The sequence below is a fragment of the Pseudomonas sp. GM74 genome (assembly GCF_000282455.1).
Classification (GTDB): Bacteria; Pseudomonadota; Gammaproteobacteria; order Pseudomonadales; family Pseudomonadaceae; genus Aquipseudomonas.
The window spans coordinates 1-86,454 of sequence record NZ_AKJG01000049.1 but is presented as its reverse complement, the minus strand read 5'-3'; the positions used below and the strand labels follow the sequence as shown (position 1 = coordinate 86,454).

Below are 86,454 nucleotides of genomic sequence, written 5' to 3'. Positions count from 1 at the left end.
TGCTGATCAGCTCGGCGTCGGCGTGGTAGTAACCGCCGATGTCCACTGGCTTGCCCTGGACAGCGTTGAGTTCGGCAACGATGGTCGCCTCGTTCTCGGTCAGGGTCTTGGCCAGGGTTGCGAACTGCGCTTGCAGTGCAGTGTCTTCGGTCTGGGCAGCCAGGGCCTGGGCCCAGTACAGCGCCAGGTAGAAGTGGCTGCCGCGGTTGTCGATGTTGCCGACTTTGCGCGATGGCGACTTGTTGTTGTCCAGGAACTGGCCGGTGGCCTGGTCCAGGGTCTTGGCCAGAACCAGCGCCTTGGGGTTGTTGTAGGTCACGCCCAGGTGTTCCAGGGACGCGGCCAGGGCCAGGAATTCACCCAGGGAATCCCAGCGCAGGAAGTTTTCTTCCAGCAGTTGCTGTACGTGCTTCGGTGCCGAACCGCCGGCGCCGGTTTCGAACAGGCCACCGCCGTTCATCAGCGGCACGATCGACAGCATCTTGGCGCTGGTGCCCAGTTCCATGATCGGGAACAGGTCGGTCAGGTAGTCGCGCAGTACGTTGCCGGTTACCGAGATGGTGTCTTTGCCTGCGCGGGTGCGCTGCAGGGTGTACTTCATCGCGTCGACTGGTGCCATGATCTGGATGTCCAGGCCGGCAGTGTCGTGATCCTTCAGGTAAGCCTGAACTTTCTCGATCACTACGCCGTCGTGGGCGCGCATCGGGTCCAGCCAGAAGATCGCCGGGGTCGCGCTTGCGCGAGCACGGTTGACGGCCAGTTTGACCCAGTCCTGGATCGGCGCGTCTTTGGTCTGGCACATGCGGAAGATGTCGCCGGCCTCGACAGCCTGTTCCATCAGCAGGTTGCCCTTGCTGTCGGTGACGCGAACAACGCCGTCAGCCTTGATCTGGAAAGTCTTGTCGTGGGAGCCGTACTCTTCGGCTTTCTTCGCCATCAGGCCAACGTTCGGCACGCTGCCCATGGTGGTCGGATCGAACGCACCGTTGGCTTTGCAATCTTCGATCACAGCCTGGTAGATGGTGGCGTAGCAGCGATCCGGGATCACGGCCTTGGTGTCGTGCAACTGGCCGTCGGTGCCCCACATCTTGCCGGAGTCACGGATCATCGCCGGCATCGAGGCGTCGACGATCACGTCGCTCGGCACGTGCAGGTTGGTGATGCCTTTGTCGGAGTTGACCATCGCCAGGGAAGGGCGAACGGCGTAGACCGCCTGGATGTCAGCTTCGATCTGCGCTTGCTGCTCGGCAGGCAAAGCCTTGATGCGAGCGTACAGGTCGCCGATGCCGTTGTTCAGGTTGAAGCCGATCTGTGCCAGCACGTCAGCGTGCCTGGTCAGTGCGTCTTTATAGAACTCGGCAACGATCTGGCCGAACATGATCGGGTCGGAGACCTTCATCATGGTGGCTTTCAAGTGAACCGACAGCAGCACGCCTTGTGCCTTGGCGTCTTCGATTTCGGCCGCGATGAAGCTGCGCAGGGCGTTTTTGCTCAGTACCGCGCAATCGAGGATCTCACCGGCTTGTACGCTGGTCTTTTCTTTCAGGACGGTGGCGGTGCCGTCTTGAGCGATCAGTTCGATTTTCACGGCGTCAGCGGCGTCGATCAGGGCGGCTTTTTCGCTGCCGTAGAAATCGCCGGTGCTCATGTGCGCGATGTGGGACTTGGAGTCCTTGGCCCATGCGCCCATTTTGTGCGGGTGCTTGCGCGCGTAGTTCTTGACCGACAGCGGTGCGCGGCGGTCGGAGTTGCCTTCACGCAGAACCGGGTTAACGGCGCTGCCCTTGATCTTGTCGTAGCGGGCCTTGGCTTCTTTGTCGGCGTCGCTGGTAACGGTCTCAGGGTAGTCCGGCAGTGCGTAGCCTTGAGCTTGCAGCTCTTTGATCGCGGCTTGCAGTTGCGGAACCGAGGCGCTGATATTCGGCAATTTGATGATGTTGGCTTCAGGCGTAACGGCCAGGGCGCCCAGTTCGGCGAGGTGGTCGGCTACGGCTTTGTCACCCAGTTGCTCGGGGAAGCTGGCCAGGATGCGCCCTGCAAGAGAGATATCGCGGGTTTCAACGGCGATATCAGCCGAGGCGGTGAACGCCTCTACGATAGGCAACAGTGAATAGGTGGCGAGGGCAGGAGCTTCGTCGGTGAAGGTATAGATGATCTTCGAGCGGGTGGGCATATTCGGATTAACTCTCTCTTCTTTGCTAAAGCGTGCGCAGAAACTCGAGGGCGCCGGGTAAGCGCGTTCGTTCAAAGTCATCCATGAGCCGAATATCGAGGTTTCGTTGCTGTGATGTTGGGTGCATCAGTAGGGCGTCAAGCAGTCGGGCTGCGGTAACAGACCGGCTTATCAGGCGTAAACACTCATCGTAGAGCTGTTTCGCCCGTCGTGACCCTTTAGTCAGCGGCGGCATTATACATAGGTAGCTGGCAATCTGCCGATGGTTCATACGCAACGAATGTCGTCCATTGGTCTAAAGGTCGCAGGCGCGAGCAGGGCGTATGGTCATTCGTCGTGCTTGAGTTTGGCGCTTTTCCCTTTGCTTTCAGGCTTGTAGCTCGCGAGTTGCAAGGCTTTGCGGCAGATGGATGGAACATAGGGTTTGCGCGCCGATTCAACTGGGTTACGCTCGAACCAAGCCAGATGTTCAATCCAATCAATGGAGTTCAGCATGGGTTACAAGAAGATTCAGGTTCCAGCCGTCGGCGACAAAATCACCGTCAATGCAGACCATTCTCTCAATGTTCCTAATAACCCGATCATCCCCTTCATCGAAGGTGACGGCATTGGTGTCGACATCAGCCCGGTCATGATCAAGGTTGTCGATGCTGCTGTTAAGAAGGCTTATGGTGGCGAGCGCAAGATTTCCTGGATGGAAGTGTACGCCGGGGAGAAAGCGACTCAGGTTTACGATCAGGACACCTGGCTGCCTCAGGAAACCCTGGACGCGGTCAAGGATTACGTGGTTTCCATCAAGGGCCCGCTGACCACCCCGGTCGGTGGCGGCATCCGTTCCCTGAACGTGGCCCTGCGTCAGCAACTCGACCTGTACGTCTGCCTGCGTCCGGTGCGCTGGTTCGAAGGCGTGCCTAGCCCGGTCAAGAAGCCAGGCGATGTCGACATGACCATCTTCCGCGAGAACTCCGAAGACATCTACGCGGGCATCGAGTGGAAGGCCGGTACGCCGGAAGCCACCAAGGTCATCAAGTTCCTGAAAGAAGAAATGGGCGTCACCAAGATCCGTTTCGACGAGAACTGCGGTATCGGCGTCAAGCCGGTGTCCCTGCAAGGCACCAAGCGTCTGGCGCGCAAGGCCCTGCAGTATGTGGTCGACAACGATCGCGATTCGCTGACCATCGTGCACAAAGGCAACATCATGAAGTTCACCGAAGGTGCCTTCAAGGAATGGGCCTACGAAGTGGCGGCTGAAGAGTTCGGCGCGACCCTGCTCGACGGCGGTCCGTGGATGCAGTTCAAGAACCCTAAAACCGGCAAGAACGTCATCGTCAAGGATGCCATCGCCGACGCCATGCTCCAGCAGATCCTGCTGCGCCCGGCCGAGTACGATGTGATCGCCACCCTGAACCTGAACGGCGACTACCTCTCCGATGCCCTCGCGGCGGAAGTGGGCGGTATCGGTATTGCGCCAGGCGCCAACCTGTCCGACACCGTGGCCATGTTCGAAGCCACCCACGGTACCGCGCCGAAGTACGCCGGCAAGGACCAGGTCAACCCGGGTTCGCTGATCCTGTCCGCTGAAATGATGCTGCGCCACATGGGCTGGACCGAAGCGGCCGACCTGATCATCAAGGGTACCAACGGCGCGATTTCCGCCAAGACCGTGACCTATGACTTCGAACGTCTGATGGAAGGCGCCAAACTGGTGTCGTCTTCCGGCTTCGGTGATGCGCTGATCTCGCACATGTAAGAAAACGCAGGCACACAAAAACCGCCTGATTCAAGAAGTTGAGCCAGGCGGTTTTTTTATGGCTGGTTGACGCGGCGGTGTTAAACCGAAACAGTCTGCTCAGGTAACTGTGTCGCGGTTTTCGAGGCATCCACCGGATTGCCGATGTTGACCGCGTGCAGGCCTTTGGGGCCCTGGATGATATCGAATACGACAGCTTGCCCGGCTTTCAGGGTTTTATAACCATCCATTTTAATAGCTGAGTAGTGGGCAAACAGATCTTCTGTCTTGCCTTCCTCGTTGATGAATCCGTAACCCTTGGCATTGTTGAACCACTTCACCTTGCCGACAGCCATACCCAACTCCCTCTGCAACAGACTCCATCACTGGAGTATCATCCAGTACATCCGCAGTCGAATCTGTAAATAAGATTGACTCCGCGGACCTTTTTTACCCACTGTGGGCTCTATTGGTTGTAACACCCTTTTGCCGATAGTCAAGCTGACCCGGCAGTCGGAGTTGAAAACGCTGATAGCCGCCCCCACCACTGTATTTGAACCACTGACGAACCTTTCTTTCCATGCATGCAATCAGCCAGATTCGACTAACATTCAATCAGGATCGCCCTGATTTACACGACGACGATTCCACGGGCATTGCTGTTCAGGAGGCAAAGCCTGCACTGCAGGCGCCGCCGATGTACAAGGTGGTTTTGTTCAATGATGACTACACACCGATGGATTTCGTCGTCGAAGTGCTCGAGGTGTTTTTTAACCTGAATCGCGAGCTGGCGACCAAGGTCATGCTGGCCGTCCACACGGAAGGGCGGGCAGTATGTGGAGTGTTTACCCGCGACATCGCGGAGACCAAGGCCATGCAGGTCAACCAGTACGCCAGGGAAAGCCAGCATCCGCTACTCTGTGAAATCGAGAAGGACGGTTAATCGCCGACCACTTGGGTATGAGGTGAAGCTATGTTAAACCGCGAGCTCGAAGTCACCCTCAATCTTGCCTTCAAGGAGGCCCGTTCGAAGCGTCATGAGTTCATGACCGTCGAACACCTCTTGCTGGCCCTATTGGACAATGAGGCTGCCGCCACCGTTTTGCGTGCGTGCGGCGCAAACCTCGACAAACTCAAGCATGACCTGCAGGAGTTCATCGACTCCACCACGCCATTGATCCCGGTTCATGACGAGGATCGTGAAACCCAGCCAACCCTGGGCTTCCAGCGTGTACTGCAGCGTGCTGTGTTTCATGTACAGAGCTCGGGCAAACGCGAAGTGACTGGTGCCAACGTGCTGGTCGCGATCTTCAGTGAGCAAGAGAGTCAGGCGGTGTTCCTGCTGAAACAGCAGAGCGTTGCCCGTATAGATGTCGTCAACTACATCGCCCATGGCATTTCCAAGGTGCCGGGGCATGGCGATCACTCTGAAGGTGAGCAAGATATGCAGGACGACGAGGGTGGTGAGTCTTCTTCCTCGGGCAATCCCCTGGATGCTTATGCCAGCAACCTCAATGAACTGGCGCGCCAGGGTCGTATCGATCCGTTGGTGGGGCGTGAGCTGGAAGTCGAGCGTGTCGCGCAGATCCTGGCGCGTCGGCGTAAAAACAATCCGCTGCTGGTGGGCGAGGCCGGCGTGGGTAAAACCGCGATTGCCGAAGGCCTGGCCAAGCGCATTGTCGACAACCAGGTGCCGGACCTGCTGGCCAACAGCGTGGTTTACTCACTCGACCTGGGTGCCTTGCTGGCCGGTACCAAATACCGTGGCGATTTCGAGAAGCGCTTCAAGGCGTTGCTCAATGAGCTGAAAAAGCGTCCGCAGGCGATCCTGTTCATCGACGAGATCCACACCATCATTGGTGCGGGTGCCGCGTCCGGTGGCGTCATGGACGCCTCGAACCTGCTCAAGCCGCTGCTGTCCTCGGGTGATATCCGTTGCATCGGTTCGACCACCTTCCAGGAATTTCGCGGCATCTTCGAGAAGGACCGTGCCTTGGCCCGGCGTTTCCAGAAGGTCGATGTGTCGGAGCCTTCGGTGGAAGACACCATCGGTATCCTGCGCGGCCTCAAAGGGCGCTTCGAACAGCATCACAATATCGAATACAGCGATGAAGCCTTGCGCGCCGCTGCTGAACTGGCTTCGCGCTATATCAATGACCGGCACATGCCGGACAAGGCGATCGATGTGATTGACGAGGCGGGTGCCTACCAGCGCCTGCAACCGATCGAAATGCGCGTTAAACGCATCGAAGTGCCTCAGGTCGAGGACATCGTCGCGAAAATCGCGCGGATTCCGCCTAAGCACGTCACCAGCTCCGACAAGGAATTGTTGCGTAACCTTGAGCGTGACCTGAAGTTGACCGTGTTCGGTCAGGATGCCGCGATCGACTCCCTGGCAACCGCGATCAAGTTGTCCCGTGCCGGCCTCAAGTCCCCTGACAAGCCTGTCGGTTCGTTCCTGTTCGCAGGGCCTACCGGTGTCGGTAAAACCGAAGCGGCGCGTCAGTTGGCCAAAGCGTTGGGTGTTGAGCTGATTCGTTTCGACATGTCCGAATACATGGAGCGCCACACCGTATCGCGTCTGATCGGTGCGCCTCCAGGCTATGTCGGATTCGATCAGGGTGGTCTGCTGACCGAAGCCATCACCAAGCAGCCACACTGCGTGCTGTTGCTCGATGAGATCGAGAAGGCGCATCCGGAAGTCTTCAACCTGCTGTTGCAGGTCATGGACCACGGTACGTTGACCGATAACAACGGGCGCAAGGCGGATTTCCGTAACGTGATCGTCATCATGACGACCAATGCTGGTGCCGAGACTGCAGCCCGTGCTTCGATCGGTTTCACCTATCAGGATCACTCGTCCGATGCGATGGAAGTGATCAAGAAGAGCTTCACGCCGGAATTCCGCAACCGTCTGGACACCATCATCCAGTTTGGTCGCCTCAGCCATGAGGTCATCAAGAGCGTGGTGGACAAGTTCCTTACCGAACTTCAGGCGCAACTGGAGGACAAGCGCGTGTTGCTGGAGGTCACCGATGCGGCCCGCAACTGGCTGGCCGAAGGTGGTTACGACGCGGCGATGGGTGCTCGCCCGATGGCTCGCCTGATCCAGGACAAGATCAAGCGTCCGCTGGCGGAGGAGATTCTCTTTGGCGAACTGGCCGAGCATGGCGGTGTGGTACACATCGACATCAAGGACGGCGAGCTGACCTTCGAGTTCGAGACCACGGCCGAGATGGCCTGACGTTAAACCGCAATAAAGCAAAAAGGCGCCGGTTGGCGCCTTTTTGCTGTCTGTAGGTCATACACAAATCCAGTGTGGGAGCGGGCTTGGTGTGATGGCAGCTAAATCGCGCACAAACAAAAACGCCCGGCATAAGCCGGGCGTCTTGTATTGACTTGATTAGCGAGCGCGGTAAGTGATACGCCCTTTGCTCAAGTCATAGGGAGTCAGCTCTACGCGCACTTTGTCGCCGGTAAGAATACGGATGTAGTTCTTGCGCATCTTGCCGGAGATGTGCGCGGTTACGACGTGCCCATTTTCCAACTCCACACGAAACATGGTGTTGGGCAGGGTGTCGACGACAGTGCCTTCCATTTCGAAGCTGTCTTCTTTCGACATGCAGTAAAGCCCTCGGTGTCCAATGAATGGCCCGGTGCAACTGCGCCAGGCAAAAGCGGCGTGCATTGTGCCCGAAAAGTGGGGTTTAAGCCAAGGGGTTTAGGGCCTGCTCTAGTTTAGAACCACCCAGCGCTGATTAATCAGCAACTCAATAGGGCGATATTGAGTCTTGTAGTTCATTTTTTTGCAGTTTTTGATCCAGTAGCCGAGGTAGACCGCTTCCAGTCCCAGTCGCCGGGCCTCGGCGATTTGCCAGAGGATCGCATAGCGCCCAAGGCTGCGGCGCTCTTCGGCCGGTTCGTAGAAGGTGTAGACCGCCGAAAGACCGTTCGGCAGCAAATCGGTCACGGCGACGGCCAGCAGTCGGCCGTTCAGGCGAAATTCATAAAATCTTGAAAACGGCAGGTCCCGCACCAGGAATGTCGAAAACTGGTCGCGACTCGGCGGATACATGTCCCCATCGGCGTGACGCTGTTCGATATAGCGCTGGTAAAGGTCGAAGTACTCTTCGTTGAAGCCGGGCCTGGCCGGACGCACCTGCAAATCCATGTTGCGCTTGAAGATGCGTTTCTGTTGCCGGTTGGGCGTGAACTGCCCCACGGGAATGCGCGCCGGAACGCAGGCATTGCAATTCTGGCAATGCGGCCGATAGAGATGATCGCCACTGCGACGAAACCCCATCTCCGACAGGTCTGCGTAGACATGCACATCCATGGGCTGGCTAGGGTCGAGAAACAGGGTTGTGGCCTGCTCCTCGGGCAGATAACTGCAAGAGTGCGGCTGAGTGGCATAGAACTTCAAACGCGCCAACTCGGTCATGATCAACCCTCGGGATAATGCTTTTGAATAAGTGTAAGCCACACGGGAGAAAGTCGCTCAGCAAACCCAGGTGGCGGTGTTGGGTTGGTCCAGGTGCCTGACCAGATAGCTCGCAAATTCGCGGCGGGGTATCGCTCGGGCGCCCAGGCTGTGCAGGTGGTCGGTGGGCATCTGGCAATCGATCAGCACGAAGCCTGAGTCTTTCAGATGGCGGACCAGTGTGGCAAAGCCGAATTTCGAGGCGTTGTCAGCGAGGCTGAACATGGACTCGCCGAAAAACAACTGGCCCATTGCCAGGCCATACAATCCGCCGACCAGTTCATCTCCGTCCCAGACTTCCACCGAGTGCGCATGCCCGCGCCTGTGCAACTCGATATAAGCGTCCTGCATGGCCTCGGTGATCCAGGTGCCGTCAGCGTATTCCCGGGGGGCTGCACAGGCGCGGATGACGGCGGCGAAGTCCTGGTCAAAGGTCACTTGGTAGCGTTGCTGGCGCAGCAGTTTGTTCAGGCTGCGCGAGACGTGCAATTCGTCGGGAAACAGAACCGTGCGTGGGTCCGGCGACCACCAGAGGATCGGCTGGCCTTCGGAAAACCACGGGAAGCAGCCGTGGCGATAAGCCGAGATCAGCCGATCGGCGGACAGGTCGCCACCGGCAGCCAGAAGCCCGTTGGGGTCGCGCATGGCCTTTTCCAGCGGTGGGAAATGCAAGGTGTTGCGTTGTAACCAAGTCAGCATGGCATCCGGGCTTGCAGAAGGGGAGGGCAGTGGCGGGCTTTGGCCCGCCATAAAGTTTGCCTTTAAACGGCAGGAATGTCGTCGAGGTATTTTTCAGCGTCCAGCGCCGCCATGCAACCAGCCCCGGCAGACGTAACCGCCTGGCGATAAACGTGGTCGGCCACGTCGCCGGCGGCAAACACCCCGGCAATCGCGGTGGCGGTGGCATCGCCTTCGCTGCCACCCTTGACCAGCAGATACCCGTCGCGCATTTTCAGTTGGCCCGTGAACAGGTCGGTATTGGGTTTGTGGCCGATGGCGATAAATACCCCGGCCAGCGGCAGCTCCTTCGTTTCGCCGGTATGGCTGTCGCGCAGGCGGGCGCCGGTCACGCCGCTGGCATCGCCGAGCACTTCGTCCAGGTTCTGGTTCCAGTGCAGGCGGATATTGCCGTTGGCGGCTTTTTCGAAGAGTTTGTCCTGGAGGATCTTCTCCGAGCGCAGCTTGTCGCGGCGGTGAATCAGGTGCACTTCCTTGGCGATGTTCGACAGGTACAAGGCTTCCTCGACCGCCGTATTACCGCCGCCGACCACCGCAACCACCTGATTGCGATAGAAAAACCCATCGCAGGTCGCGCATGCCGACACCCCTTTGCCGGCAAACGCTTCTTCCGACGGCAGGCCCAGGTATTGCGCGGATGCACCGGTGGCAATGATCAAGGCGTCGCAGGTGTAGGTGCCGCCATCGCCAATCAGCTCGAACGGCCGTTGTTGCAACTTGGCGGTGTGGATGTGGTCGTAAACGATCTCGGTGGCAAAGCGTTCGGCGTGTTTTTGCATGCGATCCATCAGCACCGGTCCGGTCAGGCCTTCAACGTCCCCTGGCCAGTTGTCCACTTCGACGGTGGTGGTGAGTTGGCCGCCTGCCTGGATGCCGGTAATGACAACGGGCTTGAGGTTGGCGCGGGCGGCATAAACGGCCGCGCTGTAACCAGCGGGGCCGGAGCCCAGGATAATCAGGCGTGAATGCTTCGCTTCGCTCATAAAAACACCTCATAAGCCTTTGTCACAAAAGAGAATGCATGCTCAAATTGAACAGCATGTCATGTGCTGTTGACTATGCTACACCCAAGGGTCTCAAGCATGGCGTCGTGCGTACAAACCCGTACAATGCCCTGCGTGTTACATATATTCAGTGCGCACCATGTTTATAAAAACCGGGGCGCAGTGTTAAAAGTAGTCCCGGTAACGCGTGTTAACTTTTTTACCTGCCTGGATTGGGCAGTTTTTTCGCGGTTTTTTGGCAGCTTTTATAGACATTCACCAGATGGACGCGCCACTGGCGCAGGAAAAGAAGCGTTTTGAAGAAATCCACCGCAGCACCTAAACCAGCCGTCGTACCGCTCTGGCGCCAGCACTTGCACTACCGACTCAAGGAAGGTGCGCTGATTGCCATCGGTGCCTTGTGCCTGTTCCTGATGATGGCCTTGTTGACCTACGGCAAGGACGATCCGGGCTGGAGTCATAACAGCAAGATCGACGACGTGCAGAACTTCGGCGGGCCAGCGGGCTCCTATAGCGCCGATATCCTGTTCATGGTGCTGGGTTACTTCGCCTACATCTTCCCGTTGCTGCTGGCCGTCAAGGCGTACCAGATCTTCCGCCAACGTCACGAACCGTGGCAGTGGAGCGGCTGGTTGTTCTCCTGGCGCCTGATCGGCCTTGTGTTCCTGGTGCTGTCGGGCGCCGCGCTGGCCCATATCCATTTCCATGCCGCGACCGGTCTGCCGGCCGGTGCGGGCGGTGCGCTGGGGGAAAGCCTCGGCGAACTGGCCAGGAACGCCCTGAATATCCAGGGCAGCACGCTGTTGTTCATTGCCTTGTTCCTGTTCGGCCTGACCGTGTTTACCGACCTGTCGTGGTTCAAGGTGATGGACATCACCGGCAAGATCACCCTCGACTTGTTCGAACTGTTCCAGGGCGCCGCCAATCGCTGGTGGGCGGCCCGTACCGAGCGCAAACAACTGGTTGCCCAGTTGCGTGAAGTCGACGACCGCATGGATGAAGTGGTCGCGCCGACCGTCACCGACAAGCGCGAGCAGGCCAAGGTCAAGGAGCGCCTGATCGAACGTGAGCAAGCCCTGAGCAAGCACATGTCCGAGCGCGAGAAGCAGGTGCCGCCGGTGATTGCGCCCGCGCCGCCAAAGCCTGCCGCACCGAGCAAACGCGTCGAAAAAGAGAAGCAGGCGCCGCTGTTCGTCGACAGCGCCGTGGAAGGCACCTTGCCGCCGATCTCGATTCTCGATCCGGCGGAAAAGAAACAGCTCAACTACTCCCCTGAATCCCTGGCTGCGGTTGGCCACTTGCTGGAAATCAAGCTCAAGGAATTCGGCGTTGAAGTCGCGGTGGATTCGATTCACCCGGGCCCGGTGATCACCCGTTACGAAATCCAGCCGGCCGCTGGCGTCAAGGTCAGCCGTATCTCCAACCTGGCCAAAGACCTGGCCCGTTCCCTGGCAGTGACCAGCGTGCGCGTGGTGGAAGTGATTCCGGGCAAGACCACGGTCGGTATCGAGATTCCCAACGAAGACCGGCAGATCGTGCGTTTCTCCGAGGTGCTGTCGACCCCCGAGTACGACAACTTCAAGTCGCCGGTCACCCTGGCCCTGGGTCACGACATCGGCGGCAAGCCGGTCATCACCGACCTTGCGAAAATGCCGCACTTGCTGGTGGCCGGTACCACCGGTTCCGGTAAATCGGTGGGTGTGAACGCGATGATCCTGTCGATCCTGTTCAAGTCCGGCCCGGAAGACGCCAAGCTGATCATGATCGACCCGAAAATGCTTGAACTGTCGATCTACGAAGGCATTCCGCATCTGCTGTGTCCGGTGGTCACCGACATGAAGGACGCCGCCAACGCGCTGCGCTGGAGCGTTGCCGAGATGGAGCGACGCTACAAGCTGATGGCCAAGATGGGTGTGCGAAACCTGTCGGGCTTCAACGCCAAGGTCAAGGAAGCTCAGGACGCCGGCGAGCCGTTGAGCGATCCGCTGTACAAGCGCGAAAGCATCCACGACGAAGCGCCGCTCCTGCAAAAGCTGCCGACCATCGTGGTGGTGGTCGACGAATTCGCCGACATGATGATGATCGTCGGCAAGAAGGTCGAAGAACTGATCGCCCGTATTGCGCAGAAAGCTCGTGCGGCCGGTATCCACTTGATCCTCGCGACCCAGCGTCCGTCGGTGGACGTGATCACCGGTCTGATCAAGGCCAACATCCCGACTCGCATGGCGTTCCAGGTGTCGAGCAAGATCGACTCGCGGACCATCATCGACCAGGGCGGTGCGGAACAACTGCTGGGCCACGGTGACATGCTCTACATGCCGCCGGGTACCAGTCTGCCGATTCGTGTTCACGGTGCTTTCGTGTCCGACGATGAGGTTCACCGCGTGGTGGAAGCCTGGAAGCTGCGGGGCGCGCCGGAATACAACGACGACATTCTCAATGGCGTCGAAGAGGCGGGCAGCGGCTTTGAAGGCAGCAGCGGTGGCGGCGACGGTGATGATCCCGAGGCCGACGCGCTGTACGACGAAGCGGTCCAGTTCGTGCTGGAAAGCCGTCGCGCCTCCATTTCCGCGGTTCAGCGCAAGCTGAAGATCGGCTATAACCGCGCCGCGCGCATGATCGAAGCCATGGAAATGGCCGGGGTCGTGACGTCCATGAACACCAACGGTTCGCGTGAAGTCCTGGCCCCTGGCCCGGTGCGCGACTGACCCGAGTATGAAAGGGGTGGTGCCTTTGGCGCCGCCCGCACTCCCACGAATGTTATGAGGACTCCCATGCGTCTGATCCGCATGCTGTTGCTGCCGGTACTGGCCTTGACCACGCTCCAGGCTAACGCCGATGACAAGGACGTGGCACGCCTGACCCAACTGCTGGAAAAATCCCAGACCCTGACCGCACGCTTCTCGCAACTGACCCTTGATGGCACCGGCACCCAGTTGCAGGAAACCGCCGGCGAGATGTCCCTGCAGCGTCCGGGCCTGTTCTACTGGCACACCGATGCGCCGGCCGAACAGACCATGATCTCCGATGGCAAGAAAGTCACCCTGTGGGACCCGGACCTGGAACAGGCCACCATCAAGAACCTCGACCAGCGCCTGACCCAGACCCCGGCCTTGCTGTTGTCCGGTGACGTGTCCAAGATCAGCCAGAGCTTCGACATCAGTGCCAAGGAAGCCGGCGGCGTGATCGACTTCACCCTCAAGCCGAAGACCAAGGACACGCTATTCGACAGCCTGCGCCTGTCGTTCCGCAATGGCCTGGTCAATGATATGCAACTGATCGACAGCGTCGGCCAGCGCACCAATATCCTGTTCACCGGGGTGAAGGCCAACGAGCCGATCCCGGCGTCCAAATTCAAGTTCGACATCCCCAAGGGTGCCGATGTAATTCAGGAGTAAAACACCGAACCTGTGGGAGCGGGCTTGCCCGCGATGGCGTCGGGTCAGATAGCACTGATGTTGAAAGTGATGCCCCCATCGCGGGCAAGCCCGCTCCCACAGGGATCGTGATGTTCAGTATTTAGTTGATCGGCATCAGAACCCAGTGAGGTTTCATAGGTAGTCATGGACCTGTTTCGCAGCACCCCCATCGCCCAGCCATTGGCCGCCCGACTGCGTGCGGCCAATCTGGACGAGTACGTCGGTCAGGAACACGTGCTCGCTCGCGGCAAGCCCTTGCGTGAAGCGCTGGAGCAGGGTGCCCTGCACTCGATGATTTTCTGGGGCCCGCCCGGTGTCGGCAAAACCACCCTGGCGCGATTGCTCGCGGAAGTCTCGGATGCGCATTTCGAAACGGTCTCGGCGGTGCTGGCCGGGGTCAAGGAGATCCGCCAGTCGGTGGAAATCGCCAAGCAGCAGGCCGCGCAGTACGGCCGCCGCACCATCCTGTTCGTCGACGAAGTGCATCGATTCAACAAGTCCCAGCAGGATGCGTTCCTGCCTTATGTCGAGGACGGCACGCTGATTTTCATCGGCGCGACCACGGAAAACCCTTCGTTCGAACTCAACAACGCCTTGCTGTCGCGGGCGCGTGTCTATGTGCTCAAAAGCCTCGACGAAGCGGCCCTGCGCAAACTGGTGCAGCGCGCGCTGACCGAAGAGCGGGGCCTGGGCAAGCGCAACCTGACCCTCAGCGATGAAGGCTTCCAGATGCTGCTGTCGGCTGCAGACGGCGATGGTCGACGCCTGCTCAACCTGCTGGAAAACGCCTCTGACCTGGCCGAAGACAACAGCGAAATCGGCACCGAGTTCCTGCAAAGCCTGCTCGGAGACACCCGTCGACGCTTCGACAAGGGTGGCGAAGCGTTCTACGACCAGATATCCGCGCTGCACAAATCGGTGCGTGGCTCCAACCCCGACGGCGCGCTGTACTGGTTCGCGCGCATGATCGACGGCGGTTGCGACCCGCTGTACCTGGCCCGGCGCGTGGTGCGCATGGCCAGCGAAGACATCGGCAATGCCGACCCGCGAGCCCTGAGCCTGTGCCTGGCGGCCTGGGAAGTGCAGGAGCGCCTCGGCAGCCCAGAGGGCGAGTTGGCTGTGGCCCAGGCCATCACCTATCTGGCCTGCGCGCCAAAGAGCAACGCGGTGTACATGGGTTTCAAGACCGCATTGCGCGCCGCCGCCGAGCACGGCTCGCTGGAAGTGCCGCTGCACCTGCGCAATGCGCCGACCAAGCTTATGAAACAGTTGGGGTACGGCGATGAATACCGTTATGCCCACGATGAGCCGGACGCCTATGCCGCTGGCGAAGACTATTTCCCGGAAGAACTCGACCCGATCCCGTTCTATCAGCCCGTGCCCCGTGGCCTGGAGTTGAAGATCGGCGAAAAACTCAATCACCTGGCGAAACTCGACCGTTTAAGCCCAAGGCAGCGGAGAAAATAGTGCTTCCCTTGATCGTTGCGGTTTCCGTCGGCGGGATGGCCGGCACGTTGTTGCGCTTCGCCACGGGCAACTGGATCAACGCGAATTGGCCGCGGCACTTCTATACCGCGACGCTGGCCGTTAATATCGTGGGCTGTTTGCTGATCGGCGTTCTATACGGTCTGTTTTTGATACGCCCGGAGGTGCCCATCGAGGTGCGCGCCGGGTTGATGGTCGGCTTCCTCGGGGGGCTGACGACTTTTTCATCCTTTTCACTGGATACGGTACGCCTGCTGGAAAGCGGGCAAGTGCCGCTGGCCCTGGGCTATGCGGCGCTCAGCGTATTCGGCGGGCTGCTTGCCACCTGGGCCGGCCTGTCCTTGACCAAACTTTGATAAACGAGAAACCGACATGCTCGATTCCAAACTGTTACGTAGCAACCTTCAGGACGTAGCGGACCGCCTGGCATCCCGTGGCTATACCCTGGATGTTGCGCGCATCGAAGCGCTGGAAGAACAGCGCAAGACCGTCCAGACCCGCACCGAAGCACTGCAGGCTGAACGTAATGCGCGCTCCAAATCCATCGGTCAGGCCAAGCAGCGCGGCGAAGACATCGCGCCGTTGATGGCGGACGTCGAGCGCATGGCGGGCGAATTGAGCGCCGGTAAAGTCGAACTGGACGCGATCCAGACCGATCTGGACTCTATCCTGCTGGGTATCCCCAACTTGCCGCATGAATCGGTACCGGTCGGCGAAGACGAAGACGGCAACGTCGAAGTGCGCCGCTGGGGCACTCCGAAGGCCTTCGATTTCCCGGTTCAGGACCACGTGGCCCTGGGCGAGAAATTCGGCTGGCTGGACTTCGAAACCGCCGCCAAGCTGTCCGGTGCCCGTTTCGCCCTGCTGCGTGGCCCGATTGCCCGTCTGCATCGCGCCCTGGCGCAGTTCATGATCAACCTGCACGTCACCGAACATGGCTACGAAGAGGCCTACACGCCTTATCTGGTTCAGGCTCCCGCGCTGCAAGGCACCGGCCAGTTGCCGAAGTTCGAAGAAGACCTGTTCAAGATCGCACGCGAAGGCGAAGCCGACCTGTACCTGATCCCGACCGCCGAAGTGTCGCTGACCAACATCGTCGCCGGCGAAATCGTCGATTCGAAACTGTTGCCGATCAAGTTCGTTGCCCACACGCCGTGCTTTCGCAGTGAAGCCGGTGCATCGGGCCGTGACACCCGCGGCATGATCCGTCAGCACCAGTTCGACAAGGTCGAGATGGTGCAGATCGTCGAGCCGTCGAAATCCATGGAAGCGCTGGAAGGCCTGACCGCCAACGCCGAGAAAGTCCTGCAACTGCTGGAACTGCCTTACCGCACCCTGGCGCTGTGCACCGGCGACATGGGCTTCAGCGCGGTCAAGACCTACGACCTGGAAGTGTGGATCCCGAGCCAGGACAAGTACCGCGAAATCTCGTCGTGCTCCAACTGTGGCGACTTCCAGGCCCGCCGCATGCAGGCGCGTTTCCGCAACCCGGAAACCGGCAAGCCGGAACTGGTGCACACCCTGAACGGTTCCGGTCTTGCAGTGGGTCGTACCCTGGTGGCGGTGCTCGAGAACTATCAGCAGGCCGACGGTTCGATCCGCGTGCCTGAAGTCCTCAAGCCGTACATGGGTGGCCTCGAGGTCATCGGCTAAATGAAATATCTGCCGCTGTTTCACAACCTTCGCGGCAGTCGTGTGTTGGTCGTCGGCGGGGGGGAGATTGCCTTGCGCAAATCCCGCCTGCTGGCCGATGCCGGTGCGCTGCTGCGGGTGGTTGCACCTGAAATCGAAGCGCAACTGCGCGAACTGGTTGCCGGCAGCGGTGGCGAGTGCCTGTTACGTGGCTATGCCGAGGCGGATCTGGACGGTTGCGGGCTGATCATTGCCGCCACCGACGACGAAACGCTGAACGCACAAGTCTCCGCCGATGCCCATCGGCGTTGCGTGCCGGTCAACGTGGTGGACGCGCCAGCCCTGTGCAGCGTGATCTTCCCGGCCATCGTCGACCGTTCTCCGTTGATCATTGCCGTGTCCAGCGGCGGCGATGCGCCGGTGCTGGCGCGTTTGATCCGCGCCAGGATCGAAACCTGGATTCCTTCCACCTACGGTCACCTGGCCGGGCTGGCTGCGCGCTTTCGCCATCAGGTCAAAGGCCTGTTTCCGGATGTGCAGCAGCGTCGGGCGTTCTGGGAAGATGTTTTCCAGGGACCGATTGCCGACCGCCAACTGGCCGGGCAGGGCGGTGAAGCCCAGCGGTTGCTCCAGGCGAAAATCGACGGCGAAGCGCCAGTGGCGACCGGTGAGGTCTATCTGGTGGGCGCAGGGCCAGGTGATCCGGACCTGCTGACGTTCAAGGCATTGCGTCTGATGCAGCAAGCCGACGTGGTGCTTTACGACCGTTTGGTGGCACCGGCGATTCTCGAACTGTGCCGTCGCGACGCCGAGCGGGTCTACGTCGGCAAGCGCCGAGCCGATCACGCGGTGCCGCAGGATCAGATCAACCAGCAGTTGGTGGACCTGGCCAAGCAAGGCAAGCGCGTGGTGCGATTGAAGGGCGGTGATCCGTTCATCTTCGGTCGAGGGGGTGAGGAGATCGAAGAACTGGCGGCCCATGGCATCCCGTTCCAGGTCGTGCCGGGGATCACGGCGGCCAGCGGGTGCGCGGCCTATGCCGGGATTCCGCTGACCCACCGCGATTATGCGCAGTCGGTGCGCTTCATCACGGGCCACCTCAAGGACGGCTCCAGCGATTTGCCATGGGCCGATCTGGTGGCCCCGGCGCAAACTCTGGTGTTCTACATGGGGCTGGTGGGCTTGCCGATCATCTGCGAGCAGTTGATCAAGCATGGCCGCGCCGCCGATACCCCGGCGGCATTGATCCAGCAGGGCACCACGGTCAACCAGCGCGTGTTTACCGGCACCCTGGCGGACCTGCCACGCCTGGTGGCGGAGCATGAAGTGCATGCGCCGACATTGGTGATCGTCGGTGAAGTGGTGCAACTGCGCGAGAAACTGGCGTGGTTTGAAGGGGCTCAGGGGCAGGTCTAGAGACCGAGTCGACCCCATTCGCGAGCAAGCCCGCTCCCACATTGGATTCGTGAACGACACAAATCCCCTGTGGGAGCGGGCTTGCTCGCGAAGAGGCCCTCAAAGCCAGTGTGAAGCTCAGGCCTTGCGCCAAACCCCTTTCCCGCTCAACCGCTCCCGATCATGGGCCACGGTGAAGTCCTGGGCCGGACCTTTGGGCACCACACCCGTCGGGTTGATGGTGCGGTGGCTGGCGTAGTAGTGGTTCTTGATGTGTTCAAAATCCACCGTCTCGGCAATCCCCGGCCACTGATAAATCTCCCGCAGCCAGTTCGACAGGTTCGGATAATCCGCGATCCGCCGCAGGTTGCACTTGAAGTGCCCGTAGTACACCGCATCGAAGCGAATCAGCGTGGTGAACAGACGGATGTCCGCTTCGGTCAGGTACTCGCCAGCCAGATAGCGGTTGGCGCCCAGCAGCAGCTCCAGGCGGTCCAGTTCGGCAAACACCTCATCGAAGGCTTGTTCATAAGCCTGTTGCGAGGTGGCAAATCCGGCGCGGTACACGCCATTGTTCACCGCCGGATAAATCCGCTCGTTCAACGCATCGATCTCACCGCGCAGCGGCGCCGGGTAGAAGTCCAGGTCGTTACCGGTCAGATCGTCGAAGGCGCCATTGAACATGCGGATGATTTCCGATGATTCATTGTTGACGATGCGCTTGTGCTGTTTGTCCCACAGCACCGGTACGGTGACGCGGCCGGTGTAGTCGGTGGTGTCGGCGGTGTAGCGCTGGTGCATGTAGTCGAAGTGATCGAGCTTGTCGCCGGTCGAACCGAGGGGCTGGTCGAAGGTCCAGCCGTTTTCCAGCATCAACCAGCTGACCACCGAAACGTCGATCAGATTTTCCAGGCCTTTGAGTTTACGCAGGATCAGCGTGCGATGGGCCCACGGACAGGCCAGGGACACGTACAGGTGATAGCGCCCGGGCTCGGCCGCAAAACCGCCGACGCCGGTCGTTCCCGGCTTGCCGTCAGCGGTCAACCAGTTGCGACGCTGCGCCTGTTCGCGCTGGAACGCGCCGTCCTTGCTGCTCTCGTACCACTTGTCCTGCCAGCGGCCATCCACTAACAAACCCATGTTCAAGACTCCCGAAACCCGTAATCGATGGAGTCGAGTCTATTCCGATGAGTTCGCACAAAAAGCGCAAAGTTCGGGCGCAAATGATCGATTAAATCGATTTGTCCCGCGCGGCCCAGTATTTTTCAGCGGTTTCGAAGGCCTGTTCGCGGCTCTGTCCCAGGCCGCGCAGGGCCAGGGCCATGGTCGAGATCAGGGCCATTTGCGGGTAGCTGTCGACCACATCGCCACGCCAGACCGCTTTCAAATGTTCAGGCTCAAGCGAGGCCGGTTTGACGTGACGCTGCGCCGACAACTGCGGCCATTCCTCGTCCCAGCTCTCGCCCCCGGTGGTGCCGTACAGGTGGCTGTCGGCGTCCGGGTTGATCTCGATCTCGCCGCCATCGCCTTTGACGACAATGGCGGTGTCACCCAGCAGGCCGCTGGCATCGCGATGCACCGCCTGATAGCCCGGGTGGAAAATGCTCTGCAGGCCGCAACGGGCGCCCAGCGGATTGAGAATCCGCGCCAGGGAGTGGATCGGCGAACGCAGGCCCAGGGTGTTGCGCAGGTCGATCATGCGTTGCAGCTGTGGCGCCCAGTCCATCAATGGCATGAAGGCCAGGCCGCCGTTATCCAGCGCCGAACCCACCTGTTGCCAGTTGCGGCACAGCGGGATGTTCAATTCGCCCAGCAGTTGCTCGCTGTACAAGCGACCGGCCGTGTGGGCGCCGCCACCGTGCATGAAAATCCGCACGCCGTTTTGCGCCAGGCACTTGGCCGCCAGTAAATACCAGGGCAAGTGCCGCTTCTTGCCGGCATAGGTCGGCCAGTCCAGATCCACCGCCAGTGCCGGAGGACTCAGGCGTTCGCGCAAGGCTTCGGTGAAGCCCGCCATCTCTTGCGCGCTTTCTTCCTTGTGCCGCAACAGCATCAGGAATGCGCCGAGCTGGGTTTGCTCGACCTTTTCATCGAGCACCATGCCCATGGCTTCGCGGGCTTCGACCCGGGTCAGGTCACGGGCGCCGCGCTTGCCTTTGCCAAGGATCCGCACGAACTGGGCGAACGGATGCTCGGCGGGCGTTTCGAGTGTCAGTGCTGGGTAGTCGGTCATAAGCAATTCGTCGGTTTGGGCAGGCCCGCCAGTTTCGCGGCGAGTTTGGCGGGAGTGCCTTTGAACAGTCGGTTCAGGTGCAGGCTGTTGCCTTTTTCCGGGCCGAGTTTCAGGGCGGTGTACTTGATCAACGGGCGGGTGGCCGGTGACAGCTGGAACTCGGTGTAGAAACTGCGCAGCAGTTCGAGGACTTCCCAGTGTTCGGGCGTCAACTCGATGTCTTCGGCAGCCGCCAGGGCACTGGCCACATCGGCGGACCAGTCACTCAGTTCGACCAGGAAACCGTCCTTGTCCAGTTCGATGGCGCGGGCGCCGACCGTCAATGCTTTCATAGCCAGCAGTTGACCTTGTCGTAGTGGATCGACAGTTCGACGAAGGCCGGGTAATCGATGGCCTTGGCCCAGTCTGGAACCGCAAGCGCGCGGGCCTGGGCGTCTTCGGCCAGCACGAACAGTTTCAGGCCGCGTGCGCTGAGCGTCGTGAATGGCGCGGTGCCTGGCTGCAACGCATAGGCGGCATCACCGGACAGCAGCAAACCGTCGTTGGCGCCGATCACGCGCAGGCAACTGGTCAGGCGTTCGTCGCCGAACGGGGAATGAGACAACACATGCAAAGTCGACATCAGAGGGTGATCACCTGGTCGTAACGGTCAATGAGAGCGGTGATTTCGTGGGCGGCCAACACCTGGGCTTCTTGCAGCGACAGGCCGCTGGGGTCCAGGCCTCGCTGGGCGATACTGTCGCCACAGGCGAACAGCTCCTCGACACCGAACATCGGCAGGGCTTGCAGGTTGGCGCTCAGGTCTTTCTGTTGCAGGGCCTTGGCGTTCTGACCGGCGGCCAACTGGAACACGCCGTCATCGAGAAACAACAGGCCGATCGGCAGATCGAAGGCGCCGCCGGCCAGCACGATATCCAGCGCTTCCCGTGCGCCAGGGCCGGACCATGGCGACTGGCGGCTGATGATCAATATGGATTTGGCCATGTCATGCGCCTCCGAAACAGATCAGACGGTCGGCACCCTGCGCGGCGTCATGCAATTGGCCGAGGCCGGACAACTCCCACGGCGCACCGACGGCTACCGCCTCGCGCTGATAGCGCCTGGCTTCTTCTTCGTTCAACACGCCACGACGCAGGGCGGCGGCAATGCACACCACGCCATCAAGTTGATGGTCGCTGACAAAGGTGCGCCATTGTTTGGGCAAATCCAGTTCATCCTGGGGCGTGACCACGCTGGCGGACGCGTTGTAGACGCCATCCTGATAGAAAAACAGCCGGACAATCTCGTGCCCGTCGGCGAGCGCGGCCTGGGCGAACAGCAAGGCGCGGCGCGAGGAGGGCGCGTGGGCGGCGCAAAACACGGCGATGGCGAACTTCATGGTGCACTCGATCAGCGAAACTGCGGCCATGATAAAGCTTTATCGGCGGGGCGGCTAAATGGATGTTGTCTGTGCGGGCCTCTTCGCGGGCAAGCCCGCTCCCACAGTGATCTATGCCATGCCAACGATTGCGGTATGACCACAAAACCTGTGGGAGCGGGCTTGCCCGCGAAGAGGCCCGCACAGACAACACAAGACTCAGCGCGGCATATACCCCAACTGCCAACGCCGCGGGATCTTCAACGACAATACCCCGAGCGCGGCAGCCAGCAGGCCACTGGCAAACAACGCCTTGAGTCCCAGGTGATGTTCCAGCACGGCACCGAGTACCGCGCCAGCGAACATGCCGGTCCAGGGGATCAGTTGCACGCGCCAGCCGTTACGGCGCTCGCCGAGCATCCAGCGGCCCAGCCCGCGGCCGAAACGCGACAGGGCACCGGTGACGTAGGTCAGGCCAACCGGCAGGCCGTTCACTTCTTCCACCGCGGCGTTGAGCATGCCCATTGCGATGATCGCCGCCAGCAGGGCCGGCAGTTGCGCGTCATAGGGCCAGGCCGCGGCGGCGCACAGCAGGGCGGCAATGCACAGCAACAAGGGCAGGGCCCGGCGCCTGCCCAGGCGGCTGACGATAATGCCCAGCGCGTTGCCGACGATGAAGGTGGCGACGAGGATCACCAGGCGCAGGGTCAACCCAAGGTCGCCGGCACTGATGGCGACCGCCATCCGGGTGGTATTGCCGCTCATGAACGAGACGAAGTCGCCGCTGGCCATGAAGCCGATGGCGTCGGTCATGCCGGCGAGTACCGAGAGCATGGCCACCAGGCTCAGGCCTATGCGCCCGCGCCATTTCTGTGTGTGCAAGTGACCGGGGCTGGCGTGGGTCCTGGCGGTGTTGGGTAGCATCGGCGACGGCATCCTTGAACAGTGCTTAGGGTTTTATCCCATTCAACTCGCAATATTCCAGCCAGTCCATGCCGGCCATTTCCGCCACTTCCCGGTGCACTTCCAGGCGCTGCGCTTCGTAGTCCTGGGGCGTGGCGGTGGTTAACTGCAACGTCAGTTCCCAGGCGAACAACTGCTGGCGTTCTGCTTCAGCTTCAAACGCTTCGTGCAGACGCTCCTCGCGATACTGAGCCGCCGTTTCACCCTTGGCCTGGGCCAACAGCGGGTTGAGGTGGTCGAGTTCTTCGCGCAACTCGGGGCGATCATCGAGAAACCTCTTGAGTGCTTGCTCATGCTGCAGTTCGGTTGCCGCCATGGTCGCTCCTTGAGAACGGATTACGAGGATTGCTTCTTGCCGGCCTTGGCCGCTGCCGCCAGGCATTCGAGGGCAAACTGTTCGGTGTAGGTCATCTGGATCGGCGTGGTTTCGCCTTTGACGGTTCTTTCGCCGTCGAGGATGTAGCGAATCCGCTTGTCGGTGACGCCGATTCGCTTGGCGATCCAGGAGGGCGTCTGACCGATCTGGCTGATCAGCTTGTCGGCATATTCAGTGCTCGGTTTGTAGAACTCGGCATTAGGTGTCATCAGATTTCCAGTCAGGGGTGCGATGGGGCGTTATTGGCGCGACAGGGTGCGCGAATCGTTGCGTGCTGTCGCGGTATAAATGCAGTAAAGCAGAACGATACGGGCTGCCGGGGTGATAAAGTCCGCTTTTTCCCGATGAGTGAATGCAATGCGAATTCTGATGGCGGCGCTGGCCGTGACGTTGCTGGCCGGATGCGCCGGCTCGGCGATGAACGACGCCCGCACCAAGGCCCCGTACAAGACCCTGAACTCGGAAAAACCGGGAAAAGACGTCGCCCAGTGCGTGCAGTTTTCCTGGCAGGACGAGGCCGTGTTCGGCGTCGATGCCGCTGCCTATCTGCAACCAGGGGAGAAGGGCGGCACGACCGTTTACACCCGTTCGGCGGAGTCCTTCGTCGACGTGACCAGCGATGCCTCGGGCACGGTGTTGAGCTACTACGCACAGAAGGACGATTTTGTGGCCAAACGCCGGTTGGCGGCGTTGGCGACTTGTTTGTAAGAAGTGATGAATTAACGCAGTACCCTTGTGGGAGCGGCGGTGCGGCGATCCCACATTGGTTTTTGTGTCGAGTCAGTAAATCAGGCGCTTCTGGAAGAAGAAGTGCCTGTGGCCCGGCGGGTAATCGGCAATGTGCCCGATCTCGCTGTAGCCGCATTTCTTGTAGAACTCCGGGGCCTGGAATTCAAAGGTGTCGAGCCACAATCCGACGCAGCGCCGCTCCCGCGCCAGGTCTTCGGCCATCTGCATCAGTTTCGAACCCAGGCCCTGTCCCCGAGCCTGTTCCGGCACCACCAGCAAGTCGATGTACAACCATTGGTAAAACAATCGGCCATGCAGGCCACCGAGGATCTCGTCGTTGTCGTCGCGCACCAGCAGGGCGATGTGCTCAGGCACGTTACCTTCGGCCTTCGAGCCGTTGTAGGCGCGCAAGGGTTTGAGGATGGCCTGGCGTTGTTCTTCCGTGGGGTTTTGCGACAGTTCGATACGCAGGTTCATGGCTATATCCATATGGCATTGAAGCCGCAGCCTATCCCGGTTGCAGCGATTGTTCCATCCTGCGGAAAAGTTGAACCGTCGCCAACGCGCAACTTGCCTGAGGAGGCAAGGGCTGTCCGTTTTGACTTAACATGTGGACCCTCAGACAAATAACAGGACGCGTTGTCATGTCGAACACAGCCGAGCGGGTCATCATCCTTGAGTCTCAGGTGTTGTCCCACGACTGGTACCTGCTCAAGAAAATCACCTTCGATTACCAGCGCAACAACGGCGAGTGGCAACGCCAGGTCCGGGAGGTCTACGACCGAGGCAATGGCGCGGCGATTCTGTTGTACAACCGCGAAAAGAAAACCGTGGTACTGACCCGGCAATTTCGCCTGCCGGTGTTCGTCAACGGCCACGATGGCCTGTTGATCGAAGTGGCGGCGGGGCTGCTGGAAGGCGCGGCGCCTGAAGACCGCATCCGCGATGAAGCGGAGGAAGAGACGGGTTATCGCGTGCACCATGTGCAGAAGGTCTTCGAGGCGTACATGAGCCCCGGCTCGGTGACGGAAAAACTGCACTTCTTCATTGCCGAATACGACGCGAAGTCGAAAGTCAGCGACGGTGGCGGGCTGGAGGCGGAAACCGAAGAGCTGGAAGTGCTGGAGTGGGCGTTCGACGACGCGCTCGAAGCGTTCTATCGCGGCGAAATCTGCGACGCCAAGACCATCATGCTGTTGCAGTATGCGGCGATGAAAAACCTCTTCGCCCAAGCATGATCAAAAGCCTGGCAGGCGCGCGGTGCCGGGCCATTGCCCGCCCTCCAGCGTCAGCAACAGCTCCTTCGCCTCAAGCCCACCGGCAAACCCGGTGAGCTTGCCCGACGCGCCAATCACCCGATGGCACGGCGCCACGATCGAAATCGGGTTCTTGCCATTGGCCGCACCCACCGCCCTGACCGCCGCCGGGTTGCCGATCTGTTCGGCGATCTGGCTGTAGCTGCGGGTCTCGCCGAACGGGATGGTCAGCAGCGCCGCCCAGACCTTCTTCTGAAATTCCGTGCCGGCAAAATCCAGATCCAGTTCGAAGCGATCGCGGGTGCCGGAAAAATATTCGCGCAATTGCGCAGCCGTGCGCACCAGAATCGGATTGTCCGGCGCTTCGCTCATGGGCCCCAGGCGCACCCGGCCGGGTTTGTCGTTTTCCCAGAGGATGGCCGCCAGTCGTGAACCGTTCGCGACCAGCTTCAACTGGCCCACGGGTGAAGCCACGGTGGTGCAGGTATAGGTCATGCCAGGGCTCGCGCGAAATTGCTGAACAGGCGTTAAGGATACTGTCTCGACGGGGAGGCGCAAACCGTAATCCCGACCATACTTGGCAACGGCTTTTGAAACGTTCCCCTGTTTAATGACAAGAAGAGACCGACTCATGAAGTACGAACCTTTTGCCAAATCGCTGATTGCGACCTCGTTGGCGCTCAGCTGCCTGACCGCCCATGCCGCCTCCGTGGCCCCGGCTACCGGGGAAAACGGCATGGTGGTCACGGCCCAGCACCTGGCCAGCCATGTGGGCGTGGATGTACTGAAGAACGGCGGCAACGCCGTGGATGCGGCGGTCGCGGTCGGCTATGCGCTGGCGGTGGTGTACCCCGCGGCAGGCAACCTCGGCGGCGGTGGTTTCATGACCATTCAACTGGCGGACGGGCGCAAGACCTTCCTCGACTTCCGTGAAAAAGCGCCGCTGGCCGCTACCGCCAACATGTACCTGGACAAGGAGGGCAACGTCGTTCCCGATCTGAGTACCCGTGGCCACCTGGCCGTGGGCGTGCCGGGCACCGTTTCGGGCATGGAACTGGCGCTGTCCAAGTACGGCACCAAACCGCGCAAGGAAATCATCGCCCCGGCGATCAAGCTGGCCGAAGACGGTTTCGTGCTGGAACAGGGTGATGTCGATCTGCTGGACTACGCCACTGACATGTTCAAGAAGGACATCAAGGATTCCGGCTCGATCTTCTTGAGCAATGGCGAGCCGATGCAAGTCGGCCAGAAACTGGTGCAAAAGGACCTGAGCAAGACCTTGCGGGAGATCTCCGAGAAAGGCACCGACGGTTTCTATAAAGGCTGGGTGGCCGACGCCATTGTCACCTCCAGCCAGGCCAACAAGGGCATCATCACCCAGGCCGACCTCGACAAATACAAGACCCGTGAACTGGCGCCCATCGAGTGCGACTACCGTGGCTACCACGTGGTTTCCGCACCGCCACCGAGCTCCGGCGGCGTGGTGATCTGCGAGATCATGAACATCCTCGAAGGCTATCCGATGAAGGACCTGGGCTATCACTCGGCCCAGGGCATGCACTATCAGATCGAGGCGATGCGCCACGCCTATGTGGACCGCAACAGCTACCTGGGCGACCCGGACTTCGTGAAGAACCCGATTGCCCACCTGCTGGATAAAAACTACGCGACCAAGCTGCGCGACGCGATCAAGCCACAAAAAGCAGCGGTATCCAGCGAGCTCAAACCCGGTGTAGCGCCCCATGAAGGCAACAACACCACCCATTACTCCATCGTCGACAAGTGGGGCAACGCGGTGTCGGTGACCTACACCCTCAACGACTGGTTCGGTGCCGGCGTGATGGCGAGCAAGACCGGGGTCATCCTCAACGATGAAATGGACGACTTCACTTCGAAGATCGGCGTACCGAACATGTACGGTCTGGTGCAGGGCGAGGCCAACGCCATCGCGCCCGGCAAGGCGCCGCTGTCGTCCATGAGCCCGACCATCGTCACCAAGGACGGCAAAGTGGTAATGGTGGTCGGTACGCCGGGCGGCAGCCGCATCATCACCGCGACCTTGCTGACCATGCTCAACGTGATCGACTACGGCATGAACATCCAGGAAGCGGTGGATGCACCGCGTTTCCACCAGCAGTGGTTGCCGGAGGAAACCAACCTGGAAGCCTTCACCACCAGCCCGGATACGGTGAAAATCCTCGAAAGCTGGGGGCACAAGTTCGCCGGTCCACAGGATGCCAACCACCTGGCGGCGATCCTGGTCGGCGCACCATCGCTGGGTGGCAAGCCGGTAGGCAAGAACCGATTCTACGGGGCGAACGACCCACGGCGTAACACCGGGTTGTCGCTGGGCTATTGAGGGTTGTGTCCGGAGGGGGACGGGCTTATGTTCGTCCCCTGAACCCTCGACAATTCAAGGAAGGAAATCATGGCCACTGCGTTGCTAATCATCGACGTCCAACAGGCTTTGTGTTCCGGTGAGTATGAGTGCTTCGAGATTGGACGGGTCATCAACACCATCAATGACCTGTCTGCCCGGGCGCGCAAGACGGGAGTGCCGGTGGTGCTGATCCAGCACGAAGAGTCGGGCAGCCCGCTGGCCCATGGCGCTGCCGGCTGGCAACTGGCCGAAGGGCTGGAGACCTCACCCAAGGACCACCGCGTGCGCAAGACCACCGGGGATTCGTTCTACCAGACCAACCTGCAAAAACTGTTGCCGAAAGAGGACTTCGAGTGCCTGGTCATCTGCGGCCTGCAGACTGACTATTGCGTCAACGCCACCGTGCGCCAGGCCTTGAAACTGGGCTACGACGTGGTGCTGGCGGGCGATGCGCATTCCACCGTCGACAACGGCAACCTGACCGCCGAAGACATCATCGCCGAGCACAACAAGGACCTGAAGCGCCTGACCGGTTCCGTGGCGCGGATCGATGTGATACCGGCCAAGGACATCCATTTCTGAAACCACCGCATTCCACAGTAATCCCGGTTGCCCGCAGATTTTGCGTACACCTGCTAATCCTGTGGGAGCGGCGGTGCGGCGATCCGACTTGCTCGCGAAAGCGGTGGGTCAGTCAACATCAATATTGACTGTAACGACGCCTTCGCGAGCAAGCCCGCTCCCACAAGATCTACACCGCTCCGAAAATCTCCATCAGCTCGTTGAGGAACGCGCTCACAAGGTCCCGTTGTCGCGCCGAATGCCGCACCGCCGCATGAAAGCTGACCTCATAGCGCAACAGATCCGGATTCAGCGGGTGCAATTGCCCCAGCTGTTCATGCCGGGTCGCGTAGTGCTGCGGTAGAAACCCCAGGTGCTGGCCGGACAGGATCAGCAGGGCCGCACCGTCCATGCTGTCGGTGAGCACGGTCAGGCGCTCGATGGACGTGGGGGCCGGCATTTCCGGCAGCGGATGGCTCGGCCAGACCCAGTCGTACCCGCTGACATCTTCCCGGGTCAGTGCGCCGACTTGCCCGAACAACGGATGCGAGGGCGCGCAGTAGGCGATCTGGGTTTCCGGGAACAGCGGGAAATAATCGATGCCGGGCAAGCGATGCCAGAAGTAACCGATGGCCAGGTCGATATGGCCGTTGATGATTTTTTCTTCCAGCAGTGACGACGACAGTTCGGTGAAGTGGAAGTACAGCCCCTCGTGCCGCGCGCGCAAACGGGCAATGGCCTGGCCGATTTTCTTGTTCGCCACCGGATCGATTTGCCCCAGCAGGCCGATGTTGATGCTGCCCGAGACTTTGCGGTTGATGTGCTGCACCTCGACCCGGAATCCTTCGGCCGCCGCGAGCAAGCGTCGGGCCGCCTCGATGAACTGCGTGCCTTTGGGCGTTACGGAAAACCCGCTGCGCCCGCGTTCGCACAAGCGGAACCCGACCCGGGCTTCCAGCGTCGCCAACTGCGCGCTGATCGTCGGTTGTGTGGTGTTGAGGGCGGTTTGAGCCGCCGAGATGCCGCCCGCCTCGACGACGGTCAGAAATACCCGGATCAGGCGCAGATCCAGCTCCGTTACAGTTCCCAGCATGGGGGCTCCCGATTCTCGCCTACATAGATGGTGATCTATGTAAACAGTGTGCCTGCGATATTTTACTGCCCGAACCCACGCCCTACATTGCCGTGAAACCAGCGTCATCGTCAGCTTTTTATGGAGTTTCACCTGAACTGGACGTCGTAGCGAGCGCTGTGCCCACAAAAACAACAAACAACAGCATAGGAACAATCGTATGTCAGGTTCCCCAGTGTCTGCGCACGCCGCCGAGGCGAGCGGCGGATTGGCTATCGAAGGCCACTCCATCGACTACATCCCGGAAAACGAACGCCACGCCAAACTCAGCAGCCAGGGGCCTTTCTGGTTCCTGGGCAACTTCCACTTCTTCACCATCTCCATCGGCTTTGTTGGCCCGAGCCTCGGCTTGTCCGCACTGTGGACCATGCTCGCCGGTGCCCTGGGCATCATGTTCGGCACCATTTTCATGGCGTTCCACGGCTCCCAGGGCCCGGAAATGGGCCTGCCGCAGATGATCCAGTCCCGCGCCCAGTTCGGCTATCGCGGGGTGATCCTGGCATTGATGGCGACGATGTTCGTGTTCGTCGGATTCAACGTAGTGAATATCTCGCTGATCATGAACGGCCTTGAACATGTATTCGGCATCGACCCGACCATCGTCGCCGTCACCGTGGTACTGATCGGTGCGCTGTTGTCGATCTACGGCCACGACCTGATGCACAAGGCCTTCAAGTGGGCCTTGCTGGCGACCTTGCCGCTGTACGCCCTGGTGACCATCGCCTTGATGTTCGGTGCGGGTCAGGAAGGCGTCACGCCGGCGACCGATCTGGGCTTCAACTGGGTGGCCTTCGCCACGCTGTTCGCCATCGGTGCCAGCTACAACATTTCCTATGCGCCCTACGTGTCCGACTATTCCCGTTACCTGCCGAAAAACACCAGCCGGGTGAAACTGATCGCGGCGGTGTTCATCGGTGCCTCGTTGTCCGGCAGCTGGATGATCGGCCTCGGCGCCTGGCTGGCGCAGCAGTTGAAAGCAGCGGATGCACTGGTGGCGTTGAATCAGGTCGGTTCTTCCATGGTGCCGGGGTTGGGCAATCTGCTGGTGATCGTCTCGGTGGCGGGCTTCCTGCCGATCATCGCGCTCAACACCTACAGCGCCATGCTGACACTGCTGACCGGTGTCGACTCGATCAAAAAAATCGCCCCGACACCCCGTGCCCGTGTGCTGTCGATCAGTGTGATCAGCGTGATTCTGTTGACCTGCGTGCTGTCGATCAAAGGGGACGGCATCGCGCTGTTGAACACCTTCCTGGTGCTGTTGCTGTACTTCCTCGTGCCGTGGACCGCCGTCAACCTGGTGGACTACTTCTTTGTGCGCAAGGGCCGTTATGCGATCCCGCATTTCTTCACGCCGAAGGGCATCTACGGCGCCTGGCAATTTCGCGGCATCGTTTCGTACCTGATCGGTTTCGCCGCGATGGTGCCGTTCTTCTACATATTCGATGCCGCCGCCGGTAAAGAGGTGTTTGTCGGCCCGCTGGCGCGAGTGCTGGAAGGCGTGGACATCGCCTGGCTGGTGGGCCTGGTGGTGTCGGGGCTGACCTATTACCTGCTCAGCCGCTCGATTGATCTGGCTGCCGAACGCCGGGTGATCGATGCACTGAGCGAGAGCGACATCGTCGCCATGACCCATTCATCTGCGGAGGCAGGGCGTTGAACAGCGCAAAAAATACCGTGGTCGCCTGCTGCCAACTGGCGCCGAAAATCGGCGACCTGGCCCACAACCGCACGCTCACCGAACGCGCGATTCGCCAGGCGGCCTTTCAGGGGGCGCAGGTCGTGGTGTTGCCCGAACTGGTGCAGAGCGGCTACCTGTTCACCGACCGTGATGAAGCGCTGAGCCTGGCGGAAACAGTTGACGGTCCAACCTTGCAGTTGTGGCAGGCCCTGGCCCGTGAGCTGAACCTGGTGATCGTCGGCGGCTTCTGCGAACGCCTGCCCGGCGATGAGCTGGCCAACAGCGCGGCGATGATCGACGCCAATGGCCTGCGTGCGGTATACCGCAAGGCGCATCTGTGGGATGCCGAAAAGGACATCTTCACAGCTGGCGATGCGCCACCGCCGGTGGTCGAAACGGTGCATGGACGACTCGGCATGCTGATTTGCTACGACCTGGAGTTCCCCGAGTGGGTGCGTCTTGCGGCGCTGGCCGGCGCCGATCTGTTGTGCGCGCCGGTCAACTGGCCCGACGGTCCGCGGCCGCAAACCGAGCGCCCGGCTGAAGTGCTGCGAGTGCAGGCCAATGCCTCGGTGAACCGCATGTTCATTGCAGCATGCGATCGCTATGGCCATGAGCGTGGCGTCGGCTGGGTGCAAGGGTCGGTCATCGTCGATGCTGACGGTTACCCCTTGGCCGGGCCGGCGGAGCAGGGCGGCGAGCAAATCCTGCTGGCGACGCTGAGCCTCGCCGAAGCGCGCAACAAGCGCATCAGCGCGCGCAACGACCTGCATCAGGACCGCAGGCCACAGCTGTACGGGTTGCACAGCGCTTTGTAACCGTTGATGTCATTGCGCACTGGACGCCCGTCACGGGCCTATGGCATCGTCGAAACCAAAGGCCATGCAGTGAATGGGATCGCAATGATGGGGGAGGGAAATAAACTCGACGGTGACGCAACGATGGTCACGCTCAAGGCGTTCAATCATTGCGTACTGCACCTTGGCCGGCTGGCGCGGGAGAGCGGGGCGTCGCGATTCATCGCCGATGGCCTGCAGGCATTCGGTCAACTGGTGCCCTTCGCCTCTGCCTGGTGGGGCGAAATGTCTGCGCCAGGTCCTGATGTGCCCATGCAAAGCTGGATGCATGGCAGCATCAATCTTCCTGAATCCTTTGCCTGCGAATGGCATCCGGTGGCGGCCAACGATCAGTTCTCCTACGCCACGCTCAATCGTCCTGGTGAGGTGGTGTGCGACAAGGGTTTCAACGACCCTTGCGAGGCAGTCAATGATTTCGCCCGGCGCTTCGATCTCTATCACTTGATGAGCATCACCTACGAATTGCCCGAAAGCGGCCTGATGTTTTTCGTCTGCCTCTACCGTGGTCAGGATGAACAGGCGTTCGAGGAGAACGAAGCCGAGCTGTTTTTGGCGTTCTGCGATCACCTGTTCCAGCTGTGGCGGTTTCAAGTGCAGGACATGATTCGCTTCGACAGCGAAAACGGCGCGAGTGATTGTGGCATCGCGCGTATGGACGGCAGTCTGCTCTATGTGGGGGCCAGGTTGTGTGTTGCCATCCAGCGCGAACTGCCCGGCTGGAGCGGTTCCACGCTGCCACCTGAGGTGATCGCGCAGTTGTCCAGAGCCCCCTGTGTGATCCGCCTGGGCCGCTGCGCCCTGACCCTCAGCCCCAACGCCGAACACGTCATCCTGTCCCTCGATGCGCCGTCAGGCGGTGATGGCCTGGCACCACGGGAACGCAGCGCAGCGATGCTGTTCGCCGCCGGCCATTCCTACAAGGAAATCGCCAAAATGCTCGCCCTGAGCCCGGCGACCGTGCGCACCTATTTACGTAACTGCTATTTGCAGCTGGGTGTTAAAAGCAAGGTGGAGCTGGGTTCGGCTCTGCGTTCGCCGGGTGCGTTGTCGGAGTCCGTGCGCCGGGATTAATCCCAGTCGTTTCAATTATTTGTCTTACCCCTCCTCATTTGCAGAGGTCCATTCGAACGCTGTGCCCTATAGGGTAGGCCCTGTCTATCAGGGGCTGGCGCAGTCGCCTCGGACCGCTTCAAAACAATAAGAACAGGGGTGAGGCATTTGAGACTTTCCAGGTTGTTCATCGCCGTTGCGTCGACAACGGCGTTTTCCTGCGTGGCATGGGGCGCGACACCGGCTGACACGGTCATGCGCAATGGCTACGTCTACACCGTCGATGGCCAGAATTCCGTGCAGCAGGCCATTGCCATTTCGGGCGGCAAGATCGTCTATGTCGGCAGCAATGCCGGGGTCGACGGCTACATCGGCAAGCAAACACAACTGATCGACCTGGCCGGGCGCATGCTGATGCCGGGCTTCGTCGATGCGCATATGCACCCGGGGGATGGCGGTCGCGCCATGACGCTGTGCGACCTGAAATACCAGACCATGACCCGCGCGCAGTTTCAGACGAGCATCCAGGCCTGTCTCGATGCCGAGAAGGACAAGGGCCCGGATGTCTGGCTGGAAGTCGGCAGCTGGGATCGCATGGGCATGACCGGGCTTGACGGCGACGCCGACAAATCGACCCTGGACGCGCTCAAGACCAAGCGTCCGATCCAGGTGCGCTCCACCGATTTTCACACCGTGCTGACCAACTCTCGCGGCCTGGAACTGGCCGGCATCAACAAGAACACCGCCGACCCCGAAGACGGCAAATACCGACGCGACAGCGCCGGCAACCCGAACGGCATCTGCGAAGACGGCGCCGCCGAATCGTTGGCCGCCGTGGTGCCGCCCGCCACCGACGCAGAAAAACTCAACCAGACCCGTGCAGCCCTCGACGCCATGCGCCAGCAAGGCATCACCAGTTTCTTCGATGCCCTGTCGGGACCGGAAAGCGGCAAGGCCTTCACCCGCCTGCAAAAATCAGGTGAACTGACTGCCCGGGCCTTGCTGGCGATCAAGCTGGACCCGGCCGCCGCTGCCGCCGACCCGGTGAAAACCATCGCCGAGGCCAAGGCCCTGGCCAACACCTACGACCAGGGCGAAGTGCATGTCGCGCCGGGCGTGAACATGCGCCACGTCAAACTGTTCATGGACGGCATCATCAATGCCCCGGCGGACACCGGCGCCATGTTGACCCCGTACCTGCACAACAGCGGCACCGAACAGGCGCCGAAGTGGACGCCGGGCAAGAACCTGGGCGAACTGTACTTCCCGCCGCAGGTGCTCAATCCGCTGTTGCTGCAAGCGGTCAAGGCCGGTTTCGATCCGCACCTGCACGCCACCGGCGAGCGCGCGGTACGGGACGCACTGGACAGCGTCGCCTACGTGCGCAAGGCACTGCCCGGTCAGGACTTCCGCCCGGCCATCGCCCACGCCGAGTCGGTCGACCCTGCCGACTACCCACGCTTCAAGGCTCTGGACGTCACGGCCACCATGTCGTTCCAGTGGGCTCAGCAGGCACCATCCACGGTCGACGGCACCAGTGATCACCTTGGCGTCGAGCGATTCGAACGCATGGAACCTTCAGGCAGCATCGCCCAAGCCGGCGGCCGAGTGGCGTTTGGCAGCGATTGGCCGGTCGACCCCCTCGATGAGTTCCTGGCGCTGAAAGTCGGCGTTACCCGTTCCGGCGACCCGACCAACCCGCACAGCTATGGCCCCAAGTATGCCGGGCGACTCAACGCCGATCCGGCGCTGTCGCGAGCCGAAGCGCTGCGTAGCATCACCCTCAGTTCCGCCGAACAGTTGAAGCTGGACGCGGTGCTGGGTTCGGTCGAAGTCGGCAAGTTCGCTGACCTGATCGTGCTCGACAAGAACTTCATGCAGGTGCCCGAGGAGGAACTGGGCCGCAATGACGTGCTGCTGACGCTGGTCGGCGGCAAGGTCGTGTGGGCCAAGGTGCCGTTCCTCAGCCTTGCGCCACACGCGGTTTCTCAAACTGTTACTTCCCGATCCGCCCTATAAAAACCAGAGAGCGTTCCGATGCGATTGATTCCAAACCTGTTGGCCGCCGCGCTGGCCTTGTCGTCGGTGCAGGCCATGGCCGCCGCTGACCTGGTGTTGTTCAACGGCAAGGTCTTTACCGCCGAACCCGGCCAGGCACTGGTGCAGGCTGTTGCGGTGCAAGACGGCAAGATTCTGAAAGTGGGCAGCGATGCCGAAATCAATGCCCTGGCCGACGCCAAGACCCAGCGCATCGACCTGGCGGGCAAAGTGTTGATGCCAGGCATGATCGACACCCACAGCCACCCGGTGGTGGGGGCGTTCGACAGCATGAAGGCCAACCTGCTGGACGAAGTCAAACCACTACCCGAACTTGAGCAGTGGTTGATTGAAGAGGACAAGGCCGGGCGTGCCCGGGCTGGCGATGTGATCAGCGTCGCCGGGGTCAGTTCGGCCTATTGGGAAAAAAGCCGTGAACTGGGCAAGGTGTTCAATCAGGGGCGCTGGGCCGATCAGCCTATCGTCTTCAGCGGCATCGACGGCCACACCGGTTGGGCCAACAACGCGATGCTCAAGCGTCTGAACATCGACGCTGCACTGGTCAAGAGCCTGCCGGAGAAAGAGCGCGGTTACGTCGGCCATGAAGCGGACTTCACGCCTAATGGCTACTTTGCCGAATCACGCTGGGACGTGGTGCGCAGCGCAATTCCCGCGCCCAGCCAGGAGACCATGCTCAAGGCCGCGAAAGAGGCGGTGCGGGTCAACAACCAATTCGGCATCACTGCGTGGATGGACGCCGCGGCGAACGGCGGCAGTGAAGACTCACTGTTCGATTTCCATGCCACCGCCGAAAGCGTCGGCGTCCTGCCGCTGTACAAGGCGCTGGCGCAGAACGGCGAACTCAGCGCCCACGTCGCCGCGTTGATGGTCACCAACCCGAAGAGCAAGCCCGCCGATCTGGAAGTGATCGCCACGGTGATGAAGCAGTTCGAGGGCGTGCCTAACCTGACCTTCCCCGGCATCAAGGTGTTTGTCGACGGCATTCTCGAATTCCCGGGGCAAACCGCAGCGGTCATCGTGCCGTTCAAGAACAGCCATAAAAATGGTCAGTTGCTGACCGACCCGGCGCATTTCGGCGAACTGGTGGTGGCGGCGGAAAAACGCGGCTGGATCGTGCATATGCACGCCGTCGGCGACCGCGCAGTGCGCGAAGCGCTCAATGGCGTGGCGTATGCGCGCAAGCTCAGCCCGACGCCTGTACCCCACAGCGTCGCGCACCTGCAACTGGTCAATCCCAAGGAGTTTCCACGCTTCAAGGAACTGGGCGTGATCGCCTCGATGCAACTGCTGTGGGCCACCGGCGAGACCTACACCGTCGAACTGGTCAAGCCCTACATCAGCGCCTTTGCCTACGGTTACCAGTATCCCGCACGGTCCCTGCATAACGCCGGCGCGACGATTGCCGGTGGCAGCGACTGGCCGGTGTCGAGCGCCAATCCGTTCAACGCCATTGCCCAGGCCAGCACGCGCAAAGGCCCGTTGGGCGTACTCAATGCCAAGGAAAGCATCGACCGCCAGACCATGTTCTATGCCTACACCCTCAACGCGGCGAAAACCCTGGGTCTGGACAAGCAGATCGGTTCGCTGGCACCGGGCAAGCAGGCTGACCTGATCATCCTCGACCGGGACGTGTTCAAGGTCAGCGATGACGACCTGTTCGAAACCAAAGTCCTGAACACCTTCTTCGCCGGCAAGCAGGTCTACGCCCCCGCGTCCTGACCTGCGTACACCCAGCACCCGCAAAAAACCGCCAGCCCCTCGTCGCGCGAGGGGCCTGGCATCGCCATGCCTGAAATTCCCCGTACGCCATAACAACAAGAGAACTGTATGAACGCACTTTCAGCATTGACCCTCGCCGCACTGGCATTGGCCCCCCTGAGCAGCCACGCCCTGGCCCTCAACGATGACTTCAGCCTTGACATGACCCTGGGCGTGGTCAGCGACTACCGTACCCGTGGCATCTCGCAAACCCTGGGTGATCCGGCCGTGCAGGGCGGGGCTACGTTGTTGCACAGCAGTGGCCTGTACATCGGCGCCTGGACCTCCAACGTGGATTTCGGTGGCGGCTTCGACACTCGTCAGGAACTTGAGTACTACGCTGGTTACTACTGGCAGGCCACGGACGCCATCAGCCTGGACCTGGGCTACATCAAGTACGACTACCCGAAAAATTCCGAATTCAACCTCAGCGAGGTCTACGCCGTCCTTGACCTGTACGGCGTGAAGCTGGGTGCCTATTACTCCAAGGACACGCCGAACTTCTTCGGCGAGGACCAGGACACCCTCTACACCTACCTGAGCTACAAAATCGATCTACCGGCTGAAGTCGGCCTGGACCTGCGCTTTGGGCGCAACGATGTGAATGACCCCGCGTTCTGGTCCGCCAATGGCGATAGCCGTGAGTCTTACTACGAGTGGGAAGCCAAGCTGACACGCGACTTCGTCGGCGTGACCTGGGGGCTGAGTTATGTCGATACCGACTTGTCGAAAAGCGAGTGCAGCAGTTGGTACGGCTATGACGACCTCTGTTCGGCGACAGTTGTAGCCAGTGCCACCAAGACCTTTTAAGTTCCGTCCCTGACAACAAAAACAGTTCCACAAAGGAAACACCCTCATGAGTGTGCAACGCAGTCCCCTGATCGAGACTCGCTCGATCGATTTCATTCCCGAGGCTGAGCGACACGGCAGTCTCTACAGCCAGTTCACCCTGTGGCTCGGCGCCAACCTGCAAATCACCGCCATCGTCACCGGCGCCCTGGCCGTGGTGCTGGGCGGCGATGTGTTCTGGTCGCTGATCGGCTTGCTGATCGGGCAAGTGCTCGGCGGTGCCGTGGTGGCGCTGCACGCGGCGCAAGGGCCAAAGCTTGGCTTACCGCAGATGATCTCCAGCCGCGTGCAGTTCGGGGTGTATGGCGCGGCGATCCCGATTGTCCTGGTGTGCCTGATGTACCTGGGTTTCAGCGCCACCGGCGCAGTGCTGTCGGGGCAGGCGATCGCGCAATTGATCAGTGTCAGCGACAGCACCGGCATCCTGATTTTCGCGGCGTGCATCGCGTTCCTGACGATCTTCGGTTATCGGGTGATTCACCTGGTCGGGCGGGTGGCCAGCGTGCTGGGCATCATCGCCTTCGCCTACCTGTTCACCCGGTTGATGACCCTCAACGACATCGGCCTGCTGCTCGACAATCGTCATTTTGCCTGGAGCACTTTGCTGCTGGCGGTTTCGCTCTCGGCGTCCTGGCAGATCGCCTTCGGCCCCTACGTGGCGGACTACTCGCGCTACCTGCCGAGCAAGACCTCATCGTGGAAAACCTTCACCGCCGTGGGCCTCGGCACAGTGTTGGGGGCTCAGACTTCGATGGTGCTGGGGGTGTTCGCCGCCGCACTGGCAGGGGCCAATTTCCGCGGGCACGAAGTGGCGACCATTGTCGGCCTGGGCAGTAGCGGTGTGATCGCGTCCTTGCTGTACCTGAGCATTGTGTTCGGCAAGGTCACGGTGTCCACCCTCAACGCCTACGGCAGTTTCATGTGCATCGCCACCATCATCAGTGGCTTTCGTCGTCGCCTGGAAATCACCGCCCGCCAGCGCATGCTGTTTGTGCTGCTGATCGTCGCGGCGTCCACCGCGCTGGCATTGCTGGGGCAGTACTCGTTCCTCAACTCGTTCAAGTACTTCATCCTGTTCTTGCTGACGTTCTTCACCCCGTGGAGCGCGATCAACCTGGTGGATTACTACTTCATCAACAAGGAGCGTTACGACATCCCGGCGCTGTCCGATCCGAACGGGCGCTATGGTCGCTGGAACGTGCTGGGGATCAGCGTCTATGTGATCGGCGTGTTGATCCAGTTGCCCTTTGTCGACACCCATTTCTACTCCGGGCCGATGGTTGCGCAGCTGGGTGGCGTGGACATTTCCTGGATCGTCGGGCTGCTGGTGCCGGGGGTGATCTATTACGCGCTGGCCAAGCCTTCGATGAGTGGCGTGGTGGTTGAGCGGGGTTAACACGACCAGGAGAGACTAGCATTTGTGGCGAGGGAGCTTGCTCCCGCTGGACTGCGTAGCAGTCCCATCTTTTAGGGCCGCTTCGCGCCCCAGCGGGACGGTGCGGCGATCCGACAAGCTCCCTCGCCACAGGGTCCGGCGTTGACTAGCGCTTTGGGAGTTTCCAGCGCTCACGCAACTGCTCGTACTGCGCTTCGGGCAGTTGCACCAGCACCGGAGATTTGCCCGGGTCCAGCCAGTCGAACAGTCGCGCGATGTTCGCCGGGTCCATGGCCGTACAGCCACGGGTCGGTGCACTGGGGTCGCGCCAGATGTGGAAGAAAATGCACGAGCCGGCAGCGGGAGTTGCCGGGGTGTTGTGCTGGATGACGATGCCTTGGCGGTACAGCTCATCCGAGCGGCGCATCCGTTCGGAGCTGTTCCAGTCCTTTTCGACGACCGCTCCGTCGACCAGTTCGTTGTAACGCGTGGACTGGCTGTCATCCACGCATTCGATGGTCGGCATCAATGGGAGATAAGGCAGGCGGGTGTCGGCCGAAGGCTCGTAACCAAATGCCGTGCCCAGCTTGAACATTCCAGCCGGCGCCTTGCCGTCGCCTTCATGTTTGACCGGCCCTTCAGGTTGCCCGATATCGAGCAGTCCCTTGCCCCAACCCATGCCGTTCTTGCCGAGCACCACTGCAAAGGGCGCTTCGAATTTCCGGAAGGTCTGCCCGTGTCGTTCATAGCGCTGGGCAGTGCCCTGGATGTCATCCCAGTTTTTGCTGGTGACCACGATCAGTTGGTCGCTGCCGTCGAGTCCCTGGGCCATTGCGGCCAGTGGAAAAAACGCCACCAACAGGGCCTTGAGCAGAATGTTCATGGTACGAGCGGCGTGACGGGGAAGTCCATGACGTCCGGCTTCGGCGGATTCCCGCTGTACGTGAAGTGCCACCACTCGGCCGAATAACCCACGAAGCCTTCCTTGGCCATGGCACTGGTCAGGCGCTGGCGATTGGCTTTGGCCGTGGCGTTGATCAGCGCCGAGTCGGTGTGCGCCCGCTCATCGAAGCAATCGAAACCGGTGCCCATATCGAGCGCGCCGTCGTGCCAGCGCTGGCCATAAGGGGCGGTGCAATCCACTGGGGTGGCAGCAGGTGTCCAGATGTCGGCGGGCAGGGCGTCGGGGCCGGTCAGGGTCAGGTCGACGGTGTTGCCCCGGGAATGATTGGACACCCGCGCCACATAACCCAGGCGCCAGAAGTCCTGCTTGTCGACCCGTGGATAGAACTCGGTCTTCAGCGGGTCGCCAGGTTCGGTGGCGAAGCGCCCCATGTCCGCCACCGCGCGGGTCGGGCGATAGCAGTCGAACACTTTCAAGCCGTAGCCTTCGGCTTTCAGTGAGCTTTGCACCCGGGCCAGGGCCTTCGCAGCGTCCTCCGACAGCAGGCACTGCGCCGCCTGGTAACCGTCGAGCGGGTGCCCGGTGAAATTGTGCGCGCTGGCATAGCGGATGTCCTGCTCGATGCCCGGGTCGACGCTGCGCACATACACCATGTGCCCGGGCTTCGACGCGTCGGCCATGCACGGCGTGGCAAGGCTCAGGCACAGCAACAGCAGACAGGGTGAACGAAACATCGGAAACGGCTCCATGCATGACCAGTCATTCCATCATGGCTTGAAACCGTCCGTACCTCCATGAAGTTGTTGATCGGCGTGATAGGACGAACGCACCAGCGGGCCGGACGCCACGTTCTTGAAGCCCATGCGCGTGCCTTCTTCGGCGAACCAGGCAAAGGTGTCCGGGTGCACGAAGCGCTGCACCGGCAAGTGGCTGCGCGAAGGTTGCAGGTATTGGCCGAGGGTCAGCATGTCGATGTCGTGCTCGCGCATGCGCTGCATGACCTCGATGACTTCCTCGTCGGTTTCGCCAAGGCCCAGCATCAGGCCGGATTTGGTCGGCACACGGGGCACCGCGTGTTTGAATTTTTGCAACAGGTCCAGCGACCACTCGAAGTCCGACCCCGGCCGCGCGGCCTTGTACAGGCGCGGTACGGTCTCCAGGTTGTGGTTGAACACATCCGGCGGCTCATTGGCGGTGATCGCCAGGGCCACGTCCATGCGTCCACGATAATCCGGCACCAGGGTTTCCAGTTGAATGCCGGGGGACAGCTTGCGGATTTCCCGCAGGCAATCGACGAAGTGTTGGGCACCGCCGTCGCGCAAATCGTCGCGGTCCACCGAGGTGATCACCACGTACTTCAGGCGCAGCTCGGCGATGGCCACGGCCAGGTTCATTGGCTCATTGGCATCCAGCGGCTTGGGCCGGCCATGGCCGACATCACAGAACGGGCAGCGACGGGTGCAGATGTCGCCCATGATCATGAAAGTCGCCGTACCGCCGGAAAAACACTCGCCGAGGTTCGGGCAGGACGCTTCTTCGCAGACGCTGTGCAGCTTGTGCTTGCGCAGCAGTTGCTTGATCCGGTCGACCTCCGGCGAGATCGGCATGCGCACGCGAATCCAGTCGGGTTTGCGCGGGAATTCATCCGTGGGAATGATCTTCACCGGAATCCGCGCGACCTTTTCCGCGCCGCGCAGTTTGGTGCCGATTTCTATTTTCATCGGGCCTGCACCAGTCGGTTCCACAATAGTGCTCATGTACTTTGTCCTTTTGAGCAAAGGGAAAACGCACAACCTGTAGCAGCTGGCGCAGCCTGCGTCCGGCTGCGAAGCAGTCGTAAAACCGGAATTCGCGGTGAATCAGACAAACCACGTCACCCGAATTTACGACTGCTGCGCAGCCGGACGCAGGCTGCGCCAGCTGCTACAGGTTGTGCGGTGGAGGGTCAGTCGCGGTAGACCGGGAAGTCCGCACACAGGGCCGCCGCCTGGCGGGCGACATTGGCTTCGATGTCGGCATCGCCCAGGTGATCGAGGATGTCGCAGATCCAGCCTGCCAACGCGATGCTCTGCGCTTCCTTGAAGCCACGGCTGGTGATCGCCGGCGTACCGATGCGCAGGCCCGAAGTCACGAACGGCGACTGTGGATCATTGGGCACGGCGTTCTTGTTCACGGTGATGCCGGCACGGCCGAGGGCGGCGTCGGCGTCCTTGCCGGTCAGGCCCTGGCGGATCAGGCTGACCAGGAACAGGTGGTTGTCGGTACCGCCGGACACCACGTCATAACCGCGCTCGATAAACATCTGCGCCATGGCTTGGGCGTTGCGGATCACCTGCGCCTGATAAGTCTTGAATGCCGGCTCCAGCGCTTCCTTGAAGCACACCGCCTTGGCGGCGATCACGTGCATCAGCGGGCCACCCTGGCCACCGGGGAACACCGCGGCATTGAGCTTCTTCTCCAACTCCGGATTGGCCTTGGCCAGAATCAGACCGCCACGGGGGCCGCGCAGGGTCTTGTGCGTGGTGGTGGTGACCACGTCGGCGTAGGGCAGCGGGTTCGGGTACAGACCGGTGGCCACCAGGCCGGCGACGTGGGCCATGTCGACGAAGAAGCAGGCGCCGACCTTGTCGGCGATCTGACGGAAGCGCGGGAAGTCCAGGGTCTTCGAATAGGCCGAGAACCCGGCGATGATCATTTTCGGCTTGTGCTCGACCGCCAGGCGCTCGACTTCGTCGTAGTCGATCAGGCCCGTGGATGTGTCGATGCCGTACTGCACGGCGTTGTACAGCTTGCCGGAAAAGCTCACCTTGGCGCCGTGGGTCAGGTGGCCGCCGTGGGCCAGACTCATACCGAGCACGGTGTCGCCCGCTTGCAGCAACGCCAGATAAACCGCGGCGTTGGCCTGGCTGCCGGAGTGGGGCTGGACGTTGGCGTAGTCGGCGCCGAACAGCTGTTTGGCGCGGTCGATGGCCAGTTGCTCGACCACATCGACGTGCTCGCAGCCGCCGTAGTAACGCTTGCCCGGATACCCTTCGGCGTACTTGTTGGTCAGGCCGCTGCCTTGTGCCTCCATCACCCGCTGGCTGGTGTAGTTTTCCGAGGCAATCAGTTCGATGTGGTGTTCCTGCCGCGCCTCCTCGGCGTTCATCGCCGCCAGCAGTTCGTCGTCGTAGCCTTTGATCTGGTCGTGCTTGCTGAACATGGTGTGGTCCTTTTGCGGATTCGGGAAATGCCCGGGGGGCTTCAAGCGTCGGCGTGTTCTGCGGTCAGGCGTTCGTAGGCGTCTTGATCCAGTAGATCTCCCAGCGCCTCGACATCGACCGGTTTGAAGCGAAAGAACCAGCCTTCGCCCAATGGGTCTTCGTTGACCAGTTCCGGGGTGCTCTCCAGCGTCGCGTTGATCTCGACCACTTCACCGTCCAGCGGCATGCCGATACTGCTGGCGGCCTTCACCGACTCCAGCACCGACACTTCAGCGCCTGCATCGAAGGCGCCCAGTTCAGGCACCTGAACGAACACCACATCCCCCAGCGCCTGCTGGGCAAACGCCGTGATGCCGACGGTGACCAGGCCATTGCTCTCAAGGCGCAACCATTCGTGATCGACGGTAAAACGCAATTGGCTCATCTCAACTCCTTATTGTTTTAAGGCTCGTGGCGGGGCGACGAGCGGGGTTGGAGGAGTGATAGCAAGGGCGGTGCCAAGGTTTATTAGTTGTTTTAAATCAATGGCTTGAAGTGATTTTATTAAGCGTGAGAGATTTCGTCCGTATTGAAATCAATACAAGCAAACAGGGCAGTGGGCGCAGACGCCGTAATTGCGGGTGGGAAAGGTTTTGTCTTGATTTCGCTACGCTGTATCGATTTGCGAACGACGATCTTGCGCACGACTTAGTCCCCTGTGGGAGCGAGCTTGCTCGCGATAGCGGCATGACAGTCACATTGATATTGACTGACACTCCCTCATCGCGAGCAAGCTCGCTCCCACAGGGGAATGTGTTGTCGGTGACAATGTGTTCCGACAGATAACTCAGGGCTTGTTGGGAATTCCGTATTTGCGCAGGCGAATCGCAATGGCGCTATGGGACGTCTGCAACCGCGCCGCCAGCAACCGGCTGGACGGATAGCTGCGGTAAAGCTGTTCCAGCAGGTTCTTCTCAAAGTCGCCAACCGCCTCTTCCAGGCTGCCGACTTCGCCGTCGTTTTGCCGTTCCACCGCCGTGCGGGCGATGTCGAGGTCGTCGATGTCCACCAGCGGATTCTCGCAGATCGCCGCCGCGCGAAAGATCACGTTTTGCAGTTGCCGCACGTTGCCCGGCCAGCGGTTGCCGAGCAGGGCGCTGAAGGTGCTCGGTGCCAAACGACACGGCGGTCGCTGGATCTGCGCACAGGCCTGTTGCATGAAGTGATTGGCCATCAGCAGGATGTCGTGCCCGCGCTCGCGCAGCGGCGGCACTTGCAGGTTGAGCACGTTGAGGCGGTAGAACAGGTCTTCGCGAAAACGCCCTTCGGCGACCATTTTCTCCAGGTCGCGGTGGGTCGCGCTGAGCACCCGCACATTGACCCGGACCTCTTTGTCGCCACCGACCCGACGGAAGCAGCCATCGCTCAAAAAACGCAGCAACTTGGCTTGCAGATAGGGCGACATTTCCCCCACTTCATCGAGGAACACCGTGCCCTGATCGGCCAGTTCCAGCAGGCCGAGCTTGCCGCCCCGTTGCGCGCCGGTGAAGGCGCCGGGGGCGTAGCCGAACAGCTCGCTTTCGGCCAGGCTCTCCGGCAGTGCCGCGCAGTTCAGGGCCAGAAACGGCGCGTCATGCCGTGGGCTGATGGCATGGCAGGCGCGGGCTACCAGTTCCTTGCCGGTGCCGGTTTCACCCTGGATCAGCAGCGGCGCATCGAGGGCCGCCACCCGTTGGGCGCGAGCCTTGAGCGCGCGGATCGGCGGCGATTCGCCAAGCAGCGCATCGAAGCCTTCGGCATGGTCATGGTGCAGCGCCGACAGGCGTTCACCAATGCGATTGGGTTGATACAGGGTGAGCAGGGCGCCGGCGTCGGTGATCGGCATCGCGTCGAGCAGCAAGGTCTGGCCGCCGAGGCTGACCTCGTGCATCGGCAGACGGAAATGCTGAGCGATCAGGGTGCGTTGCAAATCGGCATCGTCGAACAGCGCGGTCAGCGATTCACCGGCCGGTTCGCGGCCGCACAGGGCGATCAGCGCCGGGTTGGCCAGCAGCACATGACCACGGTCATCCACTGCCAGCACCGGGTCGGAACTGGCTGCCAGTAACGCGTCCAGTTGCAGGCGCCGGCGCTGCCCCGGAAGGATGTCGACCATGGTCACCGCTTGCACGCCGCGCACATCGAAAAGCGCTTCGCGCAGTTCTTCGAGCACCTCGGCGCCGAGGGTCGGGGCGTCGATGTAGACGTTCGGCGGCACCATCTCCACGGCGTCGAGGTTGAAACTGCGACCACCGAGCAGAGCCAGCACTTCCTGGGTGATGCCGACGCGGTCGATGAAGGTGACGTGGATGCGCATGACGGGCCTGCAAGGTTGGCGAACCGAATCAGTATGCCCGGCAAAATTTGAATTTGGCGAGTGTCACATCACGGCTGGCCGGTTTTACGGGCGCTGGCGGCCAGGTCCTCGAGGAACGCCTGGAGGATCGGTGGCGGTGCCGTGCCGCGTCGGGTGATCACGTCGAACGGCGATTTCAGGCGCAGGCTCGCGGGTGCCAACTGGTGCATCTCGCCGCTCTTGACCCACTGGGCGGCGAAGTGCTCAGGCAGAAAACCCAGGTAGGCGCCGGAAATGATCAGGATCGCCGTGGCTTCGATGTTGTCCACGGTGGCGGCCGCCTTGCTCACGCCCAAGTGTTCGAGGTCGTATTGCTGCATGTAGCCGCGCACCACGATCCGCCCCGCAGCGACTTCTTCAAGCAGTTCCTCACCTTCGGCATGGCTGCCGTACAAGGGGTGACGCCGCCCGCAATACAAGCCCAGGGCTTCCTGGTACAGCGGCGATTGCAGCAGCCCCGGCACATGGATCGGGAAGTGCCCGATGGCCAGGTGCAGGCGACCGTCGAGCACCCGCTCTTCGAGTTCCGCCGGGGTGCCGACGTACACGTTCAGGTGCACATCATGCCCACGCGAAACAAAGCGTTGGGTGGTGCGGGGAATCGGCGAGTCGGGGTCGGTGATCGTGGTGTCGATGATCCCCAGGTTGAGTTTGCCGCTGATGTGCTGTTTGAGCACGTCGGCGTCCATGCAGAAATTTTCCACCGCCGACAGCAGGCGCTGGGTGGCCTCATGAATCGCCACCCCTTGTTCGGTCAGACGGAAGCCGCTGCGCCCACGCTGGCAGAGTTTGACCCCGAGGCGGGTTTCCAGGTGGGTCATCTGCTCGCTGATGGTCGACTGCCCGGCATTGAGCGCCGCCTGCGCGGCCGAGAAGCCGCCGCAGCGGACAATCGTGGCAAACACCCTGAGCAGTTTCAGGTCGACATCGTGCAGCTGGATCATCTTGGACCTCCGGCCTGTGGACGCATCGGGAATGCCGATATGAGTATCTGATGTTTAGCATTTTTTCCACGAAAACCTGCGCCCATAGTCTCTCTAACGGCGGTCGCCTTGCAGTCCGCCAGGCCGATAACAAGAAGTGGAGAGGCTAGAAATGTCGAACAACGGTTATGAATCCGGTCGCCTGAACCTGCCATTCGTGGGTCATTGCACCTTTGGAAAATCCCCGGTGTGCACCGATTGGGATGCACTGGATGCCGACGTCGCGGTGCTCGGCGTGCCCAACGACATGGGCACCCAGTGGCGCTCCGGCGCACGCTTCGGACCCCGCGGGATTCGTGAAGCATCGACGCTGTTTTCCTTCGGCCACGCCGGCGCCTACGATCATGAAGATGACGTGATGTACCTCACCGCATCGGATGTGCGCATGGTCGACGTCGGTGATGCCGACATCGTCCACACCGACATGGCCACCAGCAACAAGAACACCGAATACGCCGTGCGCAAGATCCTCGATGCCGGCGTGATGCCGGTGGTACTCGGCGGCGACCACTCGGTGCACGCGCCGGTGATCAAGGCCTTCGAAGGCCGCGGCCCGATCCACATCATCCACTTCGATGCGCACCTGGATTTCGTCGACGAGCGCCACGGTGTGCGCTACGGCCACGGCAACCCGCTGCGCCGCGCTTCGGAAATGAACCACATCGTCGGCATGACCCAGATGGGCATCCGCAACGTGTCGTCGTCCAACCGCGACGACTACGAAGCGGCCCATGAAGCCGGCTCGAAAATCCTCTCGGTGCGTGATGTGCGCCGCCTTGGTGTAGAGGGCGTGCTGGCGCTGATCCCGCAGAACATCAACTACTACATCACCATCGACATCGACGGTTTCGACCCGTCCATCGCCCCCGGTACCGGCACCCCGAGCCACGGCGGCTTCCTCTACTACGAAGTGCTGGAAATCATCCAGGCCCTGGCCAAGCGCAGCAAGGGCAACATCGTCGGCATGGACCTGGTGGAAGTGGCGCCGGTGTACGACCCGACCGGCATGACCTCGATCCTCGCCGCGCAACTGCTGCTCAACAGCATCGGTTTCATCTTCCACGAGCGCGGCAAGGTGCGTGCGGCCGCCGAGAGCGAAACCACTCCAGCCTGATATCGAAACCACAAAGCTCAGAAACCAGAGCCCCGGCAGGACCTGACTGCCGGGCAGAGAGAATAAAAATGGACACGATCGTCAAGAGTTACCTGCAGAAATTCGGCGTCAGCGAAGCCACCCAGACCTTCCTCGGCAAGGTCCAGAAAATGTTCATCGGCGGCGCCTGGGTCGAAGCCAGCGACGGCCAGACCTCCGATGTGATCGAACCTTCGACCGAAGGCCTGATCACCCGCATTCCCATGGGCACCACCGATGACCTGGACCGCGCCGTGCAAGCCGCCCGCGCGCAGTTCGATGGCGGCGCCTGGCGTCAGGCCAAACCGGCCGAACGCGAGCGCATGATGCAGCGCCTGGCCGACCTGATCGAGCAGAACGCCGGAGAGCTGGCGGAAATCGAATCCATCGACATGGGCAAATCGGTTGCCTTCGCCAAGGACGTGGACATCCAGGGCACCGTCGATACCCTGCGTTACTTCGCCGGCTGGGCCACCAAGCTGCACGGCCGTACCGTCGAACCTTCGTTGCCGGGCAACTACCTGGCCTATACCCGCAAGGAAGCGGTGGGCGTAGTCGGCGCCATCGTGCCGTGGAACTTCCCGCTGCAAACCATGGCCTGGAAGCTCGGCGCGGCACTGGCCACCGGTTGCACAGTGGTAGTCAAACCCGCCGAGCTGACCTCGTTGTCGGCCCTGCGTTTCGCTGAACTGGTGCAGGAAGCGGGCATTCCCGACGGCGTGATCAACATCGTCACCGGGCGCGGCAGCGTGGTCGGTGCCGCCATGGCCATCCACCCCGGCATCGACAAACTGACCTTTACCGGCTCGACCCCGGTCGGCCAGACTGTCGGCCGTGCAGCGCTGGATGACATGAAGCGCCTGACCCTCGAACTCGGCGGTAAATCACCGGTCATCGTCTGCGCCGACGCCGACATCCCGGCCGCCGCCCAGGCGGTCGCCAACGGCGTGTTTTTCAACTCCGGGCAGGTATGCGACGCCGGTACACGGGCCTATATTCATAGCAGTGTCTACGACCAATTCCTGCGCGAGCTGATCGCCTACACGCGCACCCTGAAAATGGCCCCGGGACTGGACCCGGACTGCTTCATCGGCCCACTGGTATCGGCCCTGCAAAAGCAGCGCGTGACCGAGTACATCGAGACCGGCAAGGCCGAAGGCGCCAAACTGGTCTACGGCGGACAAGCGGTCGATGGCCCTGGTTTCTTCGTCGAGCCGACCATCTTCGCCCATTGCCGCAACGACATGCGCATTGTCCAGGAAGAGATCTTCGGGCCGGTGCTGGTCACCGCACCCTTCGACGATGAAGAAGAGGCCCTGGCCCTGGCCAACGACTCGCCATATGGCCTGGCGGCGGCACTGTATTCCAACGACCTGGGCAAGGTGCACAGCCTGATCCCGCGCCTCAAGGCCGGTTCGGTCTACGTCAACGCCCACGGCACCCTCGATCCGTCGATGCCGTTCGGTGGCTACAAGCAGTCCGGGTTCGGCAAGGACCTGGGCGCCGAGCAGCTCGATTACCTGCTCGAAACCAAGGCAGTCTGGATCACGCTGCCCTGAGCCACGGCTGAACGTTTCACCGCAACCTGTAGCAGCTGGCGAAGCCTGCGTTCGACTGCACAGCAGTCGTAAAACCAGAGGGCCGCGCAGTGTCAGGTAAACCATGCGATCCAGGTTTACGACTGCTGCGCAGCCGAACGCCGCCTCCGGCGGTTGCTACAAAGTGCGCGGTGGCGCTCACACTCTAAAGGGAACGGCAAGGAGGCACCCGGGTGTCGTTCACCCAAAAGAATGCAGTTACTCAGTCATGATCTTCCAACAATAAGAGTCCATCATGAACACTAACGCCAAGTCCGCCACGAGCGTGTCCAGCCTCGACGAAAAATCCGTTGTCGAGGGGCATTCGATCGACTTCATCCCCGAGAACGAGCGCACCGACAAACTGTCGAGCCAGGGCCCGTTCTGGTTCCTCGGCAATTTCACCTTCTTCACCATGACCATCGGCTTCGTTGGCCCGAGCGTCGGCCTGACCGCGCTCTGGACCACGCTGGCCGGCACGCTGGGCATCATGTTCGGCACGCTGTTCATGGCGTTTCACGGTTCGCAAGGCCCGCACCTGGGCCTGCCGCAGATGATCCAGTCCCGTGCGCAGTTCGGTTATCGCGGGGTGATCCTGGTGCTGCTGGCGACGCTGTTCGTGTTCGCCGGCTTCAACATCGTCAACCTGGTGCTGATGATGCAGGGGCTGCACACGCTGTTCGGGTTCAACCCCGCGGTGATCGCGGTGGCGGTGACCATACCGGCGGCGGTGCTGGCTATCCTCGGCCATGACTGGATGCACCGCAGCTTCAAATGGGCGTTGTTCCTGTCGTTGCCGCTGTATGGCCTGGTGACCGTGGCGGTGCTGATGGGCTGGGTGCCGGATGCGGTGCTGCCGGCACTCGCGGAAGGCGAAGTGGCCCGTGAGCCGCTGGGCTTCAACTGGACCGGTTTCATCGCGCAGTTTGCGGCGGCCGCCAGCTACAACATCGCCTATGCGCCTTATGTGTCCGACTACTCGCGCTACCTGCCGAAAAACACCTCCAGCGGCAAATTGATCGCCGTGGTGTTCCTCGGGGCTTCGTTGTCCGGCGCGTGGATGATTTCCGTGGGTGGCTGGCTGGCCGATCACCTGCATTCCACTGACGTGCTGGTGGCCCTGGGGCAGGTCGGCAACACCGTATCGCCACTGATGGGCACGGCGGTGGTGGTCGTCACTATCCTGGCGTTCCTGCCGGTGATCGCGATGAACATCTACAGCGCCAAGCTGACCACGCTGACCTGCGTCGACTCGATCAAACACATCGAACCCACCCGCAAGGCACGCATCCTGGCGATCGGCTTCGTGATCCTGCTGCAACTGGGCGTGGCCCTGAGCATCCAGAGTTCGGGCAAAGGCCTGTCGGTGTTGGGGATCTACCTGGTGGTGATGCTGTACTTCCTGGTGCCCTGGACCTCGGTCAACCTCACCGACTACTTCTTCGTGCGCAAGGGCCGCTATGCCATCCCGCACTTCTTCATGCCCCACGGCAACATCTACGGCAGCTGGGGACTGCGCGGCATCGCCGCCTATGCCATCGGTTTTATCTCGATGATCCCGTTCTTCTACATCTTCGATGGTGTTGAACAGCGCGAGGTGTATGTCGGCCCGCTCGCCAAGGCGCTGGGCAGCATCGACATCGCCTGGCTGGTCGGGCTGATCGTCTCGGGCCTGGCGTACTACTGGCTGAGCCGCTCGATCGACCTCAAGCGGGAAGAAACGGTGATCCAGCAGATCGAAAAAACCTCCCCGCAATACACCACCGGCGACACGCTGACCCACAAACAGCAGCCACCGCGGGTATTCACTGAATCGACGGTCGGGAGATAACTATGACCACGCAAAGAATGACCACGCAAAAAATGGCTACGCAAAAATACGACTACATCATCATTGGCGCAGGCTCGGCGGGTTGTGTGTTGGCCAACCGCCTGAGCGAAGACCCGGCCACCTCGGTGCTGGTCCTGGAATTCGGCGGCAGTGACAAGAGCGTAGTGATCCAGATGCCCAGTGCATTCTCGATCCCGATGAACACCAGGAAGTACAACTGGCGCTACGAGACCGAGCCGGAGACTTTCCTCAACGGCCGGCGCATTCACTGCCCACGGGGCAAGGTGCTGGGCGGTTCGTCGTCGATCAACGGCCTGGTGTACATCCGTGGCCATGCGCTGGACTTTGACGAGTGGGAATCCCTGGGTGCCGAAGGCTGGGGCTATCGCAACTGCCTGCCGTACTTCAAGCGTGCCGAGAGCTACGAGTCGGGCGGTGACAGCTATCGCGGGCAAACCGGGCCGCTGCACACCACTAACGGCAACCACATGAAAAACCCGCTGTACGGCGCCTGGGTCGAAGCCGGCGCGGAGGCGGGCTACATCAAGACCGAAGACTGCAACGGCTACATGCAGGAAGGTTTCGGCGCCATGCACATGACCGTGAAGAACGGCGTGCGCTGCTCCACGGCCAACGCCTATCTGCGCCCGGCCATGGGCCGTCCGAACCTGACGGTGGTCACCCATGCGATGACCCGCCAGATCATTCTTGAAGGCAAGCGTGCGGTGGGGGTCATGTATGACCACGGTGGCCAGACCCACCAGGTGTATTGCAACCGTGAAGTGTTGATCTCGTCGGGGCCAATCGGCTCGCCGCACCTGCTGCAACGCTCCGGCATCGGCCCGGCCGAAGTCCTGCGCAAGGCCGGGATCGGCGTACGCCATGACCTGCCGGGAGTAGGGGAGAACCTGCAGGATCACGCCGAGGTGTACATCCAGTTCGGCTGCAAGGAACCGGTGACCCTCAACAGCAAGATGGACCCGCTGAGCAAACTGATGATCGGTCTGCGCTGGTTGCTGTTCAAGGACGGCCTGGGCGCCACCAACCACTTCGAGGCCGGTGGTTTCATTCGCTCCGAGAAGGGCCTGCGCTGGCCGGACATCCAGTTCCATTTTCTGCCGGCAGCGATGCGCTACGACGGCAACAAGCCGATCAAGGGCCATGGCTTCATGGTGCTGACCGGGCCGAACAAACCGAAAAGCCGTGGTTACGTGCGCGTGCGCTCGGCCGACCCGTACGAGCATCCGGAAATCCGCTTCAACTACCTGGAGCGGGAAGAGGACCGCGAAGGCTTCCGCCGCTGCATTCGCCTGACCCGCGAGATCATCGGCCAGAAAGCCATGGACCGCTTCCGCGACGGCGAAATCGCCCCGGGCGCGCAGGTGACCAGCGATGAAGACCTCGACGCCTTCGTGCGCGACAACCTGGAAAGCACCTACCATCCCTGCGGTTCATGCCGCATGGGCGAGGACGACATGGCGGTGGTCGACTCCGAATTGCGCGTGCGCGGCATCGCCGGTCTGCGGGTGATCGATTCGTCGGTGTTCCCGACCGAGCCGAACGGCAACCTCAATGCGCCGACCATCATGCTGGCTGAGCGGGCGTCCGATCTGGTGCGTGGCGTGCAGATGCTGCCGTCAGCGGATGTGCCGGTGGGGTTGGTGGAGGGCTGGGAGAGCAGCCAGCGGACTTCGTTGCCGGGGCGTAATGTGCGGGTTTGACCACAATCGGCAATCTAATGTGGAAACCTGATGTGGGAGCGGGCTTGCTCGCGAAAGCGGTGTGTCGTTCAACATTTATGTCGACTGACACGGCCTCTTCGCGAGCAAGCCCGCTCTCACAATGGGCCACGGTGCTTTCAGGAAAATAGTGCGTCGTTGTTTCTTGGCCATTGCTAGTCTGTAAGTCCTTGAGACCGCAATGGAGCACCCTCATGGCTATTCAGGCCCTGCGCGCCGACGCATCGCACATCGACCAGATCGCCCCCTTGTTTGACGCCTATCGGATGTTCTACAAGCAGCCGTCGAACCTTGCGCTATCGCGCGCCTTCATTGCCGAGCGACTCGCCCGGGATGAATCGGTGATATTTCTTGCCCAGGACAGCGACGGCGAAAACCTTGGCTTCGTCCAGCTGTTCCCGACCTTTTCCTCGATCGACGCCCATCGCACCTGGCTGCTCGCTGATCTGTTCACCACGCCCGCCGCCCGGGGCAAAGGCGTCGGCACACTGCTGATGAACACCGCCCGGGATTTTGCGAAGTTGGCCGGCGGCAAAGGCATGACCCTGGAAACGGCCACCGACAACCTCACCGCCCAGCGCCTGTATGAATCCCTGGGCTGGGTGCGCGACCCCGGGTACTACACCTATTGCCTGGATCTGAAAAAAGACTGACTCAGCGATCCTGCTCGCCAAACACCGGCCGCATGAATGAACGCTCGTAGCTGAGGATGAATTTTTTCTCTTCGGCGTATTTGAACGCCGCGATACATTCCGGATCGTTCATCGACTGCTGCCGGTAATGTTCGTACGCCGCCAGGCTGGGGAAGGTGAACAGCGCCAGGGCGATGTTGTTGGCGCCCTCCGACGGTAAAAAGTAGCCGTGGTGCTGGCCGCCGAACTTTTCCACCAGGGGAATCCACAGCTTGCCGTAGTGTTCGAACGCGTCGAGTTGGTAGGGGTCGAGCACGTATTTCAGGTAGCAGGTCACCATTGTTTCGTTCCTTGATCAGGTTTTGAGGGCAGTCGCCACTGTAATCAACAGTGGGTGCCCGGCACAGCCGCTTGTTCGACATTGACCGGTAAGTTTGCGCCAGAGGCATGCGCTGGCGCCGCCGCACTATTGGTTCAGTCAATAGTCACCATCAAGAATCGCAAGTTCTGTTTTTTGCGCGAAGGCGGAAAATTGCCTGCATTGAACACGCTGCTCAAGGAACCTGCGCGATGAAAATCTTGACCCGACTGGCTGTGATTGCCCTGTTGCTGGGCAGTGTTGCATCCACCGTATCGGCCTACGCCGAGGACGCACGCGCCTGCCATTTGCCGCCTGTCACGGGTAGCCAGGGCGGGCTGCAATACGGGCAGACGGTTGGGGTGCTGTACAGCGAAAACACCGTGGAAAACCTGCAATACCTTGAGCAATACCACTCGGTGGCCGTCAATGGCGCGAAGAACGCACTGGATGCGCGAATTCGCCGGGCCTTCGTCGACAGCTCCGATCCGCAACTGGCCATCGATTGGCTGCTGAGTTCGCTGCGCAAGAGCTTTCTGTCGGTGACGGTCTACGACAACCTCGATGCCCTGGTGCAGGCCCATCCCGATGTCGTGGTGATGCTCGATACCCACAACCAGTTGCTGACCCGGCGTAACGACCGGGTCGAGGCGCGTTTCGCCGCGCGGTTCTACGACGCCGGCCTGCAATACATCGGCAAGGCCGAAGGCGCGGTGGAAAAACAGCTGCCGTCGGTGTGGGTGCATGACAAGACCGCGCCCGAGATCGCCGCGCAAATCGAACAGCAACGCGACCTGCAACTGACCGCGCTGAAACAGTTCGATGCGTCGTTGAGGGCGCTGGTCTCCGCCGGATTGACCGCAGCAACCAATTAACCAGCCAATTCACCATAGATTGCTTTTCAGGACCTGATTCATGCGCACTTTTTTTGCCCCGACCCTGGCCTTCGCCTCGCTGTTGCTGGCCGGTTGTGCCACGCCGAACAATCCGACGCTGACCTTGCAGACCAGCAAGTCGCCCGAGGAGTACACCCATTGCGTGGTGCCGAAGTTGCAGCACGATGCACTGGCGCCCACAGTGTCGCAGACCCAGCGCAGCTACCGGATCGTCGTATCGAGCAAAGTGGCGGCGGACAACGTGCTTGAAGCCTACAAGGCTTCGAACGGCGGCAAGGTATTCCTGTACGAGCGCAAGCTGCTGGCGTCGACCTTCGTGCCGTCCAGTTTCGAGCGTGCGGCGCAGGAGTGTCTGTAAGCGCAATTTCAGGCAAAAAAAAAGCCGCCGGGACTGGCAGCAGAAAGTTAAAGCACGCATTGGATGACTTAAGTATGGCGCCTGGTTCATGACGATTCGATGACAACTTGATGGACATTCATCAGGATGCGTTCAATTCGCTGGCTGCCGACTAATTGTGGTGTGGGTCAAACTGAATTCAGTAAATCTCCGGCACGATGATTTCCTGCGGTACAGGCCCCCGTGAATAGTCCTTCTGGCGCTCTCGCCGGGGCATCTGGCGGAGCAGGTGATGAATGCGGCTGAGAAAGCGCAGGTTCTGTTCCTGGTCGGAAATCGAGAACCAGTACTTGATCAGCTGGATGCCGGAGCGGGCGAGCATGCGCTCGAATTCCGGCACGGTGCGGAAGAATTCTTCGTACTGGTCGTCATTGCAGAACCCCATGACCTTCTCGACCCCGGCGCGGTTGTACCAACTGCGGTCGAACAGCACGATTTCCCCGGCGGCGGGCAAGTGCGATACGTAGCGCTGGAAATACCATTGCGTGCGTTCTCGGTCGTTGGGCGCAGGCAGGACGGCCACCCGGCAGACCCGAGGGTTGAGGCGCAGGGTGATGCGCTGGATCAGGGTGTCCTGATTGGAAAGCATGGTGAGACACTCGCGTCATGGGTGGCACAGCCGACGCCAGTCACAGCCTGTTACGAAGTGGTGATGCCCGGTGGTGTCATCAGGGCGTCATCGAAGCCATGGCAAGATCCTCGCAATCCGTCTTGAGTGCCCGACGGCCGCCAGTCCGCCGGCAGATGAATGTGCAAGGAACCCCCTATGAAAGACGCCCCGCTGTTTGCCGCCATCGACCTGGGTTCCAATGCGTTTCGCCTGATGATTGGCCAGTCGGTGAGGCGGAACCAGCAAATGGTCATCCAGGAAGTGAAAACCCTGCGTGAACCGGTGCGTCTGGCCGAAGGCCTGCAGGGTGGGGCGCTCGATGAGTTGGCGCTGGACCGTGGCTGGCAGGCGCTGGCGCGGTTCGGCAAGAAACTGCGCGGTTTCGAGGCCGGGCGGGTGCGGGCGGTGGCCACGAGTGCCGTGCGCGAAGCGGACAACGCGCCTCTGTTCCTGGCCAGTGCCGAACGGCACCTGGGCTTTCGCATCGACGTCATTTCCGGCCACGAAGAGGCACAATTGGTCTACGCCGGCGTGGCCCACACCTTGCCAGCGCAAACCACGCGGCTGGTGGTGGATATCGGCGGTGGCTCTACGGAGATGATCATCGGCCGTGGCGACCAGCTGCTGGTTACCGAGAGCATCGCCATCGGCAGCGGTACCTTCGGTGCGCGTTACTTCCATGGCGGGCGGATCGTGGCCGAAGCGCTATTGGAAGCCGAACGCGCGGCCACCGTGCAATTGGAACGCATTGCCCGCCGCTATCGCGCCATGGGCTGGCAGCAGGCTGTCGGTTCTTCCGGGACAGCGCGGATGCTGGCCAAGGTGCTCAAGGCCAATGGCCTCAATGATGACGGCCAAAGCGGCATCACCTACGGCGGCCTGTTGCGCCTGTCGCTGCGCCTGCTGGAAGTCAAACATGTGAAACACCTCAAGCTGGCCGGTTTGCCCACCCATCGCCTGAGCATCTTGCCCGGCGGCCTGGTGGTGATGCTGGCGGCGTTCAAGGTGTTCGGGATCACGCACATGATTGCGTCTGAACCGGGTCTGCGGTTCGGCGTGCTGCATGGATTGATGAGCAAACACTAAAGTCCGCCAGTCGAGGTAAACCCATGACCGACCCCCGTCGCGTGCTGTTCGTCTGCGCCAGAAACGATGTCCGCTCACCCATGGCCGAAGCCTTGCTTCGCCATACCGATCCTGCCGACTTCCAGGCCTTCAGCGCCGGGCTTGAGGCCACCGAGATCGATCCACGTACCTTCGAATCCCTCGAACACATCGGCGTCGATGCCAGTGGCTTGCGCAGCAAGTCCCTCGAAGACTTCGAAGGTATGGCATTCGACTACGTCATCACCCTGTGCGACAAGTCCTCCGAAGAGGCCGCGCGCATGCCGTTTACCGCTGAAGTGATGGTCTGGAGCTTCGAAGACCCGACCACCAGCGAAAGGCACGACCCGTTCCGCCATACCCTCCAGGAAATCGGCGACCGCATCAAAATGTTCGTCACCGTGAAAACCCGCCCCGTGCCCCAGGCGCCGTCAGTCAGCGATTCCTGAAAACCTTCGAACACCGTCTACCCTCATCGGTCACAACCATCATGATGAGGGTGCAGACGGTAATGAAAACGGACAAGGTTGAAACAAACGAAGCCTCGGCACTGATCGACGAGCGAATCCGCGAACTGGCCGACTGGCGCGGCGAAACCCTGGTCCGCCTGCGCAAGATCATCCGCCAGGCCGACCCCGAAGTGATCGAAGAGTGGAAGTGGCGCGTGCCGGTGTGGTCCCGTGCCGGCATCCTCTGCACCGGCGAGACCTACAAACAAGTGGTGAAGCTGACCTTCGCCAAGGGGGCGTCGCTGGACGATCCGTCGAAACTGTTCAATTCAAGCCTTGAAGGCAATACCCGCCGTGCCATCGATATTCGCGAGGACGAGCAGATCGATGAAGCGGCGCTGACGGCGTTGATTCAGGCAGCCATTGAGCTCAACAAAAAGTAAGCCATGCGCAAGTCCCTGTGGGAGCGGCGGTGCGGCGATCCGACTTGCCCGCGAAGAGGTCATCACATCCAGCAGAGAAGGTGGCTGATACATCGCTTTCGCGGGCAAGCCCGCTCCCACAGGGGGCCGTGCCCACCTGACCATTTTGGATATGCTCAGCTGTCATGTTCCAATAGCGAGCATTCGCAGACTGGAAACGCAACATGAAGAAAATCGCCGCCCTGACCCTCGCCCTGGCGCTCAGCGCTGGCCTGTTCAGCATGCCCACCCTGGCTGCGGGCGATGTCCAGGCCGGGGAGAAAGTCTACAAGCGCCTCTGCAGCGGCTGCCATCAGATCGGCGAATCGGCTCGCGCCTTCTTTGGCCCGCAACTCAATGGCGTGATCGGTCGCCATTCTGCGGTCACCACGGACTACGTGTATTCCGACGCGATGAAATCCGCCAACCTGATCTGGGACCGCGACACCCTGATCGCCTACCTTGAAGCGCCGAAGAAAGTGGTGCCCGGTACGCGCATGATTTTCTGGGGCCTCAGCGACCCGGAAAAGATCGAGGACCTGTTGGCCTATCTGCAAACTTTTCCGGCACAGTAATCACTCGCCCAGGTTCTCCACCAGCCATTGAGTGAAGCTGCGTGCCATCACCGTGTTCTCGCTGTCACGGTGGGTCAGCAGCGCCCAGTTCGGGCCGCGGATGGTTTGCTCCACCATCGGCTGCAACAGCCCGGTGGCCCGCGCCTGCCGACTCAGCAACTGGCTAACCAGCGCAATGCCCAGCCCGGTGCAGGCGGCGTCCAGCAGCAGCCCCGGATCGGAAAAATTCAGCCCCTGATCCATCTGCCCCACATCAATGCCCGATTCCACCGCCCAGTGGCTCCAGTCCATTTCCCGCTCGCCATGCAGGGTGGTGCGCTGTTGCACCGGCACGGCCAACAGGTTCGGGCGGCACGCCGGGTAGAGGCGGTCGGCGTGCAGCACCTTGAAACTGCATTCGGCCTGGGAACTGATGTCGTCGCGCACCGCCAGGTCGATGGTCTGGCTGGCCATGTCCGGCACTTCATCGGTGCTGAAAATCCACAGATCGACCTGCGGATGCTGTCGACGGAAATCCCCCAGGCGTGGCAACAACCAGTGCCGGGCAAACGCCGGGGTGGTGTTGAGCACCAGTTGATTGGGTTTCTGGTATTGCCCCAGCCGGCGAATGCCCACGGCCAGTTGCTGCAGCAGCGCCTGGGTGGTGCTCAGCAGATCGTGACCGGCATCGGTCAGGCTGACGCTGCGCCCGCTGCGATAGAACAGCGGTTGCTCCAGGTACGCCTCAAGGCTGCGGATCTGCTGACTGATCGCCGACTGGGTGAGGTGCAACTCTTCGGCGGCCTTGTGAAAACTGCCCAGCCGGGCGGCGGCTTCGAAGCCGCGCAGGGTGCTCATGGGCGGCCAGTGCTTGAGCATATCGATAAGTTCCTCTAATCAGTTGCCTGCAAAATCCATCGTTTGTTTGCCCGTTTTACCAGCCGTAGCATGCATGCCAAGACCGCCAAGGGCGTTTTCATTGAACACAATGACTTAACTCAGAGGTACTTGTCATGCAGCAGAACGGTATTCAAAACAGCGGTTGGACGATGCCGGCCGAATGGGTCACCCACGCCGCCACCTGGATGGTCTGGCCGCACAACAAGACCCTGTGGGAGTCGGGCTGGCGGGTGACGCTGCCACAGGTTCAAGAGGACTTCGCCCGCGTGGCCAACGCCATCGCCCGTTTCGAGCCGGTGAAACTGGTGGTCGATCCTTCAGCGATCGCCAGCGCCAAAGCCTTGTGCGGGCCGAACATCGAGTTGATCGAACTGGCGGTCAACGACAGCTGGTGCCGCGACTCCGGCCCGAGCTTCGTCTGCCACCCGCAGCAAGGCCTGGCCGGTGTGAGCTGGCGCTTCAATGCGTGGGGCGGCAAGTCGGCCCATGATCTGGACGAAAGCCTGGCCCGCCGCGCGCTCAACCATCTGGGCCTGGAGTGTTTCGGCACGGCGCTGAGCAATGAGGGTGGCGCCATCCATGTGGACGGCGAGGGCACGCTGATCACCACCGAGTCGGTATTGCTCAACCCCAACCGCAACCCGGGCGTGACCAAGGCCGAGATCGAAGAGATCTTCAGCCGTCTGCTGGGCGTGAAGAAAACCATCTGGCTGCCGGGTGATCCGGACTACGTGACCGGTGACATGACCGACGGCCACGTCGATGGCGTGTGCGCCTTCGCCCGACCTGGCGTGTTGCTGGTGGACGCCACCCACGACCAACAATCGGTGTACGCCGAAGTGGCCCGGGAGAACCGTCGCGCCCTTGAACTGGCCACCGACGCCCAGGGTCGCCAGTTCGAGCTGATCGAACTCTATGAAGCCACCGATGCGGTGGACACCGAAGCCGAAGTGTTCTGCGCCTCCTACACCAATTTCTACATCGCCAACGGCGCGATCATCATGCCGGCCTACGGCATTGATGCCGACAAGGTCGCCGCCGAAGTGCTGGCGCAGGCGTTCCCCGGTCGTGAAGTGGTGCCGGTGCGGATCAACCATCTGGCCCATGGCGGCGGCGGTGTGCATTGCATCACCCAGCAACAGCCGGCCTGGCCGGTGCGGGGTTGATGCCATGACACTGCTGACCATCGCCACCACGCAAATGCCCTGCACCTGGGACCTGAAACACAACCTCGACCAGGCCGAGCAACTGGTCCGCGAGGCAGCGGCCAAGGGCGCGCAGGTCATCCTGTTGCAGGAACTGTTCGCCACGCCGTACTTCTGCATCGAGCAACACCACAAGCACCTGGCCCTGGCCGAGGAGTATCGCGACAGCCACGTGCTCAAGCGCTTTGCCGCATTGGCCAAAGAGTTGGGCGTGGTGCTGCCCCTGAGCTGGTACGAGAAGGCCGGCAATGCCTACTTCAATTCGTTGAGCGTGGCCGACGCCGACGGGCGCCTGTTGGGCGTGTACCGCAAGACCCACATCCCCAACGCCATCGGCTATCAAGAGAAGGAATACTTCAGCCCCGGCGACAGCGGGTTCCGGGTCTGGGACACCGCGTTCGGGCGCATCGGCCTGGGCATCTGCTGGGACCAGTGGTTCCCCGAGACCGCGCGCTGCCTGGCCCTGATGGGCGCCGAAGTGCTGCTGTTCCCCACGGCCATTGGCTCCGAACCTGGCTGCGCCACCCTCGATTCCCGGGATCACTGGCAGATGACCATGCGCGGCCACGCCGCCGCCAACCTGCTGCCGGTGGTGGCGGCCAACCGCGTCGGCCGGGAAGCGGCGACCACCGACCCGACCCTGCAAATGAGCTTCTACGGCTCGTCGTTCATCTGCAATCACAAGGGCAAATTGCTCGCCGAAGCCGACCGCGACAGCACCGGCGTGCTGGTTCACACCCTGGACCTGGCGGCCATGCGCGAAGACCGCCTGACCTGGGGCATCTACCGCGACCGCCGTCCGGACATGTACGGCGCCTTGCTGACCCAGGACGGTCGTCAGATCCACTCACGCTGGGCAACCCAAGGGGTGTGACATGAACACGATCAACAAGCTGTGCCTGGCCATGGGGCTGGCGCTGACCTGTGCGGTGCCTGCGCTGCATGCCGAGGAGAAAACCCTGCGGCTGTACAACTGGGCGGATTATTTTGCCGAGGACACCCTGAGCAGGTTCACCGCCGAAACCGGGATCAAGGTGATCTACGATGTCATGGACGGCAGTGAAACCCTTGAGGCCAAGATGCTGGCCGGCGGCAGCGGTTACGACCTGATCTTCCCCGGCGACACCGTGGCTGAACGCTTGATGCGTGCCGGCAGCCTGCAACCGCTGGATCAGTCCAGGCTCACGGCCCTGAATGACGTCGAACCCGGATTGCAGAAGCTGCGCTCGCGCTATGAGCATTCGAGCAACGCCACGGTTCCCTACACCTGGGGCACCATCGGCCTGACCTACAACGCCGACCAGATCGCCCAGCGTGCGCCGGGCGCACCGGTCAATAGCCTGGACATGCTGTTCAAGCCGGAGCTGGCGGCGAAGATTGCCGATTGCGGCATCTCGATGATCGACTCGCCGGACGAGGTGCTGGCGGTGGTGCTCAACTACCTCGGCCGCGACCCGCGCAGCGGTAAACCGGCGGACCTGGCGGCGGCCAGTGAGTTGCTGATGAAGTTGCGGCCGTACGTGCGCAAATTCCAGTCGCAACCGGTGACCGATCTGGTCAATGGCAACCTGTGCATGTCCCTCGGCTACAGCGGCGACATGACCCAGGCGCAGCGCACGGCCGACAGCACCGGCAAGAAAACCACCTTCCACTACCGCATTCCCCGGGAAGGCACCACGGTGTGGATGGACACCATGGCCATTCCCGTCGACGCCCGGCACCCGGAATACGCCTACGCTTTCATCAACTTCGTGATGCGCCCGGAAAATATGGCGGCCATCAGCAACTTCACCGGCTACCCGACCTCCAACGCCAAGGCGCGGCCGGACGTCGATGCCGCGATGCGCAACAACCCGGACATCTACATCGATGAAGCCACCTACGCGCGGCTGATTCCCGGCAAGGACATTCCCCAGGCCGACATGCGGGCACGCATGCGCACCTGGACCAAGTTCAAGACCGCTACGGTCAATTGATCACCGGCCGGCCCACGGGCCGGCCAAACCCCGGATTTCAGGAAAGCACATGCCGACACGTCGAACATTCATCAAGCAGGTATCGGTCATCGCCGGGCTGGGCGCAGTGGCGTCCATGGGATTGGGCTTTGCCGCTCTGCCGGTGCGCGCGGCCGGCAAAGGCAACTGGTACATGCCCGATGAAGGTGACAAACACCAGCGGGCCTTCATCGCCTTCGGCGCCCAGGCCGCGATCTGGGAGGACTTCACGCCCCACGTGCAAGACGCCCTTGGCCGGATCGCCCGCAGCATCGCCGAATACGAACCGGTCACGGTGTTCTGTCGCCAAAGCGAACGGCGCCTGGCCGAAAGCAAATGTGGCAGCCACAACACCACCTTCGTGATCACCGAGCTGGATGACATCTGGATGCGCGACATCGGCGCCAATTTTGTCGTCGATGACAACGGCAACCTCGGCGCCGTGGACTTCAACTTCAACGGCTGGGGCAACAAACAGCAGCATGAGGACGATGCGCAATTGGCCGCCCTGGTCGCGGAAAACGCCAAGGCCGATTACCGGCGCAGCGAACTGGTGGGCGAGGGCGGTGGCATCGAAGTGGACGGCCACGGCACCGGGATCATGACCGAAAGCAGCTGGATCAACCGCAACCGCAATCCCGACTGGACCAAGGCCGAGGTCGAAGAGGAGCTGAAGGAACGCCTGGGCCTGCGCAAAATCATCTGGTTGCCGGGCATCAAGGGCAAGGACATCACCGACGCCCACGTCGACTTCTATGCGCGCTTCGTCAAGCCCGGGGTGGTGATCGCCAACCTCGACAACGACCCCGAGTCCTACGACTACAAGGTCACTCGCGCCCATCTGCAGATCCTGGAAAACGCCACGGATGCCGATGGCCGCAAATTGCAGGTGCATACCGTTTCGCCACCGCTCAACCCGCGCAACAGCCGGTTCAGCAAGGACAACCCGGACTTCGCTGCCGGCTACATCAACTACTTCGTGATCAACGGCGCGATCATCGCGCCGCAATTCGGCGACAAGGAAGCGGATGCCAAGGCCTTCGACCTGCTGTCCGAACTCTACCCGGACCGTGAAGTGGTGCAACTCGACATCGACGCGATCTCCGCGGGCGGTGGCGGAATTCACTGCGTGACCAGTCAGCAGCCGATGGTTTAACGGCTTGTCCCCGATTTCAGACTAAACACAAAACCTGTGGGAGCGGGCTTGCCCGCGATGAGGGAGTGTCAGTCAGCGTTTTGCTCACTGACCCACCGCTATCGCGGGCAAGCCCGCTCCCACAGGGTAATTTGCTGAGTCAGGCTTTTGTGGCCTTCAGGTAAGCCCCCAACCGCCGCCCCATTTCCTCACCCAACGCCTGCAAGCCACTCAGCGGCCGCACCATCACTTCAAACTCGACAATCCTGCCCTGTTCGTTGAAGCGGATCATGTCGATGCCCTTCAACTCTTTCTCGCCGACCCTGGCGCTGAATTCGAGAATCACGTTCAAGCCATCCGCCGTCGCCAGCTCGCGGTGATAGGCAAAATCCTCGAACACGTTCATGACCGTGTTGAGGATCATCGACACCACCGGCGCCCCCGGATACGGCGAGTGCGCCATCGGCGAGCGGAACACCGCTTGCGGATCGAGCAATTCGGGCAAGCCACTCAAGTCGCGGTTGCCGAGCATCGCGTGCCACTGCTTCAGGGACGCGGCGACGTTGGGGTTCAGGTTCAGCTCAGACATCTTCAACTCCTGTTTTTATTGTTGTGGTGCGAAAGCGTTGGTCGATAACCCTGGCGGCATCGTCGGCCCATTGACGATAAAGCATCGGCCCCGGATGAAAACCATCGCTGGCCATCAAGCCCGGTTCGGGCGCCAGCGGGGTGGTCAGCATCGTGCATTGATCCATGCCGGCGGCCAGATCCGCAAGCCGTGTGTTGAAACGACGCGCCCTGAACCCCAGAAACCAGCGCAGCGGCTGCGGCAGGGCGGGGAACAGGTGCATCGGCGGAAGCGGCGACACCACAACCTGCTTCACCGCGAACTTGTCGCACAACAGCGCCATCAATCGCTGTTGCCGAGCGAGCCACTGATCCAGGGTGAGCGAGCTGGTGACATCGTTGACGCCAATCGACAACAGCGCCACATCGAACGGCTCGGGGGCATGCTGTTCGAGCAGCTCCAGCAACCCTTGCGAATCCAGACCGGTGCGCGCCCAGAGTTTCCACGACACCTGATAATCCTCGGCCAGGCGCTCGACCAGCCGACCGCTGAGCGCTTCACCTTGAGTCGCCGCCCCCACACCCGCCGCGGCGCTGTCGCCGACAATCAACAACCGCAGAACGCCGCCGCTGCCGGCCTCGCCCTGGCGTTCACCTTCGGCCTCCGGCAACTTGGGCGTCACCCGCCGCGTGTACAGGCCCTGCATCAGCAACAACGGGCCGAGGAGGATTTTGGCGAGGGTTTCAACCCGGCTCATATGACGTTATCGCCCCCGCAATACACAGCTCCCCGGTCGCACGAATCATCGCCTGGCCATGCAGGTAATCCTTGATCAGCGCCGAGCGTTCGGTGGCCAGCCATTGCGGGCAGTTCGGGTCGTTACGGTAGGGCAGGAACGCGGCGTACTGCGTGAGCAGCTGGTTTTGCAGAGTGTCGAGCTTGGGCCGGATGTCGTTAACGAGGTCCGGTCGTGGCGTGTCCGGTGCCTTGTGCGCCGCTTGCCATTGTGCGATTCGACCGTATTGCACCAGTTTGCTGGCTTCGATCTGGGCGGCGATCAGGTCGGCGACATCGTCGGGGTCAAGCTGGCGCTGGGTCGCCTGCTTCCTGGCGTTGGCGATGACTTGCGCTTCCCGGGCATTGTCCTGGACCGGTTTGCCGCTGTCCCACTTGGTCAGCGCCACCAGCTCACTGATGGACAACCGCTCATTCATCGTCGCCAGCAAGGGTTGCAGGGCATCGGGTGCCGGGGGCGTCGTGCCGGCCTGGGCGCTGCCGGCGAGCAAACCGAGCAGGGCGTAGACCAGCCAGTGCGGCAGGCGTGGGGAACGGGGCATGGGCGGAATCTCCTTGGACGCAGAAATCACTCCGGCTTGTGTATCACAAGTGCGGCCAGGGAACGACAGGTTGCGAATGATTCAGGCCAGCAACCGTTCAATCTGCGCCAGTTCCCAGGTGCTGAGCAAACTGACCGGGTCGGTGCCGAAGCGCTGCCCGTTGTCGAACGCATATTCGCGGCCATCGGGGCATTGGCCGTGCAGGCAGTGGCGCAAGTGGCCGGCGTCGACATCGAGCAACAGGCGCCAGCCGTCGATGTCGACCCGTACAAGGTTCGACGTGCAGTATTCATCGATACGCTTGAAGGTGCGAATACCCTGGGCGGCATCGCGCAACGGCTGGTAAACCTCGCGGGCGGTGAGGGCGGGCACAGGTGTCTCCGGGGTGAAATCGGGGAGGCACAGGATAGATCATTAGCCTGCAAAAAAGTCCGGCTCGTGAGGCCGGGCTTCACGCCGCGAGCCACCAGCGGCCCTGCAACAAAGAAACAACCCGGCGTTTCGGCCTAGACCACCTGCACATTCTGAGCAGTGCTCGCCACGCCATGACAACCGCAGGCGAGGAGATGGCCCTGCAATACGACCGGAATGCCGTTCATACGCCGGCGCGGATGCCCTTCGACGAAGGCAAACTCGCCCAGATGCAGTGGGCATGTCGCCTTGTCGCCCAACACCGCCGGGGTTTTTCCATTGAGGGTATGCGTGCCTTCGAGCTGGCAGGAAACCACGGTGCCGCCGCTGCTGGTGGCATCACCCAGGCAAATGGGATGGCTCATGTTCTGGGTACACCGCCACTTGGGGCGCCGAACTTGAAAGGGTCGACACCACGGTTCTCGCGGTTCCTGGCTTTGCGCGCTTCGTCCGGTGGGTGGATCATCTGTACCGTCAGGCTGCCGTCCTGACCGGCGTAGACCACCGCGCTCGCTCCGCCGTCCAGGTAGCTGGCAATGGTCGCCAGGTTGATTTCCACCAGAGCCCCGCTGACCCCGGTATTGCCCAGACGCCGACCGATGTCGTAACCCTCATCGACATTGCCCAGCTCGATCCCATGGCCGTCCGTATTCAGGCCATGCAAGGCATTGGTCAGGGCAATTTCAGCGTCCCGGTTGTCGGTGGTGTCATAGAACACGCGGACCGGCTTTTGCCCTTTGGGTAATGTCTCCAGGGCCTGCAGCCAGCCTGCCTGCAGGGCTTTGGCCTGCAAGGCCGGTTTCAGCCGCTGACCGTGTTCATCCTGCATCGAAACCTTGATTGGTCGGTGCAAGTAGCCCAGCACCGGCGCGGCGTCGAACTCTTTGACCTGATGCTGGGCCCAGCGGATGGGTAGCCATGGGGAGGGTTCGAAATAGCCTGACCCGCGGTTGTTTATGGTTTGCCAGAGTGTGGGGAGTTGGGATTGCCAGTAGGCGGTGGACATGGTGCCAGGAGCTAAGGGATCTTGAGCGCCTTTGGCACGTTCCGCCTCTTCGTACACCTCTAGAAACTCACGCGAATGCTTCCAGTAAAAGGCCCACAACTTGCCCAAATCAGTGTCTTTGTTCTGGTTGTCCTCAGGCTCATGGGTAGCATAAGGGCGAATGTACCGATCCACCCGATCCGAACGGGTGACCAGCAGCCCCGCCATGCTTTCGTACACCGTGGGGACGACATGGCCGTTCTGCAACCCAGGGGTGCCAGGCACGCGTAAACCGTTTCGCGTGACATCGCCGTCCTCGCTCACGATCAAGGCCTGGGGCACTTCGGGGTTGTCATCAAAGAACTGGAACAAGCGCTCGATCATGCCCTGGGCGTGGGTTGTATTCTCCGCGTCCTGCCACAAAAACAGCGTGACACCAAGCGTGGCGGCATTGCGACCGTTGAGGATATTGCTCGCAGCCCCGGTATCTGAAGGTTGCTTGGGCGGTGCGATGGAAAATACCGGGATTGGCCAGTACGCCACTGACGCGCCTGCCGAATGTTTGAAGGCGACTCGGATTTTGATATCTCTGCTGATCTCTCGGGAGTCTAGTGAGTCTGTGTAATCCTTGGGGGCCCGTGAGTAAATCGACGCAAAGTTGTTATTTTTCTTCTTGATGAATTGCCAGATCTCCGATTGGTGGTCCTGGTAGATCCCAAGCCCCACCCCGCGGATTTCCAACGCATAAGTCCGCGCTTGCGTGGCCTGTTGCTCGGTGATTTGCGCCATGACGTTGGCTTTATAGGCGGCGAGCCCCGCCTTTTCACTGGCCACGGCTTTGCCCCACCAGTGAGTGCTGAAAATCAGCAGCAAGGGCCCCAGAATAGCGGCGATTCCCCAGCGCAGTACTGGGTTGATGTCCCGAAGTTCCACGTCAGATAACCCGTACGTTCAAAGCATGGCTCGCCACGGCATGACAACCGCAGGCCAGGAGATGGCCTTGCAATACGACCGGAATGCCGTTCATACGCCGGCGCGGATGCCCTTCGACGAAGGCAAACTCGCCCAGATGCAGCGGGCAGGAAGCCTTGTCGCCCAACACCGCCGGGGTTTTTCCATTGAGGGTATGTGTGCCGTCGAGCTGGCAGGAAGCCACGGTGCCACCGCTGCTGGTGGTGTCGCCCAGGCAAATGGGATGGCTCATGGTTTGTTTCCCGGCATACGAAATCTGAACGGATCGGCGCCGTGGGTTTGCTGGTTCTTCGCTTTGCGGGCTTCGTCTGGCGGGCGGACCATTTGCACGGTGACACTGCCGTCTTCGCCGGTGTACACCACCGCGCTGACACCACCTTCCTGATAGCTGGCAATCGTGGCGAGGTTGATTTCGACCAAGGCGCTACTGACGCCGGTGTTGCCCAAGCGTCGGCCGATGTCGTAGCCCTCGTCGACATTGCCCAATTCGAGACCGGCTCCATCGACATTGAGGCCGTGCAAGGCGATGGTCAGGGCGATTTCGCCAGGGGTGTTGTCGGTGCTGTCGTAAAACACCCGCGCCGGTTTTTCACCTTTGGGCAGGGTTTCCAGTGCCTGCTGCCAGCCTGCTTGCAGGGCCTTGGCTTGTAATGCGGGTTTGAACGGTTTGCCCTTGTCGTCGTGCATCAGGACTTTGATTGGGCGGTGCAGGTAGCCCAACACCGGGGCTTTATCGAACTCCTTGACTTGATGCTCGGCCCAGCGCACCGGTAGCCATGCGGAGGGTTCGAAATGACCGGGGCCTCGGTTGCTCAGGGTTTGCCAGAGGGTGGGGAGTTGGGATTGCCAGTAGGTGGAGGACATGGTGGTAATAGGACGAATATGACCTTTACTGCCTTTGGCACGCTCACTCTCTTTATGCCAATCAAGAAATGCATCATCACGACTCCAGTAAAACGCCCACAACTTGCCCATGTCGGTGTTTGTGATCTGGTTGTCTTCGGAGTCCTGGGTAGCAAAGGGACGGATGTAGCGGTCAACCCGATCCGACCGGGTGACCAGTAGACCAGTCATGCTTTCGTACACCGTTGGCACGGCATGGAAATTTTGCAGACCCGGTGTGCCCGCCACGCGATAGCCGTCTCGAGTGACATCGCCGTCTCGACTCACGATCAGTGCCTGGGGCACCTGTGGGTTGTCATCAAAGAACTCGAATAGACGCTCGATCATGCTCTGGGCGTGAGTGGTATTGTCTGCGTCCTGCCATAGGAACAGCGTGACACCCAAAGTAGCGGCATTGCGTCCACTGAGAATAGTGTTCGGGGCTCCAGCGTCCTCAGGCTGCTTGGGTGGTGCTATCGCAAACACTGGAATTGGCCAATAGGCTACTGAGTCACTGGCCGAATGCTTGAACGCAACGCGTATATTGATTTTTTGAGTGATCTCTCGAGAGCTCACTGTAGTGTCGTAATCCTTCGGATTTTGCGAATAGATCGAGGTGAAGTTGCTGTTGGTCTTTTTGATTTCTCTCCAAATTGAAGATTGATGCCAATTATCAATGGCAAGCCCCGTACCCCGTATTTCCAGCGCATAGGTGCGCTCTTGGGTAGCGGCTTGCTCGACTCTTTCGGCCATGACTTTTGATTTGTAGGCCTCCCGTTCTGCGTCTTGGTAGGCTTCGGTCTTGCCGAGCCAGTGACAGCTGTAAATCATTGCCAGCGTGCCAAAAATACTCGCGACTCCCCAACGCATAACGGCTCCCATGTCCCTAAGCTCCCTGTTTTCAGCCTGTGCCAAGTAAATGATGACGAGCAAAAAAACAAGCCAAACAGCTATCAGTACTCCGGCAGTCCAGAGATAACCCTTCAACCGCGGTCGCTGTGACTTGCCCTGCCAGCGATCCCTCATGGGTGTACTCCTTTTCCCAATGACGCCATCACCAGTTGCGGCGGTGTCAGCGAAACCAGTTCGGTTGAAGGAAACTTGCCCTGGTCGTAATACAGATAGCTGGCCTCGACCAATGCTTGAGCCTCAGCGCTCAGTCGCGACCAACCTTCCATTTTCATGACTTTATCGAATCGCCCCTCATCTAGTTTCCAATCCGCAATCGCCACCAACACCTCCCGCATCACCGGATCATCCAGACACCTGGCCTGCCCAATCGCAATATCCATCGCCGTCACCCAGCGATGGTTCTCCGGGCTGCGCAATACCGCCGAGTGATAGCTGTTGTCAGTCCATTCCTTCTGGTCAACCTGCATGCGTGCACGGATTTCGTTAGGGGTTTCCTCACGGTAGATGCGGTAGTGGTCCTTACGATTGAGCATCGGGTTGCCGGACACTGGCGTCTGGCGCAGGGCCCGGGTCTGGTCGTCGGGCTCTTTGCCGTGATTCCAGCGAACAAGCCCATCGTCCAGGTCGAGTCGCTTGTCACTGTTGGTCACATAAATCCATTTGAAAGAGGCGCCGGGGTTGCCCAATGCCGCGTTTTGCGACACCGCATCCGGTCGATCCTTTCCTGCCTCATGGGTAGACCCCGTCACGGCTTCGCCACCAAACATCTGCGGTGCATGGGGTGGGTGCAGTTGTTCGGCGTTGATGTTGCGTTCCTGGCCTTCACGGATCCCTGTTTGCGAGGCTATCGCGGCCACTGACCAGCCACCGGGATAACGCGGCTCGCCTTCGGCACGGGTGAAGTCCGCTTGCGGCGGTTTGCCAACCAGTACCGGCTCGCCGTCACGCAGGCGCTTGGTCCACAGGCGCTGGTAGAAACGCATGGACTGCAACGCGGTCATGGCCGGCTGGCCATCGGGCAGCTCGTCCGGCACGCCGTAAGTGCCGATGCCTTGCACATCATCCAGCGCTACGGTGGTGTCGTCCGGGCAGAAATACAGGTAAACCTTGCCGCGGTTGTCGCGCTCGGGAAACACCAGGGTTTTCCCGTCTGCGCCAAGACGCCGGCCTTGTTCGGGTGACCAGCGCGGCCCCGTGCGACCGCCATAACCCGGTACGCCACAGCGCACGGCACTGAGGGGTGGGTGCGTATGGGGGGATTGAGTGGTGTGTTGCACGATGTCGATCAGGGTCTGCAGGGTTCGCATATTTTTCGGCGTCGCATCTGGCAGTACCGAATAGGGCGAGGCCACCATGATGGCGCAGTCGGCGCAGCGTTCACCGCGATCCACCAGCATGGCCTGGGCGAGCAAGGTGATCAGCGTGCCCTGGCTGTGCCCCATGATGGTGATGGTTTCATCGGGTGAGACGCGGCGGATCTCGCTGACCAGCATCGCCAGCCGGGTCGCGGCCAGCACGAAATACCGTCGATGCGGCGCCTTGCCCATGTACAGGGAGTTAGGCATGGTGGGTTGAACCCAATGGCGCAGCCATTTGGCGAACCCTTCTTCGTACATCTCCAGCAAATTGTTGGTGGCGTTAGCGAAAAATCCGCCGCCCTTGGCGAAGTGACGGTCCAGACGGTTGTCGAACCGGTCCAGGAATTGATCGCGCAACCGGGCCGGATCGCCATTTTTATCGCGTTTTATCTCTCCGGGTTCGGCCCGGTAGCCCCAATAAAACGGGATCAACAGGCTGCGGGTCTTGGGGGCCTCGGTGTCGCGCTGGTAGAGGTAAGTATCCGGATCGTCGAGTATTTGCCCCTCGTTGTCCTTCCACGCCTTCCTGGGCGTACTGTTAGCCTCGTTGTACTTGGCCCCATACCGCCCCGCCTTGAGATCCGGCCGATCCAGCCGCTCGTTAACCCCCTGGCACAACCCGGTTTCCACCGACTCATAGGACGCCCCGGGATCATTCACGCCATGCAGGAAGATCACCACCCCCGGCAGGTCGGCGGGCACTTCCATTTTGCGCACGGTGTTGCAGTTGGGCATCAGGCGGGTGGTGAGTTGCGCCACGCAGTACATCTCTTCGCTACTCATTGGCGGCCACCGTTCGGGCCTTTGTCACGCATCGCCGCCGTTTGCGCCTGATACATCTGCTCGCGCTCCAGCTGCTCGGTCAGTCCGCTTGAATCCGTCAGTCCTTGCACCGTACTGCCATCCTCCAGTTTGATTTGGTAAGCATGCTCGACCGCCAGTCGGGCGCTGCCGTCGTCGTGGCCGGGGTAGTGAAAGGCCAGACGTTGAGCGGCGGGGTCACGACCAAACGTGGGCATCGAGGCACTGTCGGTCTTGGGCCCCACCCAGTCATGCTCGCCGGCATGCACAATCGCCTTGCCCTGGGTACCGATCTCGACCCCGCCACCGATCCTGATGTAGCTGCCGTCATCGGCCACCAGGCGGATGGTGGGGGCGGTGATGAGCACCTCGCCTTCGGCCGCCGACAGGTGCAGGTTCTTTTGCGCGTTGAGCACCAGGTCGTCGTCCTGGGCCTGCACCAGCACCTTGCCGCGATTGGCGATGGCGCTGATGCCCTCGTCCTGGGCGAAGGCGCTGATGCCTTTGCCGGCGTGCAGGCGCATGGCCGCGCCGCAGGTCAACTGCAAATGATCCTGGGCGGTGGTGTCATGGTTTTCACCGGCGTAATGCACCTGCGAGCGCGGCGTGGCACTGGCAATGCCGGCTTCAGCCGCCACCGCGATCACCGGCTCGCCCGGACTGTTGCTTTCGGGGGCCGGCCATTGACTCAACGACTGGCGCAACGCCTCGATGCCCTGGGGGTCGATCTTCGGGCTGCCACGGGCAGCGGCGGTCTGGCCGAGGGACTGGAACAGCTCGCCGCACTCGGCCAACAGCTTGAGCAGTTCTTCGCGGTCCAGTTGTGAGCCCTGCGCCTCGTGGCGAGCGTAGGTGGTCAACAACAGCCCTTGGGCCGCCCGCAGGGCAATCGCGGCATCGCTGCGCAGTTCGGCGCCCTGGCCGCGTGCCTGGGCCTGCCCGTCGGTTCGCGGCGTGACGAGCTTGCCCAGATTCAGCGCGGTGGCCTGATGAGTCGTGCCCAGTCGGGCGCGCAACGCGCCGGGTGTATCGTCGAAGAGCAGTTCGTTGAAGCCCTTGCCCTGATGTTCCCGGGTCTGGATCCCGGATAAGGTTCGATTGCCCGGCAACCCCGTGGCGTTACTGAAGTGCGGCGGAACATGGTCGGCGTTGTAGAGCACCGACGTCACCAGGGGGCGGTCGATGTCGCCGCCGAGGAAAGTCACCAGCACTTCCTGACCGATGCGCGGCAAGAACTGATGGCCGAAGCCGGCGCCGCCGCTGGGCATGGCGACCCTTAGCCAGGTCGTGCCCTGGGCGGGGTCCTGCGCCCGCTGCCAATGAAAGCGCACTTGCACGCGCGCCAGCTCGTCGGTGAAAACCTCCTCACCTGCCGGGCCCACCACAATGGCGGTGAGCGGCCCGGAAATCGTCGGCCGCTGGGTCATGATCGGTGGGCGAAAGGCAATCTTGTGGCGGATGCAGACGAAACGGTTGTCGTAGCTCGCCGGTTGATCCGTCAGGTAGTTGTTGCGGCCTTGGTGCTCCACCTTGAGCAGGAGGAACTGACGATCATCCACGGGATCAGCATCGTGATCGAAGTGCTGGGTCAGTTCGAAGGTGTAGCCCGGCAGCATGGCGCGACAGTTGCTGGCGCCCTCAAACGTCTTGCCCTGTACCTCCAGGGCTTCGAGTCGATGCCGCACCAGCGCTTCGCCCTCTGCGGGCATCCCGTGGCTGTAATGACCGGGAAAGTCGTAGATCTCGTAGGCAGGGACATCGCCCTGGACGTTGAGGCTGGGCATGCTGACCGGCAGCGGATTGCGCGGCTGCCGGTAGTCGAACGTCTGGATGGCCATCTTGCCGGACTGCAGAACCCGATGGCTGCTCCATCGGGTGATCGAGTCGGCGGTCTCGGTGACCGCCGCGCTGTGGTAGCGGATCCGCGGTTGCCGGGCCAGCGGCTCAAGGTGGCGGGAATGGTCGGTGATGATCAGGCGGTGTTCTTCCTTCGTATGCTCGAAGTAGAACAACAACCCCTCTCGTTCCAGCAGGCGCAGGACGAAATCCAGATCGCTCTCGCGGTATTGCGTGATGTAGCTGTGGGAGTTGAGCGGCTGCTCCAGGCGGAACTCGAACCTGGGCAGCACGCCATAGTGGGCGAACACCGTGCGCAGGATGTCTTCGAGGGTCTGCTCTTGAAAGATCCGCGAGTCGAAGCGTCGCGACAGCATCCATAGCCAGGGGCTCAAGGTGGCCGAATAGCAAGCCAGGCCGCCGTCACTGTTCTGCAGGCTGAATCGACTGATGTAGCCGTGAATGTACCGCGCCTCGCCGCTCGCCAATTCTATCTCGAGTGATGCCGGTTGCCCCATTAACGACTTGAGTTCCAGGCGCGCATCCTGGCTGATCAGCGACAACTCGAAACTGAATAGGGTCGACACGCCCTCGGCGCCGGAAAAGTGCTCGAGCAGCAGCTCCTGCTGGTTTGCAATCGGGGAGGTGAACTTGATCAGACGCCGGTTCTGTGGCGAGAATATTTTTGTCAGTTCCATTAACAAGCTTCCTGCGGCATCAGCGATCCGTGTTTGCCCCAGAAACGGCATGCACCTGTTCCCGGCAAGATCCAAAGACGGGGGATTAAGACGCACAGGAATTTGCTTGTATGTAGGACGCTTCCTTTTTTAGAGGCGGATTTGTCAGCGCGATCGCGATCGACGGAGTGGCTCTGTACGTTTTTTTGTTTTGGGCGGCGGGAGATACGTGGGTACCGGGGGCGAGTCCTGAAGCAGGCGTGAACCTGATTCAGGACTGGACAAAATGCACGCAGCGGCCATCAAACTCCGGTTTGTTTATTCAACGCCGCCTCCGCCGCAGCAATTTCAGCCTGGCGCTTGACGATCATGTCGCCCACCGGTGGCCCCTGGAAGCGCCGGGCTTCAAAACCGAACCAGACGATGGCCGTCAGCACCAGGAAACCGATGGTGATGTACAGCGCCCAATCGTTCGGTGGCTGGATGCCGATGACGAAAATGATGATCATCGACAGGATCGAGAGGATGGCGAACACCGAGTACCAGAATCGCCCCATGTTCCATGGCCCCATGGTCGGCCACTTCGACGTCCCGTAGGTAAACAGGCCGAGCACGATGGGAATGGCGAAGGAGAAGAACAGGAAGATCACCGTGCAGGACACCACGATCGTATAGACCGGTGTTGCTCCGACCGAGATCACCGACGAGCCCCAGTCGAACAACACGGCAAGGGTGGCACCGGTCCAGATCGCCGCCACCGGGCTGCGAAAGGTCGGCGAGACCGAGGCCAGGGCTTTGGAGCAGGGCAGGCCACCGTCCCGGGAGAACGCGAAGATCATGCGTGAAACCGAGGTGACGGTGGCCAGTCCGCAGAGCACCTGCGAGATGAAAATCGCCACGAAAAGCACCAGTTTCAAGGTCGGGTTGACCTGGGTGTTCATGGCCCAGAAAAACACGTTCCAGCCTTGCTTGGCCGCCTCGTCCATGTTCGGCAGCATCAGCACGAACGCGCTGAGCATCAGCCAGCCGAACAGCAACGACCAGACCACCGACATGACCATGCCGCGGGGCACCGACATGGCCGCGTTGCGGGTTTCCTCGGAGGTATGCGCAGAGGCGTCATAGCCGGTGATGGTGTAGATCGGCAACAGCAGGCCGAGCATGAACACCCAGCCGTTGGAGACCTGCGGCCAGACGTTGCCGCCCGCTTCGCCGGAATAGTTGCCGAAGGTCCACAACCGCGCGAATTCATAGCTGGGTGCCGAGATCAGGCAGACGATGGTCAGCGCCAGCGCCGTGGCGAAGATCAGGTAGCCGGAGAAGTCGGTGAGCTTGGCCGTCAGGCCGATACCCAAGTGGTTGCACAAGGCTTGCAGGCCCGTGAGGATTGCCAGGAAAATCACCCGGACCGTGGTCGTGTCCTCCATGCCCAGTGCCGGTCCGAAGGCACCGAAAAAGAAGTAATAGGTGCCCACGTTGATCGCGCCCAGCACCGTGACCAGACCCAGCAGGTTGAACCACGCGGTCAGCCAGCCGGTGAAGCGGTTACCGAGGATCGAGCCCCAGTGATACAGGCCGCCGGCGGTGGGGTAGGCCGAGGAAATCTGCGCCATGGCCATGGCGAATACCCCGGAGATCAGGCAGCCGATCGGCCAGCCGATCCCGATGGATATGCCACCGGCGCCCGAGGTGCCCTGGGCCAGTGAGTTGATACCACCCGAGAGGATGCAGATGATCGAAAAGGAAATGGCGAAGTTGGAGAAAACCCCCATTCGTCGTGAGAGTTGCTGGGCATAGCCCATGCTGTGCAGCACCTTGACGTCATCGTCGTGCGCTTCGGTGCCCGGCTGGCTTGTTGGGTTCATTGTTGTGTGCCCCTTTTCAGGTTTTGGACAGGCCGAACTGAGCCGCCGTAGGCTCGACCTTGGTTTTCTGTAGGAGCGAGCCTGCTCGCGATGAACGTCAACGATGACGCGGGGAGCCTGACACCCCGCGTCATCCACAAGTCCATCGCGAGCAGGCTCGCTCCTACAGACGGCCGTGAAGTGCAGCGTCGAAAATCTTTGCCACTCCGTCCCGGGTCAAGGGCAGTGGGTTGCCACCTGCCGAAGGGTCGACAATCGCCATGTCCGCGATCAGGTCGGCCTGCCGGTCATCCACGCCCAGTTCAACCAGGGTATGGGGCACGCCGATGTCCTTGCGCAGCTTGAGGACGAAGGCCAGGAAACTGTCGAACCCCGGGGAGGGCAGGCGCAGGTACGCCGCCAGGCGGGTGATGCGTTCCTCGATGGCCGAGCGATTGAAGTGCAGGACATAGGGCATGAAGGTGGCGTTGGTCATGCCGTGATGGGTGTCGTACAGCGCACCCACCGGATGCGAGAGCGCGTGCATCCCGCCCAGGCCTTTCTGGAATGCCGTGGCGCCCATGGCTGCCGCCGCGAGCATTTGCGCGCGGGCCTCAAGGTCCGATGGCGTGTGTACGGCCTTCACCAGAGAGTTGGCCACCAGGCGCATGCCTTCCACGGCAATGCCATCGGCCAGGGGGTGAAAACCGGGGGCGCAGTACGCCTCCAGGCAATGGGACAACGCGTCCATGCCGGTGCCGGCGGTGATCTTGGCGGGCATGCCGACCGTGAGGGCCGGGTCGCTGATCACCACGCGCGGCATCATTTTCGGGTGGAAGATGATGCGTTTGGTGTGGGTGCGCTCGTCGATGATCACCGCCGCGCGACCGACTTCCGAGCCGGTCCCCGCCGTGGTCGGCACGGCAATGACCGGGGCGATGCGGCTGTCTTCGGCGCGGGTCCAGTAGTCGCCGATGTCTTCGAAGTCCCAGACCGGGCGGGTCTGGCCGCTCATGAAGGCAATGAGCTTGCCCATGTCCAGGCCACTGCCGCCGCCGAAAGCGATCACGCCATCGTGCTGGCCGGCACGCCAGGCGTCGAGCCCGCCGGCGAGGTTGGCTTCGACCGGGTTGGGCTTGAGGTCACAAAACAGCGCCACGCCAAGGCCGGCGGTGCGCAATGCGTCGAGGGCCGCCGTGGTGATCGGTGCGCGCGCCAGGCCGCTGTCGGTCACCAGCAAGGGTCGCTGGATACCCTGGCTGCGACAGACCTCGGCCAGTTCGGCGATGCGCCCGACACCGAAACGAACGCTCGTGGGGTAGCTCCAGTTTCCTGTCAGGTTCATGGTCTACACCTCGTGACGCAGATGAAAGGATTTGGCCCGGGTCAGGTGCTCGTAACCCAGTGGCGACAGGGTGACGCCGCGCCCGCTGTTCTTCATGCCGGTCCAGGCCAGCGCCGGGTCCAGGTAATCGCAGCGGTTCATGAACAGCGTGCCGGTGGCGATCTGGTTGCCCAGGCGTTCGGCTGCTGCGAGGTCCCGGGTCCAGATGGACGCGCTGAGCCCGAATTCACTGTCGTTCATCAAGGCAATGGCCTCGTCATCGCTGGCCACCGGCATGATGCCAACCACCGGGCCAAAGCTTTCATCGCGCATGACTGACATTTGATGGCTGACATCGACCAGGACCTGCGGCGCGAGGTAGGCGCTGCCCGGCACGTCGGCGGTAAAGGCCTGCGAATCGATCAGCGCCGTCGCGCCCTGGGCCAGCGCTTCGGCGATCTGGCCACGAACGAAAAATGCGGCACCCGGTGTCACCAGCGGACCGAGGGTGGTGGCTTCGTCCAGCGGGTTGCCCAGCACGTACTGGCGGGTCAGTTCGGCGAAGCGCTCGACAAACACCGGGAAGATTTTCTGGTCGACGTAGATGCGCTCCACGGCGCAGCAACTCTGCCCGGAATTGAAGAAACTGCCGTCCACCAGGTTTTCCACCGCATGCTCGAGGTTGGCGTCAGCCCGCACGTAGGCCGGATCCTTGCCGCCGAGCTCCAGGCCCACGCCGATGAAGCGTCCAGTGGCGGCGCTTTCCATGGCCTTGCCGGCATCGACTGAACCGGTGAAGTTGACCTGCTGTACCCGGCCCGAATCAATGATCGCGGCGGTCTGCCGATGATCGAGCAGCAGGTTGTGGAACAGGCCATCCGGCAGATTGGCGCGGCGCATGGCCTCGGCGAAACGCTCGCCCACCAGCAGCGTCTGCGACGCATGCTTGAGGATCACGCTGTTGCCGGCCATCAGCGCCGGGATGATCGTGTTTACCGCCGTCAAATAGGGGTAGTTCCACGGCGCGACCACCAGCACCGTGCCCAGCGGCTCGCGCTTGATATAGCGTCGAAAACCCGCCACAGGCTCCGGCTCTACAGCGGCCAGCGCTTGCGGCGCGATGGCGATCATGTGCCGGGCACGTTCGGCAAAACCGCGCAGTTCGCCGGCGCCATAACGCACCGGGCGGCCCATCTGCCAGGCCAGTTCCGGCACGATGTCGGCCTGCATCGACAACATCGCGTCCACTGCGGCGCTGCACAATGCTGCGCGTTCGCTCAGTGAGCGGCGTTGCCATGCCGCCTGTGCGCTGGCAGCGGCGGTCAGCGCCTGCTCGACCTGCGCCGCATCGGCCATCTCTCGTTCGACGTACACCCGGCCATCGACCGGGGAGATCAATTGCACCTTCGCAGTCATGATGTTCTCAATAGCGCTCGAAGCCGCGCTGCAGTTCCCAGTCGGTGATTCGCCGGTCGTACTCTTTCTGTTCCCACTCGGCGGTGTGCACGTAATGGTCGACCACCTCATCGCCGAACGCCTCGCGCAACATGGCGGAGGCCTTGAGGGCGGCGCTCGCTTCGCGCAGGGTCTTGGACACTTCCGGCAAATGCTCGTCGAGGTAGGCGTCGCCTTCGAACGGCGGTGCCAGATCGAGCTTCTCGTCGATACCCGCCAAACCTGCCGCGATCAGCGCGGCGAAGGCCAGATAGGGGTTGAGGTCGGCACCGCCGATGCGGCATTCGATGCGGATGGCCTTGCTGCCTTCAGCACACAGGCGAAAGCCGGCGGTGCGATTGTCGCGGCTCCAGACCGCCCGCGTCGGCGCAAACGTGCCGGCCTGGAAGCGCTTGTAGGAGTTGATGTAGGGCGCGAGAAAACAGGTGATGTCGTTGGCGTACTTGAGCTGCCCGGCGACCCAGGCCCGCATCAGTTTCGACATGCCGAATTCGGCTTTCGCGTCGAAGAACAGCGGCTTCTTCGCGTTCTTGTCCCACAACGAATTATGGATGTGACTGCTGGAGCCGGCGGCGTCGTAGCGCCACTTGGCCATGAAGGTGATCGCCTTGCCCTGCAACTGCGCGATCTCCTTGCAGGCGTGCTTGATGATGACGTGGTGGTCAGCCATGGTCATGGCATCGGCGTAGCGGATGTTGATCTCTTCCTGGCCCGGGCCCCATTCGCCCTTGGAGTTTTCCACGGGAATGCCCGAGGCCTGCAAGTGCTTGCGGATCGCCCGCAGCACCGGCTCTTCGCGGGTGGTCTGCAGGATGTTGTAGTCCTCGATGTAATGGCCGGCGGTTTTCGGTTTGTGATAGTTGCGCTGGTGGATCGCCTCGTAGCTCTCATCGAACAGATAGAACTCGAGTTCCGAGGCAAACATGCCGGTATAGCCGCGCTCGCGCAGACGCTCGACCTGTTTTTTCAGAATCGCCCGCGGGCTGTGGGGCAGGTCCTGGCGATGGTGATGATCGAGCACGTCGCACAGCACCAGCGCCGTGCATTCAAGCCAGGGCACGCGCCGCAGGGTGGACATGTCGGGCTTGAGCACGAAGTCGCCGTAGCCCTTGCTCCAACTGGCCGCGGCGTAACCCGGCACCGGTTCCATGTCGATGTCGTCGGCCAGCAGGTAGTTGCAGCAGTGGGTTTCTTCGTGGCCGCTGTCGATGAAAAACTCGACCTGGAATCGCTTGCCGACCAGGCGTCCCTGCATGTCGACCATGCAGACCAGCACGGTATCGATTTCGCCGGCAGCCGCGGCGCGCTTGAGTTCATCAAAGCTGAGGAGGGGCTCTGTCATCACGGCAATCCTGCGTGAAAGGTTTGGACCAGTCTGGGATAGCTGTTGCAGACGCTCTCCAGAAAAACCAAAAACCTGCAGAACCGAGCATCATGAGCAACGAGTTGATCAAAGCTTAGCCTACCGTTGCAATTGTAGGAGCGAGCTTGCTCCGGGCGGCGATCCGACGATGGTCGTTAACGATTACGCATGTTTGCAGGTTGTTCGCGGTGCTCTTGAGTCCATCGCGAGCAAGCTCGCTCCTACAGGTCAAGGGTGGTTGCCTTTACTCCGGCAATCCCGCCAGGCGCAATCCATCGACGAAGCGGGTGAGATCCTCAGGCCGTTGAATGGGCAGCCAGTCCTTGAGGGTGCGCAGGCGCAAAGAGGGATCCAGCTTTTGCAGACGCTGCATCGCCAGATTCGCTTTATCCATTCGACCGCCGAGTGCATGACTGGCCGCCACCAATGCCGCCGCAACCAGCAGACTGGGCAGGTTGCCCAGGGCCTTTTCCGCCCAGTCCGCAGCGGTATCGAAGTGCCCGGCGAAGAAATGTGAGAGCGCCATTCCGACCTGCATCCTGAACATTTCCGGATCCAGCGGACTCAAGCGAACGGCATGGTTCAAATGCTCGATGGCGGCGTCTGATTCACCGTGCAGCGCCCGCAGGATACCGCCCAGGAACCAGGCGGGGGCGAGGTTGGGATTGAGCAGGCGCGCCCGGTCGAGCAGTGCAATGCCGGCGTCGACTTCGCCGGCGAGATGAGCCAGCGCATGTCCGCCCCGGGTCAACGCGACGGCATCATCGCGACCGAGTGTCACTGCCAGACGCGCCAGCCGTATGCCCTCGGCGATTTCTGCAGGCCGATCGGTCATCCAGCCATTGAGCTTGCGCCAGAAGTGGCACCAGGCGGCCATGCCATAGGCCGAAGCAAATTCCCCATCGAGTTCGATGGCCTGGTAGAACATCGGCAGCGCTTGCTCGATGGCTTCCCGACTGCCGCTGTGCAGTTTTGCCATGGCCCGCAGGTAGTAGTCGTAGGCATCCAGGCTTTCCGTCGGCTTGCGCTTGGCGCGTTCGATTTCCGCCCGTTCCAGTTGCGGCGCGATCGCGCCGACGACGCTTTCGGTGACTTGGTCTTGCAGCTCGAAGATGTCGTCGAGCAGGCCTTCGAAGCGCTCCGCCCAGATGTGCGTCCCGCTCGTCGCGTCGATCAGTTGCCCGGTAATGCGCAGCTTGTTCCCGCTCTTGCGCACGCTGCCTTCGAGCACGTAGCGAACGCCCAACTCCTGGCCAACGCCCATGGCGTCCACCGTCTGGCCCTTGTAGGTGAAGCTCGAATTGCGCGCGATCACGAACAGCCAGCGAATACGCGAGAGGGCGGCGATGATGTCCTCCACGACGCCGTCGGCGAAGTATTCCTGCTCCGGATCGCCGCTCAGGTTCTGGAACGGCAGGACGGTGATCGAGGGTTTGTCCGGGAGGACGAGCATGGGGGAGGGGGGGTGTTGCGCGGCAACGGTCGAGCGTTCATCGATATCAGGCTGTCGTGCTTCCCCGGTCAAGTCGCCGTTGATCCGGCCAACGAAGCGGTAGCCTTTGCGGGCGACGGTGCGTACCAGGCGCTGCTCCTCACCGGTATCGCCGATGGCCTTGCGCACGGCATTGATGTGGCTGGTAATCGTCGATTCCGAAACGATCCGGCCGCTCCACACCGCCTTGAGCAATTCGTCCTTGCTGACGACGCGATCAGGATTGTTGACGAACAGCAGCAACAGGTCGAAGACCTGCGGTCCGACGGCCACGACCTGCCCGCGCAGGGTCAGCTCCCGGCGTTCCTGATCGAGTACGTAATCTTCAAACGTAAATGGCAAGTTGAGCATCCCCTGGCGAAGCGCCCTCAACTCCGTGTCCCAGGCGGCTGGCGGTTGGTAACTGAGGCAGATGATACGGCAGCTCGACACCCACTGCACCGTCCGCGGCGAGGGAGGCTGGAGGAGCCTCAGTAGCCTTGGACATAAATCCAAGCGCTCGCCAAGGTAAACCCAAGCCCGGCGCAAGGACTTGCCTGGTGCGCGCAGGCAATCTCTCTACACCGACGCAATGGTTGCAGTCGACAAGTGGAGAAAAGTCATGAAGATCGTCGTCATCGGAGGCTCCGGCCTCATCGGATCGAAGCTTGTGAACACCCTGTGCGAACGCGGCCATGACGCGCTTGCCGCCAGCCCCAGCACGGGCGTGAACAGCATCACCCGCGAAGGCCTGGCCGAAGCGATGGATGGTGCCGATGTGGTGGTCGACGTGGCGAACGCGCCGTCGTGGGAAGACCAGGCCGTTCTCGATTTCTTTGAAACGTCGAGCCGTAACCTGCTGGCCGCCGAAGCCGCTGCCGGGGTTCGTCATCACGTTGCCCTGTCGATTGTCGGGAGTGAACGGCTTCCCGATACCGGTTATTTCCGGGCCAAGGTCGCGCAGGAGGCCCTTATCAAGGCATCCAGTGTTCCCTACACCATTGTGCGTGCCACGCAGTTCTCCGAGTTTGCCGGCGGCATTGTTCAGTCGTTCGCCGTTGGCGAGGAAATTCATGCTTCGCCGGCGCTGATCCAGCCGATAGCGTCCGATGACGTGGTGGCGGCGTTGGCTGATGTCGTACTGGCTGCACCGCTCAATGGCACCGTTGAAGTCGGCGGCCCGGAAACCATGCCGATCGACGAACTGGCCAGGCGCTATCTACGGGCGACCCAGGACAACCGCAAGGTTGTGCCGGATGTACATGCCCGTTACTTCGGCGCCGTGCTCGACGATCAATCGCTGGTCACCGGCAAGAACGCACGCCTGGGGGCGATCCGCTTCGACGAATGGCTGGCCCGGTCGACGGCGCAGTAACGGATCGCACCCTCATATTTCCCTACCAATCCAGGAGAAATCCCATGGTTACCCGATTGCTGATGGCCGCTGTCTTCGCCGTGCTCTCGATCAGCGCCGCATCGGCCGCCGAGCCGCCCCCCGGCAAGGTGACGGTGGTGTTCGACCGTCCGATTCCCAACATCCCCGGCAAGAGCATGAGGGGCGTGGTCGTCGAGTATGGGCCGGGTGCCGCGTCGCCGGCCCACACCCATCCGAAAACGGCCTTCATCTATGCAACGGTGCTGGAGGGCTCGTTTCGCATCAAGGTCAAAGGCGAACCGGAAAAGGTCTACAACGTCGGCGAGAACTTCGTAGAGGAGCCGGGTTCCGTGCACCTGGTCAGCGCCAACGCCAGCGACACCCAACCTGCACGCCTGTTGGCGGTGTTCGTCCTCGACACCGACGAAAAAGTACTCGTAACGCCCATCAAGCAGTGAGCCGATCAACCCGCTCATGAAAGCTCGACAGCCGGGCGGCAGACCCTGCCGCCCAGTGGCTGCGTCAGTTTTCGGCACTGAACAGGAAATGGAAAAATGAACTCGCTCCTGGACAAGGCTGCCATTGCCGCCAGTGCAAGTAGCGCAGCACCTGTGGTCGTGGCGCGGCGCAGCAAGCGCAAGACCATCGGCCTGTTGCTGTGCGTCGCGGCCTTGATGGTCGTGGCGGTTTGGGGCGCCATGGCGTTTTCAAGTGGCGTGACCTCGACCGACAACGCCTATGTCCGCGGGGATGTCACCTCGTTGGCCGCCAAGGTCGCCGGCTATGTCACGACGGTAGAGGTCGAAGACAACCAGACCGTGCGTGCCGGTGATGTGCTGTTTCGTATCGATGACCGCGACTATCGCGCCAAACTTGCGCAAGCCGAGGCCAATGTCAGCGCCGCCCAGGCGCGCCTGACCCATGTCGATGCGCAGATCCAGCTTCAGCATGCGCTGATCAGGCAGGCCGAAGCGCAAAGGCGCTCGGCCACCGCCGACATGAGCCTGGCGGCCAAGACCCACGACCGCAGCCGCAAGCTGATCGTCAGCAATGCGGTGAGCCAGGCCCTGGTCGATGAAACCGGTACGGCGCAATCCAGAGCCGTGGCCTCGGTTTCGGCCGCTTCGGCAACGGTCGAGGCACAACAGCAACGCATCGCGGTGTTTGTGGCCGAGCGCGAGGCTGCCGTGGCCGCCGTGACGCAAGCACAGGCCGCGCGCGATCTCGCCCGGATCGATCTCGACCATACCGTGGTGCATGCGCCGGTGGATGGCGTGGTCGGTAACCGTCAGGTTCGCCTCGGCCGTTTCGTAACGCCGGGCGTTTCCCTGCTCGATATCGTGCCGGTCAACGATGTGTGGGTCGTGGCGAATTTCAAGGAAACCCAGCTCGAACATATTCGCCCCGGTCAGCCCGTGCGCGTCACGGTCGACGGCTACCCCAATGCGGCACTCGATGGCGTGGTCGACAGCTTTGCCCCGGGCAGTGGTTCGGCGTTCAGCCTGCTGCCGCCCGACAATGCCACCGGGAACTTTGTGCGCGTCGTGCAGCGCGTGCCGGTGAAGATCCGCCTGGCCCACAATCCGCTGCCGGGGCGCATCGTGCCGGGCCTGTCCGCGCGGGTAGAGGTTTCGCAAGGGGCCGGCTCATGAGCCGCGTTGCCTGCGCCACACCGAGCGGCGCCAGGACGACGAACGGCGTCCTGCTCATGGTGGGCATCGTGCTGGCAACGTTGACGGAAGCGATCGCCAGCACCGTGCTGGCCCTCGGCCGCAGCGACATCATCGGCGACACCTATGCCACGCCTGACGAGTTCGCCTGGCTGGATGTCGGCTACATCGCGTTCAAGCTGATCGGGTTCATGCTCGCCCCTTGGCTGATGCAGCGGTTTTCTGCGCGCAACGTGATCATTGGCGCCACCCTGGTCATGGGCCTGGCGTGCTGCGTGGCTGCCATTACCGCCTGGCTGGAGCTGCTGATCGCACTGCGCATCCTGCAAGGCTTCGCTGGCGGTACTTTGTTGGTGGCGGGTCAGGTGCTGATTTTTCGCGGTTATCCGCGCGCGCTTCAGCCGATCCTGCAAGCCCTGTTCGCCATGGCGGCCGTGGTCGCGTCCGCCACCCTCGCACCGGCCCTGCAAGGGTGGTTGATCGACAGCCAGTCCTGGACCTGGATCTTCTTCAGCGTGGTGCCGCTGGCCCTGGCGGCGACGGGGCTCTTGCTCATTGCTGACCATCCCATGCTCGCCAGGGGCCGGCAACGTTCGTTTGACTGGCTCGGCTGTGCACTGATCGGTGCCGCGCTGTTCTGTTTCACCTACGTGCTCAGCCAGGGCAGCCGCTGGGACTGGTTCGAGGAACCGCGCATTCTAGTGATGACGGTGATCGGCGGCGCCGCGCTGCTGGCCTTTCTCGGCCAACAGGTTTTGGCCAACGGCCAGGGGTTGCTCGATTTCAGCCTGTTCAAAACAAGCGATTTCACCTTTGCCTTTTGCGTCAGCTTCGTCGCCGGTGCCGCCCTGTTCGGCAGCGCCTATCTGATCCCGGCGTTCGCCCTGTCGGTACTCGCCTTCACACCGACCGATGCCGGTCTGCTTCTGTTGCCCAGTGGCGGTTTTTTTGTCGGTTCGCTGCTCATCGCCGCCTATCTGTTCAAGGTGCGCCGCGTGCCGCCGGTGGCGACCGTGCCCTTGGGCATCCTGCTGATCATGGGGGCGATGTGGATGCTGTCAGGCTCCACCAGCGAAAGCGGCAGCGACGACATGATGGCGGCCATTCTGTTGCGTGGCCTGGGCCTTGGCTTACTGTTTCTTTCGATCACGTTGATCGCCTTCAGTCACCTCAACAGCCGCAACCTGGCCAGTGGAGTCGGCCTGTTCAATACGGGGCGGCAATTGGGTGGCTTGATGGGCGTCGCCGGGCTACAGACCTTGATCGACCATCAGGTTGTCAGCAACGGCGTGGTCCTCGGCGCCAACGTCACCCCGGGAGGACATGCGCTCATCGAACGGCTGATGACCACAACTACGATGCTGGCGGGGAAGGGCATGGATCAGGTGGCCGCTGGCCGGGCAGCTACCAGCCTGCTGGGCAAAGCGGTGTCAGGTCAGGCTACGGTGATTGCTTTTGATACGGCATTCTTCGCCGTAGCCTTGCTGTTCGTCTTTGCCGCGCCCATCCTGGTTGGCATCAAGATTGGCCTCTCGCGATCCGCCAAAGTGCGTGAACAACGGGCGCATTCATGACCCACACGAAAAAGCCCGGCTGTTGAGGCCGTGGTTTCTGTTTGTGGCCTGCGCAACCTTTGTAGCAGCAGCCGAGCACCGCGAGGCTGCGTTCGGCGGCGCAGCCGTCGTAAAATCAGATTGTGCGGTGTGTCAGGCAGATCGTGCGCTTAGGGTTTACGACGGCTACGCCGCCGAACGCAGCCTCGCGGTGCTCGGCAGCTGCTACACCCCACTATAAATCGAGGAACCTTTCATGCCGACGCCGAGCTGATCAGCAAGGCCATGCGCCCAAGCGCAACCTTCAACGCGGCAGTTGCTGCGCTGGTTTAAGGTTGTAAGGATGCAAAGAAGCCCCGGCCTGGTTGAGGCCGGGCTTTTCGTTGAGTGTTGCGGTAAAGCACTGCATTCAGACGGCGCGGCTTTCGATCAGACGGTCGGAGCCACCTTCGGCAACGCGGTTTTCGATCAGGCGATCCGAACCGCCTTCAGCAATGTGGTTTTGCATCAGTTTGTCGGAACCATCAGCGGCCACGCGATTCTCGATCAGGC

General features: G+C 61.4%; 81 protein-coding genes and 2 pseudogenes. 39 read left to right on the top strand and 44 right to left on the bottom strand.

The window, feature by feature from the left end:
- Window positions 1-2,173 (bottom strand): NADP-dependent isocitrate dehydrogenase (locus tag PMI34_RS16170; protein ID WP_032829597.1); only part of this gene is annotated, 2,173 nt, incomplete at its 3' end.
- 327 nt (window positions 2,174-2,500) lie between these two features.
- Window positions 2,501-2,668: a hypothetical protein gene (locus PMI34_RS28975; RefSeq protein ID WP_177318805.1), complete on the bottom strand. Its 168-nt coding sequence runs from the start codon at window positions 2,666-2,668 to the stop codon at window positions 2,501-2,503.
- Here PMI34_RS28975 and icd point away from each other — a divergent pair.
- Entirely contained in the window at window positions 2,667-3,923 is a 1,257-nt protein-coding gene (icd, locus tag PMI34_RS16175) for an NADP-dependent isocitrate dehydrogenase (RefSeq protein WP_007972065.1), read from the top strand. The genes PMI34_RS28975 and icd overlap by 2 nt on opposite strands.
- 80 nt (window positions 3,924-4,003) lie before the next feature.
- Here icd and cspD read toward each other — a convergent pair whose 3' ends face one another.
- Window positions 4,004-4,258: a cold shock domain-containing protein CspD gene (gene cspD, locus PMI34_RS16180; RefSeq protein ID WP_008049390.1), complete on the bottom strand. Its 255-nt coding sequence runs from the start codon at window positions 4,256-4,258 to the stop codon at window positions 4,004-4,006.
- 224 nt (window positions 4,259-4,482) lie between these two features.
- On the opposite strand from cspD, the gene clpS reads away from it, so the two are divergent.
- Both clpS and clpA read left to right on the top strand, forming a co-directional pair.
- Window positions 4,483-4,845 (top strand): ATP-dependent Clp protease adapter ClpS, encoded by a 363-nt coding sequence (gene clpS / locus PMI34_RS0127250; RefSeq protein ID WP_032829596.1) that lies wholly within the window; start codon window positions 4,483-4,485, stop codon window positions 4,843-4,845.
- A gap of 30 nt (window positions 4,846-4,875) precedes the next feature.
- A complete protein-coding gene (gene clpA, locus PMI34_RS16185) occupies window positions 4,876-7,146 on the top strand; it encodes an ATP-dependent Clp protease ATP-binding subunit ClpA (RefSeq protein ID WP_008000854.1) in 2,271 nt (756 codons plus the stop codon).
- 159 nt (window positions 7,147-7,305) lie between these two features.
- Here the strand turns inward: clpA and infA are convergent, their stop codons facing one another.
- The 4 genes from infA to trxB form a co-directional block, all read right to left on the bottom strand.
- A complete protein-coding gene (gene infA / locus PMI34_RS16190; protein ID WP_002553999.1) occupies window positions 7,306-7,524 on the bottom strand; it encodes a translation initiation factor IF-1 in 219 nt (72 codons plus the stop codon).
- A gap of 111 nt (window positions 7,525-7,635) precedes the next feature.
- Complete coding sequence (locus PMI34_RS16195) at window positions 7,636-8,343, bottom strand: arginyltransferase (RefSeq protein ID WP_008049389.1); 708 nt, start codon at window positions 8,341-8,343, stop codon at window positions 7,636-7,638.
- 57 nt (window positions 8,344-8,400) lie between these two features.
- Window positions 8,401-9,081 (bottom strand): leucyl/phenylalanyl-tRNA--protein transferase, encoded by a 681-nt coding sequence (gene aat / locus PMI34_RS16200; protein WP_032829604.1) that lies wholly within the window; start codon window positions 9,079-9,081, stop codon window positions 8,401-8,403.
- 62 nt (window positions 9,082-9,143) lie between these two features.
- A complete protein-coding gene (gene trxB / locus PMI34_RS16205; RefSeq protein ID WP_008049387.1) occupies window positions 9,144-10,103 on the bottom strand; it encodes a thioredoxin-disulfide reductase in 960 nt (319 codons plus the stop codon).
- A 317-nt stretch (window positions 10,104-10,420) separates the two neighbouring features.
- Between trxB and PMI34_RS16210 the strand changes: the two genes are divergently transcribed.
- The 6 genes from PMI34_RS16210 (at window position 10,421) to cysG (ending at window position 18,076) form a co-directional block, all read left to right on the top strand.
- A complete protein-coding gene (locus PMI34_RS16210; RefSeq protein ID WP_008049386.1) occupies window positions 10,421-12,832 on the top strand; it encodes a DNA translocase FtsK in 2,412 nt (803 codons plus the stop codon).
- Between the two features lie 66 nt (window positions 12,833-12,898).
- Window positions 12,899-13,522 (top strand): outer membrane lipoprotein chaperone LolA, encoded by a 624-nt coding sequence (lolA, locus tag PMI34_RS16215; protein WP_008049385.1) that lies wholly within the window; start codon window positions 12,899-12,901, stop codon window positions 13,520-13,522.
- 165 nt (window positions 13,523-13,687) lie between these two features.
- Entirely contained in the window at window positions 13,688-15,010 is a 1,323-nt protein-coding gene (locus PMI34_RS16220) for a replication-associated recombination protein A (RefSeq protein ID WP_008049384.1), read from the top strand.
- The gene (crcB, locus tag PMI34_RS16225) at window positions 15,010-15,384 is read left to right on the top strand and encodes a fluoride efflux transporter CrcB (RefSeq protein ID WP_008049383.1); all 375 of its coding nucleotides are present in this window, start codon (window positions 15,010-15,012) and stop codon (window positions 15,382-15,384) included. The genes PMI34_RS16220 and crcB overlap by 1 nt, the downstream gene beginning before the upstream one ends.
- A gap of 16 nt (window positions 15,385-15,400) precedes the next feature.
- Window positions 15,401-16,681 carry a serine--tRNA ligase gene (gene serS / locus PMI34_RS16230; protein ID WP_008049382.1) on the top strand — a complete coding sequence of 427 codons (1,281 nt, stop codon included), beginning with the start codon at window positions 15,401-15,403 and terminating at the stop codon, window positions 16,679-16,681.
- Complete coding sequence (gene cysG, locus PMI34_RS16235; RefSeq protein ID WP_008049379.1) at window positions 16,682-18,076, top strand: siroheme synthase CysG; 1,395 nt, start codon at window positions 16,682-16,684, stop codon at window positions 18,074-18,076.
- 117 nt (window positions 18,077-18,193) lie between these two features.
- On the opposite strand, the gene PMI34_RS16240 is transcribed toward cysG, so the two are convergent.
- From PMI34_RS16240 to PMI34_RS16280, 9 genes are all read right to left on the bottom strand, one after another.
- Window positions 18,194-19,195 (bottom strand): glutathione S-transferase family protein, encoded by a 1,002-nt coding sequence (locus PMI34_RS16240; RefSeq protein WP_008049367.1) that lies wholly within the window; start codon window positions 19,193-19,195, stop codon window positions 18,194-18,196.
- A gap of 91 nt (window positions 19,196-19,286) precedes the next feature.
- The gene (locus PMI34_RS16245; protein ID WP_008049366.1) at window positions 19,287-20,288 is read right to left on the bottom strand and encodes a glycosyl transferase family protein; all 1,002 of its coding nucleotides are present in this window, start codon (window positions 20,286-20,288) and stop codon (window positions 19,287-19,289) included.
- A complete protein-coding gene (locus PMI34_RS16250; RefSeq protein WP_008049364.1) occupies window positions 20,285-20,620 on the bottom strand; it encodes a TusE/DsrC/DsvC family sulfur relay protein in 336 nt (111 codons plus the stop codon). The genes PMI34_RS16245 and PMI34_RS16250 overlap by 4 nt, the downstream gene beginning before the upstream one ends.
- Window positions 20,617-20,910: a sulfurtransferase complex subunit TusB gene (gene tusB, locus PMI34_RS16255; RefSeq protein ID WP_008049361.1), complete on the bottom strand. Its 294-nt coding sequence runs from the start codon at window positions 20,908-20,910 to the stop codon at window positions 20,617-20,619. The genes PMI34_RS16250 and tusB overlap by 4 nt, the downstream gene beginning before the upstream one ends.
- Window positions 20,910-21,272, bottom strand: coding sequence for a sulfurtransferase complex subunit TusC (gene tusC / locus PMI34_RS16260; RefSeq protein WP_008049359.1), 363 nt, complete (start codon window positions 21,270-21,272; stop codon window positions 20,910-20,912). Before tusC ends, tusB begins: the two co-directional genes overlap by 1 nt.
- Window position 21,273: 1 nt before the next feature.
- Window positions 21,274-21,666, bottom strand: a complete 393-nt coding sequence (gene tusD / locus PMI34_RS16265; RefSeq protein WP_008049358.1) for a sulfurtransferase complex subunit TusD — start codon at window positions 21,664-21,666, stop codon at window positions 21,274-21,276.
- 198 nt (window positions 21,667-21,864) lie between these two features.
- Complete coding sequence (locus PMI34_RS16270) at window positions 21,865-22,569, bottom strand: YoaK family protein (protein WP_008049357.1); 705 nt, start codon at window positions 22,567-22,569, stop codon at window positions 21,865-21,867.
- 25 nt (window positions 22,570-22,594) lie between these two features.
- Window positions 22,595-22,924, bottom strand: coding sequence for a DUF6388 family protein (locus PMI34_RS16275; protein ID WP_008049354.1), 330 nt, complete (start codon window positions 22,922-22,924; stop codon window positions 22,595-22,597).
- Window positions 22,925-22,944: 20 nt separating this feature from the next.
- Window positions 22,945-23,193 (bottom strand): hypothetical protein, encoded by a 249-nt coding sequence (locus PMI34_RS16280; protein ID WP_008049352.1) that lies wholly within the window; start codon window positions 23,191-23,193, stop codon window positions 22,945-22,947.
- 148 nt (window positions 23,194-23,341) lie between these two features.
- Between PMI34_RS16280 and PMI34_RS16285 the strand changes: the two genes are divergently transcribed.
- Window positions 23,342-23,692 (top strand): hypothetical protein, encoded by a 351-nt coding sequence (locus PMI34_RS16285; RefSeq protein ID WP_008049351.1) that lies wholly within the window; start codon window positions 23,342-23,344, stop codon window positions 23,690-23,692.
- A 72-nt stretch (window positions 23,693-23,764) separates the two neighbouring features.
- Here the strand turns inward: PMI34_RS16285 and PMI34_RS16290 are convergent, their stop codons facing one another.
- Window positions 23,765-24,190, bottom strand: coding sequence for a GNAT family N-acetyltransferase (locus PMI34_RS16290; protein WP_008049350.1), 426 nt, complete (start codon window positions 24,188-24,190; stop codon window positions 23,765-23,767).
- Window positions 24,191-24,357: 167 nt separating this feature from the next.
- Between PMI34_RS16290 and PMI34_RS16295 the strand changes: the two genes are divergently transcribed.
- The gene (locus PMI34_RS16295; protein ID WP_008049349.1) at window positions 24,358-24,951 is read left to right on the top strand and encodes an NUDIX domain-containing protein; all 594 of its coding nucleotides are present in this window, start codon (window positions 24,358-24,360) and stop codon (window positions 24,949-24,951) included.
- On the opposite strand, the gene PMI34_RS16300 is transcribed toward PMI34_RS16295, so the two are convergent.
- Window positions 24,952-25,464: a methylated-DNA--[protein]-cysteine S-methyltransferase gene (locus PMI34_RS16300; RefSeq protein ID WP_008049348.1), complete on the bottom strand. Its 513-nt coding sequence runs from the start codon at window positions 25,462-25,464 to the stop codon at window positions 24,952-24,954.
- A 136-nt stretch (window positions 25,465-25,600) separates the two neighbouring features.
- Between PMI34_RS16300 and ggt the strand changes: the two genes are divergently transcribed.
- Together ggt and PMI34_RS16310 are read left to right on the top strand one after the other, a co-directional pair.
- The gene (ggt, locus tag PMI34_RS16305) at window positions 25,601-27,328 is read left to right on the top strand and encodes a gamma-glutamyltransferase (RefSeq protein ID WP_008049345.1); all 1,728 of its coding nucleotides are present in this window, start codon (window positions 25,601-25,603) and stop codon (window positions 27,326-27,328) included.
- 69 nt (window positions 27,329-27,397) lie between these two features.
- On the top strand, window positions 27,398-27,931 hold the full coding sequence (locus PMI34_RS16310; RefSeq protein ID WP_008049344.1) for a cysteine hydrolase family protein: 534 nt from the start codon (window positions 27,398-27,400) through the stop codon (window positions 27,929-27,931).
- Between the two features lie 169 nt (window positions 27,932-28,100).
- Here PMI34_RS16310 and PMI34_RS16315 read toward each other — a convergent pair whose 3' ends face one another.
- Complete coding sequence (locus PMI34_RS16315) at window positions 28,101-29,003, bottom strand: LysR family transcriptional regulator (protein ID WP_008049343.1); 903 nt, start codon at window positions 29,001-29,003, stop codon at window positions 28,101-28,103.
- Between the two features lie 199 nt (window positions 29,004-29,202).
- On the opposite strand from PMI34_RS16315, the gene PMI34_RS16320 reads away from it, so the two are divergent.
- The 7 genes from PMI34_RS16320 to PMI34_RS16350 all read left to right on the top strand — a co-directional run bounded on the left by PMI34_RS16320 (window position 29,203) and on the right by PMI34_RS16350 (window position 38,691).
- The gene (locus PMI34_RS16320; RefSeq protein WP_008049342.1) at window positions 29,203-30,702 is read left to right on the top strand and encodes a purine-cytosine permease family protein; all 1,500 of its coding nucleotides are present in this window, start codon (window positions 29,203-29,205) and stop codon (window positions 30,700-30,702) included.
- Window positions 30,699-31,541 carry a nitrilase-related carbon-nitrogen hydrolase gene (locus tag PMI34_RS16325; RefSeq protein ID WP_008049341.1) on the top strand — a complete coding sequence of 281 codons (843 nt, stop codon included), beginning with the start codon at window positions 30,699-30,701 and terminating at the stop codon, window positions 31,539-31,541. Before PMI34_RS16320 ends, PMI34_RS16325 begins: the two co-directional genes overlap by 4 nt.
- An 87-nt stretch (window positions 31,542-31,628) precedes the next feature.
- Window positions 31,629-32,651 carry a helix-turn-helix transcriptional regulator gene (locus PMI34_RS16330; RefSeq protein ID WP_032829594.1) on the top strand — a complete coding sequence of 341 codons (1,023 nt, stop codon included), beginning with the start codon at window positions 31,629-31,631 and terminating at the stop codon, window positions 32,649-32,651.
- A gap of 147 nt (window positions 32,652-32,798) precedes the next feature.
- Window positions 32,799-34,649 carry an amidohydrolase family protein gene (locus PMI34_RS16335; protein ID WP_081498071.1) on the top strand — a complete coding sequence of 617 codons (1,851 nt, stop codon included), beginning with the start codon at window positions 32,799-32,801 and terminating at the stop codon, window positions 34,647-34,649.
- An 18-nt stretch (window positions 34,650-34,667) separates the two neighbouring features.
- The gene (locus PMI34_RS16340; protein ID WP_008049337.1) at window positions 34,668-36,407 is read left to right on the top strand and encodes an amidohydrolase; all 1,740 of its coding nucleotides are present in this window, start codon (window positions 34,668-34,670) and stop codon (window positions 36,405-36,407) included.
- 108 nt (window positions 36,408-36,515) lie between these two features.
- On the top strand, window positions 36,516-37,256 hold the full coding sequence (locus PMI34_RS16345; protein ID WP_008049332.1) for a TorF family putative porin: 741 nt from the start codon (window positions 36,516-36,518) through the stop codon (window positions 37,254-37,256).
- Window positions 37,257-37,302: 46 nt separating this feature from the next.
- Window positions 37,303-38,691 carry a purine-cytosine permease family protein gene (locus PMI34_RS16350; protein WP_008049331.1) on the top strand — a complete coding sequence of 463 codons (1,389 nt, stop codon included), beginning with the start codon at window positions 37,303-37,305 and terminating at the stop codon, window positions 38,689-38,691.
- A gap of 145 nt (window positions 38,692-38,836) precedes the next feature.
- Here PMI34_RS16350 and PMI34_RS16355 read toward each other — a convergent pair whose 3' ends face one another.
- From PMI34_RS16355 to PMI34_RS16385, 7 genes are all read right to left on the bottom strand, one after another.
- Window positions 38,837-39,553 (bottom strand): L,D-transpeptidase family protein, encoded by a 717-nt coding sequence (locus PMI34_RS16355; RefSeq protein ID WP_008049330.1) that lies wholly within the window; start codon window positions 39,551-39,553, stop codon window positions 38,837-38,839.
- On the bottom strand, window positions 39,550-40,308 hold the full coding sequence (locus tag PMI34_RS16360; protein ID WP_008049329.1) for a M15 family metallopeptidase: 759 nt from the start codon (window positions 40,306-40,308) through the stop codon (window positions 39,550-39,552). The genes PMI34_RS16355 and PMI34_RS16360 overlap by 4 nt, the downstream gene beginning before the upstream one ends.
- A 33-nt stretch (window positions 40,309-40,341) precedes the next feature.
- Window positions 40,342-41,331, bottom strand: a complete 990-nt coding sequence (gene lipA, locus PMI34_RS16365) for a lipoyl synthase (RefSeq protein WP_008049325.1) — start codon at window positions 41,329-41,331, stop codon at window positions 40,342-40,344.
- A 188-nt stretch (window positions 41,332-41,519) separates the two neighbouring features.
- Window positions 41,520-42,776 (bottom strand): serine hydroxymethyltransferase, encoded by a 1,257-nt coding sequence (glyA, locus tag PMI34_RS16370; protein ID WP_008049324.1) that lies wholly within the window; start codon window positions 42,774-42,776, stop codon window positions 41,520-41,522.
- A gap of 41 nt (window positions 42,777-42,817) precedes the next feature.
- Entirely contained in the window at window positions 42,818-43,201 is a 384-nt protein-coding gene (gcvH, locus tag PMI34_RS16375) for a glycine cleavage system protein GcvH (protein WP_008049323.1), read from the bottom strand.
- Window positions 43,202-43,603: 402 nt separating this feature from the next.
- Entirely contained in the window at window positions 43,604-45,112 is a 1,509-nt protein-coding gene (locus PMI34_RS16380) for a sigma-54-dependent transcriptional regulator (protein ID WP_008049322.1), read from the bottom strand.
- Between the two features lie 68 nt (window positions 45,113-45,180).
- The gene (locus PMI34_RS16385; protein WP_008049321.1) at window positions 45,181-46,095 is read right to left on the bottom strand and encodes a LysR family transcriptional regulator; all 915 of its coding nucleotides are present in this window, start codon (window positions 46,093-46,095) and stop codon (window positions 45,181-45,183) included.
- Between the two features lie 151 nt (window positions 46,096-46,246).
- Between PMI34_RS16385 and speB the strand changes: the two genes are divergently transcribed.
- From speB to PMI34_RS16410, 5 genes are all read left to right on the top strand, one after another.
- Window positions 46,247-47,248: an agmatinase gene (gene speB / locus PMI34_RS16390; RefSeq protein ID WP_008049320.1), complete on the top strand. Its 1,002-nt coding sequence runs from the start codon at window positions 46,247-46,249 to the stop codon at window positions 47,246-47,248.
- A gap of 68 nt (window positions 47,249-47,316) precedes the next feature.
- The gene (locus PMI34_RS16395; RefSeq protein WP_008049318.1) at window positions 47,317-48,825 is read left to right on the top strand and encodes an aldehyde dehydrogenase family protein; all 1,509 of its coding nucleotides are present in this window, start codon (window positions 47,317-47,319) and stop codon (window positions 48,823-48,825) included.
- 274 nt (window positions 48,826-49,099) lie between these two features.
- Complete coding sequence (locus PMI34_RS16400) at window positions 49,100-50,674, top strand: purine-cytosine permease family protein (protein WP_008049316.1); 1,575 nt, start codon at window positions 49,100-49,102, stop codon at window positions 50,672-50,674.
- Window positions 50,675-50,706: 32 nt separating this feature from the next.
- Window positions 50,707-52,395, top strand: coding sequence for a choline dehydrogenase (betA, locus tag PMI34_RS16405; protein WP_032829601.1), 1,689 nt, complete (start codon window positions 50,707-50,709; stop codon window positions 52,393-52,395).
- A 212-nt stretch (window positions 52,396-52,607) separates the two neighbouring features.
- Window positions 52,608-53,066: a GNAT family N-acetyltransferase gene (locus tag PMI34_RS16410; RefSeq protein ID WP_008049313.1), complete on the top strand. Its 459-nt coding sequence runs from the start codon at window positions 52,608-52,610 to the stop codon at window positions 53,064-53,066.
- A 1-nt stretch (window position 53,067) separates the two neighbouring features.
- On the opposite strand, the gene PMI34_RS16415 is transcribed toward PMI34_RS16410, so the two are convergent.
- Window positions 53,068-53,385 (bottom strand): NIPSNAP family protein, encoded by a 318-nt coding sequence (locus PMI34_RS16415; protein ID WP_008049311.1) that lies wholly within the window; start codon window positions 53,383-53,385, stop codon window positions 53,068-53,070.
- 230 nt (window positions 53,386-53,615) lie between these two features.
- Between PMI34_RS16415 and PMI34_RS16420 the strand changes: the two genes are divergently transcribed.
- Complete coding sequence (locus tag PMI34_RS16420) at window positions 53,616-54,278, top strand: hypothetical protein (RefSeq protein ID WP_008049309.1); 663 nt, start codon at window positions 53,616-53,618, stop codon at window positions 54,276-54,278.
- A gap of 40 nt (window positions 54,279-54,318) precedes the next feature.
- A complete protein-coding gene (locus PMI34_RS16425) occupies window positions 54,319-54,657 on the top strand; it encodes a hypothetical protein (RefSeq protein ID WP_008049307.1) in 339 nt (112 codons plus the stop codon).
- Window positions 54,658-54,835: 178 nt separating this feature from the next.
- On the opposite strand, the pseudogene PMI34_RS16430 reads toward PMI34_RS16425, so the two are convergent.
- A pseudogene (locus PMI34_RS16430) lies at window positions 54,836-55,264 on the bottom strand (hypothetical protein); the annotation flags it as partial.
- 198 nt (window positions 55,265-55,462) lie between these two features.
- Between PMI34_RS16430 and PMI34_RS16435 the strand changes: the two are divergent.
- The 4 genes from PMI34_RS16435 to PMI34_RS16450 all read left to right on the top strand — a co-directional run bounded on the left by PMI34_RS16435 (window position 55,463) and on the right by PMI34_RS16450 (window position 57,895).
- Window positions 55,463-56,392 (top strand): Ppx/GppA family phosphatase, encoded by a 930-nt coding sequence (locus tag PMI34_RS16435; protein ID WP_008049304.1) that lies wholly within the window; start codon window positions 55,463-55,465, stop codon window positions 56,390-56,392.
- Window positions 56,393-56,415: 23 nt separating this feature from the next.
- Window positions 56,416-56,859, top strand: coding sequence for an arsenate reductase ArsC (locus tag PMI34_RS16440; RefSeq protein ID WP_008049303.1), 444 nt, complete (start codon window positions 56,416-56,418; stop codon window positions 56,857-56,859).
- Between the two features lie 62 nt (window positions 56,860-56,921).
- A complete protein-coding gene (locus tag PMI34_RS16445; RefSeq protein WP_008049300.1) occupies window positions 56,922-57,302 on the top strand; it encodes a DUF1801 domain-containing protein in 381 nt (126 codons plus the stop codon).
- Between the two features lie 203 nt (window positions 57,303-57,505).
- Window positions 57,506-57,895: a c-type cytochrome gene (locus PMI34_RS16450; RefSeq protein ID WP_008049299.1), complete on the top strand. Its 390-nt coding sequence runs from the start codon at window positions 57,506-57,508 to the stop codon at window positions 57,893-57,895.
- Here the strand turns inward: PMI34_RS16450 and PMI34_RS16455 are convergent, their stop codons facing one another.
- Window positions 57,896-58,753, bottom strand: a complete 858-nt coding sequence (locus tag PMI34_RS16455; protein WP_008049297.1) for a LysR family transcriptional regulator — start codon at window positions 58,751-58,753, stop codon at window positions 57,896-57,898.
- Between the two features lie 134 nt (window positions 58,754-58,887).
- Here PMI34_RS16455 and PMI34_RS16460 point away from each other — a divergent pair, with 134 nt between their 5' ends.
- Genes PMI34_RS16460 through PMI34_RS16475 form a run of 4 tightly spaced genes read left to right on the top strand, consistent with a single transcriptional unit; the run spans window position 58,888 to window position 63,129 of the window.
- Window positions 58,888-59,940 carry an agmatine deiminase family protein gene (locus PMI34_RS16460; RefSeq protein WP_008049295.1) on the top strand — a complete coding sequence of 351 codons (1,053 nt, stop codon included), beginning with the start codon at window positions 58,888-58,890 and terminating at the stop codon, window positions 59,938-59,940.
- 4 nt (window positions 59,941-59,944) lie between these two features.
- Window positions 59,945-60,853, top strand: coding sequence for an N-carbamoylputrescine amidase (gene aguB, locus PMI34_RS16465; RefSeq protein ID WP_007980688.1), 909 nt, complete (start codon window positions 59,945-59,947; stop codon window positions 60,851-60,853).
- Window position 60,854: 1 nt separating this feature from the next.
- Window positions 60,855-61,955 (top strand): extracellular solute-binding protein, encoded by a 1,101-nt coding sequence (locus tag PMI34_RS16470; RefSeq protein ID WP_008049292.1) that lies wholly within the window; start codon window positions 60,855-60,857, stop codon window positions 61,953-61,955.
- 49 nt (window positions 61,956-62,004) lie between these two features.
- Entirely contained in the window at window positions 62,005-63,129 is a 1,125-nt protein-coding gene (locus tag PMI34_RS16475) for an agmatine deiminase family protein (protein WP_008049291.1), read from the top strand.
- 139 nt (window positions 63,130-63,268) lie between these two features.
- Here the strand turns inward: PMI34_RS16475 and PMI34_RS16480 are convergent, their stop codons facing one another.
- From PMI34_RS16480 to PMI34_RS16550, 15 genes and pseudogenes are all read right to left on the bottom strand, one after another.
- Complete coding sequence (locus tag PMI34_RS16480) at window positions 63,269-63,697, bottom strand: nuclear transport factor 2 family protein (RefSeq protein ID WP_008049289.1); 429 nt, start codon at window positions 63,695-63,697, stop codon at window positions 63,269-63,271.
- Window positions 63,690-64,433 (bottom strand): SGNH/GDSL hydrolase family protein, encoded by a 744-nt coding sequence (locus tag PMI34_RS16485; RefSeq protein ID WP_008049287.1) that lies wholly within the window; start codon window positions 64,431-64,433, stop codon window positions 63,690-63,692. The genes PMI34_RS16480 and PMI34_RS16485 overlap by 8 nt, the downstream gene beginning before the upstream one ends.
- Complete coding sequence (locus PMI34_RS16490; RefSeq protein WP_008049286.1) at window positions 64,420-65,013, bottom strand: chorismate mutase; 594 nt, start codon at window positions 65,011-65,013, stop codon at window positions 64,420-64,422. Before PMI34_RS16490 ends, PMI34_RS16485 begins: the two co-directional genes overlap by 14 nt.
- An 81-nt stretch (window positions 65,014-65,094) precedes the next feature.
- Window positions 65,095-65,385 (bottom strand): DUF7693 family protein, encoded by a 291-nt coding sequence (locus tag PMI34_RS16495; protein ID WP_008049285.1) that lies wholly within the window; start codon window positions 65,383-65,385, stop codon window positions 65,095-65,097.
- Window positions 65,386-65,519: 134 nt separating this feature from the next.
- Window positions 65,520-65,789 carry a PAAR domain-containing protein gene (locus PMI34_RS16500; RefSeq protein ID WP_008049284.1) on the bottom strand — a complete coding sequence of 90 codons (270 nt, stop codon included), beginning with the start codon at window positions 65,787-65,789 and terminating at the stop codon, window positions 65,520-65,522.
- Window positions 65,786-67,339: pseudogene (locus PMI34_RS16505) on the bottom strand (type VI lipase adapter Tla3 domain-containing protein); the annotation flags it as partial. The gene PMI34_RS16500 and the pseudogene PMI34_RS16505, both read right to left, overlap by 4 nt.
- A 4-nt stretch (window positions 67,340-67,343) precedes the next feature.
- The gene (locus tag PMI34_RS16510) at window positions 67,344-67,613 is read right to left on the bottom strand and encodes a PAAR domain-containing protein (protein WP_008049282.1); all 270 of its coding nucleotides are present in this window, start codon (window positions 67,611-67,613) and stop codon (window positions 67,344-67,346) included.
- Window positions 67,610-69,289 (bottom strand): type VI lipase adapter Tla3 domain-containing protein, encoded by a 1,680-nt coding sequence (locus PMI34_RS16515; RefSeq protein ID WP_008049274.1) that lies wholly within the window; start codon window positions 69,287-69,289, stop codon window positions 67,610-67,612. Before PMI34_RS16515 ends, PMI34_RS16510 begins: the two co-directional genes overlap by 4 nt.
- Window positions 69,286-71,316: a T6SS effector phospholipase Tle3 domain-containing protein gene (locus PMI34_RS16520; RefSeq protein ID WP_008049273.1), complete on the bottom strand. Its 2,031-nt coding sequence runs from the start codon at window positions 71,314-71,316 to the stop codon at window positions 69,286-69,288. Before PMI34_RS16520 ends, PMI34_RS16515 begins: the two co-directional genes overlap by 4 nt.
- Entirely contained in the window at window positions 71,313-73,874 is a 2,562-nt protein-coding gene (locus PMI34_RS16525; RefSeq protein ID WP_032829599.1) for a type VI secretion system Vgr family protein, read from the bottom strand. The genes PMI34_RS16520 and PMI34_RS16525 overlap by 4 nt, the downstream gene beginning before the upstream one ends.
- Window positions 73,875-74,149: 275 nt before the next feature.
- Window positions 74,150-75,712, bottom strand: coding sequence for an amino acid permease (locus tag PMI34_RS16530; RefSeq protein WP_008049271.1), 1,563 nt, complete (start codon window positions 75,710-75,712; stop codon window positions 74,150-74,152).
- A gap of 163 nt (window positions 75,713-75,875) precedes the next feature.
- Entirely contained in the window at window positions 75,876-77,036 is a 1,161-nt protein-coding gene (locus tag PMI34_RS16535; protein ID WP_008049270.1) for an iron-containing alcohol dehydrogenase, read from the bottom strand.
- Window positions 77,037-77,039: 3 nt separating this feature from the next.
- On the bottom strand, window positions 77,040-78,431 hold the full coding sequence (locus PMI34_RS16540) for an aldehyde dehydrogenase family protein (RefSeq protein WP_008049269.1): 1,392 nt from the start codon (window positions 78,429-78,431) through the stop codon (window positions 77,040-77,042).
- Between the two features lie 7 nt (window positions 78,432-78,438).
- A complete protein-coding gene (locus tag PMI34_RS16545; RefSeq protein WP_008049266.1) occupies window positions 78,439-79,812 on the bottom strand; it encodes a glutamine synthetase family protein in 1,374 nt (457 codons plus the stop codon).
- A gap of 265 nt (window positions 79,813-80,077) precedes the next feature.
- The gene (locus PMI34_RS16550) at window positions 80,078-81,667 is read right to left on the bottom strand and encodes a winged helix-turn-helix domain-containing tetratricopeptide repeat protein (protein WP_032829598.1); all 1,590 of its coding nucleotides are present in this window, start codon (window positions 81,665-81,667) and stop codon (window positions 80,078-80,080) included.
- 259 nt (window positions 81,668-81,926) lie between these two features.
- Between PMI34_RS16550 and PMI34_RS16555 the strand changes: the two genes are divergently transcribed.
- The 4 genes from PMI34_RS16555 (at window position 81,927) to PMI34_RS16570 (ending at window position 85,923) form a co-directional block, all read left to right on the top strand.
- A complete protein-coding gene (locus tag PMI34_RS16555; protein ID WP_008049263.1) occupies window positions 81,927-82,679 on the top strand; it encodes an SDR family oxidoreductase in 753 nt (250 codons plus the stop codon).
- Window positions 82,680-82,723: 44 nt separating this feature from the next.
- Window positions 82,724-83,137 carry a cupin domain-containing protein gene (locus PMI34_RS16560; protein ID WP_008049261.1) on the top strand — a complete coding sequence of 138 codons (414 nt, stop codon included), beginning with the start codon at window positions 82,724-82,726 and terminating at the stop codon, window positions 83,135-83,137.
- A 96-nt stretch (window positions 83,138-83,233) separates the two neighbouring features.
- Window positions 83,234-84,331: an HlyD family secretion protein gene (locus tag PMI34_RS16565; RefSeq protein WP_008049257.1), complete on the top strand. Its 1,098-nt coding sequence runs from the start codon at window positions 83,234-83,236 to the stop codon at window positions 84,329-84,331.
- Window positions 84,328-85,923: a DHA2 family efflux MFS transporter permease subunit gene (locus tag PMI34_RS16570; RefSeq protein ID WP_008049256.1), complete on the top strand. Its 1,596-nt coding sequence runs from the start codon at window positions 84,328-84,330 to the stop codon at window positions 85,921-85,923. Before PMI34_RS16565 ends, PMI34_RS16570 begins: the two co-directional genes overlap by 4 nt.
- The last annotated feature ends 531 nt before the right edge of the window (window positions 85,924-86,454 follow it).

Bases quoted from the DNA above. Each gene is read 5' to 3' on its own strand.
- aat (WP_032829604.1), bottom strand. From the start codon at position 9,081: ATGCTGACTTGGTTACAACGCAACACCTTGCATTTCCCACCGCTGGAA.
- PMI34_RS16500 (WP_008049284.1), bottom strand. From the start codon at position 65,789: ATGAGCCATCCCATTTGCCTGGGTGATGCCACCAGCAGCGGCGGCACC.
- PMI34_RS16520 (WP_008049273.1), bottom strand. From the start codon at position 71,316: ATGAGTAGCGAAGAGATGTACTGCGTGGCGCAACTCACCACCCGCCTG.
- PMI34_RS16535 (WP_008049270.1), bottom strand. From the start codon at position 77,036: ATGAACCTGACAGGAAACTGGAGCTACCCCACGAGCGTTCGTTTCGGT.
- tusB (WP_008049361.1), bottom strand. From the start codon at position 20,910: ATGTCGACTTTGCATGTGTTGTCTCATTCCCCGTTCGGCGACGAACGC.
- PMI34_RS16540 (WP_008049269.1), bottom strand. From the start codon at position 78,431: ATGACTGCGAAGGTGCAATTGATCTCCCCGGTCGATGGCCGGGTGTAC.
- lolA (WP_008049385.1), top strand. From the start codon at position 12,899: ATGCGTCTGATCCGCATGCTGTTGCTGCCGGTACTGGCCTTGACCACG.
- PMI34_RS16515 (WP_008049274.1), bottom strand. From the start codon at position 69,289: ATGAGGGATCGCTGGCAGGGCAAGTCACAGCGACCGCGGTTGAAGGGT.
- PMI34_RS16470 (WP_008049292.1), top strand. From the start codon at position 60,855: ATGAACACGATCAACAAGCTGTGCCTGGCCATGGGGCTGGCGCTGACC.
- PMI34_RS16545 (WP_008049266.1), bottom strand. From the start codon at position 79,812: ATGACAGAGCCCCTCCTCAGCTTTGATGAACTCAAGCGCGCCGCGGCT.
- clpA (WP_008000854.1), top strand. From the start codon at position 4,876: ATGTTAAACCGCGAGCTCGAAGTCACCCTCAATCTTGCCTTCAAGGAG.
- cspD (WP_008049390.1), bottom strand. From the start codon at position 4,258: ATGGCTGTCGGCAAGGTGAAGTGGTTCAACAATGCCAAGGGTTACGGA.
- serS (WP_008049382.1), top strand. From the start codon at position 15,401: ATGCTCGATTCCAAACTGTTACGTAGCAACCTTCAGGACGTAGCGGAC.
- PMI34_RS16555 (WP_008049263.1), top strand. From the start codon at position 81,927: ATGAAGATCGTCGTCATCGGAGGCTCCGGCCTCATCGGATCGAAGCTT.
- glyA (WP_008049324.1), bottom strand. From the start codon at position 42,776: ATGTTCAGCAAGCACGACCAGATCAAAGGCTACGACGACGAACTGCTG.
- PMI34_RS16570 (WP_008049256.1), top strand. From the start codon at position 84,328: ATGAGCCGCGTTGCCTGCGCCACACCGAGCGGCGCCAGGACGACGAAC.
- PMI34_RS16220 (WP_008049384.1), top strand. From the start codon at position 13,688: ATGGACCTGTTTCGCAGCACCCCCATCGCCCAGCCATTGGCCGCCCGA.
- PMI34_RS16410 (WP_008049313.1), top strand. From the start codon at position 52,608: ATGGCTATTCAGGCCCTGCGCGCCGACGCATCGCACATCGACCAGATC.
- PMI34_RS16310 (WP_008049344.1), top strand. From the start codon at position 27,398: ATGGCCACTGCGTTGCTAATCATCGACGTCCAACAGGCTTTGTGTTCC.
- PMI34_RS16485 (WP_008049287.1), bottom strand. From the start codon at position 64,433: ATGAGCCGGGTTGAAACCCTCGCCAAAATCCTCCTCGGCCCGTTGTTG.
- trxB (WP_008049387.1), bottom strand. From the start codon at position 10,103: ATGAGCGAAGCGAAGCATTCACGCCTGATTATCCTGGGCTCCGGCCCC.
- PMI34_RS16250 (WP_008049364.1), bottom strand. From the start codon at position 20,620: ATGAAAGCATTGACGGTCGGCGCCCGCGCCATCGAACTGGACAAGGAC.
- speB (WP_008049320.1), top strand. From the start codon at position 46,247: ATGTCGAACAACGGTTATGAATCCGGTCGCCTGAACCTGCCATTCGTG.
- PMI34_RS16195 (WP_008049389.1), bottom strand. From the start codon at position 8,343: ATGACCGAGTTGGCGCGTTTGAAGTTCTATGCCACTCAGCCGCACTCT.
- PMI34_RS16300 (WP_008049348.1), bottom strand. From the start codon at position 25,464: ATGACCTATACCTGCACCACCGTGGCTTCACCCGTGGGCCAGTTGAAG.
- PMI34_RS16315 (WP_008049343.1), bottom strand. From the start codon at position 29,003: ATGCTGGGAACTGTAACGGAGCTGGATCTGCGCCTGATCCGGGTATTT.
- tusC (WP_008049359.1), bottom strand. From the start codon at position 21,272: ATGGCCAAATCCATATTGATCATCAGCCGCCAGTCGCCATGGTCCGGC.
- PMI34_RS16380 (WP_008049322.1), bottom strand. From the start codon at position 45,112: ATGCGCATCCACGTCACCTTCATCGACCGCGTCGGCATCACCCAGGAA.
- PMI34_RS16490 (WP_008049286.1), bottom strand. From the start codon at position 65,013: ATGCCCCGTTCCCCACGCCTGCCGCACTGGCTGGTCTACGCCCTGCTC.
- PMI34_RS16460 (WP_008049295.1), top strand. From the start codon at position 58,888: ATGCAGCAGAACGGTATTCAAAACAGCGGTTGGACGATGCCGGCCGAA.
- clpS (WP_032829596.1), top strand. From the start codon at position 4,483: ATGCATGCAATCAGCCAGATTCGACTAACATTCAATCAGGATCGCCCT.
- PMI34_RS16395 (WP_008049318.1), top strand. From the start codon at position 47,317: ATGGACACGATCGTCAAGAGTTACCTGCAGAAATTCGGCGTCAGCGAA.
- PMI34_RS16425 (WP_008049307.1), top strand. From the start codon at position 54,319: ATGCGCACTTTTTTTGCCCCGACCCTGGCCTTCGCCTCGCTGTTGCTG.
- PMI34_RS16275 (WP_008049354.1), bottom strand. From the start codon at position 22,924: ATGGCGGCAACCGAACTGCAGCATGAGCAAGCACTCAAGAGGTTTCTC.
- PMI34_RS16355 (WP_008049330.1), bottom strand. From the start codon at position 39,553: ATGAACATTCTGCTCAAGGCCCTGTTGGTGGCGTTTTTTCCACTGGCC.
- PMI34_RS16445 (WP_008049300.1), top strand. From the start codon at position 56,922: ATGAAAACGGACAAGGTTGAAACAAACGAAGCCTCGGCACTGATCGAC.
- PMI34_RS16560 (WP_008049261.1), top strand. From the start codon at position 82,724: ATGGTTACCCGATTGCTGATGGCCGCTGTCTTCGCCGTGCTCTCGATC.
- PMI34_RS16440 (WP_008049303.1), top strand. From the start codon at position 56,416: ATGACCGACCCCCGTCGCGTGCTGTTCGTCTGCGCCAGAAACGATGTC.
- infA (WP_002553999.1), bottom strand. From the start codon at position 7,524: ATGTCGAAAGAAGACAGCTTCGAAATGGAAGGCACTGTCGTCGACACC.
- PMI34_RS16270 (WP_008049357.1), bottom strand. From the start codon at position 22,569: ATGCTACCCAACACCGCCAGGACCCACGCCAGCCCCGGTCACTTGCAC.
- PMI34_RS16330 (WP_032829594.1), top strand. From the start codon at position 31,629: ATGGGGGAGGGAAATAAACTCGACGGTGACGCAACGATGGTCACGCTC.
- PMI34_RS16400 (WP_008049316.1), top strand. From the start codon at position 49,100: ATGAACACTAACGCCAAGTCCGCCACGAGCGTGTCCAGCCTCGACGAA.
- PMI34_RS16530 (WP_008049271.1), bottom strand. From the start codon at position 75,712: ATGAACCCAACAAGCCAGCCGGGCACCGAAGCGCACGACGATGACGTC.
- PMI34_RS16340 (WP_008049337.1), top strand. From the start codon at position 34,668: ATGCGATTGATTCCAAACCTGTTGGCCGCCGCGCTGGCCTTGTCGTCG.
- PMI34_RS16285 (WP_008049351.1), top strand. From the start codon at position 23,342: ATGCGAATTCTGATGGCGGCGCTGGCCGTGACGTTGCTGGCCGGATGC.
- PMI34_RS16360 (WP_008049329.1), bottom strand. From the start codon at position 40,308: ATGTTTCGTTCACCCTGTCTGCTGTTGCTGTGCCTGAGCCTTGCCACG.
- icd (WP_007972065.1), top strand. From the start codon at position 2,667: ATGGGTTACAAGAAGATTCAGGTTCCAGCCGTCGGCGACAAAATCACC.
- PMI34_RS16475 (WP_008049291.1), top strand. From the start codon at position 62,005: ATGCCGACACGTCGAACATTCATCAAGCAGGTATCGGTCATCGCCGGG.
- PMI34_RS16480 (WP_008049289.1), bottom strand. From the start codon at position 63,697: ATGTCTGAGCTGAACCTGAACCCCAACGTCGCCGCGTCCCTGAAGCAG.
- PMI34_RS16295 (WP_008049349.1), top strand. From the start codon at position 24,358: ATGTCGAACACAGCCGAGCGGGTCATCATCCTTGAGTCTCAGGTGTTG.
- PMI34_RS16565 (WP_008049257.1), top strand. From the start codon at position 83,234: ATGAACTCGCTCCTGGACAAGGCTGCCATTGCCGCCAGTGCAAGTAGC.
- PMI34_RS16240 (WP_008049367.1), bottom strand. From the start codon at position 19,195: ATGGGTTTGTTAGTGGATGGCCGCTGGCAGGACAAGTGGTACGAGAGC.
- cysG (WP_008049379.1), top strand. From the start codon at position 16,682: ATGAAATATCTGCCGCTGTTTCACAACCTTCGCGGCAGTCGTGTGTTG.
- PMI34_RS16455 (WP_008049297.1), bottom strand. From the start codon at position 58,753: ATGCTCAAGCACTGGCCGCCCATGAGCACCCTGCGCGGCTTCGAAGCC.
- PMI34_RS16245 (WP_008049366.1), bottom strand. From the start codon at position 20,288: ATGACCGACTACCCAGCACTGACACTCGAAACGCCCGCCGAGCATCCG.
- PMI34_RS16345 (WP_008049332.1), top strand. From the start codon at position 36,516: ATGAACGCACTTTCAGCATTGACCCTCGCCGCACTGGCATTGGCCCCC.
- aguB (WP_007980688.1), top strand. From the start codon at position 59,945: ATGACACTGCTGACCATCGCCACCACGCAAATGCCCTGCACCTGGGAC.
- lipA (WP_008049325.1), bottom strand. From the start codon at position 41,331: ATGAGCACTATTGTGGAACCGACTGGTGCAGGCCCGATGAAAATAGAA.
- gcvH (WP_008049323.1), bottom strand. From the start codon at position 43,201: ATGAGCCAATTGCGTTTTACCGTCGATCACGAATGGTTGCGCCTTGAG.
- PMI34_RS16320 (WP_008049342.1), top strand. From the start codon at position 29,203: ATGTCAGGTTCCCCAGTGTCTGCGCACGCCGCCGAGGCGAGCGGCGGA.
- PMI34_RS16420 (WP_008049309.1), top strand. From the start codon at position 53,616: ATGAAAATCTTGACCCGACTGGCTGTGATTGCCCTGTTGCTGGGCAGT.
- PMI34_RS16280 (WP_008049352.1), bottom strand. From the start codon at position 23,193: ATGACACCTAATGCCGAGTTCTACAAACCGAGCACTGAATATGCCGAC.
- betA (WP_032829601.1), top strand. From the start codon at position 50,707: ATGGCTACGCAAAAATACGACTACATCATCATTGGCGCAGGCTCGGCG.
- PMI34_RS16290 (WP_008049350.1), bottom strand. From the start codon at position 24,190: ATGAACCTGCGTATCGAACTGTCGCAAAACCCCACGGAAGAACAACGC.
- tusD (WP_008049358.1), bottom strand. From the start codon at position 21,666: ATGAAGTTCGCCATCGCCGTGTTTTGCGCCGCCCACGCGCCCTCCTCG.
- PMI34_RS16510 (WP_008049282.1), bottom strand. From the start codon at position 67,613: ATGAGCCATCCCATTTGCCTGGGCGACACCACCAGCAGCGGTGGCACC.
- PMI34_RS28975 (WP_177318805.1), bottom strand. From the start codon at position 2,668: ATGCTGAACTCCATTGATTGGATTGAACATCTGGCTTGGTTCGAGCGT.
- PMI34_RS16435 (WP_008049304.1), top strand. From the start codon at position 55,463: ATGAAAGACGCCCCGCTGTTTGCCGCCATCGACCTGGGTTCCAATGCG.
- PMI34_RS16450 (WP_008049299.1), top strand. From the start codon at position 57,506: ATGAAGAAAATCGCCGCCCTGACCCTCGCCCTGGCGCTCAGCGCTGGC.
- PMI34_RS16385 (WP_008049321.1), bottom strand. From the start codon at position 46,095: ATGATCCAGCTGCACGATGTCGACCTGAAACTGCTCAGGGTGTTTGCC.
- ggt (WP_008049345.1), top strand. From the start codon at position 25,601: ATGAAGTACGAACCTTTTGCCAAATCGCTGATTGCGACCTCGTTGGCG.
- PMI34_RS16350 (WP_008049331.1), top strand. From the start codon at position 37,303: ATGAGTGTGCAACGCAGTCCCCTGATCGAGACTCGCTCGATCGATTTC.
- PMI34_RS16415 (WP_008049311.1), bottom strand. From the start codon at position 53,385: ATGGTGACCTGCTACCTGAAATACGTGCTCGACCCCTACCAACTCGAC.